Origin of the sequence: Aquabacterium sp. (assembly GCF_029946005.1) — a bacterium.
Taxonomy (GTDB): domain Bacteria; phylum Pseudomonadota; class Gammaproteobacteria; order Burkholderiales; family Burkholderiaceae_C; genus Aquabacterium.
Genome location: NZ_JAQSDR010000008.1, coordinates 1 through 115,343, shown reverse-complemented (window position 1 = coordinate 115,343; position 115,343 = coordinate 1). Strand labels below are relative to the sequence as shown.

The 115,343-nt window shown below is 63.9% G+C and carries 64 protein-coding genes (1 of these 64 running past the window's edge); 28 read left to right on the top strand and 36 right to left on the bottom strand.

The window, feature by feature from the left end; all coding sequences use genetic code 11:
• A protein-coding gene (locus PSV38_RS05530; RefSeq protein WP_300545740.1) for an FtsX-like permease family protein crosses the window boundary here: on the bottom strand, positions 1-680 show its 5' end (the start). It extends 1,939 nt beyond the left edge of the window; 680 of the gene's 2,619 nt are visible here — the first part of the coding sequence; it begins with the start codon at positions 678-680; its stop codon lies off the left edge, out of view.
• 68 nt (positions 681-748) lie between these two features.
• Between PSV38_RS05530 and PSV38_RS05525 the strand changes: the two genes are divergently transcribed.
• A complete protein-coding gene (locus PSV38_RS05525) occupies positions 749-1,501 on the top strand; it encodes a YoaK family protein (protein WP_300546031.1) in 753 nt (250 codons plus the stop codon).
• A gap of 8 nt (positions 1,502-1,509) precedes the next feature.
• Here the strand turns inward: PSV38_RS05525 and PSV38_RS05520 are convergent, their stop codons facing one another.
• The 7 genes from PSV38_RS05520 to PSV38_RS05490 form a co-directional block, all read right to left on the bottom strand.
• Positions 1,510-2,550: an adenosine deaminase gene (locus PSV38_RS05520; RefSeq protein WP_300545738.1), complete on the bottom strand. Its 1,041-nt coding sequence runs from the start codon at positions 2,548-2,550 to the stop codon at positions 1,510-1,512.
• A gap of 25 nt (positions 2,551-2,575) precedes the next feature.
• Positions 2,576-3,751: a BMP family ABC transporter substrate-binding protein gene (locus PSV38_RS05515; RefSeq protein WP_300545736.1), complete on the bottom strand. Its 1,176-nt coding sequence runs from the start codon at positions 3,749-3,751 to the stop codon at positions 2,576-2,578.
• Positions 3,752-3,817: 66 nt separating this feature from the next.
• Positions 3,818-4,753 (bottom strand): ABC transporter permease, encoded by a 936-nt coding sequence (locus PSV38_RS05510; RefSeq protein ID WP_300545733.1) that lies wholly within the window; start codon positions 4,751-4,753, stop codon positions 3,818-3,820.
• Positions 4,750-5,808, bottom strand: coding sequence for an ABC transporter permease (locus PSV38_RS05505; RefSeq protein WP_300545730.1), 1,059 nt, complete (start codon positions 5,806-5,808; stop codon positions 4,750-4,752). The genes PSV38_RS05510 and PSV38_RS05505 overlap by 4 nt, the downstream gene beginning before the upstream one ends.
• Positions 5,795-7,306 carry an ABC transporter ATP-binding protein gene (locus tag PSV38_RS05500; protein WP_300545728.1) on the bottom strand — a complete coding sequence of 504 codons (1,512 nt, stop codon included), beginning with the start codon at positions 7,304-7,306 and terminating at the stop codon, positions 5,795-5,797. Before PSV38_RS05500 ends, PSV38_RS05505 begins: the two co-directional genes overlap by 14 nt.
• 18 nt (positions 7,307-7,324) lie before the next feature.
• Complete coding sequence (gene guaD, locus PSV38_RS05495; protein WP_300545726.1) at positions 7,325-8,725, bottom strand: guanine deaminase; 1,401 nt, start codon at positions 8,723-8,725, stop codon at positions 7,325-7,327.
• 6 nt (positions 8,726-8,731) lie between these two features.
• Entirely contained in the window at positions 8,732-9,745 is a 1,014-nt protein-coding gene (locus PSV38_RS05490; RefSeq protein WP_300545724.1) for a LysR family transcriptional regulator, read from the bottom strand.
• Positions 9,746-9,874: 129 nt separating this feature from the next.
• Here PSV38_RS05490 and xdhA point away from each other — a divergent pair, with 129 nt between their 5' ends.
• The 4 genes from xdhA to PSV38_RS05470 are packed head-to-tail and all read left to right on the top strand — an operon-like array spanning position 9,875 to position 15,962.
• Positions 9,875-11,374: a xanthine dehydrogenase small subunit gene (gene xdhA, locus PSV38_RS05485; protein ID WP_300545722.1), complete on the top strand. Its 1,500-nt coding sequence runs from the start codon at positions 9,875-9,877 to the stop codon at positions 11,372-11,374.
• On the top strand, positions 11,371-13,683 hold the full coding sequence (gene xdhB, locus PSV38_RS05480) for a xanthine dehydrogenase molybdopterin binding subunit (RefSeq protein WP_366526641.1): 2,313 nt from the start codon (positions 11,371-11,373) through the stop codon (positions 13,681-13,683). Before xdhA ends, xdhB begins: the two co-directional genes overlap by 4 nt.
• A gap of 5 nt (positions 13,684-13,688) precedes the next feature.
• On the top strand, positions 13,689-14,561 hold the full coding sequence (gene xdhC / locus PSV38_RS05475; protein ID WP_300545717.1) for a xanthine dehydrogenase accessory protein XdhC: 873 nt from the start codon (positions 13,689-13,691) through the stop codon (positions 14,559-14,561).
• 3 nt (positions 14,562-14,564) lie between these two features.
• Positions 14,565-15,962 (top strand): 8-oxoguanine deaminase, encoded by a 1,398-nt coding sequence (locus PSV38_RS05470; RefSeq protein ID WP_300545715.1) that lies wholly within the window; start codon positions 14,565-14,567, stop codon positions 15,960-15,962.
• Between the two features lie 8 nt (positions 15,963-15,970).
• Here the strand turns inward: PSV38_RS05470 and PSV38_RS05465 are convergent, their stop codons facing one another.
• The 5 genes from PSV38_RS05465 to PSV38_RS05445 all read right to left on the bottom strand — a co-directional run bounded on the left by PSV38_RS05465 (position 15,971) and on the right by PSV38_RS05445 (position 20,951).
• Positions 15,971-16,381 carry a GFA family protein gene (locus PSV38_RS05465; RefSeq protein ID WP_300545713.1) on the bottom strand — a complete coding sequence of 137 codons (411 nt, stop codon included), beginning with the start codon at positions 16,379-16,381 and terminating at the stop codon, positions 15,971-15,973.
• A gap of 119 nt (positions 16,382-16,500) precedes the next feature.
• Positions 16,501-17,724, bottom strand: a complete 1,224-nt coding sequence (locus PSV38_RS05460) for a lipase family protein (RefSeq protein ID WP_300545711.1) — start codon at positions 17,722-17,724, stop codon at positions 16,501-16,503.
• Between the two features lie 107 nt (positions 17,725-17,831).
• Positions 17,832-18,707 carry a hypothetical protein gene (locus PSV38_RS05455; RefSeq protein WP_300545709.1) on the bottom strand — a complete coding sequence of 292 codons (876 nt, stop codon included), beginning with the start codon at positions 18,705-18,707 and terminating at the stop codon, positions 17,832-17,834.
• A 183-nt stretch (positions 18,708-18,890) separates the two neighbouring features.
• A complete protein-coding gene (locus PSV38_RS05450; protein WP_300545706.1) occupies positions 18,891-19,943 on the bottom strand; it encodes an SMP-30/gluconolactonase/LRE family protein in 1,053 nt (350 codons plus the stop codon).
• 6 nt (positions 19,944-19,949) lie between these two features.
• On the bottom strand, positions 19,950-20,951 hold the full coding sequence (locus PSV38_RS05445; RefSeq protein WP_300545704.1) for a phytanoyl-CoA dioxygenase family protein: 1,002 nt from the start codon (positions 20,949-20,951) through the stop codon (positions 19,950-19,952).
• Positions 20,952-21,077: 126 nt separating this feature from the next.
• On the opposite strand from PSV38_RS05445, the gene PSV38_RS05440 reads away from it, so the two are divergent.
• From PSV38_RS05440 to PSV38_RS05420, 5 genes are all read left to right on the top strand, one after another.
• Complete coding sequence (locus PSV38_RS05440) at positions 21,078-21,788, top strand: TetR/AcrR family transcriptional regulator (protein ID WP_300545702.1); 711 nt, start codon at positions 21,078-21,080, stop codon at positions 21,786-21,788.
• 57 nt (positions 21,789-21,845) lie between these two features.
• Entirely contained in the window at positions 21,846-22,448 is a 603-nt protein-coding gene (locus tag PSV38_RS05435) for a TetR/AcrR family transcriptional regulator (RefSeq protein WP_300545700.1), read from the top strand.
• Positions 22,445-23,854: a serine hydrolase gene (locus PSV38_RS05430; protein WP_300545698.1), complete on the top strand. Its 1,410-nt coding sequence runs from the start codon at positions 22,445-22,447 to the stop codon at positions 23,852-23,854. Before PSV38_RS05435 ends, PSV38_RS05430 begins: the two co-directional genes overlap by 4 nt.
• A 186-nt stretch (positions 23,855-24,040) precedes the next feature.
• On the top strand, positions 24,041-25,024 hold the full coding sequence (locus PSV38_RS05425) for an amidohydrolase family protein (RefSeq protein WP_300545696.1): 984 nt from the start codon (positions 24,041-24,043) through the stop codon (positions 25,022-25,024).
• Between the two features lie 21 nt (positions 25,025-25,045).
• On the top strand, positions 25,046-26,209 hold the full coding sequence (locus tag PSV38_RS05420; protein WP_300545693.1) for a serine hydrolase: 1,164 nt from the start codon (positions 25,046-25,048) through the stop codon (positions 26,207-26,209).
• On the opposite strand, the gene PSV38_RS05415 is transcribed toward PSV38_RS05420, so the two are convergent.
• The 6 genes from PSV38_RS05415 to PSV38_RS05390 form a co-directional block, all read right to left on the bottom strand.
• Positions 26,197-26,868 carry a TetR family transcriptional regulator gene (locus tag PSV38_RS05415; protein ID WP_300545690.1) on the bottom strand — a complete coding sequence of 224 codons (672 nt, stop codon included), beginning with the start codon at positions 26,866-26,868 and terminating at the stop codon, positions 26,197-26,199. The two genes, PSV38_RS05420 and PSV38_RS05415, sit on opposite strands and share 13 nt — an antisense overlap.
• A gap of 28 nt (positions 26,869-26,896) precedes the next feature.
• Positions 26,897-27,646: an SDR family NAD(P)-dependent oxidoreductase gene (locus tag PSV38_RS05410; protein ID WP_300545688.1), complete on the bottom strand. Its 750-nt coding sequence runs from the start codon at positions 27,644-27,646 to the stop codon at positions 26,897-26,899.
• Between the two features lie 2 nt (positions 27,647-27,648).
• Positions 27,649-28,443: an SDR family oxidoreductase gene (locus tag PSV38_RS05405; RefSeq protein WP_300545686.1), complete on the bottom strand. Its 795-nt coding sequence runs from the start codon at positions 28,441-28,443 to the stop codon at positions 27,649-27,651.
• A gap of 14 nt (positions 28,444-28,457) precedes the next feature.
• Complete coding sequence (locus PSV38_RS05400; protein WP_300546030.1) at positions 28,458-29,429, bottom strand: fumarylacetoacetate hydrolase family protein; 972 nt, start codon at positions 29,427-29,429, stop codon at positions 28,458-28,460.
• 157 nt (positions 29,430-29,586) lie between these two features.
• A complete protein-coding gene (locus tag PSV38_RS05395; RefSeq protein ID WP_300545684.1) occupies positions 29,587-30,657 on the bottom strand; it encodes a 2,4,5-trihydroxytoluene oxygenase in 1,071 nt (356 codons plus the stop codon).
• A complete protein-coding gene (locus tag PSV38_RS05390) occupies positions 30,654-31,274 on the bottom strand; it encodes a TetR/AcrR family transcriptional regulator (RefSeq protein WP_300545682.1) in 621 nt (206 codons plus the stop codon). The genes PSV38_RS05395 and PSV38_RS05390 overlap by 4 nt, the downstream gene beginning before the upstream one ends.
• A gap of 145 nt (positions 31,275-31,419) precedes the next feature.
• Here PSV38_RS05390 and PSV38_RS05385 point away from each other — a divergent pair, with 145 nt between their 5' ends.
• Positions 31,420-33,054 (top strand): bifunctional 3-(3-hydroxy-phenyl)propionate/3-hydroxycinnamic acid hydroxylase, encoded by a 1,635-nt coding sequence (locus tag PSV38_RS05385; protein ID WP_300545679.1) that lies wholly within the window; start codon positions 31,420-31,422, stop codon positions 33,052-33,054.
• Positions 33,055-33,074: 20 nt separating this feature from the next.
• Here PSV38_RS05385 and katG read toward each other — a convergent pair whose 3' ends face one another.
• From katG to uraH, 5 genes are all read right to left on the bottom strand, one after another.
• Positions 33,075-35,336, bottom strand: a complete 2,262-nt coding sequence (gene katG, locus PSV38_RS05380) for a catalase/peroxidase HPI (RefSeq protein ID WP_300545676.1) — start codon at positions 35,334-35,336, stop codon at positions 33,075-33,077.
• Positions 35,337-35,409: 73 nt separating this feature from the next.
• A complete protein-coding gene (locus PSV38_RS05375; RefSeq protein ID WP_300545673.1) occupies positions 35,410-35,742 on the bottom strand; it encodes a peptidoglycan-binding domain-containing protein in 333 nt (110 codons plus the stop codon).
• A gap of 92 nt (positions 35,743-35,834) precedes the next feature.
• Positions 35,835-36,302, bottom strand: coding sequence for a hypothetical protein (locus PSV38_RS05370; protein ID WP_300545670.1), 468 nt, complete (start codon positions 36,300-36,302; stop codon positions 35,835-35,837).
• A 34-nt stretch (positions 36,303-36,336) separates the two neighbouring features.
• Positions 36,337-37,584 (bottom strand): urate hydroxylase PuuD, encoded by a 1,248-nt coding sequence (locus tag PSV38_RS05365; protein WP_300545668.1) that lies wholly within the window; start codon positions 37,582-37,584, stop codon positions 36,337-36,339.
• A 3-nt stretch (positions 37,585-37,587) separates the two neighbouring features.
• Positions 37,588-37,974 (bottom strand): hydroxyisourate hydrolase, encoded by a 387-nt coding sequence (gene uraH, locus PSV38_RS05360; protein WP_300545666.1) that lies wholly within the window; start codon positions 37,972-37,974, stop codon positions 37,588-37,590.
• Positions 37,975-38,096: 122 nt separating this feature from the next.
• Between uraH and PSV38_RS05355 the strand changes: the two genes are divergently transcribed.
• The 7 genes from PSV38_RS05355 (at position 38,097) to PSV38_RS05325 (ending at position 47,325) form a co-directional block, all read left to right on the top strand.
• Positions 38,097-38,849: a GntR family transcriptional regulator gene (locus PSV38_RS05355; RefSeq protein WP_300545664.1), complete on the top strand. Its 753-nt coding sequence runs from the start codon at positions 38,097-38,099 to the stop codon at positions 38,847-38,849.
• Complete coding sequence (gene puuE, locus PSV38_RS05350; protein ID WP_300545661.1) at positions 38,846-39,784, top strand: allantoinase PuuE; 939 nt, start codon at positions 38,846-38,848, stop codon at positions 39,782-39,784. Before PSV38_RS05355 ends, puuE begins: the two co-directional genes overlap by 4 nt.
• Complete coding sequence (gene uraD / locus PSV38_RS05345) at positions 39,781-41,562, top strand: 2-oxo-4-hydroxy-4-carboxy-5-ureidoimidazoline decarboxylase (protein WP_300545659.1); 1,782 nt, start codon at positions 39,781-39,783, stop codon at positions 41,560-41,562. The genes puuE and uraD overlap by 4 nt, the downstream gene beginning before the upstream one ends.
• Positions 41,559-42,809 (top strand): M20/M25/M40 family metallo-hydrolase, encoded by a 1,251-nt coding sequence (locus PSV38_RS05340; protein WP_300545656.1) that lies wholly within the window; start codon positions 41,559-41,561, stop codon positions 42,807-42,809. Before uraD ends, PSV38_RS05340 begins: the two co-directional genes overlap by 4 nt.
• A gap of 68 nt (positions 42,810-42,877) precedes the next feature.
• Positions 42,878-44,320 carry an aminoacyl-histidine dipeptidase gene (locus tag PSV38_RS05335; RefSeq protein WP_300545653.1) on the top strand — a complete coding sequence of 481 codons (1,443 nt, stop codon included), beginning with the start codon at positions 42,878-42,880 and terminating at the stop codon, positions 44,318-44,320.
• A complete protein-coding gene (locus PSV38_RS05330; protein ID WP_300546029.1) occupies positions 44,317-44,886 on the top strand; it encodes a tRNA-uridine aminocarboxypropyltransferase in 570 nt (189 codons plus the stop codon). The genes PSV38_RS05335 and PSV38_RS05330 overlap by 4 nt, the downstream gene beginning before the upstream one ends.
• A 126-nt stretch (positions 44,887-45,012) precedes the next feature.
• A complete protein-coding gene (locus PSV38_RS05325; protein ID WP_300545651.1) occupies positions 45,013-47,325 on the top strand; it encodes an ATP-binding protein in 2,313 nt (770 codons plus the stop codon).
• Here PSV38_RS05325 and PSV38_RS05320 read toward each other — a convergent pair.
• On the bottom strand, positions 47,229-48,266 hold the full coding sequence (locus PSV38_RS05320; RefSeq protein ID WP_300545648.1) for an NAD-dependent epimerase/dehydratase family protein: 1,038 nt from the start codon (positions 48,264-48,266) through the stop codon (positions 47,229-47,231). The two genes, PSV38_RS05325 and PSV38_RS05320, sit on opposite strands and share 97 nt — an antisense overlap.
• 97 nt (positions 48,267-48,363) lie before the next feature.
• Here PSV38_RS05320 and PSV38_RS05315 point away from each other — a divergent pair, with 97 nt between their 5' ends.
• From PSV38_RS05315 to PSV38_RS05295, 5 genes are all read left to right on the top strand, one after another.
• Complete coding sequence (locus PSV38_RS05315) at positions 48,364-49,272, top strand: LysR family transcriptional regulator (protein ID WP_300545646.1); 909 nt, start codon at positions 48,364-48,366, stop codon at positions 49,270-49,272.
• A gap of 83 nt (positions 49,273-49,355) precedes the next feature.
• Positions 49,356-50,339, top strand: a complete 984-nt coding sequence (locus PSV38_RS05310) for an ABC transporter substrate-binding protein (RefSeq protein ID WP_300545643.1) — start codon at positions 49,356-49,358, stop codon at positions 50,337-50,339.
• Between the two features lie 24 nt (positions 50,340-50,363).
• Positions 50,364-51,107 (top strand): ABC transporter ATP-binding protein, encoded by a 744-nt coding sequence (locus PSV38_RS05305; protein WP_300546027.1) that lies wholly within the window; start codon positions 50,364-50,366, stop codon positions 51,105-51,107.
• Positions 51,104-51,907 carry an ABC transporter permease gene (locus PSV38_RS05300; RefSeq protein WP_300545641.1) on the top strand — a complete coding sequence of 268 codons (804 nt, stop codon included), beginning with the start codon at positions 51,104-51,106 and terminating at the stop codon, positions 51,905-51,907. The genes PSV38_RS05305 and PSV38_RS05300 overlap by 4 nt, the downstream gene beginning before the upstream one ends.
• 30 nt (positions 51,908-51,937) lie before the next feature.
• The gene (locus PSV38_RS05295) at positions 51,938-52,783 is read left to right on the top strand and encodes an urease accessory protein UreD (protein WP_300545638.1); all 846 of its coding nucleotides are present in this window, start codon (positions 51,938-51,940) and stop codon (positions 52,781-52,783) included.
• Positions 52,784-52,797: 14 nt separating this feature from the next.
• On the opposite strand, the gene PSV38_RS05290 is transcribed toward PSV38_RS05295, so the two are convergent.
• From PSV38_RS05290 to PSV38_RS05260, 7 genes are all read right to left on the bottom strand, one after another.
• The gene (locus tag PSV38_RS05290; protein ID WP_300545635.1) at positions 52,798-65,352 is read right to left on the bottom strand and encodes a DUF4347 domain-containing protein; all 12,555 of its coding nucleotides are present in this window, start codon (positions 65,350-65,352) and stop codon (positions 52,798-52,800) included.
• A gap of 193 nt (positions 65,353-65,545) precedes the next feature.
• Positions 65,546-67,117 carry a GGDEF domain-containing protein gene (locus tag PSV38_RS05285; RefSeq protein WP_300545633.1) on the bottom strand — a complete coding sequence of 524 codons (1,572 nt, stop codon included), beginning with the start codon at positions 67,115-67,117 and terminating at the stop codon, positions 65,546-65,548.
• Positions 67,114-82,662, bottom strand: coding sequence for an Ig-like domain-containing protein (locus tag PSV38_RS05280; protein WP_300545631.1), 15,549 nt, complete (start codon positions 82,660-82,662; stop codon positions 67,114-67,116). The genes PSV38_RS05285 and PSV38_RS05280 overlap by 4 nt, the downstream gene beginning before the upstream one ends.
• A gap of 166 nt (positions 82,663-82,828) precedes the next feature.
• Positions 82,829-83,950 (bottom strand): efflux RND transporter periplasmic adaptor subunit, encoded by a 1,122-nt coding sequence (locus tag PSV38_RS05275; RefSeq protein ID WP_300545628.1) that lies wholly within the window; start codon positions 83,948-83,950, stop codon positions 82,829-82,831.
• A 264-nt stretch (positions 83,951-84,214) separates the two neighbouring features.
• Positions 84,215-86,221 (bottom strand): DEAD/DEAH box helicase, encoded by a 2,007-nt coding sequence (locus tag PSV38_RS05270; protein ID WP_300545626.1) that lies wholly within the window; start codon positions 86,219-86,221, stop codon positions 84,215-84,217.
• 5 nt (positions 86,222-86,226) lie between these two features.
• The gene (locus PSV38_RS05265; RefSeq protein ID WP_300545624.1) at positions 86,227-88,395 is read right to left on the bottom strand and encodes a PqqD family peptide modification chaperone; all 2,169 of its coding nucleotides are present in this window, start codon (positions 88,393-88,395) and stop codon (positions 86,227-86,229) included.
• Between the two features lie 9 nt (positions 88,396-88,404).
• On the bottom strand, positions 88,405-89,859 hold the full coding sequence (locus tag PSV38_RS05260; protein WP_300545621.1) for an HlyD family efflux transporter periplasmic adaptor subunit: 1,455 nt from the start codon (positions 89,857-89,859) through the stop codon (positions 88,405-88,407).
• Between the two features lie 176 nt (positions 89,860-90,035).
• Here PSV38_RS05260 and PSV38_RS05255 point away from each other — a divergent pair, with 176 nt between their 5' ends.
• Both PSV38_RS05255 and PSV38_RS05250 read left to right on the top strand, forming a co-directional pair.
• On the top strand, positions 90,036-90,752 hold the full coding sequence (locus PSV38_RS05255) for a response regulator transcription factor (protein WP_300545619.1): 717 nt from the start codon (positions 90,036-90,038) through the stop codon (positions 90,750-90,752).
• Between the two features lie 3 nt (positions 90,753-90,755).
• Complete coding sequence (locus tag PSV38_RS05250) at positions 90,756-92,585, top strand: ATP-binding protein (protein ID WP_300545615.1); 1,830 nt, start codon at positions 90,756-90,758, stop codon at positions 92,583-92,585.
• Positions 92,586-93,166: 581 nt separating this feature from the next.
• Here the strand turns inward: PSV38_RS05250 and PSV38_RS05245 are convergent.
• The 4 genes from PSV38_RS05245 to PSV38_RS05230 all read right to left on the bottom strand — a co-directional run bounded on the left by PSV38_RS05245 (position 93,167) and on the right by PSV38_RS05230 (position 97,839).
• Positions 93,167-94,120, bottom strand: coding sequence for a nitronate monooxygenase family protein (locus PSV38_RS05245; protein WP_300545613.1), 954 nt, complete (start codon positions 94,118-94,120; stop codon positions 93,167-93,169).
• A 92-nt stretch (positions 94,121-94,212) separates the two neighbouring features.
• Complete coding sequence (locus PSV38_RS05240; RefSeq protein ID WP_300545610.1) at positions 94,213-96,018, bottom strand: acyl-CoA dehydrogenase; 1,806 nt, start codon at positions 96,016-96,018, stop codon at positions 94,213-94,215.
• A 125-nt stretch (positions 96,019-96,143) separates the two neighbouring features.
• Positions 96,144-97,076, bottom strand: coding sequence for an FAD-binding protein (locus PSV38_RS05235; protein ID WP_300545607.1), 933 nt, complete (start codon positions 97,074-97,076; stop codon positions 96,144-96,146).
• 13 nt (positions 97,077-97,089) lie between these two features.
• A complete protein-coding gene (locus PSV38_RS05230; protein ID WP_300545605.1) occupies positions 97,090-97,839 on the bottom strand; it encodes an electron transfer flavoprotein subunit beta/FixA family protein in 750 nt (249 codons plus the stop codon).
• A gap of 132 nt (positions 97,840-97,971) precedes the next feature.
• Here PSV38_RS05230 and murI point away from each other — a divergent pair, with 132 nt between their 5' ends.
• From murI to PSV38_RS05215, 3 genes are all read left to right on the top strand, one after another.
• Positions 97,972-98,817 carry a glutamate racemase gene (murI, locus tag PSV38_RS05225; RefSeq protein WP_300545603.1) on the top strand — a complete coding sequence of 282 codons (846 nt, stop codon included), beginning with the start codon at positions 97,972-97,974 and terminating at the stop codon, positions 98,815-98,817.
• Between the two features lie 377 nt (positions 98,818-99,194).
• Positions 99,195-108,401: a hypothetical protein gene (locus PSV38_RS05220; RefSeq protein ID WP_300545601.1), complete on the top strand. Its 9,207-nt coding sequence runs from the start codon at positions 99,195-99,197 to the stop codon at positions 108,399-108,401.
• A 112-nt stretch (positions 108,402-108,513) separates the two neighbouring features.
• The coding region (locus PSV38_RS05215) for a heme utilization protein (protein WP_300545598.1) at positions 108,514-115,343 on the top strand (6,830 nt) is incomplete at its 3' end.

Genomic DNA, 115,343 nt, shown 5'->3' with positions numbered 1-115,343 from the left:
CGGTAAGTGACGCGGCTGGCGGGTTGAACCAGCTGGGTGGCGGCCAGGTCGGACTGGCGGATCATCACGCGCGGTGAAAAGCTCATGAAGCCGGCGCCCCGATCGGGCTCAATGGCAATGACCGAAGCGATCAGAAAGGACGCATCGCCCAACCAGAGCTGGTCGCCCACCCGCAGGTTCAGCACGGGGAGCAAAGACGCATCCACCCAGGCCTGCCCGGCGGGCGGCCCTCCCAAAGGCGCTTTGCCCGAGGGCGCCACCGAGCCGTCGGCAATCAGGCGGCCCAGAGTGATCTGGCCGCGCAAAGGGTACGCTTCGCTGACGGCTTTCAAGGCCACCAGCTTGCTGTCGCCGCCCCGCTCATCCGGCGCGCGGGCCATGCTGGGAAAGGCCGCGGTAGTGGCCTGCCTCAAACCCAGCTTTTGCGCTTCGCTGGCCAATGCCGACGGCATCGGTTGGTCGGCCACCACCAAGGCATCGGCGGCCAGCAGTTGTGCGGCATCGCGCACCAGGCCCTGCTCGATGCGGTCGGCAAAAAAACCCACGGCGGACAAGGCCGTGACGGCCAGCACCACGGCCACCAGCAGCAGGCGGAGGCTGCCCGAGCGCATGTCGCGCCAAGTTTGCTTGAGGGCCCAGCGCCAGGCGGGCACGGACGACACCGCTGAATTGATCGCCATGTGAATCCGTTTTACTTCCAAAATTGAAGGATCATTAGAACTCAAGCCGAATGCCCCCGCCCTTTGTCATGCCGATCAAGTATTTGCAAGGCCTCACCGCTCCCGAACGCACGCAGCAAAGCAACCTCCACCTGGGTGTTTCGTTGGCCTTCGTGGCGGGGGCCATCAACGCGGGGGGGTTTCTGGCTGTGGGGCAATACACCTCGCACATGACGGGCATGGTCTCGGGCATGGCCGATCACCTGGCGCTGGGCAAGTTGGACCTGGTCATCGCCGGGCTGGAGGCCTTGGTGGCCTTTTTGCTGGGGGCAGCCACTTCGGCCATCCTCATCAACTGGGCACGGCGCAGGGGCGGCCGCAGCGAGTACGCCCTGCCCTTGATGATCGAGGCGGGCTTGTTGCTGGTCTTTGGCCTGATGGGTGAACGGCTCAGCCTGTCCATGACGCTGGAGGTGTCGTTGACCATCGCGCTGCTGTGTTTCGTGATGGGGCTGCAGAACGCCATGGTGACCAAGGTGTCGAACGCCGAGATCCGCACCACGCACGTCACCGGCCTGGTCACCGACATCGGGATCGAACTGGGCAAGCTGGCCTATTGGAACGGCTCAACGCCCCACCCTGCTCTGGGCAAGGTCCAGGTGAACGCTCGGAAGCTGCGCATCCTGCTGGCTTTGACCGGCTCATTCATGGTGGGCAGCGTGGTGGGCGCGCTGGGCTTCAAGCACGTGGGCTATGTATCCACCGTGCCACTGGCGCTGGTTTTAGCACTGCTGGCATCGGTGCAGTTCGTGCCGCGACAATGGCACAAGCTCACCGAATGAGGCCTCAGTCAGGCGGCGAAGCGCTCGAAGGTCTGGTCCAGCTTCGCGATCCAGCCCGCCTTGTCTTCGTTGGAGGCAAAGCTGGCCTCGAAGCTGTTGCGCGCCAGGGTGTAGGCGGCCGAGGCGTCCAGGTTCAGCGCGGCAAAGGTTTCCAGGTAGTTCTGGTTCAGGTAGCCGCCAAAGTAGGCCGGGTCATCTGAATTGATGGTCACCTTCAGGCCCAGGTCGAGCATGGACTTGAGGTTGTGCTGGTCCAGGCTACTGAACACGCACAGCTTGACGTTGGAGAGCGGGCACACGGTCAGGGGCATGCCCTCTTTGACGAGGCGCTGCACCAGCGCCGGGTCTTCCACGCAGCGCACGCCGTGGTCGATGCGCTCAACCTTGAGCACGTCCAATGCGCTGATGATGTAGGCCGGTGGGCCTTCTTCGCCCGCGTGGGCCACCACGTGCAAACCCAAGTCGCGGCAACGGGCGAACACCCGGGCGAATTTTTCGGGCGGATGGCCGCGTTCGCTGGAATCCAGGCCGACGCCTACGATCAGCTTGCGCCAGGGCAAGGCTTCATCCAGGGTTTTGATGGCGGCCTCTTCAGGCAGGTGCCGCAGGAAGCACATGATCAAGGTGGCGCTGACGCCCAGCTCAATCTTGGCGCGCTGGCAGGCACGGTCCAGGCCTTTGATCACCACCTCGAAGGGCACGCCCCGGTCGGTGTGGGTTTGCGGGTCAAAAAACAACTCGGTGTGCAGCACGTTCTCGGCTTGCGCCTTGAGCAGGTAGGCCCAGGCCATGTCGTGAAAATCGTCTTCCTTGAGCAGCACTGAAGCACCCGCGTAATAGATGTCCAGGAAGGTTTGCAGATCGGTGAAAGCGTAGGCCGCGCGCAGGGCCTCGACGCTGGGGTAAGAGAGCGCCACGCCATTGCGCTGCGCCAGGGCGAAGATCAACTCGGGCTCAAGCGAGCCCTCGATGTGAATGTGCAACTCCGCCTTGGGCATCGCTTGCAGCAGTTCGGGCAAGCGGTTGGGTGCAATGGTCATGGCGCTCATCGGTCAGTCACTCTCGGTCAAAAAATCACTTGCTGGAAGGCACCGCGCCATCCACACCCTTGACGTAGAAGTTGATGCCGCCCAGGAACTTGTCATCGGCCACGGCGTCTTTGGCCAGCACTTCCTTGCCATCCTGGCCCACGATGGGGCCCTTCCAGATGACGAAGCTGCCGTCCTTCAAGCCTGCCTTGACCGTGTCCACCTTGGCCTTCAGGTCAGCGGGCACCGCGTCAGACACGGACACCAGGTCAATCGCGCCTTCCTTCACGCCCCACCACACGCCGCCGGTCGTCCAGGTGCCTTCCAGTGCATCCTTGGTGGCCTTGATGTAGTAAGGCGCCCAGTTGATGATGGCCGAACCAAGGTGAGCTTTGGGGCCGAACTTGCTCATGTCCGAATCCCAGCCAAAGGCGTACTTGCCCGCCTTCTCGGCCGTTTGCAGCACCGCGCTGGAGTCGGTGTTCTGGAACAGCACGTCGGCGCCCTGGTTGATCAGGCTTTGCGCGCCTTCGGTTTCCTTCGGAGGATCAAACCAGTTGTTGATCCAGACCACTTTGGTCTTGACCTTGGGGTTCACGCTTTGCGCGCCCAGGGTGAAGGCATTGATGTTGCGGATTACCTCGGGGATGGGGATGGAGCCGACCACGCCCAGGGTGTTGGACTTGGTCATGCCGCCCGCGATCACGCCCGCCATGTAGGCGCCTTCATAGGTGCGCGAATCGTAAGTGCGCATGTTTTCGGCCGTCTTGTAGCCGGTGCCATGTTCGAACTTGACGTCCTTGTGGTCGGCCGCCACCTTGAGCATGGGTTCCATGTAGCCAAAGGTGGTGCCGAAGATCAGCTTGTTGCCCTGGCCGACCATGTCGCGCAGCACACGCTCGGCATCTGGGCCTTCGGGCACTTTTTCCACGAACGTGGTCTTGACCTTGTCGCCGAACTCTTTCTCTACCGCCAGACGGCCCTGGTCGTGGGCGTAGGTCCAGCCCGCATCACCCACGGGGCCCACATAGGCAAAGGCGATGTTCAGGGGGGGCGCAGGTGCGGCAGCCACGGAGGCGGTCGCCTCAGGGGTGGACGCGGCAGAAGCGGCGTCGGGCGCGGCTTCATCCTTCTTGCCGCAACCCACCAGGGCGGCGGTGGCGGCAATGCTGGCCCAGCCAGCCGCTTTCAACAATGAACGTTTGGTCAATGGTCGAGTCATGTCATCTCCAGGGTGGACAAATCAAAACAACTGATGAAACCGACAGCCAGGGGCGATGATGCCTTGTCAGCTGCCTGGATGGAAGGGCTTGCCCAAGGACGCGGGCATGTTGACGCGTATCCACGTCGGATTGCGGGAGATCAGCACCAGCACCACGATGGTGGCCAGGTAAGGCAGCATCGTCAGCCACTGGCTGGGAATCTGAATGCCCTGCCCTTGCAGCTGAAACTGCAGCATGGTCACGCCGCCGAACAGGTAAGCACCCAGCAAGACGCGGGCCGGGCGCCAGGTGGCGAAGGTGGTCAGCGCCAGGGCGATCCAGCCCTTGCCGGCCACCATGCCCTCGACCCACAGCGGGGTGTAAACCACCGACAGGTAAGCCCCCGCCAAACCGCACAGCGCACCTCCGCCCATCACCGCCATCAGGCGAATGCGGCGAACGGGGTAGCCCAAGGCATGCGCTGATTCCGGCGACTCGCCCACGGCGCGCAGGATCAGGCCTGCCCGTGAACGATAAAGGAACCAGGCCAGGGCCGCCGTGAAGGCAATGGCCAGGTACACCAGCGGGTGCTGCTTGAACAAGGCGGGCCCCACGAACGGGATGTCTGACAGGTAGGGGATGGCGAAGTTGGGCCGCTCGGGCAGTTTTTCTTGCGTGTAGCGAATGCCCGCAAAGGCCGACAAGCCCGCCCCGAACAGGCTGAGCGCCAGGCCGGTGGCGTACTGGTTGGTGTTGAGCCAGATCACCAGCACGCCGAACACGGCGGCCAGCAAAGCCCCGGCGGCCGCTCCCGCCATGAAGGCCAGGGTGTCGCTGCCGGTGTTCACACCCGTGGCAAAACCGGCGATGGCGGCCACCAGCATCAGGCCTTCGGCCCCCAGGTTGACCACGCCGGAGCGTTCGTTGATCAACAACCCCATGGCCGCCAGCCCCAGCACGGTGCCCGCGTTCAACGTGGCGGCCAGCAGCAAGGCCAGCGAGTCAGGGGTGAAGACGCTCATTTGGAAACCCAGCGCAAGCGTTGATGGATGAAGGTGTCGCAGGCCAGCAGGCAGAACAGCAACAGGCCCTGGAAGACGCCGGTCAGCGCCTTGGGCAGGCCCAGGCGCGATTGGGCCAGTTCGCCGCCGATGTAGAACATGCTCATCAACAGGGCCGAGAACACGATGCCGACCGGGTTGAGCCGCCCCACGAAAGCCACGATGATGGCGGCGAAGCCATAGCCCATGGGCACGAAGGGCGTGAGCTGGCCTTGCGGCCCCGCCGCGTCAAGCGCGCCCGCCAGACCGGCCATGCCGCCCGAAATCAACAGCCCGGTCCACAAGGCGCGGCGCGACGAAAAGCCCGCATAGCGCGCCGCCGCCGGGGCCAGACCGCCCACCTGCAACTGAAACCCGGCGTAAGTGCGCGACAGGAAAATGGTGAACGCCACCACCGCCGCCAAGGCGATGTAGACGCCAATGTTCATGCGGAAACCGCTGACGATTTTGGGGATGCGGGCCGGATCCAGGAAGGTGATCGTTTGCGGAAAGTTGTAGCCCTGCGGGTCTTTCCAGGGGCCGTAGACCAGGTAGCTCAGCAGCATCTCGGCCACGTAGACCAGCATCAGGCTCACCAAAATCTCGCTGGCGTTGAAGCGGTCGCGCAGCAAGGCCACGATGCCCGCCCAAACCATGCCGCCCAGCATGCCCGCCAGCAGCACCGCCGCCACGATCCAGCGCCCGGTGTCGGGCGTGGCTTGCATGGCCACCCAGCCACCGCAGATGGCGCCCAGCACGAATTGGCCTTCGGCCCCGATGTTCCACAGGTTGGCGCGAAAACACACGGCCAAACCCAACGCGATCAGCACCAGGGGCGTGGCCTTGATGGTCAGCTCGGTCAGCGAATAGACGCTCTTGATCGGCTCGAAAAAAAACATCCGCAAACCATCGACCGGGTTCTTGCCCAAGGCCACGAACAGGAGCGATCCCACCAGCACCGTGATCAACAAGGCGATGACGGGCGAGCCCACCATCAGCAGCCTGGAGGGCTGGGCGCGTGCTTCAAGCTTGAACATGGGCGCCCTCCCACAAGCCGCTCATCCAGATGCCGATCTGTTCGACCGTGGCCTGGCCCGCGTCAATGCTGGGCGACAGGCGCCCTTGGGCCATCACCATCAATCGATCGCTGACTTCAAACAATTCGTCCAACTCCTCGCTGACGATCAGCAGCGCGCAACCCGCGTCACGCAGCTTCAACAACTCGCCACGGATCTGCGCGGCCGCTCCCACGTCCACGCCCCAGGTGGGCTGGGACACCAGCAGCAGCTTGGGCGAGGCATCGATCTCGCGGCCCATGATGAACTTTTGCAGATTGCCCCCCGACAGGCTCTTGGCCGCCGCGTTCGAGCCCCCGGCCTTGACCTTGAAGCGGCTGATCAGCTCGGATGCCATGCCGTGGGTGCCCTGCAAGCGCAACCAACCGCCAAAGCCGACGGCATCGGTGCGCGTTAACAGCGTGTTCTGCGCCAGCGACATCACGGGCACGGCACCCCGGCCCAGGCGCTCTTCGGGCACGCTGTGCAGCCCCCACCGGCGCCGTTCGCGTGGAGATTCCCCGCTGACATCACGCCCAAACAGCGTGACCATGCCTGGCGTGGTGCGAGGGTCTTCGCCGCTCAAGGCCGCCATCAGGGCTTGCTGGCCATTGCCCGACACCCCCGCGATGCCAACGATCTCGCCAGCCTGCACTTGCAGGCAGATGTCTTGCAAGTTCACGCCAAATGGGTCTTGCTTGGCGAGGTTCAAGTTCTTGACCACCAAGGCCGTGGCCCCCAGCACCGGCGCCACGCGCTTGAGCTGCGGCGGCTCGGAGCCAATCATCAAACGAGACAAGCTGGCATTGGTCTCTTGACGAGGATCGACCTCGCCCGTGACCTTGCCGCCACGCAGCACGGTGCAGCGGTGGCACAGCGCGCGGATCTCGTCCAGCTTGTGGCTGATGTACAGGATGGAGCAACCGCGCTCGGCCAGTTGGCGCAAGGTGACGAAAAGCTTTTCAACGGCTTGCGGCGTCAGCACCGAGGTCGGCTCGTCAAGGATCAGCAATTGCGGATTCGTCAGCAAGGCGCGCACGATCTCGACCCGCTGGCGCTCGCCCACGCTCAAGGTGTGCACTGGGCGCCAGGGATCGACCTCCAAGCCATAGTCGCTTGAGACGGCCTGGATGCGCTCGATCACCTCGGGCAATGTCCATTTTTTGTCCAGCCCGAGCCAGACATTTTCGGCGGCGGTAAGTGTGTCGAACAGCGAGAAGTGCTGGAACACCATGCTGATGCCCAGCGCGCGCGCTTCTTGTGGCGAGCGCACCTGCACCAAGGCATCATTGAAGTAGATCTCGCCAGCGTCGGGTTTGACCGCGCCGAAGATGATCTTCATCAAGGTGGATTTGCCAGCGCCGTTCTCGCCCAGCACAGCGTGGATCTCGCCTGGCAGGACGTGCAGGCTGACATCGTCATTGGCCCGCACCGCAGGGTACTGCTTGGTGATGTTCTTGAGTTCTAGGCGGTACGACATAAAAAGCGCCTGGGCGCGTTATTGAACTGCGGCCTGAGCGACCGACGCGGCCTGATGCACGCATTGGCCCGCCACATAGGTGCTGACCAGATTGCGTTCATCGCCCATGGTCACCCAGGCAAAGATGCGCTCGTGCAAATGCTCGTGCAAAACGCGGGCCAGGCGTTGCTGAGCGACCTCATCGCGGTGCTCGGCCACCGGCCCTTTGGCCACATTCCACACCACCACATCGGCCATGCACCCGGGCTCCAGACGGCCGATTTCATCGGCCAGGCCGAGGTGGCTGGCCGCACCCAAGGTGCAGGTGTACAAGGCCTTCCACGCGGACAGGCGCACGCCTTGCAAGGCCTGGATCTTGTAGGCATCGGCGATGTTGCGCAGCATGGACAGGCTGGTGCCACCGCCCACGTCACTGGCCAGGCTCACGTTCACGCCTTCGCGCTCGGCTTCAAGCCAGTTGAACAAACCGCTGCCCAGGAAGAGGTTGGACGAGGGGCTGTGCGCGATCTGCGCACCGTGCGCCTTCAAGACCGCGCGGTCGTTGGCATCCAGCCAGATGCCGTGGGCCAGCACGGCGCGCGGGCCAATCAGGCCGTCGCGGTCGTACACGTCCAGGTAGCTGCGCGCGGTGGGGAACAGCTCACTCACCCAGCGCACCTCGTCGCGGTTCTCGGCCACGTGGGTCTGCATGTAGGTGCCCGCGTAGGCCTGGCACAGGCGGCCCGCCATGGTCAGTTGCTCGGGGGTGCTGGTGGGCGCGAAGCGCACGGTCACGGCAAAAGCCTGGCGATCCTTGCCATGGAAGCGGTCGATCAGGTCGACGCAGTCTTTCTCGGCCTGGTCCACGTCGTCCAGCAAGCCTTCGGGCGCGTGGCGGTCCATCAAGACCTTGCCGGTGATCAGGCGCATGTGGCGCGCACTGGCCATGTCGAACAGGGCTTCGGCGCTGACTTTGTGCACCGTGGGGAACACCACCGCACTGGTCGTGCCGTGGGCCCACAGAGCGTTCAGAAAACGCTCGGCGCCTTCGCGGGCCACCAGTGGATCCACATAGCGGCGCTCGGCCGGGAAGGTGTAGGTGTTGAGCCAATCGAGCAGCTCGGCACCATAGCTGGCGATCACGTCCAGTTGCGGGCAATGCACGTGGGTGTCGATGAAACCCGGCAGGATCAATTGACCCCGGTGATCCGTCACCGGCACATCGGCCCAGTCTTGCGGCATCGGCTGGCTGGCGGGCTGGATGGCCGCGATGCGCTCACCTTCGATCAGCAGAACGTGGTCGGCTCGCCAGCGCACACCGGGTGCTTCGTCCGGCAAGGCAAAGCCTGGGTCGGCGGTGAAATCCAGCAGATCACCGCGCAACACCCGTCGGGTCTGGGCGGCTTGGCCGTGGGCAGGATTCAATCGGGGATCAGGCATGAAAGCTCACTGTTTGGCCGAAGAACCCATCACGGGCAAGGTCTCGGCACGCAAAGGAGGGCGAACCTGGTGCAGACCACGCACCACGTCGCGCACTTGCTCTCGCAACCAGCGGCTGGCCGCTGAATGGTGCGTGAGATCGTGCCACAACTGATAGTAGTTCATGGCGGGGAACGGCACAGGGCACCGGATGATCTTGACGCGCAACTGTTGCGCGTAACGCTCACAGAAGCGGCGCCCCGTGGTCAACACCAGCAAGGAGCCTGCCACCATGTAAGGCAGTTGGGCAAAGTGCGGATTGCGCACCACGATGTTCCGGCGCAAGCCCTGCATGGCCAAGCGCTCATCAATGACTCCCACGGCGCCGGGGTGCAAGGCTGGTGGCGACACGTGCTCGGCCGCCAGGTATTGCTCGATGGACCAGGCGCGTTTGCCTTCCTTGGGCAAGCGCGCGGCGGGGTGGTCTTCTGACACGAGGCAAACCACCTCATCGGTCAGCAAGCGGCCCAGGTGCAGTTCGTCAGAGGGCTCCAGCCAATTGCCGATCACCAGGTCCACTTCGCCGCGCGCCAGGCTGCGTCGGTGGTCCAGCTCGGCCGTCAACTGCACCACGTCGACCTTGATGTTGGGCGCCAGGCGGCGCAGCCTCAGGGTGAGTTCGGGCAGGAAAAATGGGTCGAGGTAGTCGGTGGCCGCGATCCGGAAGGTCAGCGTGGTGCTGGCAGGATCGAAGTCGCGCACCGAATTCTTGTGGCCGAACATGCTCTGCGCGTGCTGCAGGATGGCCGAGGCGGGCTCCAGCAGGCTCAAGGCCACATCGGTGGGTGCCATGGCCTGGCCACATCGCACCAAAAGCGGGTCACCCGTGAGCTCGCGCAGCCGCTTCAGCTGGGTGCTGACGGCGGGCTGGCTTGATTGAAGGCGAAGGGCGGCCTTGGAAACGCTGCACTCAGTGATCACAGTGTGTAGGACCCGGATGAGGGAAAGGTCGATCTTGTCGAAAACAGCGTCCTTGCTCATGTGCAGCGGCAGATAGTTATTATGATCATGATGGTATAGCGGCAAAGCCCAATCGCAGTACCCTCTGATGCGGGATCCCCATTCAGCGGGGTGCGCCTTTCAATGCTTTTTGCTGCTCCAGGAGTCACCATGAGCGACCCGACACCCCGTCCGATTCGCTTTTTCCACCAAGGGCAGATTCACACCGTCGAGGGGCTGCCGCCCACCACCACCGTGCTGCAATGGCTGCGTGAACAGGCCCACTGCACCGGCACCAAGGAAGGCTGTGCCGAGGGCGACTGCGGCGCTTGCACCGTGGTCGTTGGCGAGGTCGACGAGTCAGGCCAGACGCTCACCAAGACCACGGTCAACTCGTGCATCCAGTTTTTGCCAACGCTGAATGGCCGGGCGCTCTTCACAGTTGAGGATTTGCAGGGCATGAATGGTGGCCAACTGCACCCTTGCCAGCAGGCCATGGTCGATTGCCACGGCTCGCAATGCGGCTTCTGCACGCCGGGCTTCGTGATGTCCTTGTGGCAGGTCTATGAAGACCAGGTGCAGGCTCTGCCACGCCAAGACTTGGCCGATGCGCTGTCCGGCAACCTGTGCCGCTGCACCGGCTACCGCCCCATCCTGGACGCGGGACAAAAGATGTTCGAAGCGCCGCGCGTGGTGTTCGACCCGACCCCAGCGCTGGCGGCCTTGAAGGCGCTGACCGCATCCGACGAGACCTTCTTGCACGAAGCGCCCGAGGCCACCAACCCTGCACAGCGAGTCCGCTTCGTCGCACCGGCCACCTTGAACGAGCTGGCCCACTGGCGCCAAAAAATGCCCCAAGCGAGGCTGCTGGCGGGCAGCACCGACGTGGGCCTGTGGGTCACCAAGCAGATGAAGCCTTTGGGCGACATCCTGTACCTGGGCCGCGTCAAGGAGTTGAAAACCATCGCCGCCTCCAGCACCGGGCTGACCATCGGCGCCGGCGCTTCGCTGGAAGACGCCTGGGCCGCCATCGTGCAGCGCGTGCCCGCCCTGCGCGAGGTCTGGCTGCGCTTTGCGTCGCCGCCGGTGCGCCACGCGGGCACCCTGGGTGGCAACATTGCCAACGGCTCGCCCATCGGCGACAGCGCGCCCATGCTGCTGGCCCTGAACGCCGAGGTCACCTTGCGCAAAGGCGACTGGCAACGCACCCTGCCCTTGTCGGCCTTTTACCTGGACTACATGAAGAACGCGCTGGAACCCGGCGAGTTCCTGCAGTCCATGCACATCCCCTTGCCCCAAACCGATGACATCGTGCGGGGCTACAAAATCTCCAAGCGCCGCGACAGCGACATCTCCGCCGTGTGTGCAGGAATGATGTTGCGCATCGACGGCGGCGTGATCGCCGAGGCTCGGCTGGCGTGGGGCGGCATGGCCGCCACCGCCAAGCGCGCGGCCTTGACGGAGGCCGCCCTGGTCGGCCAAGCCTGGACCGAAGCCACCTTGCGACGCGCACAGGCTGCTTTGGCCCAAGACTTCAAGCCCATGACCGACCTGCGCGCCAGCGACAGCTACCGGTCGCGCGTGGCCGCCAACCTGCTGGAACGTTTCTGGCTTGAAACCCGACCAGAGCACGCACTCACCGCCGAGAAGGTGCAGGTATGGCCCGCATGATCAACACTGCTTCGGCCGCTGGCCAATCACTGCCGCACGAATCGGCCCACCTGCACGTGGCCGGTGCCGCGCCCTACATCGACGACCTGCCCGAGCTGGCTGGCACGCTGCACTGCGCCTTAGGCCTGTCGCCTGTGGCGCATGGCCGTTTGATCGGCATCGACCTTGGCACCCTCCAGGCCATGCCCGGCGTGGTCGCGGTGCTGACCGCCCAAGACGTGCCCGGCAAAAACGATTGCGGCGCCATCATCCACGACGAACCCATCCTGGCCGATGGCGAAGTGCACTTCCTGGGCCACCCGGTGTTTGCCGTCATCGCCACCGACCGGGAATCGGCCCGCCGCGCCGCCGCCCGCGCCAAAGACGTCATCCAGGTCGAAGCCCTGCCCTCGCTGCTGACCATCGAAGCGGCCCACGCGGCCCAGTCTTACGTGGTGCCGCCCATGCACCTCACGCGTGGCGATGCGGCTGGCGCGATGGCCAAAGCCCCACACCGCTTGAAAGAACGCTTCTACCTGGGCGGCCAGGAACAGTTCTACCTGGAAGGCCAGATCTCATACGCCATCCCGCGCGAGAACCAGGGCATGTTGGTGCACTGTTCCACGCAGCACCCCAGCGAAATGCAGCACCACATCGCGCAAGCGCTGAACCTGCATTCGCACCACATCCAGGTGGAATGCCGACGCATGGGTGGCGGCTTTGGCGGCAAGGAATCGCAGTCGGCCGTGTTCGCCTGCATCGCGGCGATCGCGGCTCAAAAGCTCAAGCGCCCGGTCAAGCTGCGCGTGGACCGCGACGACGACTTCATGATCACCGGCCGCCGCCACTGCTTCATCCACGACTACGAGATCGGCCACGACGAGCAGGGCCGCATCCTGGCCGCCCGGGTGGACATGGTCTCGCGCGCAGGCTATTCGGCCGACCTGTCGCCACCCGTGATGACGCGTGCCCTGTGCCACTTCGACAATGCCTACTGGCTGCCCGACGTGGACATGCATGGCTATTGCGCGCGCACCAACACGCAAAGCAACACCGCTTTCCGAGGCTTTGGTGGACCACAAGGCGCTCTGGCGGTGGAGGTAGCGCTGGACAGCATCGCCCGCAAGCTCAAGCTGGATGCGCTGGACGTGCGCTTGGCCAACCTCTATGGCCTGCAAGAGAACAACGTCACGCCCTATGGCCAGACCGTTGAAGACAATGTGCTGCGGTCCTTGATCGACGAGCTGGTGGCCAGCAGCGACTACCGCGCGCGCCGCCAGTCTTCGGAAGACTTCAATGCCAGCAGCCCGGTGTTGAAGAAAGGCCTGGCCCTGACGCCGCTCAAGTTCGGCATCTCCTTCAACGTGGTGCACCTGAACCAGGCCGGTGCCCTGGTACACATCTACACCGATGGCAGCGTGCTGGTGAACCACGGCGGCACCGAGATGGGGCAAGGCCTGAACACCAAGGTGGCGCAGATGGTGGCGCACACCCTGGGCGTCAGCATGGGCCGAGTGCGCGTCACCGCCACGGACACGGCCAAGGTGGTCAACACCTCGGCCACCGCCGCCTCCACCGGGTCCGACCTGAACGGCAAAGCCGCCGCCGATGCCGCGCGGCAAATCATCGAGCGGCTGACAGAATTCCTGGCCGAGCGCGAAGGCATGGCGCCGGATGCGGTGCGCTTCGCCGATGACCATGTGGAGATCGGCGATCAGACACTGCCCTTCGAGCAAGTCATCAGCGAGGCCTACTTTGCCCGCGTCCAACTGTGGTCCGACGGCTTCTACACCACGCCCAAACTGCACTGGGATCGCACCACCATGCAGGGCCGTCCCTTCTTCTACTTCGCCTATGGCGCGGCCGTGAGCGAAGTGCTGGTCGACACTCTGACCGGCGAATGGAAGCTGCTGCGCGCCGACGTGCTGCACGACGTGGGCCAGTCCATCAACCCGGCCGTGGACATCGGCCAGATCGAAGGCGGCTTCATCCAGGGCATGGGTTGGTTGACCAGCGAAGAGCTCTACTGGCACCCGCAAACGGGCCGCCTGATGACGCACGCGCCCTCGACCTACAAGATCCCCACCGCCAGCGACTGCCCGGCCGATTTCCGCGTCAAGCTGTTCGACAACATCAACGTGGAAGACACCATTCATGGCTCCAAGGCCGTGGGTGAGCCGCCCTTGCTGCTGCCGTTCTCGGTGTTTTTGGCGATTCGGGATGCGGTCTCCAGCGTGGGCCACCACCGCATCGACCCACCCTTGCGCGCGCCCGCCACACCCGAGGCCATCCTTGACGCGGTCGATGCCGTCAAGGCCGCATTGGTCTGAACGCCATGAACAGCCTGAGCGCCCGGGCACTGCGACGCACCGCCGAGCAATGGCGGTTGGCGGGGCACCATGCCCTGGTCGTTTCGGTGGACGAGATCAAAGGCTCAACCCCGCGCGGCACCGGCACGCGCATGCTGGTGTCCGGCACCAAGGTGGACGGCACCATTGGCGGCGGCCACCTGGAATGGCAGGCCATTGACTTGGCCCGCCATGCCCTGAAAGAGAGTACCCAAGCGACGGCGCCCTGGTCGCGGACCTTCCCGCTCGGCCCCACGTTGGGCCAATGCTGCGGGGGTGTGGTGACCTTGCGCTTCGCGCCTTTGAACGACGACACCCTCGCCAACTGGTCCCTGACCCCTCCCCGCTTTCACCTGGAACTGCATGGCGCTGGCCATGTGGGCCAAGCCATCGTGCGCCTCCTGGTGGACCTGGACTGCACCGTGCGCTGGATCGATGAACGCGCCGAAGACGCCAGCCTGCCCAACGCCGAGCAACCCGGCCTGCCCAGCCCGGAGATGCTGGCCAAGCTACCACCGCACATTCAGTGGCTGGACACCGAAGCCGCCGAGCTGGAAGTGCTTGACGCGCCCACCAACGCCTGCCACTTGGTGCTGACCCACCGCCATGACCTGGACCTGCGCATCATCGACGCCGTGCTGCGCCGTGGCGACTTCAGCTTTGCCGGCCTGATCGGCTCGCAAACCAAGCGTGCCAGGTTCCTGCACCGGCTGACCGAACACGGCATCCCGCCGCAAACGCTGAACCGCCTGACCTGCCCCATCGGCCTGCCCGGTGTGAACGGCAAAGAACCCGCCATCATCGCCATCGCCGTGCTCGCACAACTGCTGCAACAAACTGCACCACCCCACCAGGACTGACCCGTGCTGCTCATCAAGGACGCCGAGTGCGTTGCCACCATGGACGACGCTGGGACCGAGTGGCACCAGGCCAGCGTGCTGATCAAAGGCAGCGAGATCGTCGCCGTCGGCCCCACGGCAGACTTGCCCCCTGATCTTCTGGCCCAGGCCACGCAAACCATCGACGCACGCGGCCACATCGTCATCCCTGGCCTGGTGAACACGCACCACCACATGTTCCAGAGCCTGACTCGGGCCATTCCTGCTGCGCAGAACGCCGAGCTGTTCGGCTGGCTGCGCACGCTCTACCCCATCTGGGCAGGCCTGACGCCAGACATGGTGCACGTGTCCACCCAGGTGGCCATGGCAGAGTTGCTGCACAGCGGCTGCACCACCAGCAGTGACCACCTCTACATCTACCCCAATGGCGTGAGGCTTGACGACAGCATCGCCGCCGCGCAAGAAATCGGCATGCGCTTCCACGCCAGCCGAGGCAGCATGAGCGTGGGCGAGAGCGATGGCGGCCTGCCACCCGACCACCTGGTCGAACGCGAAGACAACATCCTGCGTGACTCTCGCCGCCTGGTCGAAACCTTCCACGACACCCGCCGCCATGCGATGGTGCGCGTGGCACTGGCACCCTGCTCACCCTTCTCGGTCAGCCCCGATCTGATGCGCGAATCAGCATTGCTGGCGCGAAGTTTCAAACAAGGCGTGCGCCTGCACACCCACCTGGCCGAAAACGACCACGACGTGGCCTACAGCCTGGAACGCTTCAAGCTCACACCCACGCAGTACGCCGAATCCCTGGGCTGGCTGGGCGCCGATGTGTGGCACGCCCACTGCGTGAAACTCGACGACCACGGCATCACCCGCTTTGCCGCCACCGGCACCGGCGTGGCGCACTGCCCTTGCAGCAACATGCGACTGGCCTCGGGCATCGCGCCCGTGAGGCGCATGTTGGACGCGGGTGTGAAGGTGGGCCTGGGCGTGGATGGCTCGGCCAGCAATGACGCCGGCCACCTGATGGCCGAAGCGCGGCAAGCCATGCTGCTGGCCCGCGTGGGCCGCAGCCTCGAACCTTTTGGCTGCGATCACGGACCCGCCAGCATGAGCGCGCGTGATGCCTTGCGCCTGGCTACCCGTGGCGGCGCCCAAGTGCTGGGCCGCTCTGATGACATCGGCCAGATTGCACCTGGCCATGCCGCCGACCTGGCCATCTTTGACCTGCGCACCTTGGGCATGGCGGGCAGCGCGGTGCATGACCCGCTGGCCTCGCTGCTGATGTGCCATGGCCAGACGACGGCCTGGACCATCGTCAATGGACGGGTGGTGACCGACCATGGGCAATTGATGAACGTGGACCAGGGGAAGCTGGTGGAGCGACACAACCAGATGGCGCGGCAATTGGCAGGCGCCTAGCCCCTCATTCAAACGGCTGGTCCGTTCGCCTCATACCGCGGGGCCTGCACATCGTCTTGCGCCGTCCACCAATTGGCCTTGGACGCGTCAAAAATGTGAAAGCCGATTTTGGTTTTGACATGCCCCTGCAGCGTGCCCACCCGCAAGCGCAACACCCCTGGCAGCGAGGTGCGCTGGCTGAACAAGGGCGAACCACACGTCTTGCAGAAACAGCGGTATTTGCCAGGCGATGACTCGTAGCGCTGGATCAGGCTGATGCCCGACAGCCAATCCACCTGTGCCTCATCCACAGGGATGTTGGTGACAAAGGGCGTGCCTTGCGCACGGCGGCATTGGCCGCAGTGGCAGACCTGGATGGGCGGCAGTTCGCCGGACACGGTGAAAGTGACGCCTCCGCAAAGGCAACTGCCACGGTGCATGGCCGTCCTCCAGAGATTGAGATCTCAGAAGTTTAGACGGTCCCTGGGCGCAAGTTTCCATGGCCCAGAAACACGAAGGCCCGCGACATCGCGCGGGCCTTCGCCAGAGAAAGAACGCCTTACTTGCAGTTGTTCGGCGCCACCTTGCCGTCGAAACGGTCCAGCAGGTAGTTCAAACCACCGCTCAAGCCCAAGGCGCCGAGCACGTGGTCGGTGCCAGAGACAGGCTTGTATTGCACCTTGGCCCCATTGGCGCAGTAGTAGGCCACCAAGTTGTCAACGTCCGCAATGGGCATCAGTTGATCGCCGACGCTTTCAAAGATGTGCAGTGGGATTTTGGGTGCGTACTGGCCCATGGTGTTTTCACGGTTGATGGCCTGCATCAGGGGCAGGTTCAAGAAGTTGGGATCCTTCAACAGGTCAGAACCCTTCTTGTAGGCGTAGGCCGTCAGCAGATTGGGCGAACCGGTCAGGCAGCGTGTGCCAATGTCCTTGATGGCCTCGATGCCCACTGGGGTGGCGTAGTCCTCGACCTTGATCTCGGGGTAGCCGCGTGACAAGCCCACGACTGCACCCAGGTAAGCACCAGCCCAGAACGTGCCGTCAACCTTCTTGGCCACGTTGATGGGGTTGACGGGCAAGCCGCCTTGGGCCGCACCGATGATCTTCAGATCGGGCGCATAACCATTGGCCAGTTCAGCGGCCCAAGCCGTAGCAAAACCGCCGCCAGAGTAACCCAACATGCCCACAGGCGTCGACGCATTCAGGCCGCTCTTGGGGAACTTCAATGTGGCACGGATGCCGTCGAGCACGCCCTGGCCGCTGTTCTTGGCGACGATCCACTGCGACTCAAGGCCTTCATAGTCGGCCATGGTCACGACGTAGCCCTTGTTCAGCGCCGACTGGAAGAAGGTCTTTTCCAGCAGGGTGTTGGACGTGGCCTGGCCCGAAGGCGAGCAGTCCAGCGTGAGGCTGTCGTAGAACGATTGGTAAGACAGCAACTTGCGACCGGTGGCAGGCGCGGCCTTGGGGATCAGGATCGTGGTCACCATGGCCACGGGCTGGTCCTTGGTGTTCGTCGAGCGGTACATCAGCTGCCAGCCTTCCTTGAGGCTGGTGCCCAGAGAAGCGGCAGGCAGTGCGCGGTAGCGCAGCACGTTGCCAGGAGCCTGGGCGGCCAACTCTGCACTGGTGGGCGAGGTGTAGAAGGCGTCAGCGGTGGGCTTGAGCTTGGCATCCACCGTGGGATAGACCTGCTGGGCCTGGACCAGGCTCGTCATGGACAGTGCACCCGCGCAGGCGAGGCCTGCGATGGAGGTCAGGCGTTTTACAGTTCGATTCATGTTGTTCCTTTAACGGGTTAATTGATTGGAAGGGCGGGGTTCAGTTCAATTGCCTGTCGTTTTCCCGCTGAGGCAAGGGGAAACACGGCCAGTGAATGGGGGGTGACTCAAAAGCCTTGGACCACAAAGCGGCTGAACTCACCTTCATTGATCCCGCCTTTGACCATGGCGTCATAGCGCATGTCGTCGTCTAAAAACCGCTTGAGCCAGGCCACCGAGGCCTTGCCAGCGGTCGTCAACTGAGCCTTGCTCGCAAGGAAGGTAGAACACAGATGGCTGGCACCTCTGACCTCGATTTCGGCGCGTGGCAGCAGAGGATTCAAGCTGGCATAAAACAGGTCCGAGTGGGACTTGTTCGCCGCGATGGTGTCTTTCTCACAGGCCACGATCAATGTTGGACTCGCCACGCCGCCAAAGCTTTTGGTGGTGTGCCATGGTTGAAGCGCCACCACGGCCTTGAGCGTCTTGTCGGCCACTGCGGCGCTGAGCACCGCCCCGCCGCCCATGGAGTTGCCCATCACCGCGCGGCGCGTCACATCGGTCACGGCGGCGTAGGGCACCTGCCCTTCCTGAGCCAGTTCGACCACGTGCTGCAGCCCACCGGCCACGGCAAGGGCGCGGGTATCGGGCTGGTCGGCACTCGCCACGCTGTCCAGGTTGATCACCACAAATCCGTGAGACGCGACCTTCTTCACCAGCGTTTCATAGACCGCCTGGAAGGCGAGGAAGCCGGGCATCATGGCCACCACACCGAAGGTCTGGCCAGGTGCATTCGGGTAGTACACCGTGGCGCCACCGTAGTTGTGGCTCTTGGCATCCGCCTTGGAGATCTTGTAGGCGCTCACGGCATAGGGGCCGGTGGCATTCAGCAATGCAGCCGTGGGGTCGGGGCCGCGTTCATACCCGACGGCCTGCGCCTGGGTGCTCAGCAGTGCGCATGCCGACAGCATCAGGGCGCAGAAAAATTGGCGAGAGGTGTTCATGGTTGACCTTGCGTTCACGGGCAGATTGAGTTGCCCGAATGCTAGGTCCCCGTTGCCATGGCCGCATGGGCCGAACCGGCCAATCATTGGCTTTGTCGGCGCGGACTTACCCGGTGATTTATCATTTAACGAACAACAACACGCTGGCGATGAGTCGTGGTGCAGGTGGCCGACCTGGCATGGTCAAGGAAGCGGCAATCGGCCGATGGCGGGATACTCGATGCTGCCGAAGTAAAGTGCGCCCCCCCGCTCGCGCACGCTCGTAATCGGCGCATACGCGCCCTGGGTGGCATCTTGCAGGTCCGCCGCCACCTGGCCATGGACATCCAGCTTCAGCACGCGAGCGTGCTTGGCGGCTTTGGGTCGCATGGTCTCTGGAATGCGGTAGACCGCTTTCAGCAGCAGAGGGCAGGGCAAGATGCGGTCGAACAATGCATCGCGAGGCGCAAAAAGCGCCAGCCAGAACCCGTCTCGGCCGTTGTAGCTGATGTTGTCGGGAAACCCGGGCAGGTTCTCCACGAACGGCTCATAGTGCCCCGCCTTCGGCCCCTTGAGCCAATAGCGCATCACACGATACTGAAGCGTCTCGGACACCAGCAGATAGGCCTCGTCAGGCCCCAAAGTCACACCATTGGCCACATGCAGTCCCGCCACCAAGGTCTTCGCCTGTTTGGTTCGCGGGTCGTAACTGATCAACCGGCCATGGTTGCCATGCTCGAACACGTCCGCCATCATCTTGTCCAGGCCGTACTTGGATGAGGCATCGGAAAAGTAAACCATGCCTGACTTGGCCTGCACCACATCGTCGGTCAGCCTGAATGGCACCCCGTCGGCTTGGGTGGCCAGCACCTCCACCTTGCCCGGCGTGACGCGCAGCAAGCCTTTGACGGCATCGGCCACCAGGACGGCGCTGCCATCGGCCAAGGCGAATGTCCCCCATGGGCGCCCCCCGGTGTTGGCGAGCTCTTCATGCGTCAGGCCATCAGCGGCCAAGCGAACAACGCGCCCGTCGGCATAGCCGGCGTAGATCCGCCCGGCCTCGTCGAATGAGATGCCCTCCGGCCCTACTCCCCCATTCAAGCCTATCCGCTGGATGCCTTTGAGGGCTTGGTTCGGCGCCGCTTGCTGGGCGAGCGGCGGTGGTGTCCAGGCCCGTGGGTTGATCTCCACAGGCCAAAGTGAAAGGTAAGCAAGGGCGGCGAGCACGGCCGTGCCGATGATGTGCAATGGTTTCATGTGGGCTCAGCTGCGTTGGTCTTCGGAAGGTTTGATGTCGGTCGGGCTGGACCAGGTCTGACGGGGAATGGCGGCCTTGCTGCCCTTGAGCTGCAGCTTGGCCGCCGACACCGCGTTCTGAACGGCAGACGTCAGCAACTTGTGCGTGATGGGGTTTTCAGGCTGCACACGGGCACTGCGCTCAGCCGCGTCGTGGCGCGGCAAGATGATGGGAAAAGCCGCGCCCCTGAGCGGGCCACCTTCCTTGGACTCGTGCCGGTAGTGGATCGGCATGCGTTTGGCGGTCGGCTGGTAGGTGACATCGTCACCGGTCCACCTCAATGCCAACGCACGCCGCCGCCGCGTGCGCGAGCTGTTGCCGTAGGAGCCATGCAAGGTCAGCGGGTGGAACATCAGGATGTCGCCCGGCTCCATGTCCCAGTGCAGCAGCTCGTACTTGTCCAGGTTGGCGTTGATGTCCGGGATGTCGTCCATCGACTCATCGATGATCGCGGCCACATAGTCCGGCGACAAGGCCTTGAAGCGCTGCGGCCATTTGTGCGAGCCCTTGACATACAGCAACCCGCTGTTGTCCTTGTTGACCGGATCCAGTGGAATCCAGAACGAGGTGACCTGCTCTCCACGGATGGGCCAGAAACTCAAATCCTGGTGCCAGGGCGTGGGGGCGTCCGTCCCGGGCTCCTTGACGAACATCTGGTCATAGAAGAAGCGTACTTCTTTCGACTTCATCAGGTCTTGTGCCCAACGCGCAAACGGGCCGTAGTAGACCAGGTCGCGCAGGACATCAATGCGCTTCCACAGAAAGATGTCCATCTTGTAGCCCTCGACCTTCCTCGACATGAACTTGCCAACCATGGACTGGTCGCGCAAAGCTTCTTCGAGGCCTTCTTCGACCATGGCAACCCAGTTGGGATCAATGGCTTGGCGCACCATGAGGACACCGTCCTCTTCATAGCGTTCAAGCTCTTCGGCGGTCAGCCTGCGGACGGGGTGGGCAGGGAAACTCATGGGCACCTCTTACAAACTGATTAATTTATCAATTATGATTTATTGATCATAGTTGCACATCATGGGGTATACCCGATGGCTGGTCGCAGCCCCAGCGCGCTCAGGCTGGGTGGTAGGCTCATGCTCATGAAAGCCGCCGATGTCCCCATGCCGACCACCGAGAAAGCCCCCCGCGGCGCCAGGCGCAAGCGCGACACCCGGGCCCGTTTGCTGGGGGCCGCCTTGCACTTGATGGCCGATCGAGGGGTGGCCGGGGTCACGATCAACGAGATCACCGAACAGGCGGATGTCGGGTTCGGCTCGTTCTACAACCACTTCGCCTCCAAGGACGTGATCCACGCCGCCCTCATCGAAGAGGTCATCGGGCACTTCGCGGTGGCGCTGGACAAACTGGGCGAGCAACTGAGCGATCCGGCTGAAAAAATCGCCGCGTCCGCCCGCTACACAATGCTGCGCGGGCGCGCTGACCCGCTGTGGGGGCGGTTTGTTTTTCAAACCAGCTTCAGCCGCGACAGCATGACCACCGGCCTGGGCAAGTACCTGCTGCAAGACATCGGCAAAGGCGTGTCTTCAGGTCGATTCACCGTGGCAGACCTGCCTTCGGTCTACATCGCGGTGGGCAGCACCATCCTGGGTGCCTTGGCGGCGGTGTCAGACGCAGGCCGCCCTGGTCCCGAAGCCGCGCCGGACCTCTTTGGCGATGAAACCACCTTGTCCGAACGCATCGCGGCCATCTTGCTGACCGTGCTGGGCTTGAGCACCGAAGAAGCGCAAGACATCGCGCGCCGCCCGCTTCCACACATCGAGCTACCCGCCAATCCGTTCGCGCAGACCTGACTGGCACTGGGGAAAGCACGGCTGCCCAAGAAATGTACCACTTGGTACGTTGTCTGCGTGCCAAACGCCCGCCCCCATTCACGCGCCACCTCCGATCAAGCCACCACCTTGCTGGATCAGGCCATCGCGCATGTCTTGACCCATGGCTACAGCGACCAATCACTGCGGAGCATGGCCACCAGCCTGGGCACCAGCCACCGCATGCTCAGCTACTACTTTGGCGATGTGGACGGCTTCTGGGAGGCCGTGGTCGAGCACCTGCGCAACACGGATCAACACCGGCAGGCCGGCATGGCCCAAGGCCAGGCGTTCACGGTGCCGCCCATCGAAGAGGTCTGGCAGCACTTCACTTCGCCAAGCTACCTGCCCGTGTTCCAGTTGATGCTCGAGATCTACGTCAAGGCCCTGCGCGACCGGCAACGCTTCGGCGACTTCTTGGCGCAAGCCGTTGACGGCTGGATCGGCCGCGTGGCCCGGTCTCTGCAAACCCAGCACGGTTTGAGCAAGGCCAAGGCCCGCACTCGCGCCCGTCTTGAACTGGCCATCGTGCGCGGCCTGCTGCTTGACCTGCTGACCACGGGCGACAAGGTCGGCACCACCCAGGCCATCAAGCATTACGCCCAATTGATTCGACAACCCCATCAGGAGACCACACCATGATCCGCCACACCACTTGGAGGGCGGCATCGCTGGCCTGCCTGAGTTTGCTGAGCACCCAAGCCGCACAGGCCGATCTCATCGCCGACATCCCCGCAGGCACTGGTTATGCCGCCTGGGAGTTGTGCACACGCACCCAGCAAAGCGGTGACGACTACCTGCGCGTGCGCTGGTCTTACACCGCGCCCAAGGTCCAACCCTTGCCCATTGTGTGGACCATCAAGTACACCCCTGGCAGCAAGGTGGACGTGAGCAGCTTCATCCCCTTCATCACCCACAAACGCACCGCCATTTACCGCGAGGGCCTGGGCTGCACGCTCGTGCCCCCCGGCGCCACCGAAGCGGGCGTGCGCGCCCAGGCCTTCAAACCGGTGGTCCTGCCGCAGCCCTCTGTGCAGTCATGGCCTGCTGGCGAAGGCCCCACCGAAGCGGCGCGGCTCACACCGGCACAGGCTGCCTTGCTGGCCACCCATGGCGACCGCATCTTCACCGAGGCCACCACCAAGCTCAGCCAAAAACAAAACGCCTTGGCCTTCCTCGTGGCGCGCGATGGCCACCTGGTGTACGAACGCTATGCGAGGGACTACCAACGTGATCAGCCCCAACTGGGTTGGTCCATGACCAAGTCGCTCACAGGTCTGATTGCGGGAGTGATGGCCACCGATGGCCGATTGAACCTGGACACCCCCGTGGGCCTGACCCAGTGGGCTGGCAGCGCCAAGGCCGCCATCACCTGGAAGCAGTTGCTCAACATGGCCCCGGGCATGGCCTGGAGCGAAGGCTATGACGGCGCCAGCGATGCCACCGAGATGCTGTTCTCTCAGCCCAACCAAGGAGCGTGGGCAGCAGAACGGCCCCTGACGGCCACCCCGGGCACCGTCTTCAACTACTCCACGGGCTTTGCCACCGTGGCCACCTATGCCATGAAGCAGGCGCTTGGCGGCAGCCACCAAGCGCTCTACGACTACTACCAGCAGCGCTTGTTCGCGCCACTGGGCATCCGACAGGGCGTGATCGAGCCCGACGCCAGCGGTACACCCGTGGGCGGCGCGCGTGGCGTGCTGCGCCCCGTGGACTGGTTGCGGCTGGGGCAGTTGGTGGCACAAGGTGGGCAGTGGCAGGGCCAGACGCTGATCGCGCCCGAGGTGATGAAGTTCCTGGTGGCGCCTTCACCGGCCAGCGCCGAGTACGGCGGCTTCATCTGGCGCCAGCCCGCCACGGCGATCCCCGATGCCGTCCGTGCCCGCCTGCCTGCCGACCTGGTCTGGTTCGCGGGACACATGGGCCAGTTCCTGGTGATCGTGCCCAGCCATGACCTGGTGGTGTTGCGCATGGGCGTGTCGTTTGAAAAAGACCAGGCGCGGGCGCTGGTGTTCGAGGCTGTGGCCGACATGGTGGAACAACGCTGACCCATGGCAAGGGAAAACACCCTTCGCGGCCTCAAATCAAGATGCGTACACTTGTTCTCATCTTGTTGAAAAAGGGGCGCCCATGCCAAACACAGACCATGCAGTGATGGCGCGCCGTCGCATCCTCACGTCCACGCTCCAATTGGGCGCGGCTGCCATGCTCGGGGGGCTCCCGCCCGGGCTGGCGTGGCGCCCTCTCGCATTGACGTCCACGCCCACCTGATCCCGGACTTCTACCGCGCCGCCCTGAAGGCCTACGACGTGCCAAACGACGGGGGCCTGCCACCGCCAGCCTGGACGCCAGAGGCCGCAGTGCGTTTCATGGATAAGTTCGGCATCCAGACTCAAGTCGTATCCCTGTCGGAGCCGGGCTTGGGCTTCTTGCCGGATGCATGGTCGCGTGACCTGATGGCGCGCCAGATCAATGACTACATTCGGCAATCATTGATTGGCGCCTCCGCCTATTCGAACCTCCATCGGCGATTTGGCGGCTTCGCATCACTGCCTTTGGGGCAGGCCGATGACCCTCAAGAAGTGGCGCAGTCTGCCCAGGAGGCCGTGCGCGCATTGAACGTGCTGGGCCTGGACGGCGTCGGGCTGTACTCGAACTACAAAGGCATCTACTTGGGCGATCCCCGCCTGGACCCGTTGATGCGGACGCTCGACAACCTGGGCGCGCTGGTGTTCATCCACCCGGTGGCACCACCGGCAGGCCCGGACCTTTCCATCCCCAACTTCGTGCTGGAGTTCCCCTTCGAGACGACACGGGCCGTCACCAACCTGCTTTACAAGGGCATCTTCTGGCGCTACCCCAACATCCGCTGGCTGCTGCCCCATGCCGGGGGGACGATTCCTTTCCTCTCCTACCGCAGCGCCCTCCTGGCACTCAACCTCGATCCCCGCAAGAGCTCCTACGCCAGGCTGTTCTTCGACACCGCCTTGTCGGCGGCGCCTCCTGCCATGGCAGCGGTCAGGCAGATCACAGAGGTCAGCCACGTGCTGCTTGGCACCGATTACCCGTACTCGCAGCTGACGTACGCGCTCAAGCTGCCAGGCGATCCGAACTCGGAGCTGAACGACACCTTCAATGCCACGGAGCGACAGTTGGTCGACCGCGGCAATGCATTGGCGCAACTGCCCAATCTGGCCAAACGCCTGGGCACCAAGTGATCAACACATAGGAGACATGAAATGAAGAGGATGCTGCTGTTGCTCGGCGTGATTGCCGCCTGTCAGGCACAGGCTCAAAGCCTGCCCCCCGCCTTGTTCCTGCCAGAGTTGGTGCTGCCCCGCGAGACAGTGGACATGGCCACCTTTCCGGTGAGCATGCCCACCGCCTCGCCGAAGGCACCGATCTCTGCCCTGCGCTACACCTACGAAGGCGTGAGCAAGAGCCTGTCGCAGTATCAAAGCGAAGCCAAGGTACGCGCCATGCTGGTGCTCAAAGACGGCAAGATCGTGTACGAGTACAACAACTTCCCGTACACCAAGACCTCGCTTCACCAGTCTTGGTCCATGGCCAAGCAGGTGCTATCGGCGATGGTGGGCATCGCCATCGGCGAAGGTGCCATCCGCTCGGTGAACGACAGAATGGACGCGTACGAACCAGCACTGGCCGTCAATGGTTTTGCTGGCGTCACCTTCAAGCAGGCCCTGCAGATGTCCTCGGGCGTGGCCTACAGCGAAGAGGCCGATCGCTTCAAGCTCTTCATGGACACCATCGCGGATTACTACACACTCGGAAGCTCGGGCTACACCCTCAGAGAGAAGACGACGGACACCGTGCTGGCACCTGCCTTTGCACCAGGCAGCAAATACCAATACGCCAGCATCAACTCGCAAGCCATTTCAATGGCGCTGGAAAAGGCGGTTGGGATGCCCTACCAACGCTACCTCGAACTCAAACTGTGGAAGCCCATGAGAACGCCTGACCGCGCCAAGGTGCTCGTTGACCGCAGCCACGAGGCCTTCACCTTTTGCTGCCTCTACGCGACAACGCGCAGCTATGCCATGTTTGGCCTTCTCTACGCGCAAGAGGGCCGCCTGCATGGTCGGCAGATCGTTTCAAGTGACTGGGTTCGCCAATCCACCACTTTTGCAGGTGATCCCACCAACTGGCACGCCGTGCCTGTCAATGGCAACAAGTTGGGCCTCTATGGCTTCGGCTATCACTGGTGGCCACTGGAAGGCGAACGCCAGGACTTCTCCGCCTTGGGCGTCTTTGGCCAGGCGATCCATGTGCTGCCCAAGCAAAACACCGTCATCGTGCGCATCAGTGGGGACTTCGACACCCCCGGTGCTCACATCGAAGAGAACGTGGTGATGGGCCGCGCGCTGGCAGATTATCTGGACTGAGCGCCCGGTGCGAGCGCCCCACCGATGATCCAAGCGAAGGACAGCTGGGCACGCACCAGGATGTCCTCCCGCTGATCGGGGTGCTCGATGTATTCGATGCACAGCCGAAAGCTCTGGTCGATCACCATTTCCAAGGCCCAGTCCATCCTGGGGTGCAGCTTGGTCGGCAAGTGACCCAAGGCGCCAAGCTCTGAGAGCATGTCCTGGCGAATCGCCTGCAAATTGCGCTCCAAAGCGGTCCTGGCTGTACCTGGCGGGCCCACCCGTTGGCGCATCGACAGAACGAAGACATCACGGTGCTGAAGTGCGAAGTCCAGCAACCACGACACGACCGTCAGTGCGGGCGTTTGACCAGGGGGCACCGCCTTGCGGGCTTGCCTCAGGCCTTCGCGCAGCTCCTGGCTGAAATCTTCCATCAGCTCGGGGATCATGTCGTCCACACTGGTGAAATGCCGGTAAAGCGAGTTGTGGCCCAGGCCGGCTTCTTTGGCCAGCTCGCGCAAACTGAAGCGCGTGTGCCCTTCTCTGGCGGCCAGCCGAGTCACCGCCTCCAGAAGTTTGCGCCGACCTTGCCCGTATTCGCTCTTGAACGACGACGACGCAGGCTCTGCCGCCGAAGCTTTTGGGTTACTTTTGCGTGTGGATGAGCTACCTGACATGTGGCGATTTTAGGTCAGGCAGGCTGACTCAGCCTTTGGCCACGATGCGCTCAATCAGGCGGGGTGCCAATCGCATCATCAAGGGCAGCCAACGCGCCATGCCCGGGTAGACCTCGGCTTGCCCACGCCAAGCAGCGGCCAAGGTCAACGTCACCACCTGCTCCGGCGAGATCTTGTTGGCTTGGTAGTGCGCCGTGGCGGGCGTGTCCACCGAAGGCGGGGCCACGTCGGTGATGGTGATGCCCTGCCCTTCCAGTTGGCGACGAAGCGCCTTGGTGAAACTGCGCAAGCCCGCCTTGGACGCAGAATAAACCGGTGCGCGCGTGGCGGGCAACAAGCCAAAGCCTGAACTCACCATGATGATGCGAGAAGGCGTGGATGCCCGCAGAGCGGGCAAGAACCCCGCAGTCATGTGGATGCTGCCCTCCAGGTTGGCGCGGATCTCTTGCGTCAGATCCTGCTGCAACAAGTCGGGTTGTGTGAAGTCGAGCTCGCGCAATCCGCCCGCGTTGTTGACCAACAGCTTGATGTCAAGGAAGGCCGCGGATACCAAAGCCACGAAGGCCACCACCGAGGCTTTGTCGCTCACATCGCACAAGTAGGTGTGAATGCCTGGAAAGGCTTGCGACAACTGATCGAGCTTGTCTGCATCTCGGCCACAGGTCACCACCCGCCAGCCGCTGCGGTGCAGCGATGCCACAAAGGCCCGGCCGATGCCAGACGAGCCACCTGTGACGACGGCGGTGCCTTTGTCAGCACTTGTTGAGGTATCAGCCATGCTCAGACCACGCTCACGTTGCGGACCAGCCGCTCCAGCAAGGCGGGCGACAGTCGGCCCAGGTAGACCGCCAGCTTTTCCTTGCCCGCGATCACAATGCGCCCTTCGCCGCGCGCCAGCCGATCAACCGCCTTGCGTGCAAAGGCCTCGGCGCTCATGGCCTTGTGTTGCTGGGCGTCAACCCGCCCATGGGGCGTGCCGTCCGAGGTCAGGGCCGACAGGCTCACATTGGTGCGCACAAAGCCTGGACACAACACCGACACCTTCAAGCCAGCCGCGTGCACCTCAGCACGCAAGGCATCGTGAAAGCCGATGATCGCGTGCTTGGCCGAGGCGTAGGCCGATCGGTAGGGCGTGGCCACCAGGCCGACCACCGAAGACACGGCCACCAGGTGCCCGCAGCCCCTGGCCAGCATGTGGGGCAACACCACCTTGGTCAGCGCGATTGGCCCGAAGAAATCCAACTCCATGATCTGCCGGTCGACCTCGATCGAGGTGTCCTTGACCAGCGCACGCTGACTCACGCCAGCGTTGTTGATCAACATGTCAATGTGACTATAAGCGGACAGCACCAGCGCAGTTTGCTCACGAAAGCGACTTTGATCAGTCATGTCCATGGGCAACACCAGGTGCTGGTCAGGCCGCTCGCAGCGGGCTTTTACGCCTTCAAGCACATCGGCTCGCCGCGACGACAGGACGAGCAAGGCACCGCGCCGCGCGAACTCGTAAGCCAGGGCTTCGCCAATGCCGGATGAGGCCCCAGTGATCCAGATCACCTTGTTTTGGAAGTCTTTCATGCTGCTTTGAGGATTCAGCGGCCGTTGACCACTTTGTTGCGTTGCACCCCGAGGTCAATGACGCCATCGGGGCTTTGAATCCGCGCTTCAACGAGGTCACCGGCCTTGAGGTACTGGTCGCGGCCTTCCTGCACCTTGTTGAAGAAGGCCCATTTGGTTTTCTCTGGCAACAAAGCGCCCACACGCTGCTTGAAAGGCGATGGGACGGACAGGGCACAACCCGCCGGGGTGCCGGTGGACAAGAGATCGCCCACGTACAGGTCCTGCACGCCGGACAGCTCGGTCAGGGTCTCAGCCGGGCCGAACACCAGGTTGGCCGTCGAGTCTTTTTGCCGCGTCTGTCCATTGACCGTCAGCGTCAACTGCAGGTTTTTCAGATGTTTCATCTCGGCCGCCGTCATCAGGCACAAGAAGGGGCCAACCGGGCCAAAGGTGCGAAAGCTTTTGCCCTTGTAGAACTGCGTCTGCGGGATCTGGATGTCGCGCGCCGAGTAGTCGTTGACGATGACGGCGCCGGCCACGAACTCATGCAAATTGGCGTCGGTCACCACGGTCTTGGCGAGCACATCACGCTTGAGGATCAGGCCCAGCTCGATCTCATAGTCCAGAAAGCGAACCTGCGCCGGTTTGACCAATTCACTGTCGGCAGGGACGATGCAGCTCGTGGCTTTGGTGAAGATCATGTTGTAGGACTTGGCATCGGGGTCCATGCCCGATTCGATCATGTGCTGGCGGTAATTGGCGCCCTGGCAAATGAACTGCTGGTTGGAAGTCACGGGCGACAAAATCTGCACATCGGCCAAGGCCAGCGGCGTTTTGCTGGCCGCGTTCGACTGCGCGAACTCCCTCAAGCCATCGACTGGATTGCTTCGGATGAAATCCGCCGTGGTGGCGTATTCACCGGGCAGTGGCGTGATCTGGTTTTGAAACACCAGGCCCCACTGGATGCGGTGGCTGTGGGAAAAACGAACAACATGAATGGCCATGGGGCGTGCTCTGGGTGAAGAATGGGTGGGCCGCCTGCCGCTGCTGATGCCGGGCGGTGACGACGCCGCAACGGTTGGCACAGGCAAGACCATGGCGCCAACGGTGGCGGCACTGAGCTTGAGCGAGCGGCGGCGCGTGAGTGGGGTCATGCCGATGTCAGGCAAACAGCCTGGCCAAGGTGATGAGCTTGCGCACAGACAGGTCGGGGCTGCGCCGCAAATTGCGCAGCAGGGCCGCGATGTTCGACGGGGTCAGCTTGGGCTTGGTGAAACTGCTGGGCATCAGCGGCCCCCATTGCGACATGGCCTCACGGCTGACCGGGTGAACGCCGGTGCCCAGTTGGGCCGTCATCACATCGCCGTCGCAATAGTGTTCGTGCTTGGCACCCCAAGGGTCTTGCCAGTAGTCAAAGATCTGGCTGCCCAGGATGTGCCGGCCCATGCCCCAGGCGTGCCGCCACCCTCGTTCACGCAGCAGGCGCTGGCCCATGCCCACGGCATCGGCGTCCACCACCTCGTAAGCACTGTGGCTGTACAGTGGCATGAAGCCTTGTGCCAAGGCCAAGGTGTGGTGGTCAGCGGGTTGGGGCCCCAGGTTCAGGCGCATGAACGCCACGGCGGGCGAGCCATCGGGCAACACCTGCACATCGCTCGGGATGAGGCCCAGATGCCGCGTGTACCAGCCACAGGTCGCCTGGAAATCGGCCACCTCCAGCACGACATGACCGAGCTTGAGGATCTCTGGCGGCTCGACAGGCAGGCGCTGGGTCGCATCAACCCGCACAGGCGGGTTGCCCAGGTTCATGGCCAATGGTGGGCGCACGGCCAGTGGCGTTGACATCGACTGCCCAGCCACCACCTCGACTTCAAAGCCCGAGGGATCGACCAGGCTCACCACCTCACCGCCACCCGGCGTCCTGGCCACTCGCACCGGCGATGCGCCAGGCAGACTGGCCAGCTTCAGCAGATCAGCCCGGTCACCCACCGTCAGGCCAAAGCCCACGAAGCGCGGCTTTGCCGCCTGTGCCACGCGATAGCAGAACGGGGCGCTGCCAGCGGACCGGAAGTAAATGGCCCCGGCCTCGCGGTGCACCACCCTCAAGCCAAAGTCGGTCAGAAACCGCTCTGCCTTGTCCAGGTCGGGTCGCTCAAACATCAGGTAAGCCAGGCTTTGCGCCTTGACCGTCGGGTTGGCATGCCGCGCGGGCTCGAGCGTGCTCAACTTCATGGGGCCGACCGGTCAGGCAAGGCTGGCAGTTCATGGGTGGCCAGCGATTTGGCTTCATAGGGGTGAATGCCCAAGGCGATCAACACCAGCTCCGCCGTGTCCGAGCCTGCGGCGCGCCAAGTCTGATGGCCTTCGAGCACCAGCAAGATCGCGCCCAGCACCCCACCCGCCACCAAGCCCACCACCGAGGGCAACTGGGCCGTCTGGAAGCGGTAGCGTCCTTCCAGAACACCATTCATCAGGTCTTGCACGGGCTGCCCATTCCACATCTGTTGCATGGAAGGGTTGGCAAAGGCGAAGCGGTTGATGAAGCGCCCCCAGTCCGGCTCCTCGTGCGCGCGCCGAACGTAGAAGCGAATGCCATTGGCCAAGCGGTGCGCCGGATCGACCACGCCCTGAAAACTCAAGGCCACACGCTCGTTCATCTCGGCAGCCAGTTGGCCCGCCACGTCTTCGAACAGCCGTTCTGGTTCGCTCACATGGGCGTAGATGGTGCCTCGAGCCACGCCCGCTGCCAAGGCCAACTCTTTCACATTGACCTGTGTGACCCCGCGCTCGGCGAAGAGCCGCAATGCGGCTTGATGAATGCGCTCTTGAGCGCTGGTGGAAGGAGCCATGGTTGACCTCACGTTTGAGACCTCAAATTGAACACATGTGTTCAATTTAGTCAATTAAAAATGACCTGGCATCTTCCCTAGGTGCTTTAATTGAACACGTGTGTTCAATTTGAGGCATTTAATACCTATTTCTCGAAAGCATGCAATGCAGTTGCTCCCCTCTCACACCTCCGTGATCGTTGTCGGCCTGGGGCCCGTCGGCGCAGCCCTGTGCAATCTGCTGGGGCGCCACGGCATCCAGGTGCTGGCCATTGATCTGGCCACCGAGGTCTTTGCCGCACCCCGCGCCATTGCCCTGGACAACGAGGCCCTTCGCATCCTGCAGATGTGCGGCGTGACCGAGGGTGAGTTCGAGACGGTGGCCATTCCGCACGTGCGCATGCACTCACCAGTGTTTGGTCAATTCGGGCAGGCCAACTCGTGCGGCCCCATGGACGGGCATCCCAAACTGGTCACGTTTTTCCAGCCCGAACTCGAAGCGGTGCTGCGCGCCAAACTGGCCATGCACCCACACGTGCAAACCCATTTGGGCGTCGAAATGGTCTCATTCACCCAAGACGGCGGTGGCGTGCACGTGAGTCTGAAAACGGCCAACGGCTCGGTGTTCGTCGTGCGTGCCGACTACCTCATCGGGGCCGATGGGGCCAACTCGCTCGTGCGCCGTCAACTGGGGCTTCCGTTTGATGGGCAGTCTTATCCCGAGGATTGGCTGGTGGTCGATGCGAAGAAGGTGCCTGATCCCATTGACCACGTCGAGTTCCTGTGCAACCACAAGAGGCCCGTGCCGCACATGGTGGCCCCGGGCGGGCGCCAGCGCTGGGAGTTCAAGCTGGCCGCGCATGAATCACGCGAAGAAATGGAAAAGCCCGAAACCATTCGGCGCCTGCTGGCCCCATGGGCCAGGACGGAGGAGATCGAGATCGAACGGGTGGCGGTGTACCGCTTTCACGCGCGGGTGGCCAATCGCTTTTCATCGGCGCGCGCTTTCCTGGTGGGCGATGCGGCGCACATCACGCCGCCCTTCATTGGTCAGGGCCTGGTGGCCGGTTTGCGCGATGTGGGCAACTTGGGCTGGAAGCTGGCCTGGGTGCTCCAGGGCCGGGCCAGCGCTGCCATCCTGGAAACCTACAACCAGGAGCGGCGCCCTCATGTGGTGGCGATGGTGCGGCTGGCCACCTTCATGGGCCGCATGGTCATGCCCGGCAATGCGGTGTCAGCCTTCTTACTGCATGGCGTGATGAGTGGCCTGCGTTTGGTCCCCCGCTTGCGACGCCTGTTCGAGGAGCTGGAGGTCAAGCCAGCACATTGCTTTCAGAAAGGGCTGTTCTTGGGCAAAGGCGGGCCGTCGCGGCTGCGGCGTGGGGGCCTCCTGGCGCAAGGTTGGGTGCGAGGGAGCTTGAACGCTCGGCCATTGTTGAGTGACGACGTGTTCGGCGAGGCCATGGTGGCCATCGGCTTTGGCGTGGACCCTCAGCGGCACCTTGACCCCGCCGTGTCCCGTTCGTGGGTGAAGGCGGGGGGGCGATTTGTTCAGATCGATCCGCGGGGGCCATCATGCGCTCCCACGCGCTCCGAACGCTGGGAAGACATCAGTGGAGTGCTGATTCCGAACTACGCGCCGATGGGCTGGGTGGCCATTGCACGGCCTGACCGCACTGTCATGCACGATGGCCCCGCCACCAGTGTGTCCAGACTGATCAGCGACAGTTTGAGTGTCTTGTCGCAGGCCCCGCTGCAAGCAGGGGCTGCGCTAAACACAGCTGGAGATCAATGCGCATGAATGACGGACCCGCCTCCTGTTCAGCGCATGTCAAACCGATCCAGGTTCATCACCTTGGTCCATGCCGCCACAAAGTCCTGGGCGAACTTGGGCTGCGCGTCGGCGCTGCCGTAGACCTCGGCCATGGCTCGCAAGTGCGCGTTCGATCCGAAGATGAGATCGATGCGCGTGGCCGTCCACTTCACGGCGCCGGTCTTGCGGTCGCACCCCTCAAACGCGTCCTTGGCGTCTGAGGTGGGCTTCCACACTGTGCCCATGTCCAGCAGGTTGACGAAGTAGTCGTTGCTCAAGCAGCCCGGCTTCTGGGTGAAGACGCCGTGCGGGGTCTGCCCCACATTGGCCCCCAGCACGCGCAAGCCGCCGACCAGCACGGTCATCTCGGGCGCGGTCAGCGTCAGCAGTTGCGCCTTGTCGATCAGCAGCGCCTCGGCCGACACGGCATAACGCAGCTTCTGGTAGTTGCGAAAGCCATCGGCGATGGGCTCCAGCGGCACAAAGGATGGCACGTCGGTCTGATCCTGCGAGGCGTCTGTGCGGCCCGGCGTGAAAGGCACTGTCAACGCGTGGCCGGCATCGCTGGCGGCCTTCTCAACACCTGCACTGCCGGCCAGCACGATCAGGTCGGCCAGCGAAATAGCCTTGCCGCCAGTTTGGGCCGCATTGAAATCACCGCGAATGCCTTCCAGCACTGCCAGCACGGTCGCCAGTTGCGTCGGCTGGTTGGCGGCCCAGTCCTTCTGCGGTGCCAGGCGGATGCGCGCGCCATTGGCACCGCCCCTCATGTCCGACCCACGGAATGTGGAGGCCGATGCCCAGGCCGTCGAGACGAGTGGCGCCACCGTCAGGCCAGAGGCCAACACTGTTTGCTTGAGCGCCGCGACATCTTGAGCATCGACCAGTGCGTGGTTCACGGCGGGGACGGGGTCTTGCCAGATGAGTTCTTCGGCGGGCACTTCAGGCCCCAGGTAGCGGGCACGCGGGCCCATGTCGCGGTGGGTGAGTTTGAACCAAGCCCGCGCAAAGGCATCGGCGAATTGATCGGGATTGGCCAGGAAGCGCCGGGAGATCTTCTCGTAGGCCGGGTCCATGCGCAACGACAGGTCGGTGGTCAGCATGGTGGGCGCCAGGCGTTTGGCAGGGTCGTGCGCATGCGGGATGGTGCCCGCACCCGCGCCGCCCTTGGCCACCCACTGGTGGGCGCCAGCCGGGCTCTTGCTCAACTCCCACTCAAAGCCGAACAGGTTCTCAAAGAAGTTGTTGCTCCACTTCGTGGGCGTGGTGGTCCAGGTGACTTCCAGCCCGCTGGTGATCGTGTCGCCCCCCTTGCCAGTGCCGAAGCTGCTCTTCCAGCCGAAGCCCTGGTCTTCGATGCCAGCCGCCTCGGGCTCGTCAGAGACATGAGAAGCGGGGCCAGCGCCGTGGGTCTTGCCAAAACTGTGGCCGCCAGCGATCAGCGCAACGGTCTCTTCATCGTCCATGGCCATGCGCGCGAAGGTGTCGCGGATGTCAAAGGCAGCCGCGAGGGGATCGGGGTTGCCGTCCGGTCCCTCCGGGTTGACGTAGATCAACCCCATCTGCACGGCGGCCAGTGGGTTCTCCAGGTTGCGCGTGTGCTTGTCACCGTCGGCCTTGTCGTCGGACACCAGCACCCCACCGCCCTTGGCCACCCCCTCCGAGCCCTGGGCGTAGCGCAAGTCGCCGCCCAGCCAGGTGGTCTCGCGGCCCCAATGCACGTCTTGATCGGGCTCCCACACGTCTTCACGGCCACCCGCAAAACCGAAGGTTTTGAAGCCCATGGTTTCAAGCGCGACATTGCCGGTGAGGATGATGAGGTCGGCCCACGAAATCTTCTGGCCATACTTTTGCTTGATCGGCCAGATCAGGCGACGGGCCTTGTCCAGGCTCACGTTGTCAGGCCAACTGTTCAAGGGTGCGAAGCGCTGCTGCCCACGTCCAGCACCACCCCGTCCATCACCGATGCGGTAGGTGCCAGCACTGTGCCAGGCCATGCGGACGAACAGTGGCCCGTAATGGCCAAAGTCGGCTGGCCACCAATCTTGCGAATCGGTCATCAAGGCCGCCAGGTCTTTTTTGACGGCCGCCAGGTCCAGGCTCTTGAAAGCCTCTGCGTAGTCGAAACCCGGGCTCAGCGGATCAGATTTGGCGGAATGCTGATGGAGCAGGTCCACGCGCAGTTGCTTGGGCCACCAGTCTTGATTGGTCGTGCCAGCGCCTGCGGCGTGGTTGAACGGGCACTTGGCCTCTGTCTTGTCGCTGCCCATGTGAGCGCCTCTTTCTGGTTTAGAAGGAATGTAAATTCTCTTGCAGAACCCAGGCTGACTCGAACAAATATCCTCATCGGCCCGATAGCGGGAGCGACGGTCGGACCAGGCAAGGCTTCAGGGCCATGCGGGTTTCGTCATCCGCCACGCCCGTGGCGGGCAAGCCAGCCGATTTTTGGAAATTCAACAACGCGGTCCTGGTTCTGAGGCCAGAAACACCATCGATCATCCCGGGGTCGTGCCCGGCCATTTTCAAGCATTGTTGAACCGAGGCAATGTTCAAGGGTGGGACCACCGGTTGCACTGGTTTGACCTCGTCAACCTGCTTTTCGAGGCTAATGAGCTGGTGGTTCTTGCAGTCGTATTGGGCGACAAACTTCTCGGGCGGCTCGGTCAACGCCAGCATGGCGGCCTTGATCTGGCCATTGACGACATTCAAGCGAAAGTCCTGGATGGCCCATTGCGCAGACAAATAACCGGATGCAGCCGGGGCGGATTTCAGAAGGTCGGCAGAGCAAGACTGCGGGCTGGCAAACATGAGATCGCGCCCCCGGGCATGAGCGCCATCAACCAGAACGCTACTGCCACCACATAGGGCATGGCCAGCACCCCGCGCTGAATGGAAATGAAGCCTTTGTTCACCCGATGAGGGATGAAGCTTTGAGCATCCTTGAAGTTGTCGCTTTGATGGTCGGCAAATGCCTCAAGGAGCCCACCGATCACGGCCCATAGCTTTCCCAGGTTGCTAGACAAGCTGAACTCATAGACCATGAAAACCACGGACAACATCAAGCCACACCAACCAATGAGTACAGGCGAAATGGTGTTGTCGTCCCTGAAGAATTGCGAGACCAAAGCGGCAGTTGCCGTCAGAAAAACGGGGAGCAGGACGTACCGCGTGGTGCCGTAGTACCGAATGCTGGCTCCTGTTTCCTTGTGGATCTCGTCCACACCGATGGTTGACATCTCAAGCTCCGTTTTTCCCCGGTTGGACATGACGTCACTGCCCGGCTTCGTACCACTTGGCCAAGACCCCACGCTCATCCTCGGTGATCTGCGTGGCGTTGTTCATCGGCATGGCCCGCAGCATCACCGCCTGCTGGTAGATCTGTTGTTGGTGCTGCTTGATCAGCTCGGGTGTGTGCAAGGCCACCCCCTTGTTGGCCAGGTCGGCGTTGTGGCACATCACACAGCGCTGTTGAACAATGCCGTTGACCTGGGACAGCAGCGGGTCCATCGGTGCGGTGGCCACAGGGGCTGATGGCGCATCCGCAGGCTTGGCCACCACGGCCGACCGCGGCGCAGGCGCCAGCCAGACCACCACGCCCAGCAACACCGCGCAGCCAGCCACGGCCCAGCCCCAGGGCGCCTGGGTACCAGCGACTTCGGTCTTGTGCCGTGCCACGAAGAAGTGGCGAATCAAAGCTCCCGCCAACATCAGCAGCACGAGGGCCAGCCAGTTGTGGGCATGGCTGTAAACCCAGCTGTAGTGATTGCTGAGCATGGCGATCAACACCGGCATCGCGAAATAGGTGTTGTGCACGCTTCGCTGCTTGCCACGCTGGCCGTGCACCGGGTCCACCGGCTGGCCCGCCTTGATGGACTCGACCACCGTGCGCTGCCCGGGGATGATCCAGAAGAACACGTTGGCGCTCATGGTGGTGGCCATCATGGCGCCCACCAGCAAGAATGCGGCACGGCCTGCGAACAACTGCGACGCGGCCCAGGCGGCGAGCACCACCACGCCAAACACCAGCGCACCAACCAGGGCGTTGCCCTCAGGTTTGCGGCCCACAGTGCGGCAGATCACGTCATAGATCACCCAAAAGCCCACCAGGAACAGCAAGGCCGTGGTCACGGCGGCCATGGGCGTCCAGTTGAAAACCGACTTGTCGATCAAAAAGGTGCCCGCATTGAACAGGTACAGCACCGTGAACAGCGCAAAACCGGTCAGCCACGTGGAGTAGCTCTCCCAATAAAACCAATGCAGGTGCGCAGGCACGGCCTTGGGCGCGCCCAGGTACTTTTGAGGGTTGTAGAAGCCACCGCCGTGCACGGCCCACAGCTCGCCACCCACACCCTTGTCTTTCAGGGCCTGGTCAGGCGGCGGGGTCAGGCTGTTGTCCAGCCACACGAAGTAAAACGAAGAGCCAATCCAGGCGATGGCCACGACCACATGGGCCCATCGCAGCAATAGGTTGGCCCAGTCCAGGGCGTAGTTCAGCCAGGGCGCCAAATCTGCAAACATCGATCAACTGCCTCGGTAGGTGGAATAGGCCCAGGGGCTGACCAACAGGGGCACGTGGTAGTGCACGGTGCCATCGGCGATGCCGAAGTCCAGCGGCACCTGGCCCAAAAAGGCGGGCTTGGGCAGATCGACGCCCTTCTGCCGAAAATACGCCTCGACGTCAAACACCAGGCGGTAGCGGCCCGGCACCAGGTCGTGACCGGCCAGCAATGGCGCGTCCAGGCGGCCGTCGGCATTGGTGCGCGCCTGCTTGATCAAGGCCCATTCGCCCTGCATCACGTACAAGGTCACCGACATGCCGACGGCGGGGTGGCCATGCACGGTGTCAAGCACATGGGTGGTCAGGCGCCCTGATGGCGCGGAAGCAATGGGGGGATTGGGGTCGGTCATGGATCTGGGTGTCCTGGCACGGCATGTGCCTTCAAATGGTAGCGATGCAAGTCGCGGGCCGACCATGAAAGGCCGTCTCGAGCTTGCCGACAGCGCAAAAAACTGTATACACTTTAACCACGATGAGCGCTTCACGCAAGAACCTCCGCCTGAGCAAGGTCGATGCAGACGCCCTGCCGACCGTGGACCAGGCGTGCGCCGACGAGGTCGAATCATCCAGCACCGAAATCATTGTGACCGCGGTAACCCGGGCCATCGTGGAGCACCGACTGCAGCCCGGTGCCAAGCTGGTCGAGCAAACCATCGGCGACCGCTTTGGCGTGTCGCGCACCATCGTGAGGCAGGCGCTGATCCGCCTGTCTCAGCTCAAGCTGGTGCGACTGGAACCAGCGCGTGGGGCCTTCGTGGCCAAGCCTTCGATCAAGGAAGCGCGCGAGGTCTTCGCCGTGCGCCGCATGGTCGAAAGCCAGATGCTGCGCGAACTGGTCGACCAGGCCAGCCCCGCCGACATCAAACGGCTGAAGGCGCATTTGAAAGCCGAGCGTGAGGCCGTGAGCCGCATCGACGTGGCCACGCGCACCAAGCTGCTGTTCGATTTCCACGTGCGCCTGGCCGAGGTGCTGGGCAACCAGGTCTTGATCGAGCTGATCCAGGAACTGGTGTCGCGCTGCTCTTTGATCACCTTGATGTACCAATCGTCCGACGACGCGGGTGCCTCCAATGCGGAGCACGTGGGCATCCTGCGGGCCATCGAGGCGCGCGATGCCGACGGGGCCATCCGCTTGATGGACGAGCACCTGAACACCGTCGAACATCAATTGACCGAACACCCCCGCGTCCCCCAGCTCACGCTGGCCGATGCCCTCCGACCATGACACTGAACCCTGCCCCCTACCCCCGCGACCTGGTCGGCCATGGCCGCCATCCGCCCCATGCCCAATGGCCCGGTGGTGCCCGCATCGCCGTGCAGTTCGTGCTGAACTACGAAGAAGGCGGTGAAAACAGCGTGCTGCATGGCGACCCGGGCAGCGAGCAATTCCTCAGCGAGATGTTCAACCCGCCCGCGTTTGCAGACCGGCACCTGAGCATGGAGTCGATCTACGAGTACGGATCGCGCGTGGGCGTGTGGCGCCTGCTGCGCGAGTTCGAGCAACGGCAGTTGCCACTCACGGTGTTCGGCGTGGGCATGGCCCTGCAACGCCACCCGGAACTGACCCGGGCTTTTGTCGAGTTGGGCCATGAGATCGCTTGCCATGGCTGGCGCTGGATCAGCTACCAGAACGTGGATGAAGCGACCGAGCGCGAGCACATGGCGCTGGGCATGCAGGCCATTGAGCAGCTCACCGGCCAGCGTGCCCTGGGCTGGTACACCGGCCGTGACAGCCCCAACACGCACCGGCTGGTGGCGGATTACGGTGGCTTCGAGTACGACAGCGACCACTACGGCGACGACCTGCCCTTCTGGATGCCGGTGACCAAAACCAGTGGCGAGACCGTGTCGCAGTTGATCGTGCCCTACACGCTCGATGTGAACGACATGCGCTTTTGCCTGCCGCAAGGCTATTCGCAGGCTGACGACTTCTTCACCTACCTGCGCGACACCTTCGACGTGCTCTATGCCGAGGGCGACCCCAACGGCGCCAACTCGCCCAAGATGATGAGCGTGGGCATGCACTGCCGCCTGCTGGGCAGGCCAGGCCGCATCCGTGCACTGCAACGTTTTCTGGACCACCTCGAAGCGCACGACAAGGTGTGGGTTTGCCGCCGCCTGGACATCGCGCGCCACTGGAAAAAGGTGCACCCAGCATGAGCCTCACCCTCGACCAACTCAACGGCGCCGACCAAGCGGGCTTCACCGCCTTGCTGGATGGGGTGTACGAACACTCACCCTGGATCGCGGAGCAGGCCTGGGCTCAGCGTCCATTCAAATCGCTGCCACACCTGAAGCACGCCCTGGCGCAGGTGGTGCGGCAAGCACCGCAGGAAGCCCAACGGGGCCTGATCCGCGCTCACCCGGAGCTGGCCGGCAAGGCTGCCGTGGCCGGGCAACTCACGGCCGAGTCCACCAACGAACAAAGCAAGGCAGGCCTGACGCACTGCACCGCCGAAGAGTTCGCGCTGCTACATCAGCTCAACCAGGACTACAACGCGCGCTTCGGCTGGCCCTTCATCATGGCGGTGCGCGGCCCGCGTGGACAGGGCCTGAGCCGCTCGGCCATCATCGCCACCTTCCAGCGCCGCCAGGACAACCACCCTGACTTTGAGCTGGCCGAATGCCTGCGCAACATCCACCGCATCGCCGAAATCCGCCTGAACGACAAGTTCGCCGTCGCCAACCTGGAGGGCGAGCTCGTGTGGGACTGGGCCGAAGCCCTGGCCCGTCACACCGAAGGCGTGGGCGACACCGCCAGCCACTTGACGGTGACCTACCTGACCCCAGCTCACCAGGCCTGCGCCCGCGACTTGCAAACCTGGATGCACGACTGCGGCTTCGACGAAGTCCGCCAGGACGCCGTGGGCAATGTGGTGGGCCGCTACCAGGGCACCGACCCCGAGGCGCCCTGGCTGCTGACCGGCTCGCACTTCGACACCGTGCGCAACGGTGGCAAATACGACGGTCGCCTGGGCATCTTCGTGCCCATGGCCTGCGTGCGCCAGCTGCACCGTCGCGGCGAGCGCCTGCCTTTCGGCATCGAGGTGGTGGGTTTTGCCGAAGAAGAAGGCCAGCGCTACAAAGCCACCTTTTTGGGATCCGCCGCGCTGACTGGCGACTTCAAACCCGCCTGGCTGGACCTGGCCGACGCCGACGGCATCACCGTGCGCCAGGCCATGGTGGACGCTGGCCTGCCCGGCACGCTGGCGGCCATCACGGCCCTCAAGCGCGACCCGCTCCAGTACAAGGGCTTCGTGGAAGTCCACATCGAGCAAGGCCCTTTGTTGGACGAGATCGACATGCCACTGGGCGTGGTCACCGCCATCAATGGCAGCGCGCGCTACAGCGGCGAAGTGATCGGCATGGCCAGCCACGCTGGCACCACCCCCATGGACCGCCGCAAGGATGCCGCCGCCGCCGTGGCCAAGCTGGTGCTGTATGTCGAGCGCCGCGCGGGCCTCGACCTCACAAGCCCGCATGGGCCCTCCGTCGGCACCGTGGGCGTGCTGAACGTGCCCCAAGGCTCGATCAACGTGGTGCCTGGACGCTGCCAGTTCACGCTGGACCTGCGCGCGCCCAACAACGCGCAGCGCGACGCACTGGCTGCGGACGTGGAAGGCGCCCTGCAAAGCATCTGCCAACGCCGGGGCGTGCACTACAAGCTCGAGCGCACCATGACGGCCTCGGCCGCCCCCAGCGACCCGGCCTGGCAAGAACGCTGGGCCCAAGCCGTGCAAGCCACCGGCCTGCCCGCCTACTACCTGCCCAGTGGCGCGGGCCACGACGCCATGAAGCTCCATGAAGTGATGCCGCAAGCCATGCTCTTCGTGCGCGGCGGCAACGCGGGCATCAGCCACAACCCGCTTGAAACCATCACCAGTGACGACGCCCAACTGTGCGTGGACGCCTTCATGCACCTGCTGAACCACCTATGACAACCGCCTCTGCTTACCAAGCCCTGGACGCCTGGATCGATGCCCACTTTGACGACGAGGTGCGCTTTTTGCAGGCCCTGGTTCAGGTGCCCACCGACACCCCGCCAGGCAACAACGCACCACACGCCGAACGCACAGCCGAACTGCTGCAAGGCTTTGGCTGGGAAGCCGAAAAGCATGCCGTGCCAGAAGCCGAGGTGCGCGACTACGGCCTCACCAGCCTGACCAACCTGATCGTGCGCCGCCGCTTTGCAGAAGGTGGCCCCACCGTGGCCCTCAATGCCCACGGTGACGTGGTGCCACCCGGCGAAGGCTGGACCCATGACCCCTATGGCGGCGAGGTGGTCGATGGCAAGCTGTACGGCCGCGCCAGCGCCGTCAGCAAGAGCGACTTCGCCACCTTCAGCTTTGCCCTGCGCGCGCTGGAAGCCCTGGCCACGCAGGCCGGAGCGCCCCGCCTCAAAGGCGGCGTCGAGTTGCACTTCACCTACGACGAAGAATTTGGCGGCGAGATGGGCCCGGGCTGGTTGCTGCGCCAGGGTCTGACCAAACCCGACTTGCTCATCGCCGCCGGTTTCAGCCACGAGGTGGTCACCGCCCACAACGGTTGCCTGCAGATGGAAGTGACCGTGCACGGCCTGATGGCGCACGCCGCCATCCCGCACACCGGCATTGACGCCTTGCAAGGCGCGGTGGTCATCCTCAATGCCCTGTACGCGCAGAACACCCTCTACAAGGCAACCACCTCCAAGGTGCCGGGCATCACACACCCCTACCTGAACGTGGGCCGCATTGAAGGCGGCACCAACACCAACGTGATCCCTGGCAAGGTCATCCTGAAGCTGGACCGCCGCATGATCCCGGAAGAAGACCCCGTGGCCGTTGAAGCCGACATCCGCCGCGTGATCGCCGAGGCCGCCGCCACCTTCCCGGGCATCACCGTCGACGTGAAGCGCCTGTTGCTGGCCCAATCGCTGCAACCATTGCCTGGCAACACATCCCTGGTCGAGGCCATTCAGAAGCACGGGCAAACGGTGTTTGGCGAACGCATCCCCAACATGGGCACGCCGCTGTACACCGATGTGCGGCTGTACTGCGCCCACGGAATTCCTGCCGTCATCTATGGCGCCGGGCCGCGCACGGTGTTTGAATCGAACGCCAAGCGCGCCGACGAGCACCTTGTGCTGGACGACCTGCGCAAGGCCACCAAAGTGATCGCCAGGACCTTGCTAGACCTGTTGACTTGATGCCTGGTTTGGGCAGCCACGCAGCGCATCACCGAGAATTCAGTTTTCGACCAGCACAAGGTATTTCGATGTTCAGCGAGTTGCAACCAAGCGCCGTGTGGGCCCACTTCGCCACGCTGTGCCGCATTCCCCGCCAGTCCAAGCAGGAAGACGCCTTGCGAGACCACCTGCAGGGCTGGGCCGTGCAGCTTGGCTTGGCCACGCAGGTCGATGCCGCTGGCAACCTGATCATCCGCAAGCCCGCCAGCCCGGGCCGCGAGCACGTGCCCGGCATGGTGCTGCAAGGGCACTTGGACATGGTCTGCCAGAAGAACAGCGACTCGGCACACGACTTCGCGCGCGACCCGATCAAAGCAGTGCTGCGCGACGGCCACCTCATCGCCGAGGACACCACGCTGGGCGCCGACAACGGCATGGGCGTGGCCATGATCCTGGCGGTGCTGGAAGACGCCACCTTGACCCACGGCCCGATCGAAGCGCTGTTTACCGTGGACGAAGAAGCCGGCATGGGTGGTGCGCAAGGCCTGGCCAGCGGCGTGCTGCAAGGCAGCGTGATGCTGAACCTGGACACCGAAGAATGGGGCGAGTTTTACCTGGGCTGCGCCGGTGGCATGGATGTGAACGTGTCCCGCCCCGGGCAGGCCCGGCCGCTGCCAGCCGGTCATGAAGCCTGGCGAGTGTCACTGCGCGGTCTGCGCGGAGGGCACTCGGGTGTCAACATCCATGAAGAGCGTGGCAACGCCATCAAGTTGCTGGTGCGGGTGCTGCACGACCTGGCACGACGCCACCCGCTGTGGCTGTCCGAGCTGCAAGGCGGCACCGCCCGCAACGCCCTGCCCCGCGAAGCCTTTGCCACCGTGGCCTTGCCAGCAGGAAGAGGCGCCCAGTTGGCCGATGAATTGCTGCGCTGGCAAAACCTGCTGGGCCAGGAATTGGCGGGCGTGGAATCCGGCTTGCAACTGAATGCGCAGGCCGCCTCGGCCACCCAAGTGCTGTCGGCCGAAGACCAAAGCATCTGGCTGAACACCTTGCATGCCAGCCCCCACGGCGTGCGGCGCATGAGCCAACGCGTGCCCGGTGTGGTCGAAACCTCGAACAACCTGGGCATGGTGGACCTGAAGCCGGGGGGCGGCCGCTGCAACTTCATGGTCCGCTCGCTGCTGGACAGTGGCAGCCGGGCGCTGGCCGACGAGATCGTCAGCCTGTGGGCACTGTCCGGCACGGCGGCTGAATCGGCGGGCCAGTACCCCGGTTGGACACCCAACCCGGACTCGGCCCTGCTGAAGCTGTGCCAACAGGTTTACCGAGACCAGTTCAAAGCCGAATCAGCCGTGCAGGTGATCCACGCTGGCCTGGAGTGCGGGATCATCGCAGCCAAGTACCCAGGCATGGACATCGTCTCTTTCGGGCCCACCATCCGGGGCGCCCATGCCCCTGGCGAATCCGTGGACGTGGCCTCGGTGGCGCGCACTTGGCAATTGCTGACCGCGATCCTGGCGGCGCACGCGTGAGGCCTGGCAGGCTGCAATGCACACGGTGTTTTCGGCCCGAAAGCGCCTGCATCTGCCAATGGGTCACGCCCCTCTCGACTCAGGCAGACGTGCTCATCCTTCAGCACCCACTCGAAGTCCACCATGCCAAGGGCAGCGCACGCCTGCTGCACCTCAGCCTGCCAGGCAGCCGCCTGGTCATTGGCGAGGCTTTTGACCCGCTGGCGCTTCAAGGCCTTCTGACCACGGACCGCGTCAATGTGCTGCTATACCCAGGTGATGCAGAAGAGGCGGCGCCTGGCCTCTTGCCGACCGACCCCAGCCAGATCCGCCTGGTCGTGCTGGATGGCACGTGGCGAAAAAGCCGCAAGATGCTGCACCTGAATCCAGCCTTGCACCAGCTGCCTCGCCTGGCGCTGCAGGCACCGCCGCCGTCTCATTACCTGATCCGCAAAGCGCACCGCCCCGGCCAGTTGTCCACGCTGGAAGCGACCTGCTTGGCGCTGCAACAACTGCAAGGTCCATCTGGCCGATTTGCCCCCTTGCTGGCGGCTTTTGACGGCTTCGTGGCCAGCCAGATCCGCTGATTCCGAACATGCCCTGCGGGCTTGTGGTCTACTGCCCTGGTGGACAGTTGTGTTGGTGTTGTGCCCGTTGCCGCTTCGTCCACTGGCGGCCAGTGTTCAAAACAAACATGCCTCTGGATTCACGCCATGATCAACTTCGTGCCACGAAGCATCAGCCCACGAAAAACCTGGACCTTCAAACGCGCAGCCGTCCCCTCGGTGCGCCAGGCCAACACATGGAGCATCCGCAGCAGCTTGGCTTTGTTGGCCGTGGCTTGCATCCTGCCTGGCGCTCTGATGTCCAGCTACTTCATCGTGTCGGACTACCGGCAGCAAAAAGCGCGGGCTGTCCAGGAAGCCATCGCCACAGCAAGGGCGGCTGCCGCCAGCCTGGACCGTGACCTGGCCAGCATCGAAGCGGGCCTGCATGTGCTGGCCATTTCCAGTGCGCTGGACACCGATGACTTGACAACATTCCACCGCCAGGCAAAGCAGGCCCTTCCTTTTCAGAACATCACCAACTATGTACTGATTGATGCCGAGGGTCGGCAGCGGCTCAACACCATACTTCCGCCCAATGCCCCTTTGCCCGCGAAAGGTGGGCCCTCGCAACTGCACGGCGTGTTCACCACCGGCAGCACCGTCGTGACTGACTTGTTCATGGGGCCCGCCACCGGCAAACCCATCCTGGCCATTGGCGTGCCCGTCACACGCAACGGCCGCATCATCTACAGCCTCAATGCCGGGATATTTCCGGACCGCCTGGCCAAGGTTCTACTGGCTCAACGGCTGCCCCCTGACTGGATTGGCGCCGTGGTGGATAGCCAAGGAAAAATAGTCGCACGCACGCACGAGCTGGCTCGATTCCAGGGCAAGCCTGCCGTGCCTGACCTGGTGCGCATGGCACGAGAACAGCGCGAAGGTGTGCTTGAAACCATCACCCTGGATGGCATTCCCGTGATCACGGCCTTCAGCCGATCCACGACCTGGAATTGGACCGTGGCAGTTGGCGTGCCCAAGGCCGGCCTGAATGCCGGGCTGAAACAATCCTTGGCCCTGCTGCTGCTCGCCAACACATTGCTGTCAGTAGCCGCGATGTGGCTGGCATGGCGCCTCGCTTTGGCCAAGGTGGTGTACCCGGCGCATCGCCTGCTGGCGCGCATGGGCAGCCTGTCACGTGGCGTGGATCCTGGGCCCCCTTCCAATGCCATGGCGAGCCACGAGTTTGTGGCGCTGGAGCAAGGTTTTTCAGAGATGGGCGAGCGCCTGCGGCAGCAAGAGCGGGAGCGTCGGGCCAAGGCGGCCGCCGAAGCCGCCAACCAGGCCAAAACCGATTTCCTGTCGCGCATGAGCCACGAGCTGCGCACACCATTGAATGCCGTTCTGGGTTTTGCGCAGGTGCTCAAGATGAACACGGCCGATCCACTCAGCACCCGGCAACTGGGCATGGTCAATCAGATTGAATCATCCGGATTGCACCTGCTAGAGATGATCTCCGACGTGCTCGACGTGTCGAAGATCGAAAGCGACGCGGTCGACTTGTTCATCGAGGACGTGGACGTGCGCACCCTGACGCGCGACTGCCAACAAATGCTGACCTCGCAAGTGCGGGAGGCCGGCGTGCACATGGAGATCATCACGCAAGACGGCGTGAGGCAGGTGCGCGCGGACCGTACCCGCCTCAAACAAGTGCTGTTGAACCTGCTCAGCAACGCCGTGAAGTACAACCGGCGCGGTGGCCAGGTCAGCCTGATCCTGCAGGCACACGACGGGCAATTGACCTTTCGGGTCAGAGACACCGGCATGGGCATGACACGGGAACAGGTTGAACACTTGTTTGAACCCTTCAACCGGCTAGGCCGCGAGAACACGGCCACACCCGGCACCGGCATTGGTCTGGTCATTTGCAAGCGGCTGCTGGAGTTGATGGGCAGCAGCTTGAGCGTGCGCACCATCGACAAGGAGGGCAGTGAGTTCCAGTTCACTCTGCCTGCCACGGGTTCCATTCAGGCGCAGAGCATCCCGGCCTCACCCATCCAAGACGCCAAGCCAGGCCAGCGCAAGGTGTTGTACGTGGAAGACCGCCAGACCAACCGCGACACCATGACCGCCATGCTGGGGCTGCGCCCACAGATCGATCTGATCTTTGAACACTCGGCACAGGCCGCCAAAGACCGACTTGAGCGCGAGGCCTTTGACCTGGTGATGCTGGATTTGCAGTTGCCCGATGGCCATGGGCTGAACCTCCTGGCCTGGTTGAGCGAGGACCGCCCGCCCCCCCGGCCACCCGTGGTCATCGTCTCTGCAGACGTCAGCGCCGACACCAAAGCCCGCGCAGAGCGGGCCGGTGCGGTGAGCTACCTTCAAAAGCCCCTGGATTTGAAGCTGACCCTGGAAATGCTGGATTCATTGCTGCACATGGACGCTGCGGGCAAGCAGCCCAGCTCCCACAAGCTTTGACGCACCGCCTCGTCCAATGGCGTGTGGGGTTCCTCGCCAATCACCGACCGCAACTTGCGGTTGTCCAGGCGCAAAGGCACTTGCCACAAATAGCGCATTTCGATGATCTCGCGCAGCAAGCTCACCAAAGGTGCGGCCAGGTAGATCAGCCACCACGGCAAGGCCTTGATCGGCAACTTGGGGTTGCCTGAAACCCGGCGGATTGACTCGGCCATGTCGATGCCGCGCGGTGTCCAATGCCCCTCAAAATGAAAAGTATCGAAAACGGGAAAACTTGACTGCACCTGGGCCAGGCGCACGATGGCCAAGGCCAGATCGGGTAGGTAGGCCCAGGCATGGCCCACCTCGGTGCTGCCCGGGAAAGCCACCGAACGCAAAGGCTGATTTGGCTTGACCATCAGGGTGGAAAACCACGAGCTGGGCGCATGGCCACCAAAGAAGTCGCCTGCCCGCACGACCAGCGAACGAACGCCTTGTGTCTGTGCTGCCTGAGCCAGCATCTGCTCCATCTCCACCCGCACAGCACCTTTGCGCGTTGTGGGATGCTGGGGTGATTCTTCGTTGACCACGGGCCAGGCATCAGGTCCGTAGTTGTAGACGTTGCCTGGAAAGATCAGGCGCGCACCACTGCTTCGAGCCGCTTCGATCGAATGGGCCAGCATGGGCAAGGCCAGCTCTCGCCAACGGGTGTATCGCGGCGGATTGGCACCGTGAAAAATGCAATCGACACCTTGGGCAGCCTTGACCACATCGGCTTGGTTCATGGCATCACCAACCCACCACTCAACGCCCTTCAAACCGGCTTGTGCAGGCTGCAGTTGCGTGGCGGCGGGTGGCTGGCGGGTCAAGGCCCGCACCTGCCAGCCCTGGGCCAGGAATGCCTGGGCCACTGCGCCACCCAGGCCCCCAGTGGCCCCAATCACCAAAGCTGTTTGACTCATCTGGATCACCGGTTGTTGCTTGCGATGATTTGGATCGTAGACAGCCGTGAACTGAACGGCAATTCGCTATTTTTGTTGACCTGTTATACATTTTTGCATGGACAGCAAACACATCGACTGGGGCTTGTACCGCTCCTTCCTGGCCGTGATGCGCGAGGGCAGCTTGTCAGGGGCTGCGCGCGCTTTAGGCATGACGCAACCCAGCATCGGTCGGCACATGGACGCCCTGGAACATGCCCTGGGCGTGACCTTGTTCATCCGCGCCCAGGGCGGGCTCACGCCCACGCCCGTGGCCACCGAATTGCTCGACTCGGTCGAGACCATGGCCGCTGCCGTGCAGCAAGCCGCGCGTGTGGCCTCCGGTGGCCGAGAAGAAGAGCGGGGCACCGTGCGCATCACGGCCAGCCAAATCATGGGGGGCGAGGTGCTGCCCGCGCTGTTGACCCAGTACAGGGAGCAGCATCCGCAAGTCACCATTGAATTGGTGCTGACCAACAAAAGTGAAGACCTGCTCAAGCGCGAGGCCGACATCGCCGTGCGCATGATCCGCCCTACCCAGCAGGCCTTGCTGGCCAAACGCCTGGGCCGCATCGACATTGGCATGTATGCCCATCAGGCCTACGTCAAAAAACACGGCCTGCCCAAGAGCCTGCTCGACCTGCGCCACCACGCCCTGATCGGCTCAGACCGCGATCCCACCATCGCGGCGTTGGCCAAGCAAATTGGCCTGCTCGTGTCACGCGATGATTTTGCCTTTCGCACCGACAGCGATCTGGCGCAGATGGCCGCGCTGCGGGCGGGCATGGGCATCGGCGGCTGTCAGATGGGCGTGGCCCGGCGCGAGCCTGCCCTGGTGCCGGTGCTGCCCGATGTGATGGTGTTCAGCCTGGACATGTGGCTGGTGACGCATTCAGGCCTGAAATCCAACCAACGGGTGATGGGTTTGTTCCGCTTCCTGAGCGAGGCCCTGAGTCGCTATTCGCAGTCCAGCCTCGGCAGTCCCTGAGCGGCCATCAGGCCCGGATTGATTGGCTTGCGCCATACTTGCGCATGGTCCCCACCATCCCGGAACACCCAATGGACTCCCCCATGAACAAGCGATTTCAGCGCACAAGCCTGGCTCTTTTGGCCTTGCTGTGCACCCCTTTGAGTCACGCGGCAGAAAAGTTCATTTACGTGACAAATTGGTATGCCCAGGCCGAACACGGCGGCTTCTACCAAGCGCAGGCCACCGGCCTGTATGCCAAAGCTGGTCTGGACGTCACCTTGAAGATGGGCGGGCCGCAGGTCAACATCATGCAATTGATGCTGGCCGGCCAGGCCGATTGCGTGATGGGCTACGACGTGCAGACCATCCAGTCCTGGGAGCAAGGCATCAAGGCCGTGACCGTGGCCGCCGCCTTCCAGAAAGACCCGGTGGTGCTGATTGCCCACCCCGATGTCAAGCAGTTGCCCGAGCTGAAAAGCCGCACCCTGCTGATTGGCAGCGCCGGCATGGTCACCTACTGGCCCTGGCTCAAAACCAAATACGGGTTCACCGACAGCCAGATGCGGCCCTACACCTTCAACATCCAGCCCTTTCTGGCCGACAAGGGCATTGCGCAGCAAGGCTACCTGGCGTCCGAGCCCTTTGCCATCCAGAAGGAGGGCAAGCTCAAACCCAGCGTCTTCATGCTGGCCGATGAAGGCTGGCCGCCCTATGCCACGGCCGTGGTCTGCATGGACAAGACCCTGAAAGAGCGGCCCAAGGCGGTGGCAGCTTTCGTCAAGGCCTCCATGGAGGGCTGGAAAAGCTACCTGACGGGCGACCCCTCTCCCGCCAATGCGCTGATCAAGAAAGACAACCCCAACATGACCGATGAGCAACTGGCCTACGGCATTGCCACCTTGAAAGACACCGGCACGGTGATGGGTGGCGACGCGGCCAAGCTGGGCATCGGCATCATCACGGACGAGCGCATGAAGCAGACCTACGACATGCTGGTCAAGCAAAAGCTGGTGGACCCGGTCAAGGTGCCGCTCAAACAGACCTACCGAACCGATTTCATCGCGCCGGCCAAGGTCATGCCCTGAGACCGGGAGCACGCCAGTTTGAGCATGCATCCAGCGATTGAAGTCCAGGGGGCCACGCAGGTCTACCCCAATGGCACGCAAGCCTTGCAGCCGGTGAACCTGTCGGTGGCCGAGGGCGAGTTCGTCACCCTGCTGGGCCCCTCGGGTTGCGGCAAGAGCACCTTGCTGCGCATGATGGCGGGCTTGCTGCTGCCCACGCAAGGCGGCATCGTCGTGCAGGGCAAACGCCTGTCCTTTGTGTTCCAGGATGCCACCTTGATGCCCTGGGCCAACGTGCAGGCCAATGTGCGCCTGCCGCTGGACCTGGCCCACCTGCCCAAGCCGCAGGCCGAAGCCCGCGTGGCGCGTGCGCTGTCGTTGGTGGGATTGCAAGGCGCTGCCCGGCAAAAGCCGCGCGAGCTGTCGGGCGGCATGCAGATGCGCGTGTCCATTGCCCGGGGCCTGGTGACCGAACCGCAGATTCTGCTGATGGACGAACCCTTTGGCGCCCTGGACGAGATCACGCGGCAGGGGCTGGACGACGAACTGCTGAAGCTTTGGCAGGCCCAAGGCTTGAGCGTGGTGTTCGTGACCCACTCGATCAGCGAAGCGGTGTACCTGTCGCAGCGCGTGGTCGTCATGGCGGTGCAACCGGGCCGCATCGTCGACGAAATCAGCATTGGCGCCCCCTACCCGCGCGGCGATGATTGGCGTGCCAGTGCGGCCTTTCACACGCTGGAGCGGCACCTGCGCCAATGCTTGAGCGACGCTTCCAAGGCGGTCGCATGAGCAGCGCATCAGCCTCTCGCCGAGAAGCCACCCTGCGCCTGGCCTTGCCGGTGCTGGCCGCCGCCTGCCTGCTGGGCGTGTGGCAAGCCTGGGTCACGCACTTTGACGTGCCATCCTACCTGGTGCCCTCGCCCTGGTTGATCGGCCAGACGCTGGTGGCAGACTGGGCCCTGCTGGGCGCGGCCTGGCTCGTGACCGCGAAGATCACCTTGCTGGCCTTTGCCGCCTCGATCCTGATTGGGAGCCTGATCGCCTTTGTGTTCGTGCAAAGCCGCTGGATCGAAGCTGCATTTTTTCCGTACGCGGTGCTGCTGCAAGTCACGCCCATCGTGGCCATCGCGCCGCTGATCATCATCTGGGTGAAGGACCCTACCTTGTCGCTGGTGGTGTGCGCCACGCTGGTGGCCTTGTTCCCCATCATTGCCAACACCACCACCGGTTTGCGCAGCATCAATCCCGGCCTGGCCGACTATTTCAAGCTGCAAGGGGCCAGCCGCTGGCAATTGCTGCTGCGGCTGCGCATCCCCAGTGCCCTGCCCTTTTTCATGGCGGGCCTGCGCATCTCGGGCGGCTTGTCCTTGATCGGGGCGGTGGTGGCCGAGTTCGTGGCGGGCACCGGGGGCACGGGCACCGGGCTGGCCTACCAGATCCTGCAATCGGGCTACCAGCTCAACATCCCGCGCATGTTCGCCGCGCTGCTGCTGATCACCCTGACAGGCGTTGGCCTGTTTGCCATGCTGTCCGCCTTGAGCCGGGCGGTGCTGGGCGGCTGGCACGAGTCGGCCCGGCCACTACACTGAGCGCCTTGCCTTGAACTTTGTTGTTGCCCCATGAGCTGGCTTGGCCACCTGAACCTGGATTACCGCCTTGACGGCCAGCGCACGATCGCGCACGACCTGCACCACGGGCCGCTGCGCGTGTTGCAGCGCCTTTACCCGGAAGGCGACGCCGTGTGCCACCACGTGCTGGTGCATCCGCCAGGCGGCATCGCCGGTGGTGACGTGCTGGAGATTGAAGCGCGGTTGGCGCCCGGCAGCCACGCCTTGATCACCACACCTGGGGCCACACGCTTTTACCGCAGCGCTGGCGAGTTGGCCCAGCAATCATTGATCGCCAAGGTGGCCGATGGCGCGCGGCTGGAATGGCTGCCGCTGGAAACCATCGCCTACCGAGGCTGCCGCGCCGAGAACCGCATGCGCTTTGAGCTGGCCCTTGGTGCCGAGATGATGGGCTGGGATGTGCTGGCCCTGGGCCTTCCGGCGGCGGGCGAGCTGTTCGACGACCCGGCCCATGCTGAGGGCCACTACACGCAGAGTATCGATCTGCCAGGCGTGTGGCTGGAACGCGGTACTGTCAAAGCCAACGACCATCGCTTGCTGGACAGCCCTCTGGGTTGGGCAGGCCACCGCGTGATGGCCACGCTTTGGTTTGCCACTGGCGGGGCCATGCCCAGCGCCCGTCGCGATGCCTTGCTGGACGGTGCCCGGGCCTTGATCGAGGCGCATGCCTTGAAAGCGCAAGCCGGTTGCACCAGCCCACACGATGAGGTGGTGGTGCTGCGCGTACTGGCGAATCGCGTGGAGCCCGCCATGCAATTGCTCACCGAGGTGCGGGCCTGTTGGCGTGATATGGCTTGGCAAATGGCGGCCTGCCCACCACGGGTCTGGCGGACCTGAACGCACACGGTCTCTCAGCCAATGCGCTCCAGGTCGCGGGGCATGGATGGTGCCTGGGCGCTGAAAAGGCCGGCTGCTTTCTCGTCCATGTGACGCTCGCCTTGGGGTGCCAAGGGGTCATTTTCCTCCTCATCATCGCCCTCGGGGCCATTGCTGAGGCCCATCACCGGCAAGGGGTCGATGGAGCGCCAGGCCGGTGTGCTGATCATCAAACTGGCCAGCAGGCCTGACATGCGCGCGGCCCACCACACAGCCCCCACCGAGACGACCGCGCCCGAAGTCTGCACGGCCACTTTCTGCACCTTGACCAACTGGTCATCAGGCGTCTCTGCGAAGTTCAATGAGGCAGCGTGTGCGCCACCATGGTCGGAGCCGGCATTCAAGGACAGGTTCAGGCCCAGACCACCCGCCCCTTCCTCGATGGGCTTCATGCCATTGATCGACGCCATGAAAGCCCGACCCGCGTTGAATGCCAGGTCCAGCCCCCCGAGATCCAGGCGGAAATTAAAACTCTGCCCCTGATAAGCCCCATTGAATGACGAGGTGCCGGCATAGCGAGCCAGCGCGCCACCCGCCCCTGACGAGCCATTCGAGGAGCTGGAGGCGCCCGTGGGTGGCAACCCGGACAAGTCACCCTGATCACCGACGCTGTCGCCGGTGCCTTGCTCCGTGCCGGGGTTGGTCACCACAACCGGGTCAGGAATGGGATCCATCGTCGGCGGCGTGACAGGGGTTGATGCGTCAATCACCGGGGCAGAATCGACAGGGGTTGATGGCGTCGTGGGGGTGCTGGTCCCCGTGCCCGGATTGACGATGATCACCTCGTCAACCGGCGGGCTCGCCACCGAGATCATCACTGTTCGCAGGCTGCTTTGCAGCTGGCCGTCAAACGCCACGTAGGTGAACTGGTCCATGCCCGAGAACCCGGCCGTCGCCTGGTAGTGCAGGCTGCCATCGCCCAGGATGGTCAGTTGGCCATGCGTCACGGTGTCCACGACTTGCACGGTCAAGGTGTCGCCGTCCAGGTCGGTCGCAGTACTCAGCAAGGTGCCGGTGTCCACGGTGACCGAAGGACTGGCCGCCATCAGCATGCTGCCCGCACCCAACAGCGGTGCGTCATTGACATTGGCCACGGTTGCGCTGGAAGCGCTGGTCATGGACTCGGCCGATCCATGCTGGTCCGTGTAGGTGGCCAGGACGCGGATCTGGGCGCCCACATCGGCTTGAGACAAGGCGTAGGTGGTGCCCGTGAGGCCCGTGTCCACGCCATTGCTCAGCCAATGGTAGGTGACGGTGCCCAAGCCATCGGCATCGGCCATGCTGCTGCTGGCGTTCAAGGTCTGGCCTTGGGCGGGTGTGCCACCGATGGTCACGGCACCGGTGGGGTCGTCGTTGACATTGGCGGTGGCCCCGGTGGCGCTGCTGGCCACGCCTTCGTTGGCGCCATGGCCATCGGTGTAGGTGGCTTGAACCGTCATGCTCGAGCCCACATCCGCTTCGGTCAGGACGTAGGTGCTGCCCGTGCTGCCAGTGTCCACGCCATCGCGCAGCCAGTGGTAGGTGATGGCGCCCAGCCCATCGGCGTCGGCCAGGTTGTGGCTGGCGGTCAAAGTCTGGCCTTGAGCGGCCGTGCCGGTGATGGTCACGGCCCCGGTGGGCAGGTCATTGATGTTGGCCACGGCAGTTGTGGCACCGCTGGTGATGGTCTCTGCTGTGCCGTGAGCATCGGTGTAAGTGGCCACGGCGGTCATGACGGCATCCACGTCGGATTCAGACAGCACATAGGTCGCGCCCGTGCTGCCAGTGTCCACACCGCCGCGGTACCAGTGGTAGGTGATGGCTCCCAGGCCGTCGATGTCGGCGATGTTGTTGCTCGCCGTCAGCGTTTGACCTTGCGTGGCCATCCCGCTGATGCTCACCGCGCCTGTCGGAGCATCATTCACATTGGCCACGGCGGAAGTGGCTGAGCTGGCCACCGATTCGGCCGTGCCATGGGCATCGGTGTAGGTGGCCACGGCCGTGATGACCGCACCCACGTCGGATTCGGACAGCCCGTAGGTCGTGCCCGTGCTGCCGGTGTCCACGCCGCCACGGTACCAGTGGTAGGTGATGGTCCCCAAGCCATCGATGTCAACGATGTTGTGGCTGGCCGTCAAGGTCTGCCCCTGCGTGGCCGTGCCGCTGATGGTCACAGCGCCTGTCGGCACATCGTTGACATTGGCCACGGCCGAGGTGGCCGAACTGGTCACCGATTCGGCCGTGCCGTGCGAATCGGTGTACGCGGCCACCACTGTGATGGCCGAGCCAACATCGGATTCGTTCAACACGTAGGTAGATCCAGTCGATCCCGTGTCCACACCGCCCCGATACCAGTGGTACGTGATCGCGCCCAGGCCATCAATGTCGGCAACGCTGTTGCTGGCCGTCAGCGTCTGGCCTTGCGTGGCCGTGCCGGTGATGGCAACGCTTCCGGTGGGCGCATCGTTGATGTTGGCCACGGCAGCGGTGGCCGTGCTGGTCATTGACTCGGCCGTGCCGTGCGCATCGGTGTAGGTGGCCACGGCTGTGATGGCGGCGCCCACATCAAATTCCGACAGCACATAAGTCGTGCCGGTGCTGCCGGTGTCCACCCCACCACGGTACCAGTGGTAGGTGATGGCGCCCAGACCATCGATGTCAGCCAGATTGGTGCTGGCCGTCAGCGTTTGGCTTTGCGTGGCTGTGCCGCTGATGGTCACCGTGCCCGTGGGCACATCGTTGAGGTTGGCCACGGCGGAAGTCACCGCACTGGTGACTGACTCGGCGGCGCCGTGCGCGTCGGTGTAGGTGGCCACCGCCGTCATGACTGCCCCCACGTCGGATTCGCTCAACACATAAGTGGCACCCGTCGATCCAGTGTCCACGCCACCACGGTACCAGTGGTAGGTGATCACCCCCAGGCCGTCGATGTCGGCCAGGTTGTTGCTGGCCGTCAGCGTTTGGCCTTGCGTGGCCGTGCCGCTGATCGTCACGCTGCCTGTGGGCGCATCATTGACGTTGGCCACGGCAGCGGTGGCTGCGCTGGTCACCGATTCAGCCGTGCCATGACCATCGGTGTACGTGGCCACTGCGGTGATGCCCGCACCCACGTCGGATTCGCTCAGCACGTAGGTGGTGCCTGTGCTGCCGGTGTCCACGCCTCCACGGTACCATTGGTAGGTGATCGTGCCCAAGCCGTCGATATCGACCAGGTTGTTGCTGGCCGTCAAGGTTTGGCCTTGGGTGGCCGTGCCGCTGATGGTGACGCTGCCTGTGGGTACATCGTTGACATTGGCCACGGCGGAGGTGGCCAAACTGGTCACCGATTCGGCGGTACCGTGCCCGTCCGTGTACGTGGCCACCGCGGTGATGACAGCCCCCACATCCGCCTGACCCAGAACATAGGTGGCGCCAGTGGATCCAGTGTCCACGCCACCACGGTACCAGTGGTAGGTGATGGTGCCCAGGCCATCCGCATCGGCCAGGTTGTCGCTGGCGGTCAATGTCTGGCCTTGGGTGGCCGCGCCCGTCACCGTCACGGTGCCGGTTGGCAGATCGTTCATGTCAAGCACTGCAGCTGTCGCTGCGCTCGTGACGACTTCATTGGCGCCATGCCCGTCCGTGTAGGTGGCTTGGACCGACATGGTCGCCCCCACATCGTCTTCGGTCAGTGCGTAGGTTGCGCCAGTGCTGCCAGTGTCCACGCCATCGCGCAGCCAGTGGTAGGTGATGGCCCCCAGACCATCCGCATCGGCAATGCTGTTGCTCGCGGTGAGGGTGTTGCCCTGCATGACCGTCCCTGCGATGGTCACGGAGCCCGTCGGACTGTCGTTGACATTGGCCACGCTGGCTGTCGCGCTGCTGGTCACCGTCTCCAATGTGCCATGGCCATCGGTGTAGCTGGCCTGAGCGGAAATGACCTTGCCCACATCCGCTTCGGTCAGCACGTAGGTGCCGCCAGTGCTGCCGGTGTCCACGCCATCACGCAACCAGTGGTAAGTGATCGCCCCAAGGGCATCTGCATCGGCCAGGTTGTTGCCGGCGGTCAAGGTCTGGCCTTGGGTGGCCGTTCCCGTGACCGTGACCATGCCGGTGGGCGCATCGTTGACGTTGGTCACGGAGGCGGTGGCCGTGCTGGTCACCGACTCGGCCGTGCCATGCCCGTCCGTGTACGTGGCCACGGCCGTGATGACGGCGCCCACGTCGGATTCAGACAGCACGTAGGTGGTGCCCGTGCTGCCGGTGTCCACACCTCCACGGTACCAATGGTAGGTGATCGCGCCCAGGCCATCGATGTCGGCCAGGTTGTCACTGGCCGTCAAGGTCTGGCCTTGCGTGGCCGTGCCGCTGATGGTCACCGTGCCAGTGGGCGCATCATTGACATTGGCCACCGCCGATGTGGCCGCACTGGTCACCGACTCGGCGGCACCATGTGCGTCGGTGTAGGTGGCCACGGCCGTCATGACGGCACCCACGTCGGACTCAGACAGCACGTAGGTGGCGCCAGTCGATCCCGTGTCGACACCGCCACGGTACCAGTGGTAGGTGATCGTGCCCAGGCCGTCGATGTCGGCGATGTTGTTGCTGGCCGTCAGCGTCTGGCCTTGTGTGGCCGTGCCGCTGATGGTCACCGCGCCCGTGGGCGCATCGTTGACATTGGCCACCGCCGCCGTGGCCGCGCTGGTCACTGATTCACTCGCACCATGACTATCGGTGTAGGTGGCCACCGCCGTGATGACCGTACCCACGTCCGATTCGCTCAGCACATAAGTCGTGCCAGTCGATCCCGTGTCCACACCACCACGGTACCAGTGGTAGGTGATCGCGCCCAATCCGTCGATGTCGCCAATGTTGTTGCTGGCCGTCAGCGTCTGCCCCTGCGTGGCCGTGCCGCTGATGCTCACCGCGCCTGTGGGCGCATCGTTGACATTGACCACCGCCGCCGTGGCCGCACTGGTCACCGATTCGGCCGTGCCGTGCGCATCGGTGTAGGTGGCCACGGCCGTGATGGCCGATCCCACGTCAGATTCAGACAGCACATAAGTCGTGCCCGTGCTGCCCGTGTCCACTCCACCACGGTACCAGTGGTAGGTGATCGCGCCCAGGCCGTCGATGTCGCTAATGTTGTTGCTGGCTGTCAGCGTCTGCCCCTGCGTGGCCGTGCCGCTGATGCTCACCGCGCCCGTGGGCACATCATTGACATTGGCCACGGCCGCCGTGGCCACACTGGTCACTGATTCACTCTCACCATGACCATCGGTGTAGGTGGCCACCGCCGTCATGATGGCGCCCACGTCGGACTCAGACAACACGTAGGTGGTGCCCATGCTGCCCGTGTCCACGCCACCACGGTACCAGTGGTAGGTGATCGCGCCCAAGCCGTCGATGTCGGCAATGTTGTTGCTGGCCGTCAGCGTCTGGCCTTGTGTGGCCGTGCCGCTGATGGTCACCGCACCCGTGGGCGCATCGTTGACATTGGCCACCGCCGCCGTGGCCGCACTGGTCACCGATTCGGCCGTGCCGTGCGCATCGGTGTACGTGACCACCGCCGTGATGACCTCGCCCACGTCAGATTCAGAAAGCACGTAGGTCGGGCCCGTGATGCCAGTGTCCACACCACCACGGTACCAGTGGTAAGTGATGGTGCCCAGGCCATCGATATCGGCGATGTTGTTGCTGGCCGTCAGCGTTTGGCCCTGCGTGGCCGTACCGCTGATGGTCACCGCACCTGTGGGGGCATCGTTGACGTTGGCCACTGCCGCCGTGGCCGAACTGGTGACTGACTCGCTGGCGCCATGGGCATCGGTGTACGTGGCCACCGCCGTGATGACCGCGCCCACGTCCGACTCGGCCAATACGTAGGTGGCCCCAGTCGATCCCGTGTCCACACCGCCACGGTACCAGTGGTAGGTGATCGCACCCAGGCCATCGATGTCGGCAATGTTGTTGCTCGCCGTCAGCGTCTGGCCTTGTGTGGCCGTGCCGCTGATGGTCACAGAGCCTGTCGGCGCATCGTTGACGTTGGCCACTGCCGCCGTGGCCGAACTGGTGACAGACTCGCTGGCGCCATGGCCATCCGTGTACGTCGCCACCGCTGTGATGACCGCGCCCACGTCCGACTCGGCCAATACGTAGGTGGCCCCAGTCGATCCCGTGTCCACACCGCCACGGTACCAGTGGTAGGTGATCGCACCCAGGCCATCGATGTCGGCAATGTTGTTGCTCGCCGTCAGCGTCTGGCCTTGTGTGGCCGTGCCGCTGATGGTCACAGAGCCTGTCGGCGCATCGTTGACGTTGGCCACGGCTGCCGTGGCTGAGCTGGTCACTGATTCACTCTCACCATGACCATCGGTGTAGGTGGCCACCGCCGTCATGATGGCGCCCACGTCGGACTCAGACAACACGTAGGTGGTGCCCGTGCTGCCCGTGTCCACGCCACCACGGTACCAGTGGTAGGTGATCGCACCCAGGCCATCAATGTCGGCAATGTTGTTGCTGGCCGTCAACGTTTGGCCTTGTGTGGCCGTGCCGCTAATGGCCACCGCGCCCGTGGGTGCATCGTTGACGTTGGCCACTGCCGCCGTGGCCGAACTGGTGACAGACTCGCTGGCGCCATGGCCATCCGTGTACGTCGCCACCGCTGTGATGACCGCGCCCACGTCCGACTCGGCCAATACGTAGGTGGCCCCAGTCGATCCCGTGTCCACACCGCCACGGTACCAATGGTAGGTGATCGCACCCAGGCCATCGATGTCGGCAATGTTGTTGCTGGCCGTCAGCGTTTGGCCTTGTGTGGCCGTGCCGCTGATCGTCACAGAGCCTGTTGGCGCATCGTTGACATTGACCACCGACGCCGTGGCCGCGCTGGTCACCGATTCGACTGTGCCGTGCCCGTCCGTGTACGTGGCCACCGCCGTGATGACCGCACCCACGTCGGATTCGCTCAGAACATAAGTGGTCCCAGTCGATCCCGTGTCCACACCGCCACGGTACCAGTGGTAGGTGATCGCACCCAGGCCATCAATGTCGGCAATGTTGTTGCTGGCCGTCAGCGTCTGGCCTTGTGTGGACGTGCCGCTGATCGTCACAGAGCCTGTTGGCGCATCGTTGACATTGGCCACGGCTGCCGTGGCTGAGCTGGTGACTGATTCGGCCGTGCCATGGGCATCGGTGTACGTGGCCACCGCCGTCATGATGGCGCCCACGTCGGACTCAGACAACACGTAGGTGGTGCCCGTGCTGCCAGTGTCCACACCACCACGGTACCAGTGGTAAGTGATCGCGCCCAGGCCGTCGATGTCGCCAATGTTGTTGCTGGCCGTCAGCGTCTGCCCCTGCGTGGCCGTGCCGCTGATCGTCACAGAGCCTGTTGGCGCATCGTTAACATTGGCCACGGCGGAAGTTGCCGCGCTGGGGACTGACTCACTGGCGCCATGGCCATCGGTGTAGGTAGCCACCGCCGTGATGACCGCGCCCACGTCCGATTCAGACAGTACATAAGTCGTGCCCGTGCTGCCGGTGTCCACACCGCCACGGTACCAATGGTAGGTGATCGCGCCCAGGCCGTCGATGTCGGCAATGTTGTTGCTGGCCGTCAGCGTCTGGCCTTGTGTGGCCGTGCCGCTGATCGTCACAGAGCCTGTTGGCGCATCGTTGACATTGACCACCGACGCCGTGGCCGCGCTGGTCACCGATTCGACTGTGCCGTGCCCGTCCGTGTACGTGGCCACCGCCGTGATGACCGCACCCACGTCGGATTCGCTCAGCACATAAGTGGTCCCAGTCGATCCCGTGTCCACACCACCACGGTACCAGTGGTAGGTGATCGCGCCCAGGCCGTCGATGTCGGCAATGTTGTTGCTGGCCGTCAGCGTTTGGCCTTGTGTGGCCGTGCCGCTGATCGTCACAGAGCCTGTTGGCGCATCGTTGACATTGACCACCGACGCCGTGGCCGCGCTGGTCACCGATTCGACTGTGCCGTGCCCGTCCGTGTACGTGGCCACCGCCGTGATGACCGCACCCACGTCCGATTCGCTCAGCACATAAGTGGTCCCAGTCGATCCCGTGTCCACACCGCCACGGTACCAATGGTAGGTGATCGCACCCAGGCCATCGATGTCGGCAATGTTGTTGCTGGCCGTCAGCGTTTGGCCTTGTGTGGCCGTGCCGCTGATCGTCACAGAGCCTGTTGGCGCATCGTTGACATTGACCACCGACGCCGTGGCCGCGCTGGTCACCGATTCGACTGTGCCGTGCCCGTCCGTGTACGTGGCCACCGCCGTGATGACCGCACCCACGTCCGATTCGCTCAGCACATAAGTGGTCCCAGTCGATCCCGTGTCCACACCGCCACGGTACCAGTGGTAGGTGATCGCGCCCAATCCATCGATGTCGCCAATGTTGTTGCTGGCCGTCAGCGTCTGCCCCTGCGTGGCCGTGCCGCTGATGCTCACCGCGCCTGTGGGCGCATCGTTGACATTGACCACCGCCGCCGTGGCCGCACTGGTCACCGATTCGGCCGTGCCGTGCGCATCGGTGTAGGTGGCCACGGCCGTGATGGCCGATCCCACGTCAGATTCAGACAGCACATAAGTCGTGCCCGTGGAGCCTGTGTCCACACCGCCACGGTACCAGTGGTAAGTGATCGCGCCCAGGCCGTCGATGTCGCCAATGTTGTTGCTGGCCGTCAGCGTCTGGCCTTGTGTGGCAGTGCCGCTGATGGTCACCGCGCCCGTGGGCGCATCGTTGACGTTGGCCACGGCGGCGGTGGCCGAACTGGTCACTGATTCGGCCGCGCCATGCGCATCGGTGTAGGTGGCCACTGCCGTGATGGCGGCGCCCACGTCCGATTCGCTCAGAACATAAGTGGTCCCAGTCGATCCCGTGTCCACGCCGCCACGGTACCAATGGTAGGTGATGGTGCCCAGGCCATCAATGTCGGCAATGTTGTTGCTGGCCGTCAGCGTCTGGCCTTGTGTGGCCGTGCCGCTGATGGTCACAGTGCCTGTTGGCGCATCGTTGACATTGGCCACGGCCGTCGTGGCTGAGCTGGTCACCGATTCGGCTGTGCCGTGCCCGTCGGTGTACGTGGCCACGGCCGTGATGACCGCACCCACGTCGGATTCGCTCAGAACATAAGTGGTCCCAGTCGATCCCGTGTCCACACCGCCACGGTACCAGTGGTAGGTGATCGCGCCCAATCCATCGATGTCGCCAATGTTGTTGCTGGCCGTCAGCGTCTGCCCCTGCGTGGCCGTGCCGCTGATGCTCACCGCGCCTGTGGGCGCATCGTTGACATTGACCACCGCCGCCGTGGCCGCACTGGTCACCGATTCGGCCGTGCCGTGCGCATCGGTGTAGGTGGCCACGGCCGTGATGGCCGATCCCACGTCAGATTCAGACAGCACATAAGTCGTGCCCGTGGAGCCTGTGTCCACACCGCCACGGTACCAGTGGTAAGTGATCACGCCCAGGCCGTCGATGTCGGCGATGTTGTTGCTGGCCGTCAGCGTCTGGCCTTGTGTGGCCGTGCCCGTGATGGTCACGGTGCCGGTCGGGCTGTCATTGACGTTGGCCACAGCCGCCGTGGCCGAACTGGTCACCGTCTCAGCAGTTCCATGAACATCGGTGTACGTGGCCTTGGCCACGATTGTTGAGCCGACATCAGCCTCACTCAGCACATAAGTTGTTCCGGTGGAGCCTGTGTCTACACCCCCTCTGAACCAGTGGTAGGTGATCGCGCCCAGGCCATCGATGTCGGCGATGTTGTTGCTCGCCGTCAGCGTCTGGCCTTGTGTGGCCGTGCCGCTGATGGTCACACTTCCGGTAGGCGCATCATTGACGTTGGCCACGGCCGCCGTGGCTGAGCTGGTCACTGATTCGGCCGTACCATGGCCATCGGTGTACGTGGCCACCGCCGTCATGACGGCGCCCACGTCCGATTCAGACAGCACATAAGTCGTGCCCGTGCTACCGGTGTCAACACCACCACGGTACCAGTGGTAGGTGATCGCACCCAGGCCGTCGATGTCGGCAATATTATTGCTGGCCGTCAGCGTTTGACCTTGCGTGGCCGTGCCGCTGATGGTCACACTTCCGGTAGGCGCATCGTTGACGTTGGCCACGGCGGAAGTGGCCGAGCTGGTGACGGTCTCCGCCGCCCCATAGGCATCGGTGTAAGTCGCCCGAACCGACATGACGGCGCCCACATCCGCCTCGGTCAGCGCATACGTGCTGCCGGTTGCGGCGGTATCAACACCGCCACGCAGCCAATGGTAGGTGATGGTGCCCAGGCCATCGGCATCGGCGATGCTGTTGCTGGCGGTCAGCGTCTGGTTCTGGGTGACCGTTCCACTGATCGACACCGAGCCTGTCGGCGAATCGTTGACCGCCGTGATGTTGATGGTGGCCGTGTCGTTGCCCGTCAAGGTGCCACCACTGCCACTGTTGCCCAAGTCGCTGGCGGTCAAGGTCAAGGTGACGCTGGCCGGTGGCGCATCGCTGCTCATGATGAAGGTCAGCGTGCCGCTCAAGCTACCCGCCAGAAGGTTGTTGATCTGAGCGAGGGTGCCGCTCAAGGTCAACGTGCTGGTACCTGAGCCGCCAATCGTGACACCGGTGGTACCCGCCGCCGCGGTCAAGGTGCCCGACGTCACGCTGATGGTCGCCTGGACACTGCTGCTGCCTGCATCCACATCGGCCATGCTCAAGCCGGTGCCGTGCAAGGTCAGGCTGACCTGCTCGGTGGCGCTGTAGCTGGTGGGCGTGATCGTGGCCGTGGGGGCATCGTTGACCCGCGATACCGACAGGGTCGTCGTGGCCGTGGTGCTGTTGCCGCCATAGGGATCCGAAGCCACGAAGTTGATCGTGCGGCTAGTGGTAGTCGGGTTGTCCGAGGAGTTGTTGTACTGGATCGTGCGCAACACGGTCTGGTAGTGCGCGGCCGTGTCTGAACCCGACAAAGTCAGCACACCCGTGCCGCTGTTGTAAGAGGCAGTGATGCTGGTGCCGGTCGTGGTGGCGGACAAGGACTCGGCCGCGCCATCCAGCAGGTTCGAGATGGTCACCGTCATGCCCGACAGGTTGGGGCTGATGGTGTTGCTGCCTGCCGTCACTGTGGCATCGCTGTCGATGATGTTGACCGCCGTTTGCTCTGTGAAGGCCGCGGTGTAGTTGCTGCCCGTCGCGCCCGAGCTGTTGTTCGCGTCCAGGTCCAATGCCGGCGGCGTGGGCGGGGTGTAGGTCACCGTGAGCTTGGGACGTTGGGTGGACGTGGCCCCTTCCGAACTGACGATGGTCCAGTCGTCCGCATTCGAGGCCCCGGTCACGATCACCCAACCATAGTTGGCCTGGCCATTCACCCAGGCCTGAACCGATGAAGCCAGTCCGGTGAAGTCAACCGATCCTGACGTGCCGGCATCCAGCGTGTACAGGCCTGTGCTGCTCGCCTCCACATTGTTGGTGGCCACGCCGCTGCCCAATGAACTGAAGGTCGAGGCCTCGGTCCAGTTGATCAACATCTGGTGAATGGTGACGTTGTCACCCGCATCGTGATTGGTCACATACACCGTCAAGGTCGCTGCGGTGATCGTGGAACCAGCAGGTATCTGCCCGGCGCCAATGATGTTGTCAAACCGGATCAGGGTCTGCATGTCATTGGGCGTTCCATCGTCCACCTTCAAGCTGGTGCTTGCGCCATAGTTGGTCGATGAGTTGGCGGTGTCGATGTAGGTATCTTGGGTTCCGGTGTAGCTGCTGACGCCCTCCTGGAAGGTGGCGGTGGCGAGCACATGGCTCCAGCTTTGCTGTGCTTGCGCAGAAAGCACCACCGCACTTTCCACCTGACCCGCTTCGTATTCCAGCGTCCAGTCGCCACCCAACAGGGCGGAGCCCGTCAAGTCATCGCTGGCCGCCACATCAGCCCCCGTGAGCAATGCCAGGTTGTCAACCAGCGCCCTGCCCTCGCTGGAGCTGGCCAGGTCACAGCCATACAGGAGCAGATCCGCGTCGGCGGACAAGGCACCGCCCCAGGAAGCCACTTCGCCCATGTGCGCGGTGAGCCAGGCGCCGTCCAGTCGTCCACTGCCAAGCTGCAAGCCGCTCGCATCGCCGTGACTGATGATGTGCAAGGCATCGATGCCTTCGCGGCCCTTCAGAACCTCGGCAATTTGTGAAACGCCGTCACTCTGGGCATCGATCCAATGCACTTCCAGCGTGCGGCCAACCATGGTCTGGCTCTGCAGAAGGGCCAGCAACTGATCGGCCTCGGGCACGCTGGCATCGATGAACACCAGCTCCAGAGAGCCCTCCACGTCAGACTCTTCGCCAGCGGCCTTGGCTTGCGTGATTTCGTCATTGCCCTGACTGGTCACGGGCGTGGCTGGCATGACCACAACCTGCGCCGATGATGGCCCGCTGGCGTGATCACCGGAGGCGTCCGCCAGAGCACCGATCAGGTCCGCGCTGTAGAGGATGCGGGCCTCCAGCTCCTCCATTTGGCCATCGAAGCCACCTGGACGAACGACCGCGCCCGACTTGAGCTTGCGCGTCATGTCTGGTGGTCTTTCAGGCGGGATTCACACACGTCGGGGCCTCTCTGGCAGCATGAGTTCAGATGCAAGAGCCCACTCCGACCTCAGAGAAGCGGAATCGGCATTGCACACTGTTGAATGATGGATGAACTCACGACAGGTAAAACTTGTAAATAAGCCAAGAACTACCGACAACTGCCCGCTTCCACGCAGTTCAAGCATCCACCACCAACTCGCCGACCTCGGCCCAGTCGATGCACTGAACCTGGTTTCGGCCGGCTTCCTTGGCGGCATACAAGCCCTGGTCCGCCCGCTCGATCAAAAGCAGCATGTTTTTGGCATTGCCGGAGCCCAGCATGGCCACACCAAAGCTGGAGGTGATGCGCAGGTTGGGCACGCCCTCGACACTGGGGCCGACTTCGCGCTCAATGCGGCCACGGATGCGGTCGGCCACAATCACAGCTTGGTCCAACGTCAGGCCATGGAGCAGCACGCAGAATTCTTCGCCGCCATAACGGCACAGCACGTCTTGCTCGCGCATGGAGGTTTTCAGAACCTTGGAGACGGCCTGGATCACCACGTCGCCCACCGAGTGGCCGTAGGTGTCGTTGACGGACTTGAAACGGTCGATGTCGGTCATCACGCAGCACAAGGGCTCGCCAGTTTCAAGGGCATGCTTCAGCATGGGCTCGGCGCGGGCGAAGAAGGCGCGGCGGTTGAAACAACCGGTCATGGGGTCGCAGTTGGCCAGCAGTTGCAGCTCGTCGTTCTGCTTCTGGATCTGGTCGCGCGAAGACTCCAACTCCGTCAGCGCAGAGCGCAGTTGGGTGTTGGCCTGGTCCAGCGCGGTCACGTCGTCCAAGGTGACCAGGCAGCCCCGGGCGTTGCCAGCGGCATCGCGGATGGCGGCGCAATTGAGCAAGGCGCGCCGGGCGTCGCCACCATCGCGGCTCAGATCGACTTCCACGCCCAGGATGGGCTCGGTGGTCTGCAGCGCACGTTCCCAGGGTGGCAGGTCGGCCGTTTCATGCACGCCATTGACCAGCCACTCCAGTTGCTTGATCGAGCGGCCCATCAGCACGTCGCCAGCTTGAGGGTGAAAACCGCGAAACGCAGAATTGGCCAGCAGGATCTGACCTTGCAGGTCCAGCACCAACAGGCCTTCGGTCAAGGTGTCGAAGGCCACGCGCACCCGTTCCGGGATGGCTTTGGACGGATCCAGATGCTGCAGAACCCGCCGCAAGTACAGGTAAAAAGCAATGAACGACGCCGTGCTGATGGTGAAGATCAGTTGCACGGTGGGCTGTTTCAACCAGCCCATCAGGGTGTTGGGCCAGGGTGATCGGTAGCCGATTTCAAGCTGCCCCCATTTGGCCGTGCCTGAATTGAGGGGCACCACCACGCTGGTGATGGTGGACAAGCCCAGAGGCGGTGCTTCCCAACCCTCTTTGTGGCCGTTGGTGGCAATCACCAGATCACCCGCCTCGCGGCGGATGCCGATCGATTCGATCTCCGGTGATTGCTGCACGATTTCATGGATCATGCCGACCAGTGGGCCCCGCATGCTTGCATCGTTGAGCAGTAACTTGACTTGCACTGCCACATTCACCGCAACCTGCTCGCGCACGCTTTGGGTCATGGCGCGCTGGTCAGGCAAGAGCTTGAGGACGAGGTCGAGCACCATCAGCAATCCCACCAGCAATGACACCAGGCCAAAGCTGATGCGCGCCGTGGGGCTCATGGCCCAACGACGCATCAAACCGCGGATTGAAAACTTCTCGCTCATCCAATGCCTTCTAGTTCACGACCGTCGACCTTGTTGGCGCCGAACAAGCGCGCCGCCCGGGCGTCCATGCCGTTGGGGTCGTCTGCGTGATCATCACTTTCATCCTCATCATCCGGACCGGGCCCGCCACCCAGGCCCATGACCGGCAGCGGGTCAATGGAACGCCAGGCCGGTGTGCTGATCATCAAGCTGGCCAGCAGGCCGGACATCCGGGCGGCCCACCAGACCGCGCCCACCGACAATGCGGCGCCCGAGGTCTGTACCACCATCTTTTCGACCTTAACCCGGCGATCTTCAGTGTTTTCAGTGAAGGCCAGGCGGGGCGACGAATGCTCACTGCCCCGCACGCCTACCGTGGAGAAGCTCAGATTGAGGCCAGCCTCGGACGAAACCTTGAGCTGAGTGACGCTCATTTCAAGCAGGATGTTGCCGGGGGTCACACCGAAAATCAGTCCACCAGCTTCCAGTCGAACCACGAAACCGCCGGCTTGATTGGCGGCGTAGTGCGATGCAGATGTCGCATAGGAGCCACCTTGCGCATGCTGGCCTGAAGTGCCATGGCCCTGGCCATCGCTTTCATTGCCACTTTGAACGGGCGGCAGCTGCGCGCCGTCCCCGGGATTGCTTGAACCAACCGGGGACTCGTTGAGTTTGTCGCCAATCTCATCGACCATGTCGTCCTTCGGCTCGACCGGTGGCGTGGTGGGCTGAGCCGGCGTGACGGGCGATGTGCCCGGGGCCGTGTTCGAACCACCACCCGCGCCAGTGCCGGTGCCCGGACTGGTCGGACCAGGCCCTTGCGGCACAGAGGCCGATGCGACCGAAATGGACATCGTGCGGGCCACGGCATCGGTGTCACTGCCGCCCAAGGCCGTGCCACCGTTGTCCTGCACCTGGAAGGTGAAGCTGGCATAGCTCAATCCGCTGGTGCCGGCGACAGGGGTGAAGATCAGTTGGCCGGCGGCAATGTCGCTGGCCTGCACCCAGTCGCCCGCGTTGACCGCCACGCCATTCAACGTCAAGTTGCCGGCCACGGGCAAGGTGGTGATCCGGACTGCCCAGAAGGCGTTGCCAGGGGCATCGCGGAGATCGTTGAAGCCAAAGTCCGCCACCGTGAAGGTGTGGATGACGCCTTCATTGGTGGTCACGGTGTGGTCGGCCCCCACCGGCGCGTCGTTGAGCGAGGTCACATCCATCGTCATCGTGCGGGGGGTGCCATCCAGGTTCACGCCACCGTTGGCCGTGCCGCCGTTGTCCTGCACCTGGAAGGTGAAGCTTGAATAGCCTGCGCCGTGGCCATTGGCACCGGGGGTGTACACCAGCTTGCCGGCCGCGATGTCGCTGGCCAGGATGAAGTCGCCCGCGTTGATGGCCACGCCGTTCAACGTCAAAGTGCCCGCGCCGGGCAAGGTGGTGATCTTCACCGCTTGTAAAACGTAGCCGGGTGCGTCGTTCGTATCGGCAAACCCAAAGTCGGCGGTGCCGAAGGTGTATGCCGTGTCTTCCAGTGTCGTGATCGTCGTGCTGGCGCCTGTGGGTGCGTCATTGACTGAGCTGACGTTGACCGTCAGGGTCCGGGCCGTGCCGTCCAGGTTCACGCCGCCGTTGGCTGTGCCGCCGTTGTCCTGCACCTGGAAGGTGAAGCTGGCGTAAGCCGTGCCACTGGCATTGGCCACCGGCGTGAACTTGAGCAGACCCGAGGTGATGTTGGCCACCGAGATCGTCTGGCCTGCGGTGACGGCCACGCCGTTCAGGGTCAAGCTGCCCGCACCGGGCAAGGTGGTGATCCTCACACTCAGCAAAGCGTTGACTGGCGAGTCATTGGGGTCGGTGAAGCCAAAATCCGCTGCCGTGAAGGTGTAGATCGCGTCTTCATTGCTGGTCACGGTCTTGTCCGTGCCCACCGGGGCGTCGTTGACCGAGGTGACGTCCACGGTCATCGTGCGGGGGGCGCCATCCAGGTTCACCCCGCCGTTGGCCGTGCCGCCGTTGTCCTGCACCTGGAAGGTGAAGCTGGCATAGCCTGCGCCGTGGCCATCAGCCCCGGGTGTGTAGACCAGCTTGCCGGCCGCGATGTCGCTGGCCAGGATGAAGTCGCCCGCGTTGACCGCCACGCCGTTCAGCGTCAAGGTGCCTGTGCCTGCCAAGGTCGTGATCTTCACGGCCAGCATGGTGTTGCCGGGCGCATCGCTGGAGTCGGCAAAACCAAAATCGGCGGTGCCGAAGGTGTAGGCCGTGTCTTCCAGCGTGGTGATCGTCGTGCTGGCCCCTGCGGGCGCGTCGTTGACCGAGGTCACGTTCATGGCCATCGTGCGGGGCGTGCCGTCCAGGCTCACCCCGCCGTTGGCCGTGCCGCCGTTGTCCTGCACCTGGAAGGTGAAGCTGGCGTAGCCTGCACCGTGGCCATCGGCGCCGGATGTGTACACCAGCTTGCCGGCTGCGATGTCGCTGGCCAGGATGAAATCGCCCGCGTTGACCGCCACCCCGTTCAGCGTCAAGGTGCCAATGCCTGGCAAGGTGCTGATCTTCACGCTCAACAAGGTGTTGGCGGGTGAGTCGTTCAGATCGGCAAAGCCAAAGTCGGCGGTGCCGAAGGTATAAGCCGTGTCTTCATTGGTGGTCACGGTCTTGTCCGTGCCCAACGGGGCGTCGTTGACCGAGGTGACGTCCACGGTCAGCGTGCGCGCCGTGCCGTCCAGGTTCACCCCACCGTTGGCCGTGCCGCCGTTGTCTTGCACCTGGAAGATGAAGCTGGCGTAGCCTGCACCGTGGCCATCGGCGCCGGATGTGTACACCAGCTTGCCGACCGCGATGTCGCTGGCCAGGATGAAATCGCCGGCGTTGACGGCCACGCCGTTCAGCGACAAGGTGCCCGAGCCTGGCAAGGTCGTGATCTTCACGGTCAACAAGGTGTTGGCGGGCGAGTCGTTCAGATCGGCAAAGCCAAAATCGGCGGCAGCGAAGGTGTAGGCCGTGTCTTCGTTGGTGGTCACCGTTTTATCGGCGCCCACCGGGGCATCGTTGACCGAGGTCAGGTCCACGGTCATCGTGCGAGGCGTGCCATCCAGATCCGTGCCAGCGTGGGCCGTGCCACCGTTGTCCTGCACCTGGAAGGTGAAGCTGGTGTAGCCGGTGCCATTGGCATTGGCCGCCGGCGTGAACTTGAGCAGCCCCGAGGTGATGTTGGCCATCGAGATGGTCTGGCCTGCCGTGACGGCCACGCCGTTCAGCGTCAAGGTGCCCGCGCCTGGCAAGGTCGTGATCTTGACGGCCAGCATGGTGTTGGCAGGCGAGTCGTTCGCGTCGGCAAAGCCAAAGTCGGCGGTACCGAAGGTGTAGGCCGTGTCTTCGTTGGTGGTCACGGTCTTGTCCGTGCCCACCGGGGCGTCGTTGACCGAGGTCACGTCCACGGTCAGCGTGCGCGCCGTGCCGTCCAGGTTCACCCCACCGTTGGCCGTGCCGCCGTTGTCTTGCACCTGGAAAGTGAAGCTGGCGTAGCCCGCGCCGTTGCCGTCAAGCCCTGGCGTGTACACCAGCTTGCCGGTTGCGATGTCGCTGGCTAGGATGAAATCGCCCGCGTTGACCGCCACGCCGTTCAGCGTCAAGGTGCCCGCGCCTGGCAAGGTCGTGATCTTCACGGCTTGCAATGCGTTGCCGGGTGCATCGCTCGGGTCGGCAAAGCCAAAGTCGGCGGTGCCGAAGGTGTAGGCCGTGTCTTCCAGCGTGGTGATCGTCGTGCTGGCCCCTGCGGGCGCGTCGTTGACCGAGGTCACGTTCATGGCCATCGTGCGGGGCGTGCCGTCCAGGCTCACCCCGCCGTTGGCCGTGCCGCCGTTGTCCTGCACCTGGAAGGTGAAGCTGGCATAGCCCGCGCCGTTGCCGTCAAGCCCTGGCGTGTACACCAGCTTGCCGGCGGCGATGTCGCTGGCCAGGATGAAATCGCCTGCATTGACCGCCACGCCGTTCAGCATCAAGCTGCCCGCGCCTGGCAAGGTGGTGATCTTCACACTCAACAAGGTGTTGGCGGGGGTGTCGTTGGGGTCGGCAAAGCCGAAGTCTGCGGTGCCAAAGGTGTAGGCCGTGTCTTCCAGTGTCGTGATGGTCGTGCTGGCGCCCGTGGGAGCGTCATTGACCGAGGTGACATCCACGGTCATCGTGCGGGGGGTGCCGTCCAGGTTCACCCCGCCGTTGGCCGTGCCGCCGTTGTCCTGCACCTGGAAGGTGAAGCTGGCGTAGCCTGCGCCGTGGCCGTCAAGCCCTGGCGTGTACACCAGCTTGCCGGCCGCGATGTCGCTGGCCAGGATGAAATCGCCCGCGTTGACGGCCACGCCGTTCAGTGTCAAGGTACCCGCGCCTGGCAAGGTGGTGATCTTCACGCTCAACAAGGCGTTGCCGGGTGAGTCGCTCGGGTCGGCAAAGCCAAAGTCCGCCGTGCCGAAGGTGTAGGCCGTGTCTTCGTTGGTGATCACCGTTTTATCGGCGCCCACCGGGGCGTCGTTGACCGAGGTGACGTCCACGGTCATCGTGCGGGGGGTGCCATCCAGGTTCACCCCGCCGTTGGCCGTGCCGCCGTCGTCCTGCACCTGGAAGGTGAAGTTGGCATGGTTTGCGCCGTTGCTATTGGCCCCTGGTGTGTACACCAGCTTGCCCGCCGCGATGTCGCTGGCCAGGATGAAATCGCCTGCGTTGACGGCCACGCCGTTCAGCGTCAAGGTGCCTGCGCCTGGCAAGGTGGTGATCTTCACGCTCAGCAAGGTGTTGGCGGGCACATCGCTCGGGTCGGCAAAGCCAAAGTCGGCGGCAGCGAAGGTGTAGGCCATGTCTTCGAGGGTGGTCACGGTCTTGTCGGTGCCCACCGGGGCGTCGTTGACCGAGGTGACGTCCATCGTCAGCGTGCGCGCCGTGCCATCCAGGTTCACGCCGCCATTGGCCGTGCCGCCGTCGTCTTGCACCTGGAAGGTGAAGCTGGCGTAGCCCGCGCCGTTGCCGTCAAGCCCTGGCGTGTACACCAGCTTGCCGGTTGCGATGTCGCTGGCCAGGATGAAGTCGCCCGCGTTGACCGCCACACCGTTCAGCGTCAAGGTGCCCGCGCCTGGCAAGGTCGTGATCTTGACGGCTTGCAAGGCGTTGTCAGGTGCATCGCTCGGGTCGGTGAAGCCAAAGTCGGCGGTGCCAAAGGTGTAGGCCGTGTCTTCGAGGGCGGTCACGGTCCTGTCGATGCCCACGGGCACGTCGTTGACCGAGCTCACGTCCACGGTCAGCGTGCGCGCCGTGGCGTCCAGGTTCACCCCACCGTTGGCCGTGCCGCCATCGTCCTGCACCTGGAAGGTGAAGCTGGCATAAGCTGTGCCATTGCCATCGGCGCCGGGTGTGTACACGAGCTTGCCGGCAGCGATGTCGATGGCCAGGATGAAGTCGCCTGCGCTGACCGCCACGCCGTTCAGCGTCAAGCTGCCCGCGCCCGGCAAGGTCGTGATCTTCACGGCTTGCAATGCGTTGCCGGGGGCATCGCTCAGGTCAGTAAATCCGAAGTCCGCCGTGCCAAAGGTGTAGGTCGTGTCTTCGATGGTGGTCACGGTTTTGTCCGTGCCCACGGGGGCGTCGTTGACCGAGGTCACGTCCACGGTCAGGGTGCGAGGAGTGCCATCCAGGTTCACCCCACCGTTGGCCGTGCCGCCGTCGTCCTGCACCTGGAAGGTGAAGCTGGCATAGCCCGCGCCGTTGCCGTCAAGTCCAGGCATGTACACCAGCTTGCCGGTTGCGATGTCACTGGCCAGGATGAAATCGCCCGCGTTGACCGCCACGCCGTTCAGCGTCAAGGTGCCCGCGCCCGGCAAGGTCGTGATCTTCACGGCCAGCAGGGCGTTGCCGGGTGCATCACTCGGATCGGCAAAGCCAAAATCTGAGGCACCGAAGGTGTAAGCAACGTCCTCGCTGGTGGTCACCGTTTTGTCGGCCCCCACGGGTGCATCGTTGACGGCCGTCACATCGACCGTCATGGTGCGGGGTGTGGCGTCCAGGTCTACGCCACCACTGGCCGTGCCGCCATCGTCCTGCACCTGGAAGTTGAAGCTGGCATAGGCTGTTCCGCTGGCATTGCTGCCAGGCACGAACACCAGGCCACCCGCGGCAATGTCGCTTGCCATCACAAAATCGCCTGCGCTGACGGCCACGCCGTTCAGCATCAAAGAGCCCGCGCCGGGAACGGTGGTGATCTTGACGGCCAGAAGTTGGTTCGACGGGGTGTCATTGAGGTCCGTGAAACCGAAATCGGCGGTGGTGAAAACGTAGGCAACGTCCTCAGCCGCGGTGACCGTGTTGTTTGAACCTTGTGGCGCTTGATTGACCGCGCTGGTGACGTTGACCGTCATCGTGTTGGCCGATGCATCGAGGTCCACGCCGCCATTGGCCGTGCCACCGTTGTCCTGCACCTGGAAGGTGAAGTCAGCGTAGGGTTGGCCGCTGACGCCGACGGCCGGCGTGAACACCAGCAGACCGCCAGCGATGTCACTGGCCAACACGAAGTCACCCGCATTGACGACCAAGCCATTGAGGGTCAAGGTGCCCGCGCCGGGAGTGGTCGTGATCTTCACGGCCAGCAAGGCATTGGCGGGCGAGTCGCTGACGTCGGTGAAGCCAAAATCGGCCGAACTGAAAACATAGGCGGTGTTTTCCAACGTGGTCACGGTTCTGTTGGCGCCTGCGGGGGCATCATTGACCGCCGTGACGTCCACCGTCATGGTGTTGGGCGACGCATCCAGGTCAACCCCGCCATTGGCCGTGCCGCCGTTGTCCTGCACCTGGAAGGTGAAGCTGGCGTAGCCCGCGCCATTGCCGTTGGCCGCTGGCACGAACTTGAGCAGGCCCGAGTTGATGTTGGCCACCGAGACCACCTGCCCGGCCGTCACCGCCAAGCCATTGAGCGTCAAGCTGCCCGTGCCCGGCAGAGTCGTGATCTTCACGCCCAGCAAGGTGTTGGCGGGCGAGTCGCTGGCATCGGTGAACCCAAAATCGGCCGCCGTGAAGGTGTAGTCGGCGTCCTCGTTGGTGGTCACTGTCTTGTTGGTGCCCGCTGGCGCGTCGTTGACGGCCGTGACGTTGACCGTCATCGTGTTGGGCGATGCATCCTGGTTCACCCCGCCATTGGCCGTGCCGCCGTTGTCCTGCACCTGGAAGGTGAAGCTGGTGTAGCCGGTGCCATTGGCATTGGCCGCGGGCGTGAATTTGAGCAGGCCCGAGTTGATGTTGGCCACCGTGACCACTTGGCCCGCCGTCACCGCCACGCCGCTCAAGGTCAGGCTGCCCGCGCCCGGCAAGGTCGTGATCCTCACGCCTGACAAGGTGTTGGCGGGCGAGTCGTTCGGGTCAGTGAATCCAAAATCGGCCGCCGTGAAGGTGTAGGCCGTGTCCTCAAGGGTGGTGATCGTCTTGTTGGTGCCCGCCGGCGCGTCGTTGACGGTGGTGACGTTGACCGTCATCGTGTTGGCAGAACCATCCAGGTCCACCCCGCCATTGGCCGTGCCGCCGTTGTCTTGCACCTGGAAGGTGAAGCTGGCGTAGCCCGTGCCTTTGGCGTTGGCCGCTGGCGTGAACCGCAGCAGGCCCGAATTGATGTTGGCCACCGAGACCACCTGGCCAGCCGTCACCGCCACGCCGTTCAAGGTCAGGCTGCCCGCGCCCGGCAGGGTCGTGATCTTCACGCCTGCCAAGGTGTTGGCGGGCGAGTCGCTGGCATCCGTGAAACCAAAATCGGCCGCCGTGAAGGTGTAGGCCGCGTCCTCAAGGGTGGTGATCGTTTTGTTGGTGCCCGCTGGCGCGTCGTTCACCACCGTGACGTCCAACGTCATGGTGCGGGGCGTGGCATCCAGGTCCACCCCGCCATTGGCCGTGCCGCCATTGTCCTGCACCTGGAAGGTGAAGCTGGCGTAGCCGGTGCCATTGGCGTTGGCCGCCGGGGTGAACTTGAGCAGGCCTGAGGCGATGTTGGCCGACGAGACCACCTGGCCGGCCGTCACCGCCACGCCGCTCAGGGTCAGGGTGCCCGCAGCGGGCAAGGTCGTGATCTTCACGCCCAGCAAGGTGTTGGCGGGCGAGTCGCTGGCATCGGTGAAACCAAAGTCGGCCACCGTGAAGGTGTAGGCCGTGTCCTCAAGGGTGGTCACCGTCTTGTTGGTGCCCGTTGGCGCGTCGTTCACTGCGGTCACGTCGACCGTCATGGTGCGGGGCGTGGTGTCCAGGTCCACCCCGCCATTGGCCGTGCCACCACTGTCTTGCACCTGGAAGGTGAAGCTGGCATAGCCCGTGCCATTGCCATTGGCCGCTGGCGTGAACAGCAGCAGCCCGGAGGCGATGTTGGCCGCCGAGATCACCTGGCCGGCCGTCACCGCCACGCCGTTCAAAGTCAGGCTGCCCGCGACCGGCAGGGTCGTGATCTTCACGCCCGACAAGGTGTGGGCGGGCGAGTCGCTGGCATCCGCGAAACCAAAATCGGCCGCCGTGAAGGTGTAAGCCGTGTCCTCAAGCGTGGTGATCGTCTTGTTGGTGCCCGCTGGCGCATCGTTGACCGTCGTGACATCGACCGTCATGGTGCGGGGCGTGGCATCCAGGTCCACCCCGCCATTGGCCGTGCCGCCGTTGTCCTGCACCTGGAAGGTGAAGCTGGCATAGCCAGTGCCATTGGCGTTGGCCACCGGGGTGAACTTGAGCAGGCCCGAGTTGATGTTGGCCACTGAGACCACCTGGCCCACCGTCACTGCCACGCCATTCAGGGTCAGGCTGCCCGCGCCGGGCAAGGCCGTGATCTTCACGCCCGACAAAGTGTTGGCGGGCGAGTCGCTCGCATCGGTGAACCCAAAATCGGCCGCCGTGAAGGTGTAGTCCGTGTCCTCGTTGGTGGTCACCGTCTTGTTGGTGCCCGCTGGCGCGTCGTTGACGGCCGTGACGCTGACCGTCATCGTGTTGGGTGATCCATCCAGGTCCACCCCGCCATTGGCCGTGCCACCGTTGTCCTGCACCTGGAAGGTGAAGCTGGCATAGCCCGCGCCATTGGCGTTGGCCGCTGGCGTGAACTTGAGCAAGCCCGAGGCAATGTTGGCGGAAGAGATCACCTGCCCGGCCGTCACCGCCACGCCATTGAGCGTCAAGCTGCCCGCGCCCGGCAAGGTCGTGATCTTCACGCCCAGCAAGGTGTTGGCGGGCGAGTCGCTGGCATCGGTGAACCCAAAATCGGCCGCAGTGAAGGTGTAGGCCGTGTCCTCAAGGGTGGTGATCGTCTTGTTGGTGCCCGCTGGCGCATCATTGACGGCCGTGACGTTGACCGTCATCGTGTTGGGCGAAGCATCCAGGTCCACCCCGCCATTGGCCGCGCCGCCGTTGTCTTGCACCTGGAAGGTGAAGCTGGTGTAGGCGGCGCCATTGGCATTGGCGGCGGGAGTGAACACGAGCAAACCCGAGTTGATGTTGGCCGCCGAGATCACTTGGCCAGCGGTCACGGCCACGCCGTTCAAGGTCAGGGTGCCCGCGCCCGGCAAGGTCGTGATCTTCACGCCTGCCAAGGTGTCGGCTGGTGAGTCGCTCGCATCGGTGAAGCCAAAATCGGCCGCCGTGAAGGTGTAGGCCGTGTCTTCCAGCGTGGTGATGGTGGTACTGGCACCCGCCGGCGCGTCGTTGACCGAATTGACGGTGATCGCCACCATGTCCGAGTCCGTCAGCGGCCCCCCGGTGCCGGTGTTGCCCTGGTCTGAGGTGACGATGCTCAAAGTGTCAGCGCCCGCGTAATTGCTCGTCGGGGTGTAGCTCAGGCCCGCTAAGGCGGCATTGATGTTGGCGACCGTGCCGGTGAAGACCATGCTGCCATCGGCCGTGCCGTCACCCGATGTGAAGCTCAGGCCCGTCAGGCCGGACAAGGTCAAGGTGCCATGCAGCACGCTCAAGGTCACCTGCATGCTGCCGGAGGCCGCATCCACGTCACTGATCGAGATGAGGTTGCCATTGCCCGAGGAGAACACCAGGGCGGTCTCCTCGTTGGTCGATTGCCCGCCGGGCTTGGTGTTGACCGGCGCGTCGTTGACCGCCGTGACGGTGACCGTGACGTTGTTGTCCAGGCTGGCCAGGCCAGTGGCACTGGTCAGCACATAGCGAACCGTGCGGTTCGTGGTCGAGGGTGCCGAGGTGTTGGTGTTCTGGTAGGTGATGTTGCTGATCAAGGCACTGACCGCGGCGTCCGTGGCATTGGCATTCAAGGTGATCACCAGGCTGGTGCCACCTGTGCCGCCGGTGACGGTCCCGATCACCGTGCCCGCATAGCTGATGTTAGCCCCGCTCACGCCAATCTGCCCCGCCCCCACGCCCTGGTTGCGCACACCCAGCACATCTTCGGCATTGGCGCTGCCGGCCGTGAATGAGACGGTCAGGTTGCCGCCGTTGTAGCCGTAGCCACTGCTCAGCACCGCGCTGGCCGCTGTGCCTTGGTCAATCACGGTGGCAGCCTGGTCTTCGGTGTAGGCCAGCGTGTCTCCAGCCAGGTTCAGGATCGCTGGGGCGCTCTGGTACCAGACGTAGGTGAAGTTTTCGCGATAGGTGTGGCCGGTGGCCGAATCCAGCTCGGTGACCGTGCCCCAGGCACTGCCGTCCCAAGCCACGAAGTTCAAATCCTGTGCATCGTCCTGCACACCCATCATGATGGTGTTGGTGTACGGGTCGGCAAACAGCTTGAGGACCTGCGGCTTGTCGGTGCCGCCCAGAGAGGGACCGGTGAACTCGGCGGACCAACCTCCCCCACTGGTCCAAGTGCGGTAGAACACATTGGCCGTGGCCTGCTTGCCATAGGCCGCCAGCAAATCACCGGACTGGCTTTCAAAGGCCACCGACATGCCCGAGTGCTGATCGATCATGTCGGTGCCGGTGGCGGTGGCCAATTGGCCACTGCCCCAACTGCTGCCATCCCACACCGACAACCACACTTCGTCGGCCGCGTCTTGCACGGCGATGGCAATGCGGTTGCTCTTGGCGTCCGAGGCCAGCACGGTTGAATACACGTCTGACGCCACCGTGACACCCGCTGGCGCGGTGATCGTGGATTCGGCGGACCAACTGGTGCCGTTCCAGAGGCGGTACTGCACGCTGGAAGAATCCGACGCCGAGGCGTCGTACACCACCATGACCCGGCCGCTGAGCTGCTCATAGGCCACGTTGATCTCGAACTTCTGATCGTTGGTGTTGGTGCCCAGGGTTTGCGCATTGCCCCAACTGCTGCCGTTCCACACCAGGGCGTATTGGTTGTTGGACGCCGTCGCTGTCTGCACCGCCAGCACCATCTCGTGTGTGACGGCGTTGGAGACCAGCTTCATCTGCACGGGCTCGCCACTGACCGGCGCGGTGATCGTGCCAATGGACGACCAGGTGCTGCCGTTCCAGGTTGCGTAGGACAGACCGGTGGTGCCCGTGTTGCCGTTGTCCCAAACCAGCATCGCATCGCCACTGACATTGTCGTAGACGATGGCAAAGCTGTCGTATTGCGAGGCGGCGGCGCCGGGGTTGGCCACTGGCAAGCTCAGCACCGATGACCAGGTGCTGCCATTCCAGATGGCCGCCAGAATCTTGCCAGACACATCGGCCGAGCCAATGAAGATGATCTCGTTGCGCGTAGGTGCCTCGGCCGCCGCGATCATCGAGATGTCGTCAGTGAGATTCAATCCGGTGGTGCCGACACCGCTCCAGCCCGACGGGCCCCAGTCCGCATAGCTTTGGTAGTAGCGGTCATTGGCATTCCAGATGACCTTGCCGCGTGGCGCATTGGCCGGGGCCACCGCCTGAACGGCCATCGCGAACTCAGACGCCCCAATGGGACCACCTTCGACGTTGGCCACTGCTGTGATCCAGTCGCCCACGCTCACCCCGGTCACGGTGAGCGAAAAGGTCGCGTCGCCGGTGGTGGCATCGGTGGTGACTTGTGCAAACCCGAGGTAGGTCTTGCCCTCGCCATGGCCACTGGCATCCTTGCTGGTGCTGGAGAAGAACTCGATGTAGATGGGCTGCGCCTGGGTATACCAGTCAATCGAACCAGAGATGACCGTGCTGCTTCCATTCGTGACCACGGAGGTGATCACGGGGAAGTTGTTCAGGTAGTTGGCACCACCATCACCGTCGTTGTAGTCGTTGTAGGTGACACCATCGTTGTTCAGGTCGATGCCCAAGCCGGTGTTGCTGTAGATCGAGTTGCGGTAGAACAGGTCGTAGATGCCGCCCACCACGGCGATGCCGGCGCCGCCATTGCCGGCAATGATGTTGCCGTCGCCACTGCCCTTCCCGCCCACCGTGGTGTTATTGCCGGTGATGTAAACACCCGCAGCGCCATTGCCCAGCAAGGTGGTGCCATCGGCGCCCACGCCAATGTAATTGCCTTTGATGACGTGGCCACCCGTGGGGCTGGACACCACCTGGATGCCATAGGTCGAGTTGCCGGAGATGATGTTGCGCGCGGCCGCCGTGTTGCCGCCCACGGTGGAAGCGTTGCCGGTGTTCAGGTAAATGCCCACGCCCGTGTTGCCCAGGGCCGTCGTGCCGGCCGCGTTCAGGCCCACGGTGTTGCCCTGAATGGTGGCTCCGCCAGTGCTGCCCACGTAAATGCCGCCGCCATCGTTGCCAGAGATCAGGTTGCCGGCACCCACCGCCGTGCCCCCGATGATGGCGCTGCCGCCGTCGTCCACATACAGGCCGTAGCCGGTGTTGCCCAGATCGACCGTGCCGGTGTAGTCCGTGCCGATGTAGTTGCCTTGCACGGTCACCGTGCCGGTCGTGGTGACCCACACGCCCCGGTTGGTGAAACCCGAGATCACATTGCCCGCGCCAGTGGCCGTGCCACCGATGGTGACGTTGGTGGCGGCGTTCTCGATCATGATTCCGTAGGCGCTGTTGGTCGTGCTGAAAGCCGCCGTGCCTGCCGCATTCAAGCCAATGTAGTTGCCCTTGATGACGGCGCCATCGGCACCCGTGGCCAGGTAGATGTTGTAGGCCGAAGTATTGCCCGAGATCACATTGCGGTCGGCAGCGGTCGTGCCCCCGATGGTGAGGTTGGCGCCATAGGCTTCGATGCCTTCTGAAGCGTTGCGCTTGGCCGCCCCGGCGTTGCTGCCATCGGCATTGAAGCTGCCGATGTAGTTGCCCACGATGGTGTTGTTGTCCGAGCCCGCCTGCACATAGATGCCATTGGCGCTGAACGCCCGGATGACCAGGCCGCGTATGGTGCTGCCATCGGCGGTGTTTAAGAGAGACAGGCCCTCGCCCGCGCCACCATTGCCGTCCAGTACCACAATCGGACGGTTGGTGTAGCCAGTCTGGGTGGCCGCGTTGATGTAGACGGCCCCCGTGATGGTCGGCAAGGCCGAGGCCATGGTGATGGTGTATTCACCGTAGGCCCCGGTTACGCCAGTGATGGCGAAAGCGATGGTGTCCGTGCCCGCCGTGGTGTTGGCCGCGATGATGGCCTCACGCAAAGACACCCTGGTGTCGGTGCCGCCATTCAAGGCGTTCAACTGCTCGGCCGTGAAGCTGGTGCCCAGGCCACTGTCGTTGTTGTCGGTGATGGTGGTCACCGTCAGCGTCGACACGACGTCGGTCACCGTCACGGCGAGGGCCTGCGTGTCGGCCAAGGTACCGTCCGAGACCTGCACGATCACGTCATAGACATTGTTCGCGCCCACGTCAGTGGGTGCCTCGAAATCTGGCGCGGCAGTGAAAGTCAGCACCCCCGTGATCCCATTGATGCTGAACCTGGCCGAGTCCGCGCCTCCTGAGATTGAATAGGTCAACGACCCACTGTCTGCGTCGGTAGAGCTGACCGTGGTCACCGCGGTCAAGGTCTCCCGCACGCTGATCGACCCTGATGTGCCACCGCCATTGCTGTTGATGACTGGCGCGTCATTGACACGGGTCACCGACAAGGTGGTGGTGGCCGAGTTCGTGCTGACACCGTTGGTGTCGGTGGCCACCACATTGATCGTGCGACTGGTCGTGGTCGGATTGTCCGAGGTGTTGTTGTAAGTGATGCTGCGCAACACCGTTTGGTAGTTGGCCACGGTGTCGGTGCCCGACAAGGTCAGCACGCCGGTGCCACTGTTGTAAGCGGCCGTGATGCTGGTGCCCGTGGTCGTGCCCGACAAGGACTCCAACACCCCGTCCAGGGGGTTGGCGATCGTCACCGTCATGCCGGTCAGGTTGGTGGTCGACCCGCCGGAGATCGTCGCATCGGTATCGGCGATCTTGAGCGGCGTCTGCTCGGTGAAAGCGCCGCTGTAGTTGCTGCCCGTGGCGCCCGAGCTGTTGTTGGCGTCCAGATCCACGGCTTGTGGCGTGGGTGGCGTGTAGGTGACGACCAATTTGGGGCGGCTAGCGACCGTGCCGTTCTCCGCCGAGGCAAAGGCGATGCGGGATGAATAACCCCCGTTGCTGGTCCACCATCCATAGTTGGATGACGGGCTGTTGACCCAAGCCTGGACCGAGGCAATCATGTTGGCATTGTTGGTGATCGAGAAGCTGCCGGTCCCGCTCTCCGTGATCGTGCCATCAACGGTGTTCGAATACCCACTGCCTGCTGAAACGCCGCCACCCATCGAACCCCAGGTGGATGCCCCCGTCCACGTGGTCAACATCCGGTGGAAATCAAAACTGGGATTCGTGAACGTGGCTTGGGTCGTGATTTGCATCGTCAATGTCACGCCCGTGATCGTCGAACCCGCGGGGATCTGATTCGTACCACTGCCAACCAGATTGTCGAACTTGATGAGCAACTGTGCCGCGCCACCGGTGCCGTCTTCGCCGGCCAATAGCGTCGTGGCGGCGCCGTAGTTGGTGTTGTCGGCGACGCCCGTGGAGGTGCGCAGATAAGTGTCGGTGGTGTCGGTGTAGCCTGCGGTCGTGCCTTCCTGCAGCGTCAAGGTGGCCAACACGTGGTCCCACAAGGCCACCGCTTCACCCTCCACGACCACGGTGGTTTCGATCTGGCCGTGCTGATACTCCAAGTCCCAGTCGCCGCCTAACGATGTCGCGCCCGTGAGGTCATCACTGGCCGCCACGTCCGCACCGGTGAGCAGTGCCAGGTTGTCGGCCAGGGCCCGGCCCTCAGCCGAGCTGCTCAGATCACAACCGTACAACAGCAGGTCAGCCTCCGGGGCCAAAGACTGGCCCCACGACGAGATGGACCCCAGATTGGCGTTCAGGCTGGCCGTGTCCAGGCGGCTGTTGCCCAAGGTGAGCCCCAAGGCATCGCCGTGGCTGATGATGTGCACCGCATCCAGATCCTGACGATGTTGCAAGGCGTTGGTGATGACGGCCAGGCCGTCTTCACCGGCCTGGATCACCACCACTTCGATCACTTTGCTGCTGGACGCATTCGCCTGGATGGCCTGGATCAGCTTGTCGGCCTCCGGGACGGCGGCATCGACGAACACCAGTTCATGCCGTACCGACGTCTCGGGAACCAGAACGTCGGGCGCGGCCACCACGGCCTGCATAAGCGGGATGGAGGCTGCCGAGGCGTCTGCGGTCAAGGTGGCTTGAGCACCACTCGCCGTCGCGGGCGCCGCCAGCGAGACTGGCAAGCCAAGCAATGTCGCTGCGTCCGCGGAGAAAAGGAGCCTGGACTCCAGCTCTTCAACCAGAAAAGACACTCCGCGGCCACGGCGTTGGGGTGGGACCTGCCGCATGGCCATTCCTTCAGCGCATCGCAATCATCCGAGGGACCACGAACGATGACATGGACTGCACCTTGGTTTTACCTGGCGCCGCCAATGACGTGCTGATGCTCAACCGAGATTGACGCATCAGCAGATAACTTTTGACCGCCGCCCGACCACCGGCTGGCTGGTTCTGTGCAAAAACGCGGCTGCCCGGCAAAGCGCGTCCGGCATCGGTCACGCTCTTTTTCAGAGCCGACATGTCCAGCGGATCGTTCAACTGATGGGCGCCCGGCACCGGCACGGATTTCTGGCCAACAGGATTCGGCACCGACACGGGTGCCGTCGGCAAAATCGGTGCGGTGTCCTTGGTGGCAGGCTGCGCGACGATGAAATCCACCCGGCACCTCAGTCCGGCCGGAATGCGGTTGTTCGGATTGGGCAGCACCATGCGAACGCGGAAGCTGTTGGAGGCCGGATCAATCACGCGGTCCACCAACACCACCTTCGCATTCAGTGAACCAAAGTTGGGCAGATCGGTTTTGACCAACGCGCCCTGCCCGGCCACGATGGAGCCGAACTGGGCTGCCGGCACGATGGCCTCCACACGCAGAGGATCCACACGCGCCACACGCACCAGGGGCTCGCGCTCAATGCGTTCACCTTCGGTGCGGTAGCGCTCGATCACCACGCCGTCAAAGGGGCTGCGCACGTCGCGCTGGCCCAGTTGCACGGCCGACAGCTGGTATTCACGCAAGGCCACGCGTTGTGCCTCTCGGGCTTGGGCCACACGCTGCTCCGCCACCCGGGCTTCGGCATCGGCCTGGTCCAAGGCCTGGTCCGACACAAAATCCTTCTTGACCAGATCGCGCGTGCGGTCCAGTTTGCGCTGAGCCAGCACATTGGAGGCCACGGCCTGCTTGTATTCGGCATCGGCGGCGGACCTGGTTTGCGCCACGTTCACGGAAGCACGCTCCACTTGCGCAGTCAGGCGGGCCACGATCTGCCCGGCCGTCACGCTGTCACCCCGCTCAACCTTCATTTGTTCTAGCACGCCCACGACCTGGGTCCCGACATCGGCCACCCGGTCTGGCTCGATCAGGCACCCCAGAGACTCTGCATGGCAGCCGACGCCCCACCCGAGGGTGGTGGCTGCCAACATGCTCAACGCTTTGATCTTCAATGCTTGCTCCTGGACCACGAATCTTCGGACTTCCGGCAGTGGTTACTTTTTGAGATATGTCGTCTTTTCGGCCGTACCCCTGGAGGACTTGAGGCACGAAGCCCCGGCCTGAAGAACGAAATGCCAACTAAGTCACCAAAACTGGGGTCCGGCTAAAGCGAGAAGTCCGTCGTTTAACGCCCTTCAAACACCCCCATCATCTCTTTCGGACAATGGATGCGATCCGTGGAATAGGAAAGGTGTTCAGTCCCAATCCTGACGTCCGGCCAGTGCCAACTGGCGGGCCATGAGCCGCTCATTGACCAGCAAGGACCAACGCTGATGGCGGCTGACGCCCTCCTTGCGCTGCTGGGCGCCACGGCACAACCAGACCGCCAGCATCCTTGATCTCAGAATTTGGGTCCCCAACCGCCACACCAGAGCCTGCCACCCCGAGGCCATGGCGGGTCGGACGGCTTCGTCCTCCCAGCTCAGCACACATTCGCAGCTTCCAGGCATGCCCTGGCGCGCCGCGCGTCCGTAAAGCTGCCGATCAATGCGGCGCGAGGGGTTCAAGTTGGTGTTGATCACGTGCAGGCCACCGCGCTGCAGCACCTCGGGGCTCAGGTGGATGTCGGTACCGCGTCCGGCCATGTGGGTGGCCACGGTGATGGCCCCTGGCAAACCGGCGGCGGCGATCACCGCGTGCTCGGCTTCGCCACTGGCCTCGTCCTGCCGGGCATTGAGCAACTGGTGCGCCACGTCGGCCGCCGCAAAGGCGCGCGACAAGGCGTCCGAGTCAGCGACCTTGTCCGTGCCGATGAGCACAGCGCGCCCGGCCTGGGCCTCGGCATGGGCTCGGCGAACCACCTCCTGCCATTTCTCGTCGGCGGTTCCCAGAACATGGGTAGCACGCACTTGGCGACGCGATGGCAGACGCAAGGGCGCCCTCACCACGGGCAATCCGTACACGCTCATCAGCTCGGTCCGGCCTTCGAACACCGTGCCGCTCAGTCCGGTCAGCGCGTGGTAACGCGGAAAAAAGGACTGGTAGGTGGTTTCGGTCAAGGTTTCGTTCTCGGCCTGGGGCGCAAGTCCTTCCTTGATGGCGATCATCTGGTGCAGGCCTCTCGACCACACGCGGCCCACCGCCAGCCGACCGGTGTTGCCATCCACGATGTGGATGCCCTCTTCGCGCACCAGGTAGTCCACATCGCGCTGAAAGCAATGCAAGGCCGACAAGCCCAGGCACACCTGCTCTTCGCGGTAGCGCTTGAGCTTCCAGGGCCCTTCCAGCGACTTGGTCAGCGAGGCCAGCAAGGTGCTACCTTCTTCGGTCAACCGCACCGCGCCCTGGCCGGGCAACACAAAATCTCGTGTCTGCACCAACTGACGCGCCAGGAACAAAGCCAGGCGGTATCGCTGATCCGCCTCGCGCTGGCTGACCTGCTTGGACAGGATCAACGGCGTGCAGGCCTCATCGATCAGGATGCTGTCGGCCTCATCCACGATGGCCATGCACAGGCCACGCAAGACGATGGATGGCGTGTCCAGCGCCGCGCGGGCGGCCCGGTCGCGCAGGTGGTCAAAGGCCACCTCGCGCGCGGTCACGTGCACCACGTTCTGCTGGTAGGCCTTCTGGCGCTCAGGGGGCGTGCTGGCGGCCATCACCCAGGCCACGCTCAGGCCCAGCGATTCGTAAATGGGCTTGAGCTGCGTGGCGTCCCGGCGGGCCAGGTAGTCGTTGGCGGTCATCACGTGCACGGGCACGCCGGCCAGTGCGGCCGTGGCCGCGGTCAGCAACACCGTCAAGGTTTTGCCTTCGCCCGTGGCCATCTCGACCAAGCGGTTGCCCAGCATCCACCAGGCCGCCTGCTTTTGAACATCGTGCAGCGAGAAGCCCAGGTGGCGCTTGACCTGCAGGCTGATCACGGCAAAGGCCTCGGCCACCAGTTCGGGCAAAAAGCCGGACACGCTCAAGCGCACCCGCAGGGTGGCCAGGCGCTCTTCGAACTCGCGCGAGTTCAAGCCACCCCAGGTTTTTTCAGCCCGCTGGATCTGGTTCAGCAGGGTCTTGTCCTGCTTGGGTGAAGGCTTGGCGGGCGCCGCCAGCATCGACTGCGCCCAGGCAACCATCGGGCTGGTCGAGCGCAAGGGCAAATCACGCAAGGGGTAATTGCCGAACACCGGACCGGGACGCGGCACCAAACCGCGGTGCGAGACCTGCTCCGACCAGATGTTGGGGGGCAGCCAATGGGCATCGGTGTCCATGCGGCTCAACCTTTGACGTCTGAAAAATGCTTGAGGAACAACTGGCGGGCGCTTTGGGTGACAGTGGCCAGCAAAGGCTGCGGGGCCAGGTCAATGCGCACACGTGCCAGGCCGCCCGTCCTCGGGATGCGGCCTTCCAGAAGGAGGTCAATCACGAACTGAGGCTCGGTGGGGCGCAGGCCATCGGTGTCGGTGCCATCGGTGGGCACGCGCCCACCTGATCGGTCGCCCAAAGCAGCGCTGGGCAGCTTGTCAGAGGCCGCAGGCACTTCACCAATCATCCTGGCGGGCCAAACCTTGCCGGGCTGCTCATCCAGCACCACCGACAGCGATTTGACCCGGTGGCGCACCGCGTCCACAGAGCGCTCGGGCACCACGGCGCGGATCACACTGGGCTCGTCGGCCAGCACATAGGCCAGCAGCTCGCCGCGGTTAACCTGATGCTGGTCGAGGTCTTCCTGGCGCGACATCACGAACTCGCCACTCACCCCGGCGCGCAACACCTGGCGAGACAAGTCCTTGTCCAACTGGGCCATGGCCGCACGGTCACGCACCAGGGCCTCTTGCGCGTTTTTCATGCGCAGAGGATCGGTCGTGTAGGCACCATACAACTCGTTCTCCAAAGAGTCGATCTGGGCTTGCAGAACCGCCTGACGCGTCAGCAGTTCAGGGTCGTGCACCGACACCACGGGCTGCCCGGCGTCCACACGCTCGCCACTGCGCACCCAGACGGTGTCAACCTGCCCATCGCTGGCAGCACGAACCTGGGCGCGATCTGGCAACCACACCAACCCCTCGACCACCATGCTGGAAGGCATGGGCACCAAAGCCGCCACCGCCAACAAGGCCGACACCACGAAGCCCGCACCCACCATGGCGCGCCCGCGCACCCGGTCAAACCCAGGCGATTGCATGAGCTGGTCCACCCAGCCGCGTGCTGGCGTCAGCACCTGGGTCCACAAAGCCCACACCAAAATACCCATGCCCAGCCAGGAGGACTTTTCCGAAGCCCACATGACCATGAGCGCGGTCACGCCAATGCGGTACAGCCAAGACAGCGGGGCATACCACCACAAGGCCCAACGCTCCAGCCGATCGGCGCCGTGGATCACCTGGTTTTCCAGCGGCGCATCCATCCGCAAAATGCGCATGGCCGAACCGCGCAACAGCTGGGCAAAGGCTCGGGCGCTTCGGTTGCTCAGGTTGGGCAGGTCCAGGGCATCGCAAGCCACGAAATAGCCGTCGAACTTCATCAACGGGTTGCCATTGAACATCAAGGTGGACAGGCCGCCAATGGTCATCGTGGTGAACGCCACCTGGCGCACCCAGCCGTCTTCAACCAGCAGCCAGATGCCCAGGGCCATCGAGGCCAGCGCCAGTTCCACCGCGATGCCCGCCGCACTGATCTGCACACGGTGCCACCGGTTGACCAGGCGATTGGAGGCGCTGGCATCCACATAGGGCATCGGCACGAACAGGAAGAAGTTCACGCCCACCTCGGGCACTTCACAACCGTGCTTGCGCAGGGCCATGGCATGCCCCATCTCGTGCAGCCCTTTCAGGATGGGGTAGATGACCCAGGCCATGGCCAGAAAGGCCGGGCTCATGAAATTGAGTTGGGCGTAAGGCAGGATGTCCTTGAGGTTCAGCACCGCCGCCACGCAGGCCAGCGAGACCAGCAGGAACCACAGCACGGCCACCCAGGGCCTGAAAAGCACGCGCACCACGGGCTGCAGCCGCTCTAGCAAGGACGACGGATTGAACAGCCCCAGGCGGAACGACAGCGGGTTGAGCCGACTGCGCTGTTCACGCTGGGAGCGTTGCTCATCAGCAGCCAGCATCTGGCGCACATCTGGCGTCACTTCGGCCTGCACCAATCCGGCGTCGGTCAACTGGCCGAGGATTCGGATCACGTCGTGCTGAGACGGCGCGTCGTCACCGAGGTGGGTCAGTAAAACCTGCCAGATTTCATCCACCGTGAAGCGCCCATCCAGGCGCCCCACCAGTTCATAGGCTTGCGCGTTGACCCGGTGAAAGCGGCCCGTGGCCTGGTTGTGCAGCACATACCAGGCTTGCCCGCGCGTGGTTTGCATGCGCACGTGCACGTGCTGCCTCAGCCGGGGGTGCAGGCCGGAGATTCGGTACCAGTAAGGGGACAGTAGAGTGTCTTGCATGGCCCGGGCTTAAAACCAGGTCCAGACAAACATGCGCAACCGTTGCCAGCTGTACACCGCCGCACGCCACAGCAAGGGCCGCGCCGGCATCTCGATGCGCGCCACGCCTTGCAGGCCTGGGCGCAAACCCGTGGCACCAGCGCCCGCGCCATTGGGCCGAGCCTCGATTTCGTACATCACGCCACCGGGCGTGGTCTTAGCCACCGGCGTCACACGCTCCAACAGCAAACCAATGACCTGGTCGGGCAAGGCGGCCAGACGCAAACCGGCCACCTGGCCGCGTTGCAGGCTGGCAATGTCGGATTCATCCACCTCCAGCACCACCCGCCAATCCAGGCCAGGGGCCAAGGTCAGCAAAGTTTCGCCACGCTTGAGCGGCGCCCCCAGTTGCTGGCGCAAATCGCCCTGGATCACGACGCCATCGAAAGGCGCCACCACCTTCAGGCGCGACAACTGATGATCCACCAACGACAACTGGGCCTTGGATTCGGCCAATTTGTTCTGGGCCGTCATGGCCTGGGCACGGTCGCCACGGGCAAAGGCTTCGGAAAACTCGTTCTCGTGCTGCGCCACTTCCGCCATGCGGCCTCGGCGAGCCCCCTGCAAATCGTCGTCGGACAGTTGCGCCAACACCTGGCCGGCCTTGACCACATCACCAGGCCGCACCATGACTTCGCGCAAGAAGCCATCCTGCGGCGCACTCATGACGCGCTGCACGGCCCCTTCCAGGCGGGCATTGGCGGTGACCTGGTGGGGCATCGGCACCAAAGCGCCGATCACGAACAGCCCGGCCAGCCCGCCCAAGCCCCAGCGCAAGCCGCGCTCTGCCGGATCGGCCAGGCGTTGGCGGAAGTCGTACCACTGCGCCCGGCAGCGGTCCAGCCAAGGTCGGTCAATTTGATAGCGCAGGAGCAGCATTGGCGCGGCCACCTCGGCCAGCGACTCAAGCCATTGAACCTGCTCGGCCAGAAATGTGCCGGTCGAAGACGCATCGGTCGAATTGGGGCGAAGTGGATCGACCTGAAGAGCACGCTCGCACACCAACACCCCGACCGCCTGCCCATGACGCGCCAGCGGCACCGATACCAACCCGCTCAAGCCCTGCGTCTTGAACAAGGCCTGGTGGGCCAAGGTGATGCGCTCGTTCATCGCCCGCGTGGGCGGCCAAACCAGGGTGACATGCTGGTGAGCCGCCTCCAGCATCGCCTGGTGCAGCTCAGGAATGGCCACGCCCTCTTCCAGAACCACCCCGTCGGACAAGGCCACCACCTTCAGGTTATTGCGCGTGATCCACCCCAGGGACACCCGGGACGCGCCCAACAAGCGGCAAATCTGGGTCACCAACGCCGTGCTGCCGGTGGCCCAATCGTCTTCGATCAGGGTGGCGCGCACACAGGTCAGCACATCCGGCATGCCCAACTGGACAATCGGTTCAGCAGGCAGTAGTGCCTGTGGATCCAGCATGGTGGGAGCCCATGCCGATCCGTCACGTGCTTTGACAGAAGAAACCATCGATACCCGAGAACGCCTTGTCGTGTTATCGACCGGTTGCCCAGAGGATTGAGCCCGGCTTGCCCCTATGATTCAGGAAATTCAAAAAGCCAAATCCTGAAATAGCGGATGAATCCAAGGAGTTATTCATGAAGGTCCTGCTGATTGACGACCACCCGCTGATCCTGGCCGCCCTGCAATCGGTCATCCAGGGCCTGGGGGACAACGTCACCGTGTCCACCGCCTCCAACGGCCAAACCGCCCGTGACGCCCTGCGCGCGGACGACAATTTCGACCTGGTGCTGCTGGATCTGCACCTGGGCGAGGACGACGGCTTTGATTTGCTGGCCGAATTGCGCACGGCCTACCCCGCCCTGCCCGTGGTCGTGATCTCGGCCTCGGACCGAACCAGTGACGTCATCCGGGCCATCGACATGGGCGCCATGGGCTTCGTGCCCAAGCGCGCGACCAACGAAACCCTGATTGATGCGCTGCAGCAAGTCATGAAGGGCGGCGTCTACGTGCCGCCCATGAGCATGGGTTCCGACTTCAACCCGGGCAAAGCGCCCGCCCCGATGCCCAACATCCAGCAAGAAGCGGTGCAAGCCGGCTTCCAGAGCGTGCCCTCGCTGATACAGCTGGGCCTGACACCCCGCCAGTCCGACGTGCTGGCGCTGCTGCTCAAGGGACAGCCCAACAAGCTGATCGCCCGCGAACTGGGCTTGTCGGTCGAAACCGTCAAGGACCACGTTGCCGCCGTGCTGCGCGCGCTGGGCGTCAGCTCGCGCACCCAGGCCGTGATCGCCGTCAGCCAGATGCTGCAAAAACAAAGCGGATTCTCGGCCTGGCGCCCCAATGCCCGGTAAATCATGAGCCCCGCGCCACCTGCCCTGGTGACCAGCGCTCCGGCCGTGCCGGACGTTCCCGCGCGCCCCAGGTCCGCCCTGGTGCCGGATACCGTCCGGTCTGTTTACAGCCAAACCGGGTCCGGCCTGTTTGGGCACATCCTGGGCATGGCCGTCACCACCGCGATCTACTGGCCTCACGCGCCGCGCCAGCTTCTGCTGGGCTGGGCCACCGCCTTCTTGCTGATCTGGCTGGCCCGCATCGTCGGCATGTACAGCTTCGAGCGTGCCGTGCGGCGCAACCAGGTCGACCACGAACGCTGGTTACTGCTGTGGGCCCTGGGCGCCGGCTTCAATGCCGCCACCTGGTGTGTGGCGGCCGTGCTCTTTTATGACTACGGTGGATCGTTCGAGCGCACGGCGCTCATGCTCATCATTTACTCATTCGCCATTGGCTCCGTGCCCTTCATGGCGATGCAGACCAAGCTGTTCCTGACGTGCATGACCATGTACTTCGGGACCATGATCCTGCGCACTGCCCTCCATGGCCAACCGCACGACCTGCAATTGGCCGGGATCTGGTTCCTGCTAGGCGTGTGCACCATGTCGGTGGCCTGGGCGTTCCGCAATGTGTTCGCCGAGATGGTCAAACACAAGCTGCAGACGCAGGACCTGGCCATCAAGCTGCGCGGTGAAACGGCCGCCGCCGAAAGCGCGCAGCGTCTGGCAGAGACCGCCAACCGCGCCAAAACCCAATTCTTTGCCGCTGCCAGCCACGACCTGCGGCAGCCCTTGCATGCCATGGGCCTGTTCGCCGAGGCCTTGCGTCAGCGCAACAAAGACGAAGAAGTGGTGCACTTGGTCAACAGCATCAACAGCTCGGTCGATGCCCTGGAGGGCCTGTTCAGCGAGTTGCTGGACATCACCAAGATCGACACAGGCGCCGTCGACATCGAGCCAGAACACTTCTCGATGCAGGAGCTGTTCAACCGCATCCGCCTGCACTTCGAGCCCACCGCCTTTGAAAAAGGCCTGATGCTGAGCTTTCGGGGTGAGCAACACCACGCCCTGGCCGACCCGGTCCTGGTCGAGCGCATCCTGCGCAACTTGGTCTCGAACGCCATCCGCTACACCGAAGACGGCGGCGTGCTGGTGACCTGCCGCGTGCGGGGCGAGCAACTGTGCCTGCAGGTCTGGGACTCGGGCATCGGCATCGCCGAGAAAGAACAGGTCCGCATCTTTGACGAGTTCTACCAAACCCACAGCGGCCGCCCGCTGGAGCCGCATCACCGCAAAGGATTGGGCCTGGGCCTGTCCATCGTCAAGCGCCTGGCCGACCTGATGGCCGCACCGCTGACCCTGCGCTCGCGCGTGGGCCACGGCACCGTGTTCACCTTGATGCTGCCGATTGGCCGCGCACCGCGCATGCAGCGCAGCAGCATCCCCAGCAAGCCCGCCTTGGGTGTCACGCTGGACCGCCGCCACATTGTGGTCGTGGAGGATGAACTGGCGGTGCTGGAAGGCCTGCAGGTGCTGCTCAAAGGCTGGGGCGCCACGGTGAGCGCTTTCGACACCGTCGCCGGGGTCGAAGCCTGGGCGCAGACCACCGAGGCCAAGCCGGATTTGCTGATCGTGGATTACCGCTTGCCTGAGCAACTGACCGGCGTGGACGCGATCAAGGCCATGCGGGCGCGCTTCGGGCCCGAGCTGCCGGCCATCATGGTGACGGGCAGCACGATGACTGGGCACGAGGCGGATGCCGCGCAGTACAACTTCCACTTGCTGGTCAAGCCGGTGGTGCCGACCAAGCTGAGGGCAATGATTGCTTTCAAGCTGGGGTTGCGGACGGGCTAGTTTTTGGCTTTATACCGGCAGCGCGGGGCTGGGGTTAGGGCTGGGGAGGCATCCGTCAGGGCTTCGGGTGGGTGGTCCCGCTGCGCGGGACTGCCTTCGAATGCTCGGGCCGAGGTGGGGCCGTGGAACTCACTGCGCGGATTTATCCGCTTCGTTCAAACAACCACGGCCGGTCAGATGTTGATGCGTGCTGCGCACGCCCACCTCGGCACTCCGCTTCTCAGCACCCACCCAGGCGCCCTGCCGGATGCCGCCCCAGCCCCTTTGCGCCCCGCTGGTGGCAGGGCACGGTCGCATTGTGTGTATCGCCGCACCATGATGGCAATGCAGCAGACCTCGTGCCACGCCACCAGCGAGGTGATCAGGGATGAGGCGGTGGCGGGCAGGGCGACTTCTGGGGCGTCGAGGAGCACAGCCCGGGGCGGACAAGGATCGTCCGCTGTCTGAGCCCTGCAAGGGCGAGTTTCGGACGATCCCCGCCCTGGGCAAGCACCGCAGAGCAGTCCGCCGCAACGCGGTGGACCGCCCCAGCAGGAACCCTGCCCGCCACCGCCTCATCCCCACGTCGCGCTCCTACACGATCACACCAACTTCTGCCGAGCCTCTTTGTACTCCGACTTCAGCCGCGCCACCAACTCACGCACCGGCACCACCTTCTTGATCGCGCCAATCCCCTGCCCGCAACCCCAAATGTCCTTCCAAACCTTGCCACTGCTGGCATTGCTGTCAAAGTTCATCTGACTCGGATCACCATTGCCCAGGGCGTCCGGATCCATGCCCGCGTTCACGATGGACGGCTTGAGGTAGTTGCCATGCACCCCCGTGAATTTGCTGGAGTAGAGGATGTCGTCGCTGTTGCTGTCGACCACCATCTGCTTGTAGGCATCAACCGCACGCGCTTCATCGGTCGCGATGAAGGCCGATCCCACATACGCAAAGTCCGCCCCCATGGCCTGCGCAGCCAGCACCGCACCGCCGGTAGCAATGGCCCCCGACAGCGCAATCGGGCCATCGAACCACTCGCGGATCTCGGCAATCAGGGCGAACGGGCTGATGGTGCCCGCGTGGCCACCGGCACCCGTCGCCACGGCGATCAGGCCATCGGCGCCCTTTTCGATCGCCTTCTTGGCGAACTTGTTGTTGATGATGTCGTGCAGCACGATGCCGCCATAACTGTGCACCGCGTCGTTCACGTCGGTGCGCGCGCCCAGCGATGTGATGACGATCGGCACTTTGTATTTCACGCACAGGGCCAGGTCATGCTCCAGGCGGTCATTGCTCTTGTGCACGATCTGGTTGATGGCAAACGGCGCTGCGGGCTTGTCGGGGTTGGCGGCGTTGTAAGCCGCCAGGGCCTCGGTGATCTCGACCAGCCACTCTTCCAGTTGAGCAGCGGGGCGGGCATTGAGCGCGGGCATCGAGCCCACCACCCCGGCCTTGCACTGCGCAATGACCAGGGCGGGGGTGCTCAAGATGAACATCGGCGAAGCGATGACGGGAAAGGGAATGCTTTTCAGAATCGCGGGCAAAGCCATGTGAACTCCTAAGGGCCAAAGAAAAAGGATGCCCTCACCGGCCGAACCGAGTGAAGGGCATCCTTGCCTGGGTCAAATCAGAAAAGAATCGGTCAGAACGAATCGAGCGCCATCGCCGTCACGCTGTCGCCACCTTCGAGGATGCTGTCGCGCAAGCCGCCAATGCGGGGCAGGATGTGGTCGCCATAGAAGCTGGCGGTGGCAATCTTCGCCTTCATGAAGTCGGCATCTTCGCCAGCGTGCAAGCGGTCTTCGGCCACCAGCAAAGCACGGCCCAGTTGCCAGCCGCTGACCAGGTTGGCCGTGAGCATCAGGTAAGGCACCGAACCCGCGAACACGGCATTGGGCTTGGTGCGGACATTGGCCACGACGAAGTCCACCACCTGCAGGAAGGCCTCGCGGGCCACCTTCAGTCGCTTGGCCAGGTTCTTGGCCTGCACGCTGTCGCGCGCGGCCAATTGGCCTTCGGTGTCGGCGATCTGCGCGGCGATGGCCTTGGCCAAAGCGCCGCCATCGCGCGAGGTCTTGCGGCCGACCAGGTCATTGGCCTGGATGGCGGTCGTGCCTTCGTAGATGGGCAGGATGCGGGCATCGCGGTAGTACTGCGCCGCACCGGTTTCTTCGATGAAGCCCATGCCGCCATGCACCTGCACGCCCAGCGAGGTGATTTCGATCGAGTTCTCGGTGCTGAAACCCTTGATCAGCGGCACCAGGAATTCATACACGGCCTGGGCTTGCTTGGCCACGTCCTTGTCAGGATGGTGATGGGCCGTGTCGTAGGCGCCAGCACCCACGATGGCCATGGCACGCGCGCCTTCGATCAGCGAGCGCATGGTCATCAGCATGCGCTTGACGTCCGGGTGATGAATGATCGCGGCCGAGCCGGGCAGCGAGCCATCGACCGGGCGCGATTGCACGCGGTCTTTGGCGTAAGACACGGCCTGCTGGTACGAACGCTCGGACACGCCAATGCCCTGCACGCCCACGTCGAAGCGGGCCGCGTTCATCATGATGAACATGTATTCCAGGCCGCGGTTTTCTTCGCCCACGATGTGGCCAATGGCGCCAGCGCCCACTTCGCCCTTGTCGTCACCAAAGACCAGCACGGCGGTCGGCGAAGCCTTGATGCCCAGCTTGTCTTCAATGGACGCGCAATACACGTCGTTGCGCTTGCCATTGGAGCCGTCTTCGTTCACCAGGAACTTGGGCACCACGAACAGGCTGATGCCCTTCACGCCTTCGGGCGCGTCAGGCGTGCGGGCCAGCACCAGGTGCACGATGTTCTCGGACATGTCGTGCTCACCGTAGGTGATGAAAATCTTCTGGCCCCAGATGCGGTAGCTGTCGTCGTCCTGCTTGACGGCTTTGGAGCGCACCAGCGCCAGGTCGGAGCCGGCTTGCGGCTCGGTCAGGTTCATGGTGCCGGTCCAGGCACCTTCGATCATCTTGGGGATGTAGCGCGTCTTGAGTTCATCGTTGCCGCCGGTCAGCAGGGCTTCGATGGCGCCACCGGTCAGGATGGAGCACAGCGAGAAGCTCAGGTTGGCCGCGGTGGTGTGCTCGATGCAAGCCGCACCGATGGTCTTGGGCAGGCCCTGGCCACCAAATTCGGCGGGCTGCTGCAGGCCTTGCCAGCCGCCTTCGGCCAGCAAACGATAGGCTTCCTTGAAACCCTTGGAGGCGCGCACCACGCCGTTGTCCCAGGAGCCGTGGTCCTGGTCGCCACTCCAGTTCAGCGGGGCGACGACAGCCTCGTTGAATTTGGCCGACTCTTCGAGCACGGCCTGGGCGGTTTCGATGCCGGCATCTTCAAAGCCGGGGATCTGGGCAATCTGGTCCAGGCCAGCGAGTTCTTTCATGCAGAACAGTTGGTCTTTGACGGGGGCGCGGTAGGTCATGTTCTTCTCCGGATAACGACAAAGGGGGCACCTTGTAAGGTGCCCCCGCAAGCATCAGGCAGACGGTTTGTCTGGCATTTGCATCCGCCAATTCAGCGGTGGTTCAATCAAATCACACTAAATGATCACAGGGCCTTGATCAGCTCAGGCACGGCCGTGAACAGATCGGCTTCCAGGCCAAAGTCGGCCACTTGGAAGATCGGGGCTTCAGGGTCCTTGTTGATCGCGACGATCACCTTGGAGTCCTTCATGCCGGCCAAATGCTGGATGGCACCGGAAATACCGATGGCCACGTACAGCTGAGGCGCCACGATCTTGCCGGTTTGACCGACTTGCAGGTCGTTCGGGGCGTAGCCAGCATCAACAGCAGCGCGCGAGGCGCCCAAGGCGGCACCCAGTTTGTCGGCCAGGGGCGACAGCACGTCGTTGAACTTGTCGGACGAGCCCAGGGCACGGCCACCGGACACGATGATCTTGGCGGCGGTCAGCTCGGGGCGGTCGTTCTTGGTGACTTCACGGCCCACGAAGCTCGACGAGCCACTGTCAGCGACAGCAGCCACGGTTTCCACGGCGGCAGAACCACCGGTGGCAGCCGCCGCGTCGAAGCCGGTACCACGCACGGTCACGACCTTCACCGAATCCGTGGATTGCACGGTGGCGATGGCGTTACCAGCGTAGATTGGGCGCTCGAAGGTATCGGCACTGATGACCTTGGAGATTTCCGACACCTGGGCGACGTCCAGCTTCGCGGCGACGCGAGGCGAGATGTTCTTGCCATAGGCGGTGGCCGGGAAGAACAGGTGGCTGTAGCTCGAAGCCAGGGCCAGCACTTGGGCGGCCAGGTTTTCGGCCAGGCCGTCGGCGAACTGGGCGCCGTCGGCGTGCAGCACCTTGGTCACACCAGCGATTTGCGCGGCGGCAGCGGCAGCGGCACCGGCGTTGGAGCCTGCCACCAGCACGTGAACGTCACCACCGGCTTGCTTGGCAGCGGTGATGGTGTTGAACGTGGCGCTTTTCAGGCTGTTGTTGTCGTGTTCAGCAATGACGAGAGCGGTCATGGTTGTTGTCTCCTCAGATCACTTTGGCGTCGTTCTTGAGCTTGCTCACCAGCGTGGCAACGTCGGGCACCTTGATGCCGGCGGAGCGCTTGGGAGGCTCAGAAACCTTCAGGGTTTTGATGCGCGAAGTCACGTCGACACCCAGATCGGCAGGCTTGAGGGTTTCAAGCGGCTTCTTCTTGGCCTTCATGATGTTCGGCAGCGTGACGTAGCGGGGCTCGTTCAGGCGCAGGTCGGTCGTGATCACGGCCGGCAGGCTCAGCGACACGGTTTCCAGACCACCATCGACTTCACGGGTCACGTTGACCTTGCCACCAGCGACTTCCACCTTCGAGGCGAACGTGCCTTGTGGCAGGTTGGCCAGGGCGGCGACCATCTGGCCGGTCTGGTTGCTGTCGTCATCGATGGCTTGCTTGCCGAGGATGATCAGGTCGGGCTTTTCCTTGGCGATCAGGGCCGCCAGGATCTTGGCCACGGCCAGGGGTTGCACGTCGTCGGTCGTTTCGACCAGGATGCCGCGGTCTGCGCCAATGGCCATGGCCGTGCGCAGGGTTTCCTGGCACTGGGTCACGCCCACCGAGACGGCGATGATTTCAGTGACGATGCCTTTTTCTTTGAGGCGCGTGGCCTCTTCGACGGCGATTTCGTCGAAAGGGTTCATGCTCATCTTGACGTTGGCGATGTCCACGCCAGAACCATCAGACTTCACACGGACTTTCACGTTGTAGTCAACAACACGTTTGACCGGAACCAGAACCTTCATGCGGTGTTCTCCTGCGTCATGAGGAATATTGATAAGAGACATGCTTAAAAAAGCACGATCGTTCGATTCTAGCGCGACTTCTTGGGTTCGGACAGCGCTTACCCCCTCTATTCAGAGGAAAATAGCATTCACATGACCCAACCCGACATTGTGCCTACTGCCTTGATGCCCCCGGACACCTCTCTTGGTGAAGGATTGCGCATTGGGCTGTTCGACTCGGGTTTGGGCGGGTTGTCGGTGCTAAAAGATCTGCGGCAGCACATGCCCTTCGCGCAGCTCTTATATATAGCGGACTCGGGCAACGCCCCATATGGCGAGCGCGACGACGCCTTCATCGCCGGCCGCGCGCTAGCGATCAGCGCGTTTTTGCTGAGCCAGGGTGCGCAAGTCATCGTCGTGGCCTGCAACACGGCCACGGCCATGGCGGTGCACACCCTGCGCCAACGCTGGCCGCAGGTGCCCATCGTGGGGGTTGAACCGGGTGTCAAGCCAGCGGTCGCCTTGTCGACCAACAAGCGCATCGGCGTGCTGGCCACACCCGGCACGCTGGCCAGTGACAAATTTAAACGCTTGATTGAAGTTCACGGGCAAGCCGCCCTGATCGTGCCGCAGCCCTGCCCTGGGCTGGCCAAAGAGATCGAGGCGGGTCAACTGGACAGTCCGGCCTTGCGGGCGCTGGTCGAGGCCTTTTCCCAACCTTTGCGCGAAGCCGATGTCGACACGGTGGTGCTCGGTTGCACCCACTACCCGTTTGTGGCGCCGCTGTTTCAAAGAGCATTGGGGCCGCACGTTCGCATCATCGACACAGCTCGGGCCGTATCGCGTCAAACGCAACGTGTCAGCGCCGAGTTGCCCCGCCATGTTGACCCGAACGCCCAGCCCACCACTCAACTGTGGACCAGCGGATCGGCGCCTCATCTGGCCCAAGTGGCCGCCCGTTGGCTGCACCTGCATACCCCAGTCAGCGTATTCCCGTAATTCTGCGTTCAGCCGTTAAAAAGTAGACGGACTCGCGCCGTTTACCCCGCAGAAACATCAAGTCTCAGCATTTGGGATAAGCGGACTCCGTGATGGAGTTCACGCGCAGCCGTGTGACCGCGCTCTTCGCCACCCCTGACGAGCATCCCTCGCCTTCAGTCTATTTAGCCCGCGCCGATAAGTCCGAGGATGACTTGAAGAATCTCGCGGGCTGAAATCGGTTCTGAATGCCCCGGCTTATTCGAGCTTTGGAGGCCAGGTCCCGGATTTAGCCTCCAGACAGATCTAACAAGTTTTTTTGTTAAGCGGCTGGTTGGCGTTTTTTTTAGAGCCCCCGAAGCCGCTTTTCACTGTGATTTACCCAAGGGGTTTGATTTATGGCTTCGTTGATTCCACTGCTGTCCACCACGCAGATCGCGGCACTTTCGACCCAATCGATCGTCAACCTTTCTACCGCGGACTGGGCGCTGTTCAACACAGCCCAAATCGCCGCGCTGACGACAGCACAGATCGAAGCCATTGAGACCGCCGACATCCGGGCGCTGACCACCGCGGCGGTGACCGCCCTGACGACCGACCACGTCGTGGCACTGAACACCGCGCACCTGTCGGCGCTGAGTACGAGCCAAGTGGCCGTGCTGAACACCGCGCAGGTCTCGTCCATCGAGACCACCGACATTGGCGCGCTCAACACAGCCGCCATCCGAGTGTTGACCACCTCCGCGGTGGGCGCACTGACCACCGACCAGATCGTGGCGCTGAATTCAGCGCAGCTGGCCTCGCTGGCGACCAACCAGATCACGGCCCTGAACACCAACCAGATCGCCGCGATCGACACGGTGGACCTGCGCGCACTGACCACCGCGCAGATTGCCGCCATGACCACGGCCCAAATCTCGTCGCTGAACACCGAACAGGTCGGCGCACTGACCACCGCCGAAACCCGCGCCATCACGACGGCGGGCGTGGCCGCCTTGACCACCGATCAGATCGTGGCCTTGACCACGGTGCAGATCGCCGCTTTGAGCACCACCCAGGTCTCTGCCCTGAACACGCGCCAGATTTCGGCCATTGACACCGCCGACATCGGAGCCTTGAACACCGCCGACATCCGCGCGCTGAACACCGCCGCCGTGGCCGCGCTGACCACCGACCAAATGGTCGCCCTGACGTCGTCGCAAGTGGCTGCTTTTGCCACCACCCAGATCGCCGCGCTGACCACCGACCAGATCGCCGCCATCGAAACCACCGACGTGGCCATGATGACCACCGCCCAGGTGGCCGCGTTCAACACCGCCCATGTGGCCGCCTTGACCACCGACCAGGTCGGGGTCTTGACAACCTCCGATGTGCGGGCCCTGAGCACCGCCGCTGTGAGAGCCCTGACCACCGATCAGATCGTGGCCCTGAACACCGCGCAGATCGCTGCCCTGGTGACCACCCAAGTGGCCGCCCTGAACACCGCCCAGGTGTCGTCGATCGACACCAGCGACATCAGCGCCCTGAACACCGCCAGCATGCGGGCCTTGACGACGGCCGCCGTGGCCGCGTTGACCACTGATCAGATCGCGGCCCTGAGCTCGTCCCAAGTGGCTGCCTTGGCCACCAACCAGGTTGCCGTGCTGAACACGACGCAGGTGTCGGCCATCGAAACCGCCGACCTGGCCGCCATGAACACCGCGCAAGTGGCCGCGTTCAACACCGCCCAGTTGGCATCGCTGACCACCGACCAGATCGGTACTCTGTCCACCGCTGCGGTGCGTGTGCTGACCACCGCTGGCGTGGCCGCCCTGACGACCGACCAGATCGTCGCGCTGAACACCGCACAGATTGCCGCCCTGGGCACGACCCAGGTGGGCGCTTTGAACACAGCCCAAGTGTCGGCCATTGACACCAGCGACATTGGTGCGCTGAACACCGCCAGCATCCGCGCCCTCACCACCGCCGCCATCAATGCCTTGACGACTGATCAAGTCGTCGCCTTGGGTTCGGCCCAAGTCGCCGCGCTGGCCACCAACCAGGTCGCCGCACTGCGCACCGACCAGATCGCCGCCATTGAAACGGCTGATCTGCGCGTGATGACCACCGCCCAGGTCGCCGTCTTCAACACGGCGCAAGTGGCTGCCTTGACCACGGACCAGATCGGCGCACTGAACACCGCCGATGTGCGGGCCTTGACCACCGCAGGCATTGCCGCGCTGACCACGGACCAGATCGCGGCACTGAACTCGGCCCAGGTTGCCGCCCTGGGCACCAACCAGGTCGCCGCCCTGACGTCGAACCAGGTCTCGGCCATCGAGACGACCGACATCAGCGCCCTGAACACCGCCAACATCCGCGCGTTCAACACGGTCGCCGTGGGCGCCTTGAGCACTGACCAGATCGCGGCACTGTCCTCAACCCAGGTCGCCTCGCTGAGCACCAGCCAAGTCGCCGCGCTGACCACCGACCAGGTGGCCGCCATTGAAACCACCGACTTGCGCGTGCTGACCACCGCTCAGGCCGCTGCGCTGAACACGGCGCAAGTGGCCGCCCTGACAACCGACCAGATCTCGGTCCTGAACACCGCGGACGTGCGCGCCCTGAGCACCGCTGCCGCAGGCGCACTGACGACCGACCAGATCGTGGCGCTGAACTCGGCCCAAGTGGCCGCCCTGTCCACCTCGCAAGTGGCTGCGCTGACCTCCACCCAGGTGTCGTCGATCGAGACGACCGACATCAGTGCCTTGAACACGGCCAGCATCCGCGTGCTGAATTCGGTGGCGGTCACAGGCCTGACGACCGACCAGATCGGCGCCTTGAGCACCACACAGGTGGCCGCCCTGGGCACGAGCCAGGTGGCGGTGCTGACCACCGACCAGGTCGTCGCCTTGAACTCGGCACAGATCGGTGCATTGGGCACCAGCCAAGTCGCCGCCCTGAACACTGCCCAGGCATCGTCGATTGAAACCAGCGACATCAGCGGCCTGAACACATCCAGTGTTCGGGCCCTGACCACCGCCGCCATCGCCGCGCTGACCACCGACCAGGTGGTGGCGCTGAGCTCGACCCAAGTGGCCTCGCTGGGCACCAACCAGGTGGCCGTGTTGACGACCGACCAGGTCGCCGCCATTGAAACCGCCGACCTGCGCGTCATGACCACCGCCCAGGTCGCGGTGCTGAACACCGCCCAGGCCGCTGCAATGACCACCGACCAAGTCGGCGTGCTGACCACCAGCGAAGTTCGGGCCTTGAGCACGGCCGCCGTTGGCGCGTTGACCACCGACCAGATCGTGGCGTTGAATTCGGCCCAGGTCGCGTCGCTGTCCACCACGCAGGTCACCGCGCTGAACACCAACCAAGTCGCCGCCATCGAGACCGCCGACATCGGCGCCTTGACCACCGCCGACGTGCGGGTCTTGAGCACGGCTGCCATCGCGGCGCTGACCACCGACCAGATTGTGGCCCTGACTTCGACGCAGATTGCGTCCTTGTCCACCACCCAGATCGCCGCCTTGACCACCAACCAGGTCTCGCCGATCGAGACACTGGACGTGCGCGCCCTGACCACAGCGCAAGTCGCCACGCTGAACAGCGCACAGATCGTGACGCTGACCACCGACCAGGTCGGCGCCTTGAACACCGCCAACGTTCGCGCCCTGAACACCGCGGCCATGGCCGCCCTGACCACCGACCAGATCGTGGCTTTGAACTCTGCGCAGATTGCCGCCATGTCCACCAGCCAGGTCGCCGTGCTGAACACTGCCCAGGTGTCGGCCATTGAAACCTCCGACATTGGCGCCCTGAACACCGCCAGTGTGCGAGCCTTGACAACAGCCGCCATCGGTGCCTTGACCACTGACCAGATCTCTGTGCTGACCTCGGCACAAGCCGCCGCGTTGAGCACCAACCAGGTCACGTCCCTGACCACCGATCAAGTGGTTGCACTGAGCACCACACAGATCAGCGGGCTGGGCACCAGCCAGATCGCAGCCTTCAACACCGCCCAGGTGGCGGCCATCGAGACGGCCGACATCGGCGCCTTGAACACGGCGGCCATCCGCGCCCTGAACACCGCCAACGTCGGTGCCTTGACCACCGACCAGGTCGCTGCGCTGAGCTCCACGCAAGTGGCTGCGCTGTCCACGACCCAGGTCGTCGCACTGAACACGAACCAGATCAGTTCGATCGAAACCGCCGACCTGAAGGCCATGACCACGGCCCAAATTGCCGTGTTGAACACGGCACAGGTCGCCTCGCTGACCACCGACCAGATCAGCGTGTTGACCACGGCTGAAGCGCGCGCCATCAACACCGCTGGCGTCGCCGCCCTGACCACCGATCAGATCGTGGCGCTGAACACCGCGCAGATCGCAGCGTTGGGCACCAACCAGATCGCCGTGCTGAACACGGCCCAGGTGGCCGCCATTGAAACCACGGACATCGGTGCACTCAACACCGCCGACATCCGCGCCCTGACTACCGCCGCCGTCGGTGCACTGACCACGGACCAGGTCGTGAACCTGAACACGGCCCAGGTGGCCGCGTTCGCCACGACCCAGATCGGCGCGATGAGCACCGACCAGATCGCCGCCATCGAGACCACCGATGTGAAGGCCCTGACGACCGCACAGATGGCCGCCTTGAACACGGCCCAAGTCGCCTCGCTGACCACCGACCAGGTGACCGTGCTGAACACGGCCAGCGTGCGCGCCCTGACCACCGCAGGCGTCGCAGCCCTGACCACCGACCAGATCGTGGCACTGGCCACTGACCAGATCAGCGCCTTGGGCACGAACCAGGTCGCTGTGCTGAACACCGCCCAGGTCGCCGCCATCGAGACCGCCGACATCGGCGCCTTGAACACCGCCCACGTTCGGGCATTGAGCACCGCCGCTGTCGGCGCCCTGACGACCGACCAGGTCGCGGCCATGACCTCGACGCAAGTGGCTGCTTTCGCGACGACACAGATTGGTGCGATGAACACCAACCAGATCGGTGCGATTGAAACTGCCGACCTGAAGGCCATGACCACGGCCCAGATCGCCAGCCTGAACACCGCCCAGGTGGCCTCGCTGACCACTGATCAGGTGGGCGTGCTGACCACGGCCGAAGCCCGCGCCATCACCACGGCGGGCATCGCTGCCTTGACCACCGACCAGATCGTCGCCTTCAACACGGTCCAGATCTCTGCCTTGGGCACCAACCAGGTCGCTGTGCTGAACACGGCCCAGGTGGCTGCCATCGAGACCACCGACATCGGCGCCCTGAACACGGCCGACATCCGCGCCTTGAACACAGCAGCGGCCGGCGCACTGACCACGGACCAGATCGCGGCCTTGACCTCGACGCAAGTGGCGTCGTTCTCCACGGCGCAGATCGCCGCGATGAACACCAACCAGATCGGCGCCATTGAAACCGCCGACCTGAAGGCCATGACCACGGCCCAGATCGCCAGCCTGAACACCGCCCAAGTGGCCTCGCTGACCACCGACCAGGTCGGCGCGTTGACCACGGCCGAAACCCGTGCCATCACCACCGCGGGCATCGCTGCCCTGACCACGGATCAGATCGTCGCCTTCAACACCGTCCAGATCGCCGCCCTGAGCACCAGCCAGGTCGCCAACCTGAACACCGCGCAAGTGGCCGCCATCGAGACCACCGACATCGGCGCCCTGAACACGGCCGACATCCGCGCCTTGAACACGGCCTCCGTCGGTGCCTTGACGACCGACCAGATCGCGTTGATGACCTCGACCCAGATCGCCGCCTTTGGCACCAGCCAGATCGCCGCGATGAACACCACTCAGATCAGTGCCATTGAAACCGCTGACCTGAAGGCCATGACCACGGCCCAGATCGCCAGCCTGAACACGGCCCAAGTGGCCTCGCTGACCACCGACCAGGTGGGCGCGTTGACCACGGCTGAGACCCGTGCCATCACCACGGCGGGCATCGCTGCCCTGACCACGGATCAGATCGTCGCCTTCAACACGGTTCAAGTTGCGGCCCTGGGCACCAGCCAGATCGCGAATCTGAACACCGCCCAGGTGGCTGCCATCGAGACCACCGACATCGGTGCCCTGAACACGGCCAGCATCCGCGCCCTGAACACGGCCTCCATCGGCGCTTTGACGACCGACCAAGTCGCCGTCATGACCTCGACGCAACTGGCCGCGCTGAGCACCACCCAGGTCGGCGCATTGACAACGACCCAGGTCTCATCGATTGAAACGGCCGACCTGAAGGCCATGACCACGGCCCAGATCGCCAGCCTAAACACGGCCCAAATCGCCTCGCTGACCACCGACCAGATCGGCGTGCTGACCACGGCCGAAACCCGTGCCATCACCACGGCGGGCATCGCTGCCTTGACCACCGACCAGATTGTCGCTTTCAACACGGTTCAAATTGCCGCCCTGAGCACCAGCCAGGTCGCCAACCTGAACACCGCGCAAGTGGCCGCCATCGAGACCACCGACATCGGCGCCCTGAACACGGCCGACATCCGCGCCTTGAACACGGCCTCCGTCGGTGCCTTGACGACCGACCAGATCGCGTTGATGACCTCGACCCAGATCGCCGCCTTTGGCACCAGCCAGATCGCCGCGATGAACACCACTCAGATCAGTGCCATTGAAACCGCTGACCTGAAGGCCATGACCACGGCCCAGATCGCCAGCCTGAACACGGCCCAAGTGGCCTCGCTGACCACCGACCAGGTGGGCGCGTTGACCACGGCTGAGACCCGTGCCATCACCACGGCGGGCATCGCTGCCCTGACCACGGATCAGATCGTCGCCTTCAACACGGTTCAAGTTGCGGCCCTGGGCACCAGCCAGATCGCGAATCTGAACACCGCCCAGGTGGCTGCCATCGAGACCACCGACATCGGTGCCCTGAACACGGCCAGCATCCGCGCCCTGAACACGGCCTCCATCGGCGCTTTGACGACCGACCAAGTCGCCGTCATGACCTCGACGCAACTGGCCGCGCTGAGCACCACCCAGGTCGGCGCATTGACAACGACCCAGGTCTCATCGATTGAAACGGCCGACCTGAAGGCCATGACCACGGCCCAGATCGCCAGCCTAAACACGGCCCAAATCGCCTCGCTGACCACCGACCAGATCGGCGTGCTGACCACGGCCGAAACCCGTGCCATCACCACGGCGGGCATCGCTGCCTTGACCACCGACCAGATTGTCGCTTTCAACACGGTTCAAATTGCCGCCCTGAGCACCAGCCAGGTCGCCAACCTGAACACCGCGCAAGTCGCTGCCATCGAGACCACCGACATCGGCGCCCTGAACACGGCCGACATCCGCGCCCTGACCACCACCCTGGTCGGTGCCCTGACCACTGATCAGATCGCGGTCATGACTTCCACCCAGTTGGCGGCGTTGGCCACCTCCCAGGTCGCGGCACTGAACACCGCGCAAGTGGCCGCCATTGAAACCGCCGACCTGAAGGCCATGACCACGGCCCAGATCGCTGGCCTGACCACCACGCAAGTGGCCTCGCTGACCACCGACCAGATCGGTGTGCTGACCACGGCCGAGGCACGCGCCTTGACCACGGCCGGCATCGCCGCCCTGACCACCGACCAGATCGTGGCGCTGAACACCGCCCAGATCAACGCCCTGGCGTCGACCCAAGTGGCAGCCTTGACCACGGCCCAGGTGGTCGCGATCGAGACCACCGACATTGGCGCCCTGACCACCGCCAACATCCGCGCCCTGACCACGGCTGGCGTGGCTGCGCTGACCACGGACCAAGTCGCTGCGCTGAGCACCACTCAGATCGGCGCCCTGTCCACCTCGCAGATCTCTGCGCTGAACACCACGCAGATCTCGTCCATCGAGACCACCGACCTGAAGGCCATGACCACGGCCCAGATCGCTGGCTTGAACACGGCGCAAGTGGCCTCTTTGACCACCGACCAGATCGGTGTGCTGACCACGGCGGAGGCCCGCGCCTTCACCACCGTCGGCATCGCCGCCCTGACCACCGACCAGATCGCCGCGCTGAACACCACGCAAATCGGCGCCCTGTCCACCTCGCAAATCGCCGCCTTGACCACGGCCCAGGTCGCAGCGATTGAAACCACCGACATCGGTGCACTCAACACCGCCGACATCCGCGCCCTGACCACGGCTGGCCTGGCCGCCCTGACCACGGATCAGATCGTGGCCATGACCTCGACGCAGATTTCGGCCTTCGCCACCAGCCAGATCGGCTCGCTGACCACCAACCAGATCGCCGCCATCGAAACGAGCGACCTGCGTCTGATGACCACGGCCCAGGTCGCGGCCTTCAACACCGCCCAGGTCACCTCGTTCGGCACCGACCAGATCGCGGCCCTGACCACCGCGCAAGTGGTGGCCCTGACCACGACCAACGTCGCGGCACTGACCTCGACGGAAGTCCAGGCCTTTGACACGGTGGCCATGCAGGCACTGACCAGCACTCAGGTCGCCGCGCTGAACACCCACGCGATCGCCAGCCTGGACACGGCCGACATCCAGACCTTCAGCACCGCCGACATCCGCGCCATGACCACGGTGCAGATCAGCAACCTGAACACCGAGGCGGTCGCGGCCTTCACCACGGCGCAGTTCCATGAACTGACCACCACGCAGATGCAGTCGTTCACCACGGACCAGATCGTGGCCCTGGAGACCACCGACCTGGCAGCCTTGAGCATGAGCCAGAGCGTGGCCTTCACGTCGACGCAAATCGGGGCGATGACCGGCGCCCAGGTGGATGCCCTGATCTCTGCTTCGCCCATCGTGCTGGACCTGAACGGTGACGGGGTGCACACCAACTCGGCCGCCCATGGCAACCGCTTCGACCTGAATGCCACCGGCGCGACCAGCCAACACGGCTGGACCTCTTCTGGCGACGGCCTGCTGGTGATGGATCGCAACCATGACGGCTCCATCAACGACGGCACCGAACTGTTCGGCACCGGCACGGTCCTGGCCAATGGTCAGCGCGCTGGCGACGGCTACGCCGCCTTGAGAGAGCTGGACTCCAATCAAGACGGCAAGATCACTGCCACCGACGCCACCTTCAAGGACCTGCAGGTCTGGGTCGATGGCAACGGTGATGGCATCACCAACGCTGGCGAGCTCAAGACCTTGGCCAGCCTGGGCATCATCGAGTTGGACCTGGGGGCCAAGACCGGCACGGAAATCGACAACGGCAACTTGCTGGGCCTGGTCTCTGGTTACAAGACTTCGGACGGCGCAACGCACGACATGGCCGATGTCTGGTTCAGCAAGGAAGTCGCCAGCACGACGACCACCGCCACGACCATCCCGGTGGACGACGCCAACCTGCACACCACGGTGCAAGCGTCGGCAGCCGCCACGGCCACCGGCGCGGCAGGCGAGGACGGCACCAAACCGGCCACGCCTCTGGCAGTCAGCGCCCACGATGTCTTGTCCGACCGAGGCGAGGACTTGCTGGCAGGCCAGGCAGATTCCAACGCCAGCCACGCGACATTGAATGTGGCCTCGGTCACACACCATGACCTGCCGCTGGTACCGATCGACCACACGCAACTGATCGACGACAAGCAGAACAACCTGCTGATCTGACATCTGACACAGACAGGCTGGGCCACCGAGAGGTGCCCAGCCTCAAGTCTTTGAAATCTTGACCGATATTTTTGCTTACATGCCAAAAACACTGGCTGAAAAAGGGTAGACCATGTCCTCGCTGATTCCGATGTACTCGACCACGCAAATCGCTGCGTTGTCCACCCAATCGATCGTCAACCTCTCCACGGAGGACTGGGCCGCTTTTAACACCGCTCAAGTCGCAGCCTTGACCTCGGTCCAGGTCGCGGCCATCCAGACCGCCGACCTGCGGGCACTGACCACGGCGGCTGTGGCCGCGCTGGTCACCGACAACATCGTTGCGCTGACCTCGGCGCAGGTGGCCGCTTTGTCCACAACGCAGCTGTCGGTGTTGACAAGCAGCCAGGTGGCTGCCATCGAAACCACCGATCTGGTCGGATTGAGCACCGCAGGACTGCGGGCAATGAGCACCGCGGCCATCGCCGCCATGACCACGGACCAGGTCGCGACACTGAACTCAAGCCAGATCGCCTCGCTGAGCAGCAGCCAGGTGGCCGGCATGACGACCAGCCAGATCGCCGCCATCGAAACCGGCGACATCAAGGCCATGTCCACCGCCCAGATCGCCGCAATGAACACCGCGCAGGTGGCCTCCTTCGGCACGGACCAGATCGCGGTCCTGACCACGGCTGGCGCACGCGCCCTGAACACGGCCAACACCGCCGCGTTGACCACTGACCAGATCGCGGCACTGACATCGGCTCAAGTGGCCGCACTCGGCACCAACCAGGTCGCCGCGATGACGACCAGCCAGATCGCCGCCATTGAAACGGGCGACCTCAAGGCCTTCACCACGGCCCAAATCGCCGGCTTGAACACCGCCCAGGTGGCCGCGCTGACCACGGACCAGATCGGTGCGCTGACCACGGCCGAAGTCCGTGCGCTGACCACCGCCAGTACCGCCGCCCTGACCACGGCCCAGATCGCGGCCCTGGATTCGGCCCAAGTCGCTGCACTGGGCACCCACCAGATTGCCGCCCTGACGACCGCCCAGGTCGCCGCCATTGAAACCACCGACATCGTTGGCCTGAACACGGCCAGCGTTCGCGCCTTGACCACCGCGGGTGTCGCCGCGCTGGGCACCGACCAGATCGTTGCGCTGAACACCACTCAGGCATCCGCCCTGTCGACCAGTCAGGTCGCCGCGCTGACCACCACGCAGGTCGCCGCCATTGAAACCAATGATCTGAAGGCGCTGACCACGGCCCAGATCGCTGGATTGACCACCGCCCAAGTCGCGGCTCTGGGCACGGATCAGATTGCTGTGTTGACCACGGCCGAAGTCCGTGCCTTGACCACCGTCGGCACCGCCGCCTTGACCACGGCACAAATCGCTGCATTGGATTCAAGCCAGGTTGCCGCACTGGGCAGCGCCCAGATTGCCGCCTTGACGACCGCGCAGGTTGCGGCCATTGAAACCACCGACATCGTCGGCCTGAACACGGCCAGCGTCCGCGCCCTCACGACCGCTGGTGTGGCTGCGCTGACCACCGATCAGATCGCCGCGCTGAACACGAACCAAGCCTCGGCTTTGTCCACCAGCCAGATCGCCGCTTTGACGACCACGCAAGTGGCCGCCATCGAAACCACCGACATCAAGGCCCTGACCACGGCGCAGGTTGCCGCACTGAACACCGCGCAGGTGGCTGTCCTCGGCACCGACCAGGTCGCTGCCCTGACCACGGCCGAAGTGCGTGCCCTGACCACCGCAGGCACCGCCGCCCTGACCACGGATCAAGTCGCCGCCCTGAACTCGGCACAGGTGGGCGCCTTAGGCACCCATCAGATCGCCGCCTTGACGACGGCCCAAGTGGCCGCCATCGAGACCACTGACATCTCGGCCCTGAGCACCGCCAGTGTCCGCGCTTTGACGACGGCGGGTGTCGCCGCGCTGACGACTGATCAAGTCGCCAACCTGAGCACGGCCCAGGCCGCTGCCTTGAGCACCGCCCAGGTGGCCGCCATGACGACCACGCAAGTGGCCGCGATCGAAACCACCGACATCAAGGCCCTGACCACCGCTCAGATTGCTGGCCTGAACACCGCGCAAGTGGCGGTTCTGGGCACCGATCAGGTCGCTGTCCTGACCACCGCTGAAGTGCGGGCCTTGACCACCGCTGGCACCGCCGCGCTGACCACCTCGCAAGTCGCGGCCCTGGACTCGGCCCAAGTCGCCGCGCTGGGGAGCAACCAGATTGCCGCCTTGACGACCGCTCAGGTCGCCGCCATCGAGACCGCCGACATCGCCGGTTTGAACACCGCCAATGTCCGCGCCCTCACGACCGCTGGTGTGGCTGCACTGACCACCGACCAGATCGTCGCGCTGAACACGAGCCAGGCCTCGGCTTTGTCGACTGCCCAAGTGGCCGCCCTGACAACCACGCAAGTGGCCGCCATCGAAACCACCGACATCAAGGCCCTGACCACCGCCCAGATCGCCGCACTGAACACCGCGCAAGTGGCCGCACTGGGCACTGACCAGATTGCGGTGCTGACCACGGCCGAAGTCCGTGCGCTGACCACCGCCGGTACCGCCGCACTGACCACGACCCAAGTGGCCGCGCTGGATTCCGCTCAAGTGGCCGCACTGGGTACCCACCAGATTGCCGCTCTGACGACCGCCCAGGTCGCCGCCATCGAAACCACCGACATCGTCGGCCTGAACACGGCCAGCGTTCGCGCCTTGACCACCGCCGGTATCGCCGCGCTGACCACCGACCAGGTCGCTGCGCTGAACACGAGCCAAGCCTCGGCTTTGTCGACAGCCCAAGTGGCAGCCTTGACGACCACGCAAGTGGCCGCCATCGAAACCACCGACATCAAGGCCCTGACCACCGCTCAAATCGCTGCACTGAACACCGCGCAAGTCGCTGTCCTGGGCACCGATCAGGTCGCTGTTTTGACCACCGCTGAAGTGCGCGCTCTAACCACCGCTGGCACCGCTGCGCTGACCACTTCGCAAGTTGCGGCCCTGGATTCGGCCCAAGTCGCTGCCTTGGGTTCCACACAGGTCGCTGCACTCACCACCGCCCAAGTCGCGGCCATCGAAACCACCGACATCGTTGGCCTGAACACGGCCAGCGTTCGCGCCCTGACCACCGCGGGTGTCGCTGCGCTGACCACCGACCAGATCGTCGCGCTGAACACGACCCAGGCCTCGGCCTTGTCGACCAGCCAAGTGGCTGCCCTGACGACCACACAAGTGGCCGCCATCGAGACCACCGACATCAAGGCCTTGACCACCGCTCAGATCGCCGCGCTGAACACCGCGCAAGTGGCCGCACTGGGCACTGACCAGATTGCAGTCCTGACCACCGCCGAAGTGCGTGCCCTGACCACCGCTGGCACCGCCGCACTGACCACCTCGCAAGTCGCGGCTCTGGACTCGGCCCAAGTCGCCGCTTTGGGCACCTCCCAGGTCGCTGCACTCACGACCGCCCAAGTCGCCGCCATTGAGACCACCGACATCGGTGCCTTGAACACCGCCAGCGTCCGCGCCCTGACCACGGCAGGTGTCGCAGCCTTGACCACTGACCAAGTCGCCACGCTGAACACGACGCAAGCCTCGGCTTTGTCCACCGCTCAAGTCGGCGCCCTGACGACCACGCAAGTGGCCGCCATCGAAACCACCGACATCAAGGCTCTAACCACCGCCCAGATCGCTGCGCTGAACACCGCGCAAGTGGCTGTTCTGGGCACCGATCAGGTCGCCGTCCTGACCACCGCCGAAGTGCGTGCCTTGACCACCGCTGGCACCGCTGCACTGACCACGGATCAAGTCGCCGCGCTCAACTCGGCTCAGTTGGCTGGCCTGGGCACCCACCAGATTGCCGCCTTGACGACCGCCCAAGTGGCCGCCATTGAAACCACCGACATCGCTGCATTGAACACGGCCAGCATCCGCGCCTTCAGCACGGCCGGGGTTGCCGCACTGACCACCGACCAGATCGCCAACCTGAGCACCGCCCAGGCTGCCGCCCTGAGCACCACCCAAGTCGGCGCCCTGACGACCACCCAAGTGGCCGCCATCGAAACCACCGACATCAAGGCCATGACCACGGCTCAGATTGCGGCACTGAACACCGCCCAAGTGGCTATCCTGGGCACCGATCAGGTTGCTGTCCTGACCACCGCCGAGGCCCGTGCCCTGACGACGGCCGGCACCGCGGCCCTGACCACGGATCAAGTCGCTGCGCTCAACTCGGCTCAGTTGGCTGCCTTGGGCACCCACCAGATTGCCGCCTTGACGACCGCCCAAGTGGCCGCCATCGAGACCACCGACATCTCGGCCCTGAGCACCGCCAGCGTCCGCGCCTTCACCACCGCGGGTGTCGCTGCGCTGACGACTGACCAGATCGCCAACCTGAGCACGGCCCAGGCTTCAGCCTTGTCCACCGCTCAAGTCGGCGCCCTGACGACCACGCAAGTGGCCGCCATCGAAACCACCGACGTCAAGGCACTGACCACCGCTCAGATCGCCGCGCTGAACACCGCGCAAGTGGCGGTCCTGGGCACTGATCAGGTCGCTGTCCTGACCACCGCCGAAGTGCGTGCCCTGACCACCGCTGGCACCGCCGCACTGACCACCTCGCAAGTCGCGGCTCTGGACTCGGCCCAAGTCGCCGCTTTGGGCACCTCCCAGGTCGCTGCACTCACGACCGCCCAAGTCGCCGCCATTGAGACCACCGACATCGGTGCCTTGAACACCGCCAGCGTCCGCGCCCTGACCACGGCAGGTGTCGCAGCCTTGACCACTGACCAAGTCGCCACGCTGAACACGACGCAAGCCTCGGCTTTGTCCACCGCTCAAGTCGGCGCCCTGACGACCACGCAAGTGGCCGCCATCGAAACCACCGACATCAAGGCTCTAACCACCGCCCAGATCGCTGCGCTGAACACCGCGCAAGTGGCTGTTCTGGGCACCGATCAGGTCGCGGCCCTGACCACCGCTGAAGCGCGGGCCCTGACCACCGCAGGCACTGCGGCCCTGACCACGGATCAAGTCGCTGCGCTCAACTCGGCTCAGTTGGCTGCCCTGGGCACCCACCAGATTGCCGCCTTGACGACCGCCCAAGTGGCTGCCATCGAGACCACCGACATCTCGGCCCTGAGCACCGCCAGCGTCCGCGCCTTCACCACCGCGGGTGTCGCTGCGCTGACGACTGACCAGATCGCCAACCTGAGCACGGCCCAGGCTTCAGCCTTGTCCACCGCTCAAGTCGGCGCCCTGACGACCACGCAAGTGGCCGCCATCGAAACCACCGACATCAAGGCTCTAACCACCGCCCAGATCGCTGCGCTGAACACCGCGCAAGTGGCTGTTCTGGGCACCGATCAGGTCGCCGTCCTGACCACCGCCGAAGTGCGTGCCTTGACCACCGCTGGCACCGCTGCACTGACCACGGATCAAGTCGCCGCGCTCAACTCGGCTCAGTTGGCTGGCCTGGGCACCCACCAGATTGCCGCCTTGACGACCGCCCAAGTGGCCGCCATTGAAACCACCGACATCTCGGCACTGAGCACCGCCAGCGTCCGCGCCTTCACCACTGCCGGTGTCGCTGCACTGACGACTGACCAAATCGCCAACCTGAGCACGGCGCAGGCCTCGGCCTTGTCCACCGCCCAAGTGGCCGCCCTGACGACCACGCAAGTGGCCGCCATCGAGACCACCGACATCAAGGCCATGACCACGGCCCAGATCGCTGCACTGAACACCGCCCAAGTCGCTGTCCTGGGCACTGATCAGGTCGCCGTCCTGACCACCGCTGAAGTGCGCGCCTTGACCACCGCTGGCACCGCCGCACTGACCACGGATCAAGTCGCCGCGCTCAACTCGGCTCAGTTGGCTGGCCTGGGCACCCACCAGATTGCCGCCTTGACGACCGCCCAAGTGGCCGCCATTGAAACCACCGACATCTCGGCACTGAGCACCGCCAGCGTCCGCGCCTTCACCACTGCCGGTGTCGCTGCACTGACGACTGACCAAATCGCCAACCTGAGCACGGCGCAGGCCTCGGCCTTGTCCACCGCCCAAGTGGCCGCCCTGACGACCACGCAAGTGGCCGCCATCGAAACCACCGACATCAAGGCCCTGACCACCGCCCAGATCGCTGCCCTGAACACCGCGCAAGTGGCTGTCCTCGGCACCGATCAGGTCGCCGTCCTGACCACCGCCGAAGTGCGCGCCCTGACCACGGCAGGCACCGCAGCCCTGACCACCTCGCAAGTCGCTGCGCTCAACTCGGCTCAATTGGCTGGCCTGGGCACCCACCAGATTGCCGCCTTGACGACCGCCCAAGTGGCCGCCATTGAAACCACCGACATCTCGGCACTGAGCACCGCCAGCGTCCGCGCCTTCACCACTGCCGGTGTCGCTGCACTGACGACTGACCAAATCGCCAACCTGAGCACGGCGCAGGCCTCGGCCTTGTCCACCGCCCAAGTGGCCGCCCTGACGACCACGCAAGTGGCCGCCATCGAGACCACCGACATCAAGGCCATGACCACGGCCCAGATCGCTGCACTGAACACCGCCCAAGTCGCTGTCCTGGGCACTGATCAGGTCGCCGTCCTGACCACCGCTGAAGTGCGCGCCTTGACCACCGCTGGCACCGCCGCACTGACCACGGATCAAGTCGCCGCGCTCAACTCGGCTCAGTTGGCTGGCCTGGGCACCCACCAGATTGCCGCCTTGACGACCGCCCAAGTGGCCGCCATTGAAACCACCGACATCGCTGCATTGAACACGGCCAGCATCCGCGCCTTCAGCACGGCCGGGGTTGCCGCACTGACCACCGACCAGATCGCCAACCTGAGCACCGCCCAGGCTGCCGCCCTGAGCACCACCCAAGTGGCCGCCCTGACGACCACGCAAGTGGCCGCCATCGAAACCACCGACAT

Coding starts and splice junctions, on each gene's coding strand:
- PSV38_RS05525 (WP_300546031.1), top strand. CDS start 749: ATGCCGATCAAGTATTTGCAAGGCCTCACCGCTCCCGAACGCACGCAG.
- PSV38_RS05520 (WP_300545738.1), bottom strand. CDS start 2,550: ATGAGCGCCATGACCATTGCACCCAACCGCTTGCCCGAACTGCTGCAA.
- PSV38_RS05515 (WP_300545736.1), bottom strand. CDS start 3,751: ATGACTCGACCATTGACCAAACGTTCATTGTTGAAAGCGGCTGGCTGG.
- PSV38_RS05510 (WP_300545733.1), bottom strand. CDS start 4,753: ATGAGCGTCTTCACCCCTGACTCGCTGGCCTTGCTGCTGGCCGCCACG.
- PSV38_RS05505 (WP_300545730.1), bottom strand. CDS start 5,808: ATGTTCAAGCTTGAAGCACGCGCCCAGCCCTCCAGGCTGCTGATGGTG.
- PSV38_RS05500 (WP_300545728.1), bottom strand. CDS start 7,306: ATGTCGTACCGCCTAGAACTCAAGAACATCACCAAGCAGTACCCTGCG.
- guaD (WP_300545726.1), bottom strand. CDS start 8,725: ATGCCTGATCCCCGATTGAATCCTGCCCACGGCCAAGCCGCCCAGACC.
- PSV38_RS05490 (WP_300545724.1), bottom strand. CDS start 9,745: ATGAGCAAGGACGCTGTTTTCGACAAGATCGACCTTTCCCTCATCCGG.
- xdhA (WP_300545722.1), top strand. CDS start 9,875: ATGAGCGACCCGACACCCCGTCCGATTCGCTTTTTCCACCAAGGGCAG.
- xdhB (WP_366526641.1), top strand. CDS start 11,371: ATGATCAACACTGCTTCGGCCGCTGGCCAATCACTGCCGCACGAATCG.
- xdhC (WP_300545717.1), top strand. CDS start 13,689: ATGAACAGCCTGAGCGCCCGGGCACTGCGACGCACCGCCGAGCAATGG.
- PSV38_RS05465 (WP_300545713.1), bottom strand. CDS start 16,381: ATGCACCGTGGCAGTTGCCTTTGCGGAGGCGTCACTTTCACCGTGTCC.
- PSV38_RS05460 (WP_300545711.1), bottom strand. CDS start 17,724: ATGAATCGAACTGTAAAACGCCTGACCTCCATCGCAGGCCTCGCCTGC.
- PSV38_RS05455 (WP_300545709.1), bottom strand. CDS start 18,707: ATGAACACCTCTCGCCAATTTTTCTGCGCCCTGATGCTGTCGGCATGC.
- PSV38_RS05450 (WP_300545706.1), bottom strand. CDS start 19,943: ATGAAACCATTGCACATCATCGGCACGGCCGTGCTCGCCGCCCTTGCT.
- PSV38_RS05445 (WP_300545704.1), bottom strand. CDS start 20,951: ATGAGTTTCCCTGCCCACCCCGTCCGCAGGCTGACCGCCGAAGAGCTT.
- PSV38_RS05440 (WP_300545702.1), top strand. CDS start 21,078: ATGAAAGCCGCCGATGTCCCCATGCCGACCACCGAGAAAGCCCCCCGC.
- PSV38_RS05430 (WP_300545698.1), top strand. CDS start 22,445: ATGATCCGCCACACCACTTGGAGGGCGGCATCGCTGGCCTGCCTGAGT.
- PSV38_RS05420 (WP_300545693.1), top strand. CDS start 25,046: ATGAAGAGGATGCTGCTGTTGCTCGGCGTGATTGCCGCCTGTCAGGCA.
- PSV38_RS05415 (WP_300545690.1), bottom strand. CDS start 26,868: ATGTCAGGTAGCTCATCCACACGCAAAAGTAACCCAAAAGCTTCGGCG.
- PSV38_RS05410 (WP_300545688.1), bottom strand. CDS start 27,646: ATGGCTGATACCTCAACAAGTGCTGACAAAGGCACCGCCGTCGTCACA.
- PSV38_RS05405 (WP_300545686.1), bottom strand. CDS start 28,443: ATGAAAGACTTCCAAAACAAGGTGATCTGGATCACTGGGGCCTCATCC.
- PSV38_RS05400 (WP_300546030.1), bottom strand. CDS start 29,429: ATGGCCATTCATGTTGTTCGTTTTTCCCACAGCCACCGCATCCAGTGG.
- PSV38_RS05395 (WP_300545684.1), bottom strand. CDS start 30,657: ATGAAGTTGAGCACGCTCGAGCCCGCGCGGCATGCCAACCCGACGGTC.
- PSV38_RS05390 (WP_300545682.1), bottom strand. CDS start 31,274: ATGGCTCCTTCCACCAGCGCTCAAGAGCGCATTCATCAAGCCGCATTG.
- PSV38_RS05385 (WP_300545679.1), top strand. CDS start 31,420: ATGCAGTTGCTCCCCTCTCACACCTCCGTGATCGTTGTCGGCCTGGGG.
- katG (WP_300545676.1), bottom strand. CDS start 35,336: ATGGGCAGCGACAAGACAGAGGCCAAGTGCCCGTTCAACCACGCCGCA.
- PSV38_RS05375 (WP_300545673.1), bottom strand. CDS start 35,742: ATGCTGGCGTTGACCGAGCCGCCCGAGAAGTTTGTCGCCCAATACGAC.
- PSV38_RS05370 (WP_300545670.1), bottom strand. CDS start 36,302: ATGTCAACCATCGGTGTGGACGAGATCCACAAGGAAACAGGAGCCAGC.
- PSV38_RS05365 (WP_300545668.1), bottom strand. CDS start 37,584: ATGTTTGCAGATTTGGCGCCCTGGCTGAACTACGCCCTGGACTGGGCC.
- uraH (WP_300545666.1), bottom strand. CDS start 37,974: ATGACCGACCCCAATCCCCCCATTGCTTCCGCGCCATCAGGGCGCCTG.
- PSV38_RS05355 (WP_300545664.1), top strand. CDS start 38,097: ATGAGCGCTTCACGCAAGAACCTCCGCCTGAGCAAGGTCGATGCAGAC.
- puuE (WP_300545661.1), top strand. CDS start 38,846: ATGACACTGAACCCTGCCCCCTACCCCCGCGACCTGGTCGGCCATGGC.
- uraD (WP_300545659.1), top strand. CDS start 39,781: ATGAGCCTCACCCTCGACCAACTCAACGGCGCCGACCAAGCGGGCTTC.
- PSV38_RS05340 (WP_300545656.1), top strand. CDS start 41,559: ATGACAACCGCCTCTGCTTACCAAGCCCTGGACGCCTGGATCGATGCC.
- PSV38_RS05335 (WP_300545653.1), top strand. CDS start 42,878: ATGTTCAGCGAGTTGCAACCAAGCGCCGTGTGGGCCCACTTCGCCACG.
- PSV38_RS05325 (WP_300545651.1), top strand. CDS start 45,013: ATGATCAACTTCGTGCCACGAAGCATCAGCCCACGAAAAACCTGGACC.
- PSV38_RS05320 (WP_300545648.1), bottom strand. CDS start 48,266: ATGAGTCAAACAGCTTTGGTGATTGGGGCCACTGGGGGCCTGGGTGGC.
- PSV38_RS05315 (WP_300545646.1), top strand. CDS start 48,364: ATGGACAGCAAACACATCGACTGGGGCTTGTACCGCTCCTTCCTGGCC.
- PSV38_RS05310 (WP_300545643.1), top strand. CDS start 49,356: ATGAACAAGCGATTTCAGCGCACAAGCCTGGCTCTTTTGGCCTTGCTG.
- PSV38_RS05305 (WP_300546027.1), top strand. CDS start 50,364: ATGCATCCAGCGATTGAAGTCCAGGGGGCCACGCAGGTCTACCCCAAT.
- PSV38_RS05300 (WP_300545641.1), top strand. CDS start 51,104: ATGAGCAGCGCATCAGCCTCTCGCCGAGAAGCCACCCTGCGCCTGGCC.
- PSV38_RS05295 (WP_300545638.1), top strand. CDS start 51,938: ATGAGCTGGCTTGGCCACCTGAACCTGGATTACCGCCTTGACGGCCAG.
- PSV38_RS05290 (WP_300545635.1), bottom strand. CDS start 65,352: ATGACGCGCAAGCTCAAGTCGGGCGCGGTCGTTCGTCCAGGTGGCTTC.
- PSV38_RS05285 (WP_300545633.1), bottom strand. CDS start 67,117: ATGAGCGAGAAGTTTTCAATCCGCGGTTTGATGCGTCGTTGGGCCATG.
- PSV38_RS05275 (WP_300545628.1), bottom strand. CDS start 83,950: ATGTTGGCAGCCACCACCCTCGGGTGGGGCGTCGGCTGCCATGCAGAG.
- PSV38_RS05270 (WP_300545626.1), bottom strand. CDS start 86,221: ATGGACACCGATGCCCATTGGCTGCCCCCCAACATCTGGTCGGAGCAG.
- PSV38_RS05265 (WP_300545624.1), bottom strand. CDS start 88,395: ATGCAAGACACTCTACTGTCCCCTTACTGGTACCGAATCTCCGGCCTG.
- PSV38_RS05260 (WP_300545621.1), bottom strand. CDS start 89,859: ATGCTGGATCCACAGGCACTACTGCCTGCTGAACCGATTGTCCAGTTG.
- PSV38_RS05255 (WP_300545619.1), top strand. CDS start 90,036: ATGAAGGTCCTGCTGATTGACGACCACCCGCTGATCCTGGCCGCCCTG.
- PSV38_RS05250 (WP_300545615.1), top strand. CDS start 90,756: ATGAGCCCCGCGCCACCTGCCCTGGTGACCAGCGCTCCGGCCGTGCCG.
- PSV38_RS05245 (WP_300545613.1), bottom strand. CDS start 94,120: ATGGCTTTGCCCGCGATTCTGAAAAGCATTCCCTTTCCCGTCATCGCT.
- PSV38_RS05240 (WP_300545610.1), bottom strand. CDS start 96,018: ATGACCTACCGCGCCCCCGTCAAAGACCAACTGTTCTGCATGAAAGAA.
- PSV38_RS05235 (WP_300545607.1), bottom strand. CDS start 97,076: ATGACCGCTCTCGTCATTGCTGAACACGACAACAACAGCCTGAAAAGC.
- PSV38_RS05230 (WP_300545605.1), bottom strand. CDS start 97,839: ATGAAGGTTCTGGTTCCGGTCAAACGTGTTGTTGACTACAACGTGAAA.
- murI (WP_300545603.1), top strand. CDS start 97,972: ATGACCCAACCCGACATTGTGCCTACTGCCTTGATGCCCCCGGACACC.
- PSV38_RS05220 (WP_300545601.1), top strand. CDS start 99,195: ATGGCTTCGTTGATTCCACTGCTGTCCACCACGCAGATCGCGGCACTT.